The sequence below is a fragment of the Bacillota bacterium genome, from assembly GCA_040755295.1.
In the GTDB taxonomy this organism is placed as follows: domain Bacteria; phylum Bacillota; class Desulfotomaculia; order Desulfotomaculales; family Ammonificaceae; genus SURF-55.
On sequence record JBFMBK010000008.1, the window covers coordinates 1 to 115,343 of the forward strand.

A 115,343-nucleotide genomic window follows, 5' to 3' on the forward strand; every position below is an offset into this window, starting at 1 on the left:
TTGGGGCTTAAGTGTGCCCCCGCTGCTTCTTTGGCAGGATTATCTTAAACCCTGACTTTTTTATCAAGCCAAATTAAAGAAACAGCGAGTAACAGACCGTAGATTGAAGATGTAACTACATCGGATGCCGCGGAACTTACATTTATAGCTGTTAAACCCTTAACCTTAAACAACTCCATAATGCTATATAAGGCAAACCAGACTAAAACCCCATACACCCATCCTTTGAAAAGGAAGTTTTTGCTGGTCACCTTTGGAATCAGGTAAGCAAAGACGACTCCCAGAATACCGGAGAAAAACAACTCGCCTCCTGCAGCCAGGGCAGTCTCTGAAATACTTGTTGGTTTATGATTAAAGATAATTATAGCTACCCAATCGATATACCTTAAATCGTTGATGTTAAGCGCATAAGACAAATAGTCGACAGCGTCTTGAATAGCACCGGCAAATACGCCTGCAATAAAACCTCTAGCCATCCGGTCGCTTAAATCCATAGCCTATCACCTCAAAATAGTTTATTCTCTTTAGAATGCCCGTAAAAAGACATCTTAAAAGGTGACCGTCACGGTTATTCCCCAACGAGCTGATTAAGGTTATAATAAACCTGTCCCGTCTCAAGAAACACACAATGCTGATTGGGCGAGGAATACAAATGACCACGAAAGCCGCGACCGTATTTGTGATGAAGACAGCCATTCTTTCGTTCCACTTTGTGATGTTCAACTCGCTGGCGGCCAAGCTGACCGGCCTTGCCGGAGCGGCGAAAGACGCCGACGCGGACGGTGCGGCGGTGATGGCGGTGGTTCAAGCGGTTTTGGTCACGCTTGTGCTCAGTTACGCGGTCATACGATCGAGATGGTCGGGCTGGCGGCTGGCGGTGACGGTGTTTGTCGTCTATTACGGCATATCCACGTTCCTGTCCCAGATTGAAAGCGTGGTTTTCCTCAAATACCTGGTCGACATCATACCCGCGGAAATGCTCCCCAAACTGTTCGCTCAAGGGGCTGTCGTCGCCGCCCTTTTTGCGCCGATGATCGTCTTGTTCTGGCGCAGGAAGAAGGGAACGGAACCGGCTTCCGAACCCAATGGGCGGTTGGTCATGCCCCCGGCGGAATGGGCTTGGAAGCTGCTGCTGGCGGCTGTCATCTATATAGCCGTTTACATCTCGTTCGGCGCGCTGGTCTTCATGCCCCTGGCGGGGGAAGCGTTTCAGGAGTATTACGCCGGCCTTGAGACGCCCTGGTGGATAATCCCCTTCCAGGGGTTGCGGGGACTGATATGGATTGCTCTCGCCCTGCCGGTGATCCGGATGATGAAAGGCCGCTGGTGGGAGGCCGGGCTGGCGGTGTCCCTGCTCTTCTCTGTCCTGATGGGTTCGCTGCTCCTCATTCCGACGGAAATAATGCCCGATAGAATCCGGCTGGCCCACCTTGTCGAGGTGTCTTCTTCCAACTTCCTGTTCGGCTGGGTTGTGGTCCTGCTGTTCCGCCGCCGGCAGGCGCGCGCCGCTGCCGCGGCCTGAGGAAACCCGGTGAACCATCCTCAGCTGAAAAGCCAATGTAAACAAACAAGCGGCTCTAGCAAGAGCCGCCCGTTTTTTTAGTTCACGGTTTGCTTCGGAAGATGCTCGGGTTCACCGCGGTTTCACGGGAACGCAGATGTCCAGGATGAACTTGCCGTTAGGGTTGCTGTTGCAGTCCCCGTGGTACAGCTCGAAACACGGGCGGTCGTCCGGAATATAACCGCTCGACGGCAGCCAGGTCCCGTACACCCAGTTCCAGGCCTCCTGAAACTCGTCCCCCGCCAGTTCGAACCTGGCAAGAGCGTACCGTCCCCCGGGTATCGCCATCTTCCCTATCTCACCGTCCACGGGGGTGCCTTCGGGCACCGTGACACAGACGCTCATGCGGAGTTTGTTCTCTTCGGTGATTTCCGGGTTGTCGTGATAGATGATTATCGCTTTGGTCTCCCGGTTTAAAAGGTTCCGCGCCCCCGCCCAGCCGCAGAGCTTCCCGAACAGCCTGTCGAACAACTGGACGTCCCCTTTGTACGGTCCTACATACCTCACGTAGGCTACTGTTGTTTCCGGAAGCTCCTTCACTTCCACCGTACGAGTTTCGTTGTTCATAACAACCACCCTCCATATTTGTGATTTGCCGGTATACTCAGCATACATGGAGGGCGGGGCGGTTGCTTGACGGCGGTTGCCGTGCGCTTGCCGCTGATTGCTTTCCGTTTTGCCGGGATTGCCGCCCGGTCCCGGTTTGGTCTTCCGCCAGTCGGTGGCGGACACGCCGAAGTGATTCTTAAAACTCCTGGCGAAAGACGACGGATTCTCAAAACCGCACTCGTAAGCGATCTCCGTTACCGATTTTCCCGGATCGGCAAGGAGCAGGAACGCGGCTTTCTCGACCCGGATACGTTGAATGAAGCGGAAAAGCGTCTCCTCGACAAAAGAGAAGAAAATACGGTGAAAGTGAAACTTGGAGAAGTTCGCCACCGACGCAAGCTTGTCGAGCGTCAGGTCGCTCCCGACGTTCGACTCGATGTAATCGATCACCCGGTTGATCCGCGCACGGTAATCTTCCAGCAGGTATTCACGGGAAGATTCAAAATCACTCATTCTTATCGCACCATCCGAAAAGTAAAGCGTTTATACCTGCAATACCTAATTGTAACACTATTTTCCTATGAACATACATTAGTAATTAATTGATTGTGAGGTGAAATCTGGTGCCACAAAGACTTTTCTATAATCTGTTCGCCACAGACGGTTTCATTTACCTGCCCACCGATCCCACAGGAACCTCACCCCGTGAAAAAGTGTACATCTTCGGCTTTGTCGGCGGACTTTTTAAAACCCAGCGGATAAACGACGCCGGCATCCCCACAGGGCCTGAGGTAATGGTCAATCCGGAGTTTGACACAACGGTGCCCGGCAATCTGGACGCGCTGAGAGGGACCGCGGTAATCCCCTCGCCGAAGATAGACATTGACTTAGGTGACGAGCTTTACATCACGCTTACCAACCTCGGATTATATCTTACCAGTCCTCCGATACTTGACGTCCATACCGTACACATTCACGGCGCCCACATAGCAACACAATTGGACGGCGTTCCCGAAACATCATTCGGCGTACCTGTGACACCGCCGGGCTCGCCCGCCATCTCAATTACTCATTTCTTTAAACCCGAGCACCCCGGCACTTATTTCTATCACTGCCATCAGGAGGCCTCCGAACATGTGCAAATGGGTATGTACGGCGCGTTGATTGTTTACCCGTCATTCAAGAGCCTTGCCGCCGCGGGAATCACGAAGGACCCCCATTCCGGCCGCTGGTTTTATTTGAAAAAGTTGCAAAAAATAATCCCCCGAACAGCCACAAACCGTAATTTTGCGTACAATGATATAAATACATTTTATGACAGCGATTGGGTAATATTATTATCAGATATCGATTCCACGTGGCACAGGGCGGTGTTTGAGCAAACCGATTTCAATCCGGTGAATTATAAGCCCGATTGGTGGCTGATTAACGGCCGCGCGTTTCCGGACACTTTACTGCCGACCACCCTGCCCGCAGCCCTTGTACCCGATTTCGGTTACAATATCCCCGCAGGGTACGAAACTTACGTAAAGGTTTCTACCGGAAACCCGGCAAGATCTAAACTTCCGGATAAATTTCTGCTCCGTTTAAGCAACCTTAGCTACCAGCCGGTTCCTTTCCACACACATGGGTGGATGGGACTGGTAGTAGGCAAAGATACACACCCTAGGGTGGCCGATATGAGGAATCCAGCTCATGAAATGAATTTCACCACCCTGGTCGGTTCCGGCGAAAGCTATGACGTCCTCTATACCGCTGATGATAAACGCCCCATTTACGGCAATTACATTTTTTGCGGCAAAGCCGGCTTCCCGTCCCTGAAGGAACAGGTTGCCACCGCTACAGCGCAGGCTAAGGCGGTGGGGACCTTTATGGGACCGTTCCCCGGCGCAACCGACCTGTGGGTTAATATTGTCCTGCAAAGCAGTTTGGGCCAGGGCAATTTCATTCCGCCCTACAACTGGGTGCCATGGAACTACGGTTCTGACGTCGCCGATAACTTCTTCTTCCCGCAGTTCTATATAGCTCACAACCATGATGATTATAAGGTTACGAACAACGGTGTTTACCCGGGCGGCCAGTTGATCTTCATCGAAACCGATTTTCCCGGTTCGAATTATAAATCGGATCCTCCCGTGATAACGGAGTCTCCTAATCTCTGCCCACCTAAGTCGAATCCTTAAAATATCAGGGAGCACTTTTTTCCTAAAAGGTGCTCCCTTTCGGTTTTTCCCGGGATCGCCTCAACTCCAGCCGCGCCAGATCTCCGGGCGGTAGCCGACCGTGGCTTTGGGCCCGTTTCGCACAATCGGGGTTTTGAACAGCAGCGGGTGCGCCAGCAGCGCCTCTTCCACGTCGTGGACGATATACCTCAGGTTGCGTCCGGCGTATTCCTTTCCCGCCGTGTCGATGAGGTTTTCCAGGCCCACCAACGCCTTGACCCTGTCCAACTCGCCCTTACTGAGGCCGCGTATTGTCAGGTCCACAAAATGATAGGGGATGGCCCTTTCCTTGAAATACCGCTCGGCCTTCCTGGTGTCCCGGCATTTTTTTGTGCCGAATATCTGGATGTTCACGTTGCCGCTCCGTTATTTAACGTTGAACTCCTTAAAGTTTTATTTTATCAGAGTTCAGCTCCGGGATTACGGTTTGTTTAAGATTTTTGCGTTATGGCAATGCCGGGCCGGCCTCGTCCCTGCGGCGTACGCTTTTAAACGTCCGCCGTTCCCGCGCCGTGGGATTCATTTCTTCTTGTTCTCCGAATTTCGGCATTATATATTGAAAAGAACGGGTAAATCAATATAAGTTGCAGAAGGAGCAAAAAATTTGCCGTACCGGGCCGTAATCATTTGCGCCAGAGGGGAACAGAGTTTTCCGCCTGACCAGGTTAAAAGGCTCAGGCTTGCTTCGGACGCAGTCTTTCACGCCCGCCTAAATCCCCTGTCGAAAGAGGAATTCATCCGGCTTTGCAGAGACGCCGACATCGTTGCGGTTACCAGGCGCAGCGTCAAAGAACTGGGCGCGGACATTTTAGGCGAACTGCCCGCACTGAAGGGGTTGGCGATATACGCCACCGGTTACGACTGGGTCGACCACTATCACCTTGCCGCCCGCGGAGTGCCCCTCAGCTACCTGCCGGACTGGGCTGCGGTAAGCGTGGCGGAGCACGTCATGGGCTTAATGCTGGCGATGAGCCGCCGCGTCCACCTGAGTCACGACCGTGTAAGGGGGCTCGTGCCGGAAGGCGTCTCCCTCTGCGGCTGGGAACTGCGCGGGAAAAAGCTGGGCATCATCGGTCTGGGGCGCATAGGACAAAGGGTGGCCAAGCTGGCGGTCGCTTTCGGCATGGAGGTGTACTATTACGACCTGGAAAGAAAAAGCGTAACGGGAGCGAGTTACCTTCCCCTGTCCGAACTGCTGCGGAGCTGCGACGTGATTTCCTTGTCCGCGTCGAGAAGATACGGGGAGCCCCCCATTCTGACGCGGGAAAATATCAGGCTTATCAAAAAAGGCGCCTGCGTCATCAACGCGGGAAGGCCCGCGTTGGCGGATACGCCCGCGCTGATTAAGGCGATTAACGACGGACGTCTTGTCGGGTATGCCGTGGACGAAACCCTGGAAGATTCTTTGCTTGGGGAGATCAGGGACTACGGCCGGGTGCTCCAGACCGGGCACACCGCCTGGTACTCAAGAGAAGCGATCGCCAGGGGAACAAGCCGGTGGGCCGATAACATTATCGCTTTGGCCGTAGACAGTCCGATTAACGTTCTCAACCCGGAAGGTTGAAATGGACAAGCCCGAAGAAGAGCGTTTCCGTAAGATAGAAAGGTTCGCAGCCGCCGCTCTCCTGTGCGGCACTACGCTTTTTACCTGCGTGCTGGCGCTTTCCCGGTGGCCGCGCTGGTGGGAGTTAATCTTGCCGGAACTATCGCCCATGGGCTGGATGGAAAGCCTGCTGCTGTACACGGTCGCCCTGACCGGGTTTCTCTGCGCCCTGCTTTGTTACCTGCGGAATGATTCCGCCGGCTTTAAGCTCTGGGGTCTTTTCGGTCTGGGTTTTATACTCCTGTCTTTGGACGAAAGGCTGGCTGTTCACGAACGGCTGCGCGACGGGATACTTGCGCCGGCAAAGCTGAAGGTCCCCCTATTCTTCTGGACGGATTACGGGGATTTTATACTGCTGTTAGTTCTGGTCATCGGACTGATATTCGGCGTTAAGATAATCCGCCTCTTTCGCCGCAGGCAAAGCGCCTTCCGGTGGTTTCTCGCCGCAGCCGCATTTTCGGTTGCGGCGGTTCTGATGGACTCGTTCTCTTACTACGGTTACAGTATCGATATCCAGCGGTTGGAGCAGTTTATCGAAGAGCTGTTTGAAGTCGGCGCCATGCTTTCTTTCTTTAACGCCGCGTTTTTCATGTTCATGCATTACCTCCGTGAAATACTTGGTCCAAGCCATCCTTAAAACCGCCGGGCGGATCCCGCCCTCTATTCGTACTTCAGAATCCTCACATTCCGCCCCGGGAAACCTGCAGCGTGATTCTTGACCGTCGATGCCGCGCCGGGCATGTCGGGTCCGGTCCGCCCGCTGTTTTAATAATTTAAAAGGCGGGAATGATACCTTTAAAAACACGAGAGGACAGCATGAAAAACCGACGTTCAATCGTTATTCTCGCTTCCGCGTGCCTGCTAATAATTCTGACCGCCGCCGCCTGCAGCCAGAAGCCGTTGAAGAAACCGGGCTCTCCGAACGTAAAGGATGACCATTCCTACGTGTTTCCGGGGGAGTTCGAAAAGCAGCAGGCCGTCTGGATGCAGTGGCCGTCGGAAGTCTACAACGCCGGCAGCGACCCGGTCAACCCGGTCATGGTAAGTGTCGTAAAGGGGCTTGCTCCTTATACAAGGGTCAACCTCCTGTCGCGGAGCGAGGAAGAAACGGCGGAGATTAAGAATCTGCTGAAACAAAGCGGCCTCTCCGGGGACAACGTCCACTATTACATCGTCGACCATCTGTCCATCTGGGCCAGGGATGTCGGGCCGATCTTCGTCAAAAACGAAAAGGGTAAGCTCAACGTGGTGGATTTCGGTTTCAACAACTACAGCAGGGACGGCGACCCGGACTATATCGACGTGGAAAGCCGGGTGGACAGGCGGACCGCCCAACTGCTCGGGCTACCGGTGGTCGACTCGAAGCTGGTCTCCGAGGGCGGCGCGATAGAGTCAAACGGCAGGGGCACGCTGATGGTTACCGAATCGGTCGCGCTCGCACGCAACCCGGGGATGAGCAAAAAGCAGATCGAAGACGAGTACAAAAGGGTCCTCGGGATAAAGAAAGTGATATGGCTCAAAAAAGGTCTTGCCGAGGACGACCGGATAACAAGCGGGCATATTAATGAAGTGGCCCGTTTTGCAAATCCTAGTACGATCCTGCTGGCGCAGGTCCTGCCGGATGACAGGGATGCCAGCGCCATCTCACAAGAATCATACAGGCGCCTTGAAGAGAACTACGGGATACTGCGCGACTCGACCGACCAGGACGGAAAGCCGTTCAAGATCATCAGGATCCCGATGCCGCCCACGCTGTACGGGGAGGCAAGCGGTTCGGGCGATAAACCCGTGCGCAGCTATATCAACTACGCCGTCACCAACGGGGCGGTGCTGTTCCAGGATTTCTGGAAACCGGGGCGTCCGGACGCGCTGAAAACTGTGGAGGAGCAGGTGAAGGATACCTTCCGGGAGGTGTTCCCCGGACGCGATATCGTCGGCATCGACGCGGAAAACGTTAACCGGTGGGGCGGCGGGATCCACTGCATAACGCAGCACATGCCGGCGGGTTGAGAAGTGGGATGTGAGAGGTCAATCATTTACGAGGGGAGTTGCCCATGCCGCATTCGCGGCACCACTCAGCACGAAAATATGGACCCGTAAGCTTGAACTTAGAAGCAGTATTGTAACTTACACGGAGCGCAATGAGAAGTGATGCAGTTTTACTATTACTTCAATCCGGGAATCCCCGTCTTGGCGGCCCAGTACGCCGCCCCCATCGCCCAGGCGTTTGTCGAGGCGTGCACCAGGATGGCCGGCCAGATCGAGTTGCTGCGGTGATAGAGGTACGCGAAAAAGCAGCCCAGGATAAAAATAGGGAGAAAAGCTGTCCATTCCAGGTGGATTACGGCAAAGAACGCGGAACTGATCAGAGCCGCCTTCCGCCAGCCGTATTTTTTGCGCATTCCGCCGAAAACGAATCCCCTGAAGAAGATCTCCTCCACCACCGGGGCCACCACGACGCCCACAACCAACAGCCACCAGGGGAATGAAAACCCGCTGAAAAGCGGGGCCAAACTCGTCTGCATTCTCAGGTGAAAGTGGGATAAAAGCAGGCTGTAAACAACGTTAAAAACGTACGAAAGCAAGAACAGGCCGTACCCCAGTCCGACCGCCCGCCCCGTAAACCCGCCTAGGCCCAGCGATCCCCATCCGCCCTTGTATTTCCACAAGGCGAAATACCCCACCGGCACCAATAATGACAGTTCCATTAGACCGAGCAGCAAGCCTGAATTCAGTCCAACGCTCAGCACGACGGTCAAGGAAGCGCCGACCATCAATAACACCAGACAGGCCATCCCCAGCCAGATGTCCCGGATCGTCCACGGAACGACAGGAAATTGTTCAGACTGCTTTAACTCCATTAGATCCCGACCAGTCTGCGCTGCAGAAAGCGCATTAATAATTGAATTGTCCGCATTATATCCCGTGAGAAAAAGAAGGGCAAGTGCTTTGTGCCGCATCTGTTATGCTCTATACGATTGACAGGACGGTTTTGGAAATGTAAGCTGGAAAAGTCCCTGAAGACGAGGGTTTTTCTACGAATTAAAGGAGGCTTATGGAATGTTGCCGCGTGTTATTGTATTCAATGCAGTAAGCGTCGACGGTCGCATAGACTGGTTCACACCCGACATCGGCCGGTTCTACGAACTGGCGTCGCGCTGGCGGGAAGACGCAACCCTGGCGGGAAGCGGTACGTTATTGAGCGCCGTACAGGAAGCGCCCGAGGAAAAGGAAGGAGCGTTCGAGCCGCAGGAGGATCCGGGAGACCGCCGGCCGCTGCTCGTTGTTCCGGACAGCCGGGGGCGGGTAAAGAACTGGGACTACTGGCGAAAGCAGCCTTACTGGAGGAGCGTGGTGGTCTTATGCTCCCGTTCTACGCCCGCGAGCTATTTGGATTATCTTCGCCGGAGACGCATAGAGCACGTCATCACAGGCGACGATCAGGCGGATTTGCGGGCGGCACTGGCGGAACTCCGCGCGCGGTACGGGGTCGAGACCGTCCGCGTGGACAGCGGGGGCACGCTTAACGGCGTTATGCTCCGCGCAGGCCTGGTGGACGAGGTCAGCGTTCTTATCCATCCAAGTCTTGTGGGGGGCATGACACCGCGTTCCATGTTCCGGGCGCCCGATCTCAACTCGCCGGAAGGGGTGCTGCAGCTTCGATTAACCGGTGTTGAGGAAATGCCTGGCGGTGTCGTCTGGCTGCGGTACAACGTCACGCGATAGTGTTTTTACCGCCGTGCGAATTAAAAAAAGGAGAAACACTCGAAACGGCGAATTCACCTTAATAACGGTGAAAACCCCCATCTCACCTCCTGGAGGGTGAATAAATGCAGAGGATTACCGTGATAACGGCCGACGTAATCGAATCAAAGAACGCCGGCGACTACAAGCGATCCTTGACGCAAAAACTGAGCGAACTGCGGCACCCCATGCTGCTGAGCCGTTTCAGCCTGTCGCGGGGCGATGAGATTCAGGGCGTGTTAAGTGGTTGGCTCCGGGCGCCGGAGTTGATAAGGCAGCTCAGATTCGCCTGCCGCCCGCTGAAACTGCGGGTTGGTATCGGCGTCGGCGCGAACGCCGGACCCGTGGACGCCGATCCCTGGAGCATGGACGGACCGGCGTTTCATCTCGCCCGGTCGGCCCTGGATAACGAGAAGAGAAACAAAAAGCCTTCCACCTGCATCCGGACCGGCAGTGCCCAACTCGACGATATCCTTTACTGCATCTGGCTTCTAATCGACTCGCGGCAAAACAGGTGGACGGATAAACAATGGGAAGCGGTGCAGGCCTACGAACGGTATAGAACCTATGAAGAGGCGTCCAAAAACCTTCATATCCGGCTGCAAAACGTTCAGAAGCGCTGTCACGCCGCGGACTGGCATCAGTTGAAGCTGGCCGAAAAGACGCTGTCCAAACTGGAACTATACGCGGACCGTTTTAACCTTGCGTAAGGTGAAACAAAGTTTATATCCCCGTGAGGGGTGAAGTACAGGGGTGTGCGCTGTGACGTTTTTCTGGCTGGCCGTTCTTGCCCACGTTTTTACGGATTTCGTGCTGCAAACCGACCGTCTGGCGGCAATGAAGGCGGAAATGAAGCCGGGGGCGTACCTGAAGCACGGTTTGGCGCTGATGCTGTGCACCTTCGTCGCCACCCATGTTTACGGTCCCGGTCCGGCACTTGCCTTCTCGGCGGCGGCCGCGTTGGTTCACATACTGATTGACTATCTGAAGAACCTTATCCCGGTTCTGCAGCGGCCACCCGGGACGAGCGCCGGCAGAACAACCAACACCGTCTGTCTCTTCCTGGACCAGGCCCTGCACCTTTACGCCCTGTACCTGCTCTGGTTTATTTTCAGCAGGGCGTTCACCATCTCACCCTGCTCTTCCGTTTTCGAGTTTTACGCCGTTTTCTTCCCCACTCTGCGGTTGCCGGACTGTTTTGCGGCACTAGGCTACGGCGCCGGCAACTGCGTCATCAGCGCCGTCATTTGTCTGTACGTCCTTTTCGGGGGGGTCGTTATCGTCAGGATGCAGCTTGATCACCTGAACATCGAGAAAAGTGAAAGCCCGGCGCCGAGCACCGGACGGTATATCGGTATCCTGGAAAGGGCGGTTATCCTCATTCTGATCATGTATGACGCGGTTACCGCGGTCGGGTTTGTCCTGGCGGTCAAATCCATAGCGCGGTTCAAACAACTCGAAGACCGGGCGTTTGCGGAATACTACCTGGTCGGCACCCTTATCAGCACGCTGACAGCGGTCGCCGGGGGGTTCGCGCTGAGAGCCCTCTGGCGTTAGACGGCGGCGCTTATTTTACCCAACTGACGATACGGGGTTCCTTCCTCCCGTTCTTACCGGGCGGATGTTCCGGATAGCCGAGGATGATCGGCGCCACCAACTCGTACTCCTCCGGCACATCCAGCTCCATCTTAATACCCGGAGTATCGCAGGCATACTGCGCAAAACCCACCCAACAGCTGCCGATACCCCTGTCCCAGGCCGCCAGCATCAGCGTCAGCGCCACCATACTGCAGTCGTATTTAAAAGTCATCGCATCGGTACTTCCGTAAATCAGAACGAGGGTGGGAGCGCCGTAAAAAACATCAAAGTTCGGGTCAGCCATTAAATTGTTGTAGCGTCCTAGGGCGGGCGAATTCTTAACCCTGTCCAGCATGCGCCCCTTAGCCTTTTCGGAGATGCGCCGGAGCAAATCCCGGTCCTGTACCACCGCAAAAACCCAGGGCTGGCGGTTCATGCCGTTGGGAGCCCAGACGGCCGTTTCAAGCAGCTCCCGGATGGTTTGGTCCGGTATCTGGTCGAGCTTATACTTCCGTACACTCCTGCGTGTTATTATAGCTTCAATCAGTTCCACATGCCTCACCTCCGAAACAAGGTTTTACATAACGGTGCAAAACGTCCTCATTTAAACATAATCCCCGTTTTTATATATACACTGTCTGATTATTCTTTCCTTCCAGCGCACGCCTAAAACTTAAACAATCGCTTCACCAACCTCTTCCCTTAATTCATGGGGCGCGAGGCCCGCACGTTTTTCTTCGCCGGCATACAAAAGCCCCGGCAGGCGACTGTCAGGGCTTAGGTTCCACCAATGTGAGCGCAAGAAATCGTTATGTTTTCGCCCCGGTGCGAAGGGTTTTATTTAATCGTCTTGCCTCCCCTGATAAAGTGGTCCATCCGGTCGACCTCGTCCGGATTAATGCCGGATGTCGCGATGGATTCCTTCTGAATCGAGTAACTGCACCGGTCGCAGATGTACCCTCCGCGGTCGCCGCTGCGCTTAAGCTCGTGGTAGCGGAAATCGTGCCGGGTTATCTCAAACTCCTTTTTGCAGATCATGCACACCGCTTTAACCACCCGCACACACCTCCTGTCTGCATCCGATGTCTTATCCCTCAAAAAGACCGGAGTCGAACCTCGTCTCAACAATTCCTTGGATTCGCCGTTCTTTGTTATGCATGAGCGTTATTCACTGCAGGTATATTTTTCCTTCATCCCCGTCGACCATAACTCTCCGGCCCTCTTTGATAAGGCCCATGACACCCGGTATATTCACCACCGCGGGTACTCCGTATTCCCTGGCCACAATCGCCCCGTGGGACAAGAAGCCGCCGGTCTCCATGACCACGGCCCCGGCTTTTAAAAACAATGGGGTCCAGCCCGGGTCGGTGGACGGCGCCACCAAGACATCTCCCGGTTGCAGCTTGCTTCCTTCGCCCGGATGTCTGATCAATCGCGCCGCGCCTGTGGCTTTGCCGGCGGCAACCGGCACCCCTTCCAGGCAATTGCCGGCGGTCAGGGTAACAGGTTCCGCAAACTTGGGTGTCTCCCCCAAAATAATGTCGGGCGGTGAGATCGACTCCATTTCGGCCATCAAGGCTTTTCTTGCGGCAATCAGTTCCCGAAGTCCGGCGCCATCCCATTCACCGGCCAAAACCGAAACCAGTTCCGGCCAGGTGCAGAAGTAAACGTCGCCCTGCTTATCAATGATGTCCCGCCCGCAAAAACGAGAGCCTAACTCCTGGGCTATTATACGATACCCTGCCATTGCTTCGGCCAGCACCGATTTGGTCATTTCCCGCACCGCGGCTCCGGACTGGGCCTGCCTGATCCATTTCCTGATCGATGAGTGCCTTTTTGAGGGCACTTTAGCTTTGATTTCGAGCCAGGCCTGTTCAACCTTTTCTCTTTGCTCCGCCTTCAGTTTGGCAAGGTCGGCGGTGTAGAGCGTGCTGCGTACGATATCCATCAGGTAGGAAGGGTCCTCCTGCCACCGGAGATTGATGATGTCAAGCTCGTAGACGGCCCGGTGTCCGAATTCTGCGAGAAACTCACGGAAGGCCTGCTTAAAAGGAGAACTGTCGGGCAACTCTTCCTCCCACGAAAGAAGGCCGAAGGGCGTACTATTGAGAAACGGAACGGCGTCATTATCCCGCCGGGCGATCTCGGTTAACTCAACAAGCCTGTAACCGTGGTCGGCACTGGTTATGCCCGGACCTCCGCCGACCGTTAAGGCGTTTAAAAGCATGGGGGCCCTGACCCCGAAATGCTTAACAAGAACTCTCATTAACGACGCTACGGGCGTTGTGGCCGCCCCGCTCAGAAACCAGAATTTCCTGGCAAATTCGCTGACAACCCGGCCCAATTCGTCATACAGAGTGATAAACTCCCTGTCTTGCAGTCGCGCTAATTCTTTTTCAGTCAAGGTTTTTACGGAATGCGATACTTGAGTATGGATTTCGGCGGAGTTCTTCGTGAGCCTGCCGACTAAAGACCCCGCTCTCATCAGGTACCACATCCGTTTCAAACCGGCAAGACCGCGAAAAGGTTTAGGGTCCTTTATCTCAATTTCCGGCTGGTGGCCTCCCCAGAAGATTTTTGCGTCACGGGGCAATGCACCCATGGAATCGAACAAGAACCATTGCAGGGCCGATAGATTGCAGTAAAGCCGGCCGTTGAAAAACCTGGAAAACTCTAAGCCCTCCGGCAGCCGATAACCGATTTCCGTACAAGAAGCTTTATGGATGGTGTCGATGATAGTTTTCATTAAGCGGCGGTTCAAAGGAGACTGGACCATCGGTACGGCGTCTCGGTAATTGCCGTTGGACCAGATGTCCGGCTGGTTCTTCAAGGCGGTGAAAGTGTTTCGGGGCAGGGTTGTTACCGGCCTCGCCTGCACCAGAACAAAATCCCGGCCGTCAAAAGCCCATTCCACATCCTGGTGCCGCTCACAGTCCCCCAGGGCTTCGAAGACCCTTAAAAGGACCAGGCCCAGCTTTTCTACTTCCTTGTCGGTCAACACCTGCCGCGCGGACAATTCCGTGGACGGCGTAAATTCAGTTCCCCCGTCTTCCTTGGTTCGGGTCAAGCCTTCCTTCCGCCCGGTTTTTCGTTCAATTATCCGGGGGGCCGCGGTAAACGCCCCGGCGTCCAACAAATATGTGTCAGGCTCCACGGCGCCGGTTACAACGGACTCCCCCAGGCCGAAATTGGCGTTGACAACCAACACGTCCCTGCGACCGGTCCGGGGGTCGCAAGTAAAACCTACTCCCGCCGACCGGGCCTCCGCCATTTCCATGACAACCACCGCAGGCGCAACCTCATTGTCGCTTATGTTTAGTTTTCTGCGGTACGCCACGGCCCGAGGCGACCACAGGGAGGCATAACACCCTTTTACCGCCGCCAGGATATCGCCTAATCCACGGACATTCAAAAACGATTCATGGACGCCGGCAAAGGATGCCGTAGCCGAGTCTTCGGCCGACGCGGACGACCTCACGGCCAGCGGCCTTTCAACAATACCCAGGCTGCCCAGCATGTAGGTTAATTCTTCTACGATCGGCTGCGGTATGGAGCCCTCTTTGATTCTATTCATCAATTGAGTTAACTTGTCCTGGTTGGATGTTTCATCAATGTTTCCGGCGCTTACTGATTTAGAAATGTTCAGAATTGCGTCCTGCAGCCCGTTGTTGTCGATGAACTCGTCGTATGCCTGAACGGCGAGCACCCCTCCCACGGGGATGTTAAAGCCGTACCTCGCCAGGCGTCCCAGGTTCCAGCCCTTGCCGCCGGCCTGCTGTACGCCGGACTGAAAGGCTTCACCCCAGGTCAAAAAATATTTAACTACGGATTTTGTCACTGCAACACACCCTGTTTGATGAAGTGAACTGAACAACATATCCGGAATTCAGTACCCGGTGGACTACTTAGCTACTGATAACTGACCACTGACTACTAAATTCTATTGACTCCCGCCCCTGTTAATTGCCCCGTAAAGAAACAGGTCCACTATTTTTGCAATCTCTTTGCGAAGTTCGAAACTGGGCGAATCATTCAACCAATCCAAGACAATAGCGCCGCGAAGAATATCGATAAGCACCACCATCAGCTTAACCGGTACATCCTGCCTGATTTCGCCCGACTGCTGTCCCTGCCTGATAATCTCAGCCACAATACTCTGAGTGCCCGTTTCGCCACCGTTGAATTCCGACCCCCGATACATGTTTTTCAGGCGGTACCCCAGGCATATTCCGGTAATCTCCGGATTGATTTCCACCCACTCGTATGCCTTGTCGAGCGCGGTCAGTAAGCGCGACCTGGTATCAGGCAGGTTATGCAAAACTTCAAAGGTCGCTTGAGCCAGTCCCTCGGAAATCTCTCTTACAAATTCGTCAACAATAGCCTCTTTGACAGGGAAGTGGTTATAAAGGGTTTTCCTGGCGATATCGGCTTCTTCCGCAATCTGCTCCATGGTTGTATTAATAAACCCCTGACGCTGAAACAAATCCATAGCCACTTGAACGATTTTCTGCCGCGTTTCCTTCTTCTTCCTCTCCACCCTGCCTTCAACCGGTATGTCCCTTTGATCCATTGCGTCACCCCCAAGGAACAAATTGTATTGTTACACGTTTGTATATTATTATACAATGTGTGATACTCATTTGTCACTATTTTCTCCCTTTGTTACCGGTTTGTCAATATCCATTTCCCCGAAAAAAAAGCCCCCGTAAAGGGACCACCGCCAATCGTTCTATCCACTGTTAAACACCGGTCCAGCAATGCTTTCTACCCGTAACCAAACAAATATCACCCTTTACTTGCCGCTCTGGAGCCACCTGGTGATTTCCGGTTTTGACGGCACGCGGCCGGAAGAAACGACCTTACCGTCTATCACCAGCCCGTGTCATATTAAAGCATTGTTTTTTCTAAAACTATATGCTAATATGAGTATATATTTAAGGAGGAAAGTCTATGGCGCAGAAAGGATTGGAACTCACAGCCGAACTTTTTCGGGTACTGGGACACCCGTTGCGCATTAACATAATCCAGTTCTTGCGCGGAGGAGAACGGTGTGTCTGCGAAATCATACCGGCAGTCGGTGCGGGACAACCGGTAGTGTCGAAACACCTTGCCCACCTGCGGCAGGTCGGTATTCTCGAGTGCCGGAAAGAAGGATTAAAGGTCATTTATCGGGTCCGTGACCCGGTAGTGTTTACGCTTTGTGACCTGGCGCAGGAACACATTTCCCGGAGAATCGCGGAACTGGTCATACTAACGACGGATTATCAGGTCGCTCAAAAGAGTTGAATAGAACAGGAGATAACCGGGTTACGGTATCGGCAGTTGTTGATTACTTCGGAGATCTTTTTTAACCGCAGGGAGTTGAGGCAGGTGTTCAGCAGCTATACCGTCAGAATGGTACGTCCCATTTGCGCCGTAAACCGGCCGGTGGTTGGGGCGTTTGTGGATATAGATACCGACATCCGGGAGGTTTTGCCGTATTTAAACGCTGAGCTGGGAAACTGTATATACAATCCTGAAATGCCGTTCCTCCGGTTCCTTTGGTCAGGTAAGAGTGTCACCCTTTACCCCCTTAACATAGGCATCACCGGCCTCGCGGATGAGGAAGAGGCCCACCAACTGGTCGAAGCTTTGCGCCTACTACTGGGAGAAACCTGGGAACGGCGGGCAGAGATAGAGCCCAGCTACCGCCGCGGTTCCGAAGTAACCGTGTTGGATGTGCTGAAGCGGTTACCCCGCACAAACTGTGGGTGCTGCGGTGAGCGCACCTGTCTTGCCTTCGCGGCACGGCTTCTGAAACAGGATATGATCCTGGCCGACTGCACACCGCTTGCCGAGGCCGAACAGCGCCCTGCCCGGGAGGATTTGGTACGGTTACTTTTGGCCGGAGGGTATCCGGTAGGGTGAAATTGGTTTCATTTAGGCTGCAAAACCGGGAATGGAGAGAAATGTAAGCTTGGATACAAGAACTTGGGCAGAAAAAACAGGTAAATGGTTTGAAAAGAAACTGCTCTTGTTCATCGTTTTATCAATCGCCGGAGGGATACTGCTCGGTTTTACTCTGCCGGGCACCGCCCAGAGCTTGAGGCGGTACATTAATTTTACCCTTTATCTGATGTTGTACCCCATGATGGTAGGGATTCAGATAGAGAAGGTGGCGCAGGCGGCACGGGAGATTAAGGCGATTTCTTTTTCCTTCGTGTTCAACTTTGTGCTCTCCCCGCTGCTCGGATGGGCGCTTGCTATGCTTTTCCTGAGACAATATCCCGACTTTGCGGCCGGTCTCATCCTCCTGGCTGCCACACCGTGCGCAGGGATGGTAGTAGGCTGGACGGGTCTTGCACGGGGTAACGTCCCGCTGGCGCTGGTAATCGTAGTGGTAAGCCTTCTACTCAGCATCCTCACAATTCCGGTAACGATGCTTGTGCTGGCAGGAGCCCTGGTTCACATCGACATAACAGGCATGCTCAAGGGCACGCTGGCCGTTATTCTTGCGCCGCTTTTGGCGGGGGACATCACGCGGCGTCTAATACTGGCGCGCTGGGGACCGGACGGTTTTCAGGCGATCAGGCCTCTTTTGCCCCCGCTTTCGATGCTAGGCATGTTCGGGATCATCTTAATCTCCGTCGCCAACGGCGCGCCCCGGATAACCTCCGACTGGTCGGGTATGTTGATGGCGGCGCCGGCGCTGGCGGGATTTTACCTGTTACAGATGGTCGCCGCCATGACCGCTTCCCGCCGAATAGGCTTCAAACCGGGTGATGTTATCGCCTTAACCAACGCCGTCGCAGGAAAAAACATATCGCTTGCGCTGGGACTTGCGGTTCACTTTTTCAGTCCGGTGACGGCCGCAATGCTTGCGGTAAACCCTCTTTTTCAGGCACCGGTCATGGCGTGGTTCTACCGCTGGTCCGTCCGTCTCCAAACGGTGAAGACGGTGCAGGGAGCCGCATCCGGCACCGGGGGGAAAAGGGGGGATAATGTTCGGCCCGTGAAACAAATCGGGACCGGAACAAGAGGTAAATAATGGGCAAGCCGAGGCGCCGGATCGAGTTACTTTACTGGATAAGCTACCCAAAACCATTTTCATTCTTTGATGATGCGCTTGCGGCATGGGCATAACCATAAACGGATTACAAACAATTCGGAGGTGGTATAAAGGTGTCCGGTATCGAAAAGAAAAAACCCTTGGTCGTTGACGAAGAGCCGCCGGACATTGAGACGGCTCAAGAAAGCATCAGCAAAGGCGTTCCCGCGGCACAGCCGGTAACGCGGAGGCTTTCTTTTCTGGACCGGTACTTGACCCTATGGATATTTGCGGCGATGGCCGTCGGCCTGGGTGCTGGTTACATATATCCGCAAATCGCCGGTTTCTGGGGCAAGTTCCAGGTGGGAACCACAAATATACCCATCGCCGTCGGCCTTATTTTGATGATGTACCCGCCGCTGGCCAAGGTACGTTACGAGGAACTGCCTACTGTCTTTAGGGACGGGAAGTTGTTGGCCCTTTCACTGGTTCAAAACTGGATAGTGGGACCGGTAGTCATGTTCGTCCTTGCCGTGCTGCTTCTTCCGGACAAACCGGAACTGATGACCGGGGTCATCCTGGTGGGCTTAGCCCGTTGCATCGCCATGGTGCTGGTGTGGAACGACCTGGCTGACGGCAATCCGGAATACGTGACTGGGCTCGTGGCGTTTAACGCCGTCTTTCAGGTGCTCACCTATTCGATTTACGCTTACCTATTCTTGACGATTATTCCGTCCTGGCTGGGCATGTCCGGCGTAGTGGTCAACGTATCCATGGGGGAGATCGCCAAGAGCGTCTTCATTTACCTGGGTATCCCCTTCATCGCCGGTTATATCACCCGCGCAGTTCTGGTGAAGTCGCAGGGGCGCGACTGGTACGAGAAAGACTTTATTCCCCGGATCAGCAAGCTCACGTTGATCGCCCTGCTTTTCACCATCCTTGTGATGTTTTCCCTTAAGGGCGAGGTCATTGTAACATTACCTTTGGACGTGTTGCGGGTGGTTATTCCCCTGACCATATACTTTGTGTTCATGTGGCTGGTCACCTTTTTCATCGGTAAGTGGATCGGGGCAGACTATGGAAGGACCACCACTATCGCTTTTACCGCCTCCAGCAACGACTTCGAGCTGGCCATCGCCGTTGCCGTGGCTGTCTTCGGCATTCACTCCGCCCAGGCCTTCGCCACCGTTATCGGCCCACTGGTGGAAGTACCGGTGCTGATCAGCCTGGTCAACGTGGCCCTGTATTTCAGGCGGAGGTATTTCGGACACGAACCCCAAGGATAAGGTAGTAAAGGCTTATCTAAAAGCTGGAGGACCTTAGATGATGGGACAACAGAGAATCATGGTCGCTGTTTTCGGAGAGAACGCCCCGGTTTCACCCGGTTGCGGCTCGGACACCCCTGGATGCAGACCGGTAAAGACGATGAGAGACGAGGTCGAGGAGTTGAGTCGAGCCCTGAAGGATAAATTCGGCGACCGAGTCGCGGTGGAGTTTATCGATGTGAACTGCGGTGAGATTAATAACCATCCTAAGATTAAGGAAATAGTGAACCGGTTAAAGCTCCCCATCACCGCTATTAACGGCGAACCGCGGTTCTGCGGGGGGATAGCGCTTAAAACGATAGCGGAGGCGATTGAAGGGCTGTTCGCCGTTTAAAGAGCAGACTATAAGAGGCATGGAATTAATACGGAAATACCGGCACATGTCTGAAACGGTCTAAAGAAATTATTCAAAATAATACCGTGTAAAGGAGAATCAAACTTGGCTACGCAAAACCCAAACAAGAAACCAAACCTTATCTGCACCTGCGGGAGCATCCCGGCCGACGGCGCCGACACCGCCGTGCCGGGGGTGGCGATCCTGACCTGTGCCGGCGGATCGAACACCGGACAGATCACCAACGCCGCCGGGATAATGCTGGCCAAAAACGGCGTGGGTTACCTCGCCTGCCTTGCCGGCGTAGGAGCGGAAGCTAAAGCAACCCTTTCAAAACTCGCCCGGGCGCAAAAGGTGGCTGTAATCGACGGCTGCTCGGTAGCCTGTGGCAAAGGGATGATGGACAAGGCCGGAATCAAAACGGACTATTATCTTCAGGTAATGGATCTGGGAATAAGAAAAGACCCCGGCGTGCTTGATCCGGATCCCGAAGCGGTGGCACGCGTCGTTTCCGCTGTTACTGCCGGTATACAAGAGGCAGCGGTTGCTTCCGGGATGAAACCGGATAACGGGTTAACGGGATAATCCTTATAAGTGTTATCGGATAAATTTCATCAATCGCGCAATACACCGGAGTATAGCCGGATGTCTCGATAAGACGGGAGGTCAACCGGATGACTGAGCGGCAAAAGTTCCTTTTAATCGTCGGCGTATTCGTGGCGGCGTATTACCTTCCCATTGAGCACGCGCGACTGAGAAGCGCTTTGATTGAAGCGTTTTATATGCTCCACGACTACGCCCGGGCGCACGTGCTCTTTTGCCTTGTACCGGCGCTCTTTATCGCGGGAGCGATGAGTAATTTTCTGTCCTCGCAGGCGGTCATTAAGTATTTGGGGCCGGAAAGCCCAAAATGGGCGGCTTACGGGGTGGGCGCGGTTTCGGGAGGCATCCTCGCCGTATGTTCCTGCACCGTGCTCCCCCTTTTCATGGGCATCTATAAGCGCGGCGCGGGGCTCGGGCCGGCGATCGCCTTCTTGTACTCCGGTCCCGCGATCAACGTGCTGGCGATAATCTTCTCCGCCAAGGTCCTCGGTTGGCAGATAGGCCTGGCCCGCGCCGTGGGAGCGGTCTTGTTCTCGGTGGTGATCGGTCTTATCATGGCCTTCCTCTTCCGGGGGGAAGAAGAGGAACGGGTAAAAGGGATTACGGATGTGGGAGAAGTTGCCGGAAGACGGTCTCTGGGACAAACGGTCCTGTATTTTGCGGTGCTGGTGCTCATCCTGGTCTTCGCCGCCTGGGGAAAACCCGCGACGGCAACCGGTCTTGCCCACGGCATCTACCTGGCGAAATGGTACCTCGTAGTACTTCTGCTTATAGTCTTGGCGGGCATGCTCAAGGCATATTTCGAACGGGACGAACTGAAGAGCTGGATTTACACCACCTGGGACTTCAGTAAGAAGATCTTGCCGCTTCTTTTTGCGGGCGTTTTGGTGGCGGGCTTTCTCATGGGACGTCCCGGCGCCGATACAGGCATAATACCCGCGAAGTACATCGCCGGCGCTGTCGGCGGAAACGGCTTTCTCGCAAACTTCATCGCGTCGGTGATCGGGGCTTTCATGTACTTCGCCACCCTTACGGAAGTGCCGATCGTTCAGGGACTTCTCGGCTCGGGGATGGGAAAAGGCCCGGCTCTCGCGCTGCTGCTGGCCGGACCGGCACTGAGCCTGCCCAGCATGCTGGTGATCAACAGTGTCCTTGGACCGAAGAAAACGGCTGCCTACGTGTCCCTGGTGGTGATCATGGCCACCCTGACGGGAAAGATCTTCGGGGCGTTCTAAACCTATTAGCAAAGGAGTCCCACATGCCGCCGTAGCGGCACCATGAAGCATGAAAAAGTGCGACAGTAGCGTAACACGGGCGAAACGCGGCAGGAAGTAATGTAGTGCAAGGAAGACCGGTGGAGACGAACCGGGCAATTAAGAAGTGAGAAGTGCGAAATTGGAAGTGGGATTCTTGAAGGAATTCGCTTATAAGCGAATTCCCACAAGTATCTCACCTCTAACCTCTCGCCTCCCACCTCTCGGTTGGCGGTAATGCGTTGCTCATCGCCGCGCCCATCGAAAGAAGTTGCTATTTGTAAAAGGAGGTTAAACCATGCGTGAGATCAAAGTTCTGGGTCCCGGCTGCCCAAAGTGCAAGACGCTGGAAGAGGAAGTGCGTCGGGTGCTGGCGGAACTCAACCTGCCGGCGGAGGTAAAGAAAGTAACCGATCTCGGCGAGATTCTCAAATACGGGGTGATGTTGACCCCGGCGCTGGTGGTGGACGGTCAGGTCAAGGTGAGCGGTCGGGTGCCGCCGCCGGCGGAGATAAAGCGTATGCTGACGGAATAGAAAGGACCTTTACGATGAAAAACGGGAAGAAAGTCGGAAAACAGACAGCCCAAGCGCAAAATAATACCCGGGCGACCTCAAGGCCGCTTCCGAAAAAAACAGCCGCCACAGTCGTCAAAGTGTTTCTTCTTATCGTTCTTGTCGCAAGCCTAGTGGGCATTGCCGGTGAAGAGTATCATTGGGGGCATGGGAACAGGCATGTGGCGGACAGCCGCTTGCCTGAGACCGCCGGTGAGCCGGCAACCGGTAAGACAGTCGATAAGCCGTCCGCAGATGAACCGGCGGCTAAGGAACAAAAGACGGTTATCGCCTACTACTTTCACGCTACCGCCCGGTGCTCATCCTGCATTAATATCGAGAACTACACCCGCGAAGTCATCGAAGACGACTTCACCGGCGCCATTAAAGACAGGCAGTTGCTATGGCACGTAGTAAACGTTGAAGAGCCGGGAAACGAACATTTCATCCAAGACTACCAGCTCTACTCGCAGTCAGTAGTCCTTGTGGAAATGCAGAACGGCAAACAAACAAGATGGAAAAACCTTAAGAAAGTCTGGTCTCTTCTTAACGATAAGGCCGTATTTCAAAAGTACGTTCAGGAAGAGGTTAGCACATTTTTAGGCGCTTAGTTAGAGCGCCAAGATCTGCGTCAAATGCAAGAAAAACTAACCACAGAGACGCAGAACACACGGAAGGGAAAAGACGGAAATATGGGTATTCATTCTTTGGATGCATTCTTACTTAATGCAGGGCTTGCTTTATGGTTGGGTATCCTCACCTCGATAAGCCCGTGCCCGTTGGCGACCAACATCGCCGCGATTTCTTTCATCGGCAGGCGTGTGGGAAACACACGACTGGTTTTGCTGTCGGGGCTCCTGTACGCGATCGGCAGAATGGCAGTCTACCTGGCGTTGGGTATCCTTATCGTAGCCAGCGTTCTGTCCATACCCGAAGTCTCCAACTTTCTCCAGAAATATATGCACAAACTGTTGGGGCCCCTCCTGATCATAGTGGGGATGTTTCTTCTGGAACTGATACGTTTCAACTTCGGCGGGTTCGGAGTAAGCGAAAGGGTGCAACAGCGTGTCGAACGAAGCGGCATTTGGGGAGCATGGCTTCTCGGAGTTGTTTTTGCGCTTTCTTTTTGCCCGGTTTCTGCGGCGCTTTTCTTCGGAAGCCTCATCCCCCTTTCGGTAAAGCACGGGTCCAGTGTTCTGCTTCCTTCGCTCTACGGGATCGGCACCGCTTTACCGGTCGTGGTTTTTGCTTTCCTGGTGGCTTTTGCCGCTCAATTGGTAGGCCGGATTTTCAACCAACTGACCCAGATAGAGTGGTGGGTGCGCAGGATAACCGGCGGTATATTCATAGTGGTCGGTATCTATTACTGTCTGGTTTACATATTCCACTTATTATCGACTCAACGTACGTTTTAACAGCTGACTGTCCTTTTACTCCTCTTTCAGTTCCTCCAGGGACTTTATATCGACCAGATGCGGGAGCAGGAGATACCGGCGCCCGGTATCGTCCCGGGGGTATCCCGGCAGGATCCTGCCGGTCAGCATGACGGCGTGGTTGTTGAGCCGTTTGACCTCTTCGAGCGGGGGTTGATACTCGATAACCACCATCCTGCCGTCTTCGAGCTGCACCGCCGCCACCCGGCACTTCCCCTCATTAACGTGCCGGTAAGTTCCCACCAGACGGACAATCGCGTTCTTATGCTTTTCGATGTCTTGGTCCGAGCGGCAGAAAGGGTACTGCTTCGACTTTCCAATGGCGCACCCATTCGCCAGCGTGGCCAAAACAGCCGTTATCAGCACTAAAATTACAAGACGCATTGCACCTCACCTTACTTTTCGCGGCGCTAGGACAAGCCATTCTTCAAACATCGTACATTTGTTTGCATTTTTCCTTAATTTTAGTATAACAACTCAACGGATTAATAAACCTGAAAGTATACAAGAGCCCGGTGCTTTACTGAAACAAAAAGTGGGTCCGCCCGAACGGCGCGGCCCACTTTACTTCTTATTGAAGCTGTAGTACCGGAAATTAATTAGTACGCTACTCCACCGTGACGCTCTTGGCCAAGTTGCGCGGCTTGTCGACGTCGCACCCGCGGGTTACGGCGGCATAGTAGGCGAAGAGCTGGAGCGGCACTACCGCCACCGCCGGGGCGAGCATGGGGTGCGCGGGCGGCACGGTAATGACGGCGTCGGCCACCCGGGCGATGTTCCCGCCTGTTTCGGTCGTCACCGCCAGGACGTCGGCGCCGCGGGCCTTGACCTCCTTGATGTTGCTCACCGTTTTTTCGTACAGCGCGGGCTGGGTGGCAAGGGCCATTACCGGTACACCCGCGGTTATCAGTGCCAGGGTTCCGTGCTTCAGCTCGCCGGCGGCGTAAGCCTCGGCGTGAATGTAGGAGATTTCCTTGAGCTTCAGCGCCCCTTCCGCCGCCACCGCCCAATCCAGCCCCCGGCCGATGAAGAAGGTGCTCGACGCGTTCTTCCGGGCTGCCGCCAGCGCCGCGATCTCCTTGTCGCGCGCGAGTATTTCCGCCACGTATTCCGAAAGGCGCGGCAGTTCCGCCGTTAGTTTGCGCAGGAGTTCGGGAGGCGCCGTTCGCCTTTCCTGCGCCAGATAAATCGCGAAAAGCGTCAGCACGAAAACCTGTGCCACGTAAGCCTTGGTCGAAGCCACGGCGATCTCCGGGCCGGCCCAGGTAAAAAGGGAATCGTCCGCCTCCCGGGCCACCGAGCTTCCTACGACATTGGTCACCGCCAGAACGGAAGCGCCCCTGGCCTTCGCCTCCCGCATGGCGGCAAGGGTATCCGCCGTCTCTCCGGACTGGCTGACCACGATCAGCAGGTCGCCATCGCCGATCAGCGGCTCTCGGTACCGGAACTCGGAGGCGATATCGACCTCAACCGGGATGCGCACCAGACGCTCTATCAGCGTCTTTCCGATCAATCCGGCGTGATAGGCCGTGCCGCACGCGGTGATGAACACCCGCCGGCAGGATTTCAGCAGTTCCGGGTCCAGTTTCAGTTCCGGGAAAACGACGGTATCGCCGCTTACCCGCCCGCGCATGGTGTCCCGCAGCACCTTCGGCTGCTCGTGAATCTCCTTGAGCATGAAGTGCGCGTAAGAGCCTTTCTCGGCCTGGCCGGGGTCCCAGTTAACCTCGAAAACCTCTTTATCAATACGCCGTCCGGCGCCGTCGCAGATCAAAACGCCGTCCGGCCGCACATCGGCGAATTCGTCGTCTTTGAGGATGTGCGTCCGGCGGGTGGAAGCCAACACCGCCGGGATGTCGGAGGCCAGGAAGTTCTCTTCGCCGCCCAGTCCTACAATGAGGGGGCTGTCGCGGCGGGCGGCGACGACTCTGCCGGGTTCGCCCGCGGCAACCGCCGCCACGGCGTAGGAGCCGCGCAGAAGCGCCACGGCCCTCCTCAGCGCCGTGAACAAATCCCCTTCGTAAAGCTCCTCGATCAAATGCGGTATCACCTCGGTGTCCGTGTCCGAAACAAGCCTGTGGCCCCGCGCCGCAAGCTCCTGCCTCAACTCGAGGTAATTCTCGATAATCCCGTTGTGCACGACGGCGATTCGCCCCGCGCAGTCCAGGTGGGGGTGGGCGTTTATATCGGTGGGCGCCCCGTGGGTCGCCCAGCGGGTATGGCCGATGCCCGTGGTGCCAAGGGGGCTGTTGCCGTTAAGGTGAGACTCCAAGGCCGCGATCTTTCCCTCTTTCTTGAGCAAGGCCAGCCGCCCTTCTTCCACGACCGCGATACCCGCCGAATCGTATCCTCGATACTCGAGTTTTTTAAGACCCGTAATCAGAAGGGGCAGCGCCTGCTGTGGGCCGGTGTAGCCGACTATGCCGCACATTTTTTAGTCCTCCTTAAAAATAGTACTGCTTTCGGCGGGCGCGGCGATAAGCAACGCATTGCTGCGTCAGCCCGGCGGAGCCGAATCCTCACGTACGCACCCAGTACGCTCCGGTTCGCCTCCGCCGGCCTTTCTTGCACTGCATCACTTCTCGCCGCGTTCCGTGTATATTACAACACTGCTTCTAAAATCCAAGCTCACGGGTCACCCCATTTTCATTGTTCGTTGTGCCGCAACGCGGCATGGGCGAATCCTGTAAAGCTCGGTATTCATCTCTTTAAAAAGCAAGCGCCGGGCATTAAAGCACGGCGCTGTTTTCGCAAAAACAAAAGATGCGTATGCGCGCGGAAAGCCATACTTTGCCGAATCGCCACCTGGTGCTTTTGTCCCGGCGGTTACCCGCCGGTTTTGTGACACCGCTTACGGCCGTGGCCGGCCGGGAGGCACCCGCCGAATAAAACTCGATAAGCCTCCCCCTCGTCAACCGGTTAGGACGGTGATAAGCTGCGCCTGGCTGTTTCAGAAGTCAAAAGTCGGAAGCCCGAAAATTTAGGGGAAATTCGCATAGCGAATTTCTACAAAAATTCTGACCTCTGACATCCTGCATCCGACATCCGTTTCTGCCATGCTTGCTTCTGACCGTCCCGGTAGAGGGCTAATACTAAAATCCCTAACCGGTTCTGGCGCTTGAAAATTGTCATCAATTATATTCTACCTAAACCGCTATTTCACCTCCTTCGAGCGTGTGGACCACTCCCACCAGTTCATTCACCACCTGGAGGGTCAAGTCCGGATCGCGGGCCTCCACCATGACCCTGATCAACGATTCCGTACCCGAGGCCCGCACGAGCACCCTGCCCTCGCTTCCGAGGCGCTCTTCCTGCCGCTTTATCTCTTCCGCTAAAACCGGGCTGTTGAGTATCCTTTCCTTTTCGTTCACCCGAACGTTTTTCAAAAGCTGCGGGTACCGCTCGAATTCGGCCGCCAGCTCCCCGAGCGATTCCCCGGTTTCCCGCATCACCTTCAAAAGGTTCAGCGCGGTGATAATCCCGTCACCGGTGGTGTTCTGGCCGAGGAAAATGATATGCCCGGACTGCTCTCCGCCGAGACAGGCGCCGATCCGCAGCATCTCTTCTAAAACGTAACGGTCGCCTACCCTGGTCACCGAGGCGTCTATCCCGGAAGCGGCAAGCGCCCGGTGCAGTCCCAGGTTGGACATCACCGTAACCACGACTGTATTCGAGGCAAGCTCACCTCTCCTTTTGAGGTAACGGGCGCAGGCCAGGATGATGGCATCGCCGTCGACAACGTTTCCTTTTTCGTCCACGGCGATCAACCGGTCCGCGTCTCCGTCAAAAGACAGACCCAGAGCGGCGCCGGAAGAGAGCACCAGTTCGCTTAGCGCCTGCGGCCTTGTGGAACCGCAGCCGCTGTTGATGTTAAGCCCGTCCGGCCGGGCTCCCGCGGCGATGACCTCCGCCCCCAGAGATTCAAGCACCCGCGGCGCAACCTCATAAGCCGCCCCATGGGCGCAGTCCACCGCGATCCGGAGTCCTTTGAGTTCCTTCGGTCCGGCGTTGAGGGCGTGATTCATGTACCGCCTGACCGCGTCGTGCGCCGTCACCGCCCGGCCGATGTCGCCCCCCACCGGTGAAGGAATGCCGTTCATGCGCCCCAAAACAAATCCTTCAATCTCTTCTTCGGCCGCGTCCGGCAATTTATAACCGTCGGCCCCGAAGAATTTTATTCCGTTGTCCGGCGCGGGGTTATGCGAAGCCGAAATCATTACCCCGCCCGCCGCTTCAAGGGCGCGTACAAGATAAGCCACCGCCGGTGTCGGCACAACACCCAGCAGAAGAGCGTCGGCGCCCGCGGACAGTATCCCCGCGACTATCGCCGCTTCCAGCATCTCACCCGAAGCCCGGGTATCGCGCCCCACAACGATCCCTTTGGTCCCCGGTCTGCGGGTAAGGATATACGCGCCTGCCCGGCCGAGTTTAAACGCCAGTTCGGGACCAAGCCCGTCATTGGCAACACCTCGAACACCGTCGGTGCCAAAAAGAATACCCACTCGCGCAAAAGCCCCCTTCGGCCAAACTTTATAACGACAAAGTTCCCGTGTCAACGATATTTTATCTTATGCCGCAAGAAAATAGTTGGTTAGTCTGGAGGCCTTGAAGTAAATGGTTTTAAAAGGCTTAATCGTGGCTGTCCTTCTTCAGCAGGCCGTAAGCAAAGCTGTCCGCAAGCGCCTGCCAGCTCGCCTCGATGATGTTCGGGGATACCCCTACGGTGACCCAGGACCTTTGCCCGTCGGCCGTTTCGATAAGCACGCGGACCAGTGCGCCCGTGCCGGCTGTTTCATTCAGTACGCGCACCTTATAGTCGGTAAGCCGCATTTTTTTTATGGAGGGATAAAACTGTTCCAGGGCCTTGCGAAGCGCGTTGTCGAGTGCGTTGACGGGACCGTTGCCCTCGGCGGCGGTGTGGACCATCTTGTCTCCCACCTGGAGCTTGATCGTGGCTTCGGAATGAACGGTGCCGCCTTCCTTCAGCTCGTTAAGGATACGAAGGGTTTCTAATATGAAGGGCTTCTGGTAGTTGTTCGAAGCCTTCATGAGCAAAAGCTCGAAGGAACCTTCGGCGCTCTCAAACTGAAACCCCTGGTGTTCGAGCTCCTTCAACTGATCCAGGACCTGGCGGGCCGATTCCCCCTGTGTCGGCAGGTCATGGTTCAATTCGCGGAGTTTGTGAAGCATGTTCGACAGACCGGATAGTTCCGAGACAAGAACCCGGCGGCGGTTGCCCACCGCTTCCGGGTTAATGTGCTCGTAAGTTAGCGGGTCTTTCATCAGCGCGTTGACGTGCAGACCGGCTTTACTGGCGAAGGCGCTCATCCCGACATAAGGCTGCTGCGGGTTCGGGTGAATGTTGGCGACCTCGCTGACGTAACGGGACAGCTCCACCATACGCCGCACCCTTTCCGCCGGAATGGTTATCATACCGCACTTCAATGAAAGATTGGGAACCACCACGCAGAGGTCGGCGTTGCCGCAGCGTTCGCCGTATCCGTTAACCGTTCCCTGCACCTGTCCCGCGCCGGCCTGGACGGCCGCAAGGGTATTGGCCACCGCCATGCCGGTGTCGTTATGGGCGTGTATCCCCACCGGGAGGTCGAAACTCCCGCAGACCAACTCCACCACCGGACCGATCTCCCAGGAAAGCATGCCGCCGTTGGTGTCGCAGAGTACCAGACCCGCCGCGCCGCCGGCGGCGGCCGCCTCAAGCGTGGCGAGGGCATACTCCCGGTTTGCTTTATAACCGTCGAAGAAATGCTCGGCGTCGTAAATCACCGTCAGCCCTTGGTCCCGGAGGTAAGCGATCGACTCCCGGATCATCGCCAGGTTTTCCTCAAGGGTGGTACCGAGCGCCCGGGTTACGTGAAAATCCCAGCTCTTCCCGACGAGTGTGGCTATTGTGGCCCCGGATTTTAGGATTACCGACAGGTTTTCATCATCCGCCGGACGGACGTTCTTCTTCCTGGTGGAGCCGAACGCCGTAACCCGGGCGTTTTCAAGCCTTAGCTCGCGGACACGGGCGAAATACTCCATGTCCTTGGGGTTGGAGCCTGGGTAGCCCCCTTCGACGTAATGGAAGCCCATCCGGTCGAGCTTTTGGGTGATTTTTAATTTATCCTCGACGGAAAAGGATATCCCTTCCGTCTGCGCTCCGTCACGCAGCGTGGTATCATAAACCTCTACCGCACGCATCTTGTCACTCCTGCCTCCGGCTGACTATTTACCGGCTTCCGCCCTGCCGATAACGTAAGGTATGAGCCCTCCCGCCGTAACAATCGCCTGCATAAACGGCGGAATCGGCCGGGCCTGGTACTCCTGCCCGGTGCCGACCACGGTGATCCTGCCTGTGTCGAGATCGACCCGCACCCGGCTTCCCGTCGGTACCGATTCGGCTTCAGCGCATTCGAGAATGGGAAGCCCGATGTTGAAAGCGTTCCGGTAAAATATCCGTGCAAAGCTTCGGGCCACCACGCAGGCCACACCGGCGGCCTTGATGGCCACAGGCGCGTGCTCCCGCGAGGAACCGCACCCGAAATTGGCCCCGGCCACTATCACGTCGCCTGATTGAACGCGTCCGGCGAATGTGGGATCGGCGTCTTCCATACAGTGGAGCGCCAGTTCCGCCGGGTCGCTGGTGTTAAGGTAACGCGCCGGGATGATAAGGTCCGTGTCGACGTTATCGCCGAATTTAAAGACGTTTCCTTCAGTCATTTAGCTCACCTCTTCCGGGCCTGCAATCCGTCCCGCAATAGCGGATGCCGCAGCCACAGCGGGGTTGGCGAGATAGACCTCGCTTTCCGGATGCCCCATGCGTCCCACAAAATTACGGTTAGTCGTGGAGACCGCGCGCTCGCCTTTGGCCAGGATCCCCATATGCCCGCCGAGACACGGCCCGCACGTCGGCGTGGAAAAGACGGCTCCGGCAACGATAAAGGTTTCGATAAGGCCTTCTTTGAGCGCCTGGAGATAGATCTCCTGGGTCCCGGGAATAACTATCATCCGCACGTTCTTGTGGACCTTTCTGCCGCTTAAAACCCGGGCCGCCAGACGCAGGTCGTCCATCCGCCCGTTGGTACACGAACCGACTACCACCTGATCGATTTTAACATCCCCCGCCCTGCTCACCGGCCTGACGTTGTCCGGTAAATGCGGGCAAGCCACGCAGGGCTCGAGATCGCTCACGTCAAACTCATAAACCTTTTTATAGCCGGCGTCGGGGTCGCTCGCAAATACCCGGTAGGGCCGCCGGGCGCGGCCGCGGACGTAAGCGTCGGTCTTGTCGTCGGCGGCGATGATCCCGTTTTTAGCGCCGGCCTCCACCGCCATGTTGCACATGGTAAGCCGTCCGTCCAAAGAAAGGTTTTCTATCACCGGCCCGCAAAACTCCATGGCGCAGTAAAGCGCCCCTTCCACCCCGATCTCCCCTATGGCGTGAAGAATCAGGTCCTTACCCCCGACCCACGGCCCTAATTTACCGGTGTACACGAACTTCAGTGATTCCGGTACCTTAAACCAGGTCTCGCCGAGCGCCATCGCCGCAGCCAGGTCGGTGGACCCCACCCCGGTGGCGAATGCGCCGAGCGCCCCATAAGTGCAGGTATGGGAATCAGCCCCGATAACCACGTCGCCGGGTCCCACCAGTCCCTGTTCGGGCAGGAGGCAGTGCTCGATACCCATCCGCCCGACCTCGAAGTAGTTGGGCAGGTCGTGCCGCCGGGCGAATTCCCTCATAACCTTGGCCTGCTCCGCTGATTTAATGTCCTTGTTGGGCGTGAAGTGATCCGGGACCATAACCACCGCCGCCGGGTCGAAAACAGGCACGCCGACCCGCTCAAACTCCCGGATCGCCAGGGGCGCGGTGATGTCGTTCCCCAGGAGCACGTCGACTTTCGCGCTGATCAATTCGCCCGGTTCGACGTATTCCTTCCCGGCGTGCGCCGCAAGTATCTTCTCCGTTACCGTTTGTGGAATCCGGCTCATCTCCATCCACCTTCCGCAACTCTCATTAAGAATACAGAATATAAAATGTAGAATGTAACCCCTAACCCGGATAAGCCGAAGAAAAAATTTTCCCACAGAGACCCGGATTGAGTATCAATTGAGTCCTGGGCATTATGTCGCGACCTGAGAAAGAAATAAAAGTTCCGGGTTACGAGTTCCAAACTAAAAAGAACATTTGCCTGAAAGCTGCTCACGTCATTCTATCTGTGTTGATCGTGGTTAAAATCCCCGACTCGTGACTCCTGCCTCACTCAAGTCTACTTACCTTCTATTTTCCATATTCTATCTACTGCCTACTATCTATTAAATAAACTAAATAAACGCTAGCGCTGTTTTAGCCCGTTCATATCCGCCACCATTTTATTGATCGCATCGATGTAAGCCCGCGCACTCGCCTCAAGAACGTCGGTGCTGATTCCCCGGCCCAGGAATATCTGACCTTTCTCATTCTTGACCCTCACCATAACACTCCCTACCGCGTCTTTACCGCCGGTAACCGCATCGATGCCGTAGGCCTCGAGGGTAAACGTAAACCCGGTTATCTTATCGATAGCCTTATATATCGCGTCCACGGGCCCGTTCCCGCAGGCGGCCTCCTCGATCACGTTGCCGCCCGACAGCAGCCCGAGGGTGGCCGTCGGAACCACGGTGGTCCCGCTGGAGATATGGAGGTAGCTGAGCTCGTAGGTCGGCGGTATTTTGCGGATCTCTTCCTCCATGAGCACCTGCAGGTCGTCGTCCGTAACGGTCTTTTTCCGGTCACAGAGTTCCTTGAACCGGGTAAAAGCCGCCTTCAGCTCTTCTTCCGTAAGCGTATACCCCAACTCCGCCAGCCGCGTCTTGAAGGCGTGCCTTCCGGAAAGCTTGCCCAGCACGATCTGCGACTGGGGGATTCCGATGACCTTCGGGTCAATGATCTCGTAGGTCGTACGCTCTTTCAACACCCCGTCCTGGTGAATCCCTGATTCATGAGCGAAAGCGTTCTTCCCGACCACGGCCTTATTCGGCTGGACCGGCATACCGGTTAAAACGGTTACGAGTTTCGAGGTGCGAAAGATCTCTTCGGTTTTGATGCCGGTGGTCATCCCGTATAACGAGCGTCTGGAGTAAAGCCCCATTACCAATTCCTCAAGCGCCGCGTTCCCGGCCCGCTCGCCGATGCCGTTCACCGCCACCTCCGCCTGCCGCGCGCCGTTCCTGATCGCCGCCAGCGTATTGGCGACCGCCAGCCCGAGATCATTATGACAATGAACGCTGACAATCGCTTTTTCAATCCCGGGCGTCCTTTCCCGAATGGTCCGGATGAATTCTCCGAACTCCTCGGGAACCGCATAACCGACGGTATCGGGAATGTTCAGGACCGTAGCCCCGGCTTCGATCGCCGCCGCCAGTACCCGGCACAGGTAATCGACGTCGGAGCGCGAGGCGTCCATCGCCGAAAACTCCACGTCGGAGGTATAATCTTTCGCCCGCTTTACGCACTCCCGCGCGGCTTCAAGCACCTCCTCCCGGTCCATCTTCAGTTGATGCTTCAGATGAATGTCCGAGGTGGAGATGAAGGTGTGAATCCGGGGCTGTTCCGCCCCCTGCAGGGCCTCCCATGCCCGGTCGATATCCGCGAATTTCGCCCGCGCCAGGGCGGCGACCGTTGAGCCCTTGACGTCCTTAGCGATCTCCGAAACCGCGTTAAAATCGCCTGGCGAAGCTATCGGAAAACCGGCCTCGATTATGTCAACCCCAAGGCGCACCAACTGCCTGGCTATCTGAACCTTTTCCTTTACGTTCAGGTTCACCCCGGGCGATTGTTCACCGTCCCTGAGTGTGGTGTCGAAAATGTATATACGTTCCATCCGTATTCCCCCTGCCCGAATGGTTACAAACTAATCTATGGCCTCATCAAGACCGCTGCCCGCCAGGACCATAGGATAGACGTTTTCTTCCGGCTCGATAAGGCAATTAACCAGCGCCGGGCCGTCCTTCGCCATGACCTCTTCCACTATTCCGTCAAAAGCCGAGGCGCTTTCCGCCGTATAGCCGGCAAGACCGTAAACACCGGCGAGGGCCGCAAAATCGGGGACGAAGCTGAAATCCACCCCCGAATAACGCTTATCGCAGTAAAACTCCTGAAGTTGCCGTACCATTCCGAGCCGCTTGTTGTTAAGGATAAAAATCTTCACGGTAAGGCCCTGCTCGGCCAGTGTGCCGAGTTCGGTCATCATCATCTGGAAACTTCCGTCCCCGCTCACCAGGATCACCTGTCTGTCCGGACTGCCGAATTTCGCCCCGATGGAAGCCGGGAGTCCGTACCCCATGCAGCCCAGGCCACCGGAGGTTACAAGTGTGCGGGGGTGCTTAAAGCAATAATACTGCGCCACCCACATCTGATGCTGCCCCACGTCGGTCACCACAACGCTTTCCCCCCGAGTCAGGGCACTGAGCCGTTCAACAACGTACTGTGGCTTGAAGCCCGCTTCCCGTCCGTAGTCGAGGGGATGATCGCGCTTGTACCCCGCGACGGTCTCCAACCAGTCCCCGTTCTCGCGCAGCGAAAGAAGCGGGAGCAGCGCCGACAGCACCTGCTTGACGTCGCCGACTATCGGCAGGTTAGGACGGACATTCTTACCGATTTCCGCCGGGTCGACGTCCACGTGAATCACACGGGCGTTTGGCGCAAACTTCTCTACGGTTCCGGTTACCCTGTCCGCAAACCGTACCCCGAGCCCGATCAAGAGGTCGGAGTTGGTGATCGCCAGATTCGCGTAACGGGTGCCGTGAAGACCGGCCATGCCAAGGAACAGACTGTGGTCGCCCGGAAAACCGCCGATCCCCATCAGGGTCGACGCCACCGGCGCCGAAATGGTTTCCGCAAGCTTTAATAACTCCGGTGCGGCGCCGCTGCTTATAACCCCGCCACCCGCAAGGATAACAGGTCTACTGGATTCGAAAATCATCTTCGCCGCCTGGGCTACCTGCGTCGGATGCCCCTTGTACGTGGGCTTGTAACCCTTGAGTTCGACCTTTTCCGGGTAATCAAACTCCGTCATGGCGCCGGTCACGTCGCGGGGGAGGTCGATCAATACCGGTCCCGGCCTGCCGGTCCGGGCAAGATGAAAGGCCTTCTTAATAACGGAAGGAACCTCCGACGGGTCCTTAACCAGAAAGTTGTGCTTGGTGACCGGCATCGTAATACCGGTGATATCCACTTCCTGAAACGCGTCGGTACCTACCTGGGCCGTTGGAACCTGTCCTGTAAACAGTACTATCGGGACGGAATCCATATACGCGGTGGCTATCCCGGTGACCAGGTTCGTAGCCCCGGGCCCGGAGGTGGCAAAACACACCCCGACCCGTCCGGTCACCCTGGCATATCCATTGGCGGCATGTACGGCGCCCTGCTCGTTGCGCACCAGGACATGTGTGATCTTGGCGCCGTAAAGCGCGTCGTAAACCGGAAGCACGGCCCCGCCGGGGTAGCCGAATATAAGCTCCACCCCTTCCTTTTCAAGACACCGGATGACCGCTTCACCGACGGTGATCATGGTTTCGCCCCTCTCACCTCTATTTGCGCAGCCAGGACATCATCTGGCGCAGTTCCTTGCCGATCTCCTCTATCTGCTGAGCGCGCTCCCGGCGGCGAACAGCCTGGAGCACCGGCTGGTTGGCCTGGTTCTCCAGCACCCATTCACGGGCGAATTCGCCGCTCTGGATCTCGTCCAGGATGCACCGCATCTCTTCCCGCACATCTTCGTTAATAACGCGGGGACCGCTGCGGTAATCGCCGTATTCCGCCGTGTTGCTCACCCGGCGGCGCATTTCCGTAAGACCGCCTTCGTAAATCAGGTCGACAATGAGCTTTAACTCGTGGCAGCATTCAAAATATGCGATTTCAGGCGCGTATCCCGCCTCCACCAGCGTTTCGAAGCCGGCCTTAATCAACTCCGACACGCCGCCGCAAAGCACGCACTGCTCTCCGAAAAGGTCGGTTTCCGTCTCTTCGCGGAAGCTGGTCTCAAAAACACCCGCCCGCGTCAGACCCGTCGCCTTTGCGTAAGCCAGCGCGAGGTCCCGCGCCTCGCCGGAGTAATCCTGGTGCACGGCGATCAAGCCGGGAACCCCCGCGCCCTCCGTGTAAAGCCGCCGGAGCATCGGGCCCGGGCTCTTGGGGGCCACCATGAAAACGTCCACATCCTTCGGCGGCTGGATCTGACCGAAGTGTATGTTAAAACCGTGTGAAAACATAAGGGCTTTGCCCGTTGTAAGATGGGCCGCTATTTCCTCCCGGTAAACCCTGGCCTGCTGCTCATCCGGTATAAGCATCTGGATTACCTGCGCCTGGCGGGCGGCATCCGCCACCGTCGCCGGGGCCAGGCCGTCCGCCTGCACCCTTTCCGCGGAAGAGCTCGTGGCCCTGAGCCCGACGATAACGTTTATCCCGCTGTCCTTCAAATTCAGCGCCTGGGCCCTTCCCTGGCTGCCGTAACCCATTACGGCAACAACCTTGTCCCGCAAAACATTCAAATCCGCATCCCCGTCATAATAAACCCGAATCATTCCGCCGCCTCCTTGCCATTCATAGTAATATCCTTAGTACCCCGGAGCATGGCCACCTTTCCTGTGCGAACCAGTTCTTTAACCCCGAAAGGTTTAAGCGCGTTCTCCAGGGCGTTTACCTTGCCTTCGTCACCCGTTACCTCCACGATCATCGTCTTCCGCCCTATATCCACAATATGCGCCCGGAAGATTTCCACAATCTGAATTACCTCCGCCCGCCTCGACGGGTCCGCGCTCACCTTGAGCAGCGCAAGTTCCCGGTCGACATGCTCCTCCTTGGTGACATCCTGCACCTTTAACACCTCGACCAGTTTCCGGAGCTGTTTGATGACCTGCTCGAGCACCCGGTCGTCTCCTTCAACCACAATGGTCATCCGGGAAACCACAGGGTTTTCCGTACGGCCCACCGCAAGGCTGTCGATATTAAACCCGCGGCGGCTGAAAAGCCCCGCCACCCGGGCCAGAACCCCGGGGTTGTTTTCCACAAGGACGGCTAACGTATGGCGCATCGCAAATATCACTCCCTAACCCCGGACAAGCCGGACAAAAAATATTCCACCACGGAGGCACAGAGTTCACAGAGAACAAAAATATCAAGACTGAGTGCCAAAAGTCAAATACCCATGTTTCCGTTTTTCCCCTCCGTGTGCTCTGTGTCCCTGTGGTTAATCACTCTTGCCATTTAACCCAACATCTTTTCCAGGGACTCACCGGGCGGAACCATCGGCATCACGTTTTCCTCACGTTCGATTACGAAATCAAGGAACACCGGCCTTGAAGAAGCGATCGCCTGTTCGAGCGCCGTCCCCACCTCCGCCGGTTTGGTCACCCGGATTCCTTCCGCGCCGTAGGCCTCGGCCACCTTGACGAAATCCGGGCCGTAGATTTCGGTATATGAATACCGGCGTTTGTAAAACAGCTCCTGCCACTGACGCACCATCCCCAGGAACCCGTTGTTCATAATGGCGACGTTCACCGGCAGGTCGTTGCTCACAACCGTAGCCAGCTCCTGGATGTTCATCTGGATCGAACCGTCGCCGGCGATATCAAAAACCGTTTCCTCCGGACAGGCCACCTGCACCCCTATGGCGGCGGGGAACCCGAAACCCATCGTTCCCAAGCCGCCCGAGGAAATAAACGAGCGAGGCCGCGTATAGGTATAAAACTGCGCCGCCCACATCTGGTTCTGCCCCACCTCGGTGGTGATCCGGGCTTTGCCACCGGTCAACCGGTCGATTTCCTTAATGACGTACTGCGGTTTCAACCCGTTATCGTCAAACTGAAGCGGGTACTCCTTTTTCCAGGTGTTTATCTTGTCCACCCATGCCGGGTGTGACGCGCCCTTGAGTACCTCCAGCAGCTTCTGCAGCACCACCCGGACGTCCCCCGTAACCGGCACGTCGACCCGGACGTTTTTCGAAACCTCGGCCTCGTCGATATCGATATGAATTATCTTTGCCTCAGGCGCAAAGGTCTCCACCTTGCCGGTTACCCGGTCGTCAAACCGCGCACCCACCGCAATCAGGACATCACACTCGCAAATGGCGTAGTTGGCGTAGCGCGTCCCGTGCATCCCCAGCATTCCGAGCGAAAGCGGGTGATTTCCGGGGAAGCCGCCGATACCCATCAGCGTCGTAGTCACCGGGGCCATTATCAATTCCGCAAGCTGCCGCAATTCCCCGTGAGCGCCTGAAATAACCACCCCGCCGCCGGCGTAGATCACCGGCCGCCGGGCGGAAGCGATAAGGCCGGCGGCCGCGAGCACCGCGGCGGGATCCGGGTTGACCACCGGTTTATATCCCGGCAGGTCGACGGGACCGGGTTCCAAATACTCGGCCATCCCACCCGACACATCTTTTGGGATGTCCACGAGAACAGGGCCGGGGCGGCCGGTTTTGGCGATATAAAAGGCTTCTTTTACAGTCCGGGTAAGATCCCGGACATCCTTAACCAAAAAGTTATGTTTCGTCACCGGCAGCGTAACGCCGGTGATATCAGCTTCCTGAAACGAATCACGACCGATGAGGGCGGTAGGTACTTGTCCGGTGAACGCCACGAGGGGGCTTGAGTCCATAAAAGCCGTGGCGATTCCGGTCACCAGGTTTGTTGCCCCCGGTCCGGAAGTAGCCATGCACACCCCGGGTCGTCCGGTAGCGCGGGCGTAACCGTCGGCGGCATGGGCCGCCGCCTGCTCGTGGCGCATCAGGATGTGCCGGATGTCTGCATCGTAAAGCGCATCGTAGATCGGCAGCACCGACCCGCCCGGATAACCGAAGATGACTTCGGCTCCCTCTCTTTTCAGACTTTTAATCAGTATGTCTCCCCCGGAAACCTTTTTTTTCAAAACCCCACCCCCATCTAAAATAAGTCACGAGTCAAGTCCTGTGTCCCGAATCCAGGCTCAACCCCGCGAAGGAAAGACCGCCCCTTTGCTGGCCGAAGAGACCATGCCCGCATAGCGGCCCAGGTAACCGTGTGAAATCTTGGGCTCCCGGGACGGCAGGGTCGCAAGCCTCGCGTTGATTTCACTCCCGTCCAACTGCACTTCAAGCCGCCGCCCGGGAATATCTATCTCGATCATATCACCGTTGCGCAGCGCCGCGATCGTCCCCGCCGCCGCCGCTTCGGGCGAGATGTGCCCGATGGCCGCCCCGCGGGAAGCGCCCGAAAAACGCCCGTCGGTGAGGAGCGCCACGTCCTTATCCCGGCCGAGCCCCGCCAGCGTAGCGGTCGCGGTCAGCATCTCCCGCATCCCCGGGCCGCCGCGCGGCCCTTCATAGCGGACTACAAGAACGTCCCCCTTCTCGAACGCGCCGTTCATAATCGCCTGCACCGCGTCCTCCTCGCTGTCAAAAACACGCGCCGGCCCCTTGTGCCGCAGCATCTCCGGCGCTACCGCCGCTTGTTTGACCACCGCGCCCTCCGGCGCCAGGTTGCCGAAAAGGACCGCGAGCCCGCCTGTGGGACTGTAAGCTTCGGAAATCGCCCTTATTACCTCCGGACGGCGAACCGCACGCCCGTTTATATTATCTTCCACCTTCCGCCCCGTAACCGTCAGAGCTTCGGTATTAATCAACCCGGCGCCGGTCAATACGTTCATAACGGCGGGAATGCCCCCGGCCTCGTCCAGGTCCTGAAGGAAAAAAGGTCCTGCCGGGTCCAGGCGGCAGAGATTCGGTGTTTTACTGCTGATCTCATTTATCTCCCGGAGGTCGATCTCCACGCCGGCCTCATAAGCGATCGCCGTAAGGTGAAGGATGGTGTTCGTCGAGCAGCCGAGCGCCATGTCGACCGTGAAAGCGTTTCTAACGGCGGCGGGTGTAAATATCTGCGAAGGAGTGAGGTTTTCTTTAACCATCTCCACCGCCCGCATTCCCGACATTTTAGCCAGGCGGCGCCGCGCCGCACTGACGGCGAGAATCGTTCCGTTGCCGGGGAGCGCCATGCCGAGGGCCTCGGTCAGACAGTTCATCGAGTTGGCGGTAAACATTCCGGCACACGAGCCGCATCCGGGGCACGCGACCTCTTCGAGTTCCGCAAGCTCCGCCGCGGTCATCGAACCTGTCTTGACCTTTCCGACGGCTTCGAATACGCTGGTTACAGTAACCTTGCGTCCCTGAAAGCGCCCGGGAAGCATCGGACCGCCACTGACCACAATCGCCGGGATGTTCAGCCTCGCCGCGGCGATCATCATTCCAGGAACAATCTTGTCGCAAGCCGTTACAAAAACAAGACCGTCGAAGGCATGGGCCTCAACCATCACCTCCACGCTGTCGGCGATAAGCTCGCGGGAGGCCAGCGAATACTTCATGCCGCGGTGGTTCATCGCAATCCCGTCACAAATCCCGATGGTCGGGAACTCGACCGGCACCCCCCCGGCCATGCGCACCCCGGCTTTTACCGCTTCACTAATATCCCTGAGATGAATATGCCCGGGGATTATCTCGTTAAAGGAATTGACCACGCCGATGATCGGACGATCAAACTCCGTTTCCGTAAAGCCGAGCGCCTTAAAAAGCGAGCGGTGCGGCGCCTTTTCAAGCCCTTTCTTTACCGTGTCGCTACGCAAAAGCTTAACCCCCTTTTCTCCAAATCTCACTTATAAATCAAACACATCCCTTAACTTTCAACACGCAACTCCTGACTCCGGTGGTTAGAGTCCACCCTACTCCCGGCTTCTATATTCTTACTTTTACCTTCTGGATTCTGAATTCTGACTTCTGGATTCCGACCTTACTTCCCATCCCGAAAGATCTCCGGTCCTTCAACCTTTGTCAGTTCCCGGAACGCCCGGATTAATTCCCAGGTTACCGGTCCCGGGTGACCGTCGCCGATGGGCCGCGCGTCCACCTTGACCACGGGAATGACTTCGGCGCCGGTGCCCGTCAGGAAGCACTCGTCGGCGATAAAGATGTCATGCCTGGTAAAAACCTTTTCCTCTACTGCAATCCCTTTTTCGCGCGCCAGGTCCAGCACCGTGTTTCGGGTTATGCCCTCCAGGGCGCCCAAAAACAGCGGCGGCGTGATCAGCGTCCCGTTTTTGACAATAAAGATATTGTCCGCCGAAGCCTCGGCCACATACCCGTCGGTGGTGAGCATGATCGCTTCCTGGGCCCCGGTTAGATGCGATTCGATCTTAGCCAATATGTTGTTCAAGTAGTTGAGCGATTTAATACGCGGGTTCAGCGCTTCCGGAATGTTACGCCGGGTGGAAACCGTGACGACATCCAGGCCCTTCTCGTACAGTTCCTGCGGGTAAAGTTGTATCGTAGCCGCGATGCAGAAAACCGTGGGTTTTGAACACTTATTCGGGTCAAGTCCGAGATCGCCCTTCCCCCGCGTCACCACGAGCCTGATGTACCCGTCCCGGATGTTGTTCCGGCGGCACGACTCCAGAACGACCTCCTGCATCTGTTTTCTATCAAGCGGGATCTCAAGCAGAATGGACTTGGCGGACTCGTAGAGCCGGTTGAGATGCGCCTGCAACTTGAAGACCCTGCCGTGGTAAGCCCTGATGCCTTCGAAAACGCCGTCTCCGTACAACAAACCGTGGTCGAAGACGGATACCGCAGCCTTTTCTTCCGGAACGAAATCGCCGTCCATGTAGATTAAGAGCCCCATTCGTTTCTTCCTCCTTGGCGTGATAAAAAATATAAACTAAAGCCTCCCGCCTGGTCCGCACTTAGTGCCTGACCAGGGACGAGAGGCTAAAACCTCCGCGGTACCACCCCGGTTGCCGCCACCTCACGGTAAAGCGGCCTCTTTGGTGTGTCGCGCTCAACACACGGTTTTGATAACGGGAAGCCATCCCGGAACAGGCTACTCGGGCACTAACCATTCAGGTGTTTTATCGTCGGGCGCGACGATGAGTAACATATTGCTGCGTCAGCCGAGTGGAGCCGAATCCTCATGTACTTCCGGGTACACTCCGGTTCGCCCCCGCTCGGTCTTCCTTGCAGTACATCACTTCTCGCCGCGTTCCGCCAGTGTAACATGGCGGCTGAATAGTTACCTTTTCACCCTTCGACTCGGGGGTGATTAAGAAACGCACTCCCGCACCGGCTCGCACCAAACCCGGCTCGCTTCGCGGCAAGAAAGCGATCCTTCGTCCCCGTCTTCGTCTTTGACTATTATGACTTCCCACAAGTATACAAAAAACATGCGCCACATGTCAAGTATAAATGTGCCAACTTACCAGACAAGCCCGAACCAAAATATTTTACCACAGAGGCACAGAGTTCACAGAGAACAGAAATACCAAGAATAATTAATGAAAATGAGGACCCGTAAGCTAGTCGCTTAGAAGCAGTAGCATGACACGGACGAAACGTCGCGAGAAGTGATGCAGTGCAAGGAAGAACGTTGGAGACGAACCGGAGCGTACTGGGAGGTACGTGAGGATTCGGCTCCAACGGGCTGACGCAGCAATGCGTCGCTTATCGCGACGCCCTGCGAAAGAAGTACTATGTCCCTAGGAGTTCAAGTATGGCCAGGACCGGCAGGTGGTCCGAAGCCTCGCTGTCGATTCTTTTTACGCCGTGCACCACCCAGTGCGGCGACACGAAAACAAAATCGATCCTCTCTTCGGGTTTCCCTGCCGGAAAGGTGGCAAACGTCCGGTCTGCTTCCAGCGCCGCGTCCCTGAGGCGGGTATAAAGAGGCGCCAGCTCCTCTGCGTCATGCAAACAGTTGAAATCCCCGGTAAGGATAAACGGACGGGATATCCCATCTAAAACCTCGGTTATCATTCCCACCTGCATAACGCGCGCTTCAACGCTGAGACCGAGGTGTGTGGTCAGAAAACTCCACTGCGTGCCGGCATCGGCTATCGTTACCTCCGTCAATCCCCTCTGCTCGCCCTTCCCCGGTAAAACCCAGCGTTTAAACCCCCGCACCGGCAGCCCGCTCAGGATCGCGTTACCGAAAACCGGCAGCCCCGCGGCCTTTAACGTCGCACCGTAAAAAGACCTCATTTTAAGACGCCGCCCGAGGGTAACCGCCTGACAGCGGAAACCGCTGCGCGGTGTATACCCGTCGACCTCCTGGAGCGCCGCAAGGTCGGCGCCGGAAGCCGCAATCACGGCGGCTACCCGGCCGAGGGAAACTTTGTCGTCCAGCCCTTTTCCGTGCCGAATGTTGTAAGTCAATACCTTAAGCACCCTAGTATACCCCACTGACTCGTACCGGTTACCCCGAAGGTCTTTTCAAACATTAACTGCAGAAAACCGTTGGATTGTTTTTCTGCCACAGTTTGTTTTCTCTCTTCGCCTGTTAATGACAGGTTATGTAAACTTAATCCGCCGGGTGTATCTTAAGTTCAAAGTTCAAGGTAAAGAATAACCTCTTCTGAGTGGTTAAGGCGGGCAGAAGGCAGAATATAGAATGAAGAATAAGAATCCGGAACTGCTCAAAACTTGCAACTCGCGACCCGTAACTCGTGACTTCCGACTCCTTCCTTCTTCCTTTTAACTAATTCTACATTCTATCTTTTATATTCTACCTACTACCTAAGGTTTGGAAACAAACCTGCTTCCTTTAATAATGTACCGCCACGGATAGTTTCTAGCCTCGCCCGCATAGTCGATATTGATCCGCGTCGTCGCCTCGACGGCGGCGTCATCGACATCCTCCCCGGTTGTTAAATACAGTTCGGCGCCGCAGAGGTCGGCCCCATAATGCCCGGCTGTGATGCCCATGGCCGCGCAAAGTTTACCCGGTCCGTTGCACAGGTTTACGATCCTTTCGGTCTTGCGTCGTTCCTTCATTAAATCGATGCCTTCAACGGGCTCCAGGGCCCGGACCAGTACCACCTCGGGTCTTTCCTCAACGCTGGCGACGATATTAAAACAGTAATACATCCCATAAATAATAAAAATATAAGCGTATCCCCCCGGGCCGTATTGGATCCGCGTTCGCGAGGAGCGTATACCCCTGTAAGAGTGTGCGGCGGCATCTCCGGGACCCTTGTAAGCTTCCACCTCGACTATCTTGCCCGTGGTTCTTCCCTCAACCGAGTCGTGTACCAGATGCATCCCGAGCAACTCCCTGGCCACGGTCAGGGTATCGCGGCAGTAAAACTCGCGTGGCAGTTTCATTTCGTTATACTCCCTTGACAGCTTGTTTTCAATGGATATTGACATTATAAGGCCAATGCTCCGCAAAATCGAGCGGAAGTACCTTGGTTACATCTATAAGCGCCATAATAGCCCCGGTCTCTAAAAACCGTTGGATTGATAACGGCGGCATAAGCCGTCTTACTTTTTACGGCATCCGGGGTATGGGACACCACACCGCTGTTCTTATGACGGATTGTTGAACACGTGATCGCGGGTCCTTTTTTTTAATTAGATAGATTCTAATTCAGAACAAAAATATGTCAAAATTGCCAACACATTTTTCGTTGAGTGTTATACAATTTGGGTATAAATCCATTTATTTCTTAAAGTAATTATAAATAAGGGGGAGAGCGGGCTGTCGAAAACTGCTAAAAACACCCCCCTCGAAGGAGTCGAAGAAACTCAGCAGTTCCTTCTGGAAACCGCAACCGGCTTCGCGGCGCTGCCTTTAGACAAAGACATCTACCGGTTCACTGCGGCGCGGTTGAAGAAGCTGGTCCACGGCGCCCTTATCGTGATTATCCACTCCTACGACGCGGATTCGGACTGCGTGGTTACCCGTGCTTTGGACGGGAACAAATCAGCCGTAAATTACATCAAGCAAAACATGGGAAACATGGTCGGCCGGTCTTGGAAAATGAAAGATAAGGCCAGGAGTGAGCTTGTCACCGGGAAACTCTTAAAGATCCCCGGCAAACTACACGAGCTTTCCTTTGGTACAATTCAGAAAGAACTTTACTCTTCGATCGAGCAGGCGTTGGACGTCGGCGACATCTTCGTCTTAGGGTTTGCGTGGGAAGGGCGTCTGTTCGGCAACGCGGTCGTCATCATGAAAGAAGGTCTGGAGCTGCCGGACCCGGGCGCCATCGAGATATTCATTAACCTGGCTTCTCTGGCGCTGCAGCGTAAGCTCGTCGTGGACGAGCTGCAGCGGTCGAAAGCCGAACTGGAAAGATCGGTCGAACGGCGGACTTGCGAACTTGCTGAAACCAACAGGGCGCTGCGGTACCAGATCGATGGGCGCGCGAAGACGGTCGAGGCGCTCGAGAAAAGCAACCAGAAGTACCAATTGCTTATGGATCATGCGCCTGTCGGAATCTACGAAATCGACCTGGCCACAAACAGGTTCATCAGCATGAACGGCGCGATGTGCAGGTATCTTGGATACTCCGAACAAGAACTCTTGTCGATGAGCGCTTTTGACATCTTGACGGAGGAGAGCAAAAAACATTTCGCGGAACGCGTCCGGAAAATGATGTCCGGTGAACCGGTTTCCGAGAATTCGGAATATGAGGTCGTATGCAAGGACGGCCGGAAATACTGGGCGGCGATCAAGGCGGCGATTGAATTCCGCGACGGTAAACCGGTCAAGGCATACATCGTGGCAGCGGACATCACCGAGCGCAAAAAAATGGAACAGGATTTGCGATTATCGGAAGAACGTTTCCGCAAGGTGTTTGATGCCAGCCCCAATCCGATTCTCATCACCGTTCTTGAAAGCGGGAGGATCATTGACGTAAATCAGGCCTTCCTGGATAAGACCGGCTATACCCGCGAAGAGGTCATAAGCCGCACTCCCGTCGGCCTCGGCTTCATAGATCAAAGCCAACGCGAGGCTCTAATTCAGACGGTCACCAAGACGGGTTCCGCGAGCGGAGTTGAACTCAGGATTGGCAGCAAGCGCGGCAAGCCGCGCGATACCTTGTATTCCGGAGTTGTTGTTGAAATCAACGGGGATCAGTGTCTGCTGAGCGTGGTGGTCGACATTACCGAGCGCAAGCGGATGGAAGAGGAACTAAGGAATTCCCACGAAAGAATCAACAACATACTGGAAAGCATCAGCGACGGGTTTTACGCCTTTGACGACCGGTGGTGTTTTACATACATAAATAAAAAGTCCGAAGAATTGCTGCCGGGCGGTAAGTCCAGGGAAGAATTATTGGGCCGCAACATTTGGGAAACATACCCCGAAGTTGTCGGTTCCAAACATCACCGTAAGCTTCAAAAAGTAATGTCCGAAAAGGTTGAATCGCACTTTGAAACGCGCTCCGTTTACACTGGGCAATGGTTTGAGGTTCACGCCTACCCCGCCAAAGACGGAATTTCGGTCTTTCACCGTAATATCTCAAAACGCAAAAAACTCGAGGACGAACTAAAACAAAAGAACGACCAGATAACCCATATCCTCGATAGCATCACCGACGCCCTGTACGTGCTGGACACCCGGTGGCGTTTCGTCTACCTGAACGATAAAGGAGAGGAACTGCTGCCGCCGGGCAAAACCAGCCGAGACGTTGTAGGCCGGAATGTGTGGCATCTGTTCCCCGAAATGGTCGGCACCGATTACTACCACGAACTCTGGAAGGCGGTCTTGGAGAAAACCCCGGTGCGTTTCGAAACAACGCACGGATACTCGAAAAAGTGGTATGAGGTCTTCGCTTACCCCTACGCAAAAGGCATATCCGTCCTCGTCCGGAACATTTCTGAACGTAAATCTATAGAAGAACAACTCCGTCTTTCCCGGGATCGTTTCCACACCATTTTCAACGCCTGTCCCGTTCCGATGGTGCTTACATCCCAGGACAGCTACCGCATTGTCGACGTCAACGAGGCCTTCCTCGCCTACGGCTACACCCGCGAAGAGCTTGTCGGACACCCGGGTGGACAGGTCTTCGGAATTGATGAAGCCACGCTCAGAGAGCTGAGGCGGACCATAAAAAAACACGGTTGCATCAGCGGAGTGGAGCTGACCGTGCGGGACAAGCGCGGCGAAGCGCGGCAGGTGCTGTACAACGCGGTCACGATAGACGTCAACGGCGGAAAATGCATCCTGGGCGCTATTGTTGACGTTACCGAAAGAAAGAAACAGGAGCAGGAGATGCTGCGGCTGGAACGCCTCAACCTGGCGGGACAGTTGGCCGCGGTGCTGGCCCACGAAATAAGGAATCCCATCGCCAGCGTAAAGGGTCTTTTGGAACTGGCCGGTTTAAGGGAGGAGGGAGAGTGTTCCTGGTACAGGAGCTACGCGGGCACCATAACCAAAGAGCTTGACCGCGCGAACTTGATGATTAAGGAGTTTCTGAACCTGGCTAAAGAAAAACCGATCATCCAGACCGTGCAGAACCTCAACGCGGTGGTGGAATCGGTGCTTCCGCTGATCAAGGCCGACGCCAATGCCGGTGAAAACGGGCTCAAAACAGACCTTCAGCCCGTCCCGGACCTGCTTCTCGACGAACAGGAAATCCGCCAGGTAATCCTGAATCTGACCCGCAACGGGTTTCAGGCCATGCAGCCGGGCGGCTGCATGACGGTACAAACCTTCGTTGAGGGTGACAAAGTGGTACTGGCGGTGACCGATCAGGGCAGCGGCGTAAAGGCAGAATTCGTCGAAAGGCTCGGCGAACCGTTTTTCTCGACCAAGGAGTACGGCACCGGCCTTGGATTGTCCGTATGTCACCGGATAGCCCAGCGGCATAACGCACTGGTGTCGTTCGAAACCGGTCCCGGCGGGACCACCTTCTACGTCAAATTTAAAATCCCCTACAACGGCCGTACTCTGAATACCGTTTCCTGAACCGCCTTTCCTAATTAGAACCTGCTTGCCCGAGTGCTGTCCTTCGCGTAAACCCACGCTGTCGCCCGGCCTTCATAAACATCCACTACCCGCCGGCAGAAGAGCGGGCAACCTCCTTGGCAAACCCGGCGTTAGGATGAAAATCGTCCCGGCTGTGCGCGTATCTGCCTTGCATGTGTTTACCCGCCTTTGGTCTCCATGGCGTAAAAGCATTATCACCGCAAAAAATAAGCCAAACCGCGGGTTATGTCGCGATTCGGCGCGGGTGAGCAAACCTGTAAGCCGAGTTCCAAGGAGGAAACAACCAAGGGTCTCTTGGCGCACGTCTTCAAGGAGTTTGAGGGTTTTCAGGGTCCGCATGCCGTGCGGGCCCGCGAAAGTCCATATTCACCAAACTGAACGGCATAGGCGCGGCATCCCTTTTCCCCTCGCCGATAACCACGACGCCATCCATATCCACAGATTGAAGTGCAAACCCCATAGCATCCACCGCTGCTTGATCAGCAGATTCTTTGTCTCCACGACCCATCCGGTGAGCGGCGGCCATGGCTGCGGCCTCCGTGACTCTAACCAGCTCGAAAGCGAGGTTGCGATCCATAGGTTCTCGCAGGTAGGCACCTCTTGTTGCTTAGATAATTATAGGGAGACAGTTCTCTTGAGTGGGAATGAAAGCGGCGCGGGCATCTAAGGTGCGGATTCGGTGGCTGGGACATTCCCGTCGACTTCCTCCGCCTTTTCGGCCCGAGCCTGCTGATGCAAGCCTGCAACCATATCGTTAGGGTCGGCTAAGATAGTCACCGCCGGACCCACCTGCAGATTCCCTACCCGAATTACGGCTCCCGCCTCCGTCAATCCAGAGAGATCCACCTGAATGTTGGCCGGGAGGTCGGCCGGCAAACATTCGACCATCACTTCGCTCAGCGACCGCAGCACTGTCACGCCGCCTAGGGTGCCCAGCGCGGCTTCATTGACGAAATGGAGATGAACAAGGGTCTTTAGCTTCTCAGTTGCCGTTACCTGGTAGAAATCCACATGGATGGTTTCCCCGCCGACGGGGTTGCGCTGCACCTTCTTGATGAAGGCTTGGACTGCGGGCTTGTTTGCCACCTTCAACAAAAAAATGCTGTTCGAGCCGCAGCGCAACAGCTTCTGCAACGCCGCGCCGTTCACCTGAAGCGCCACCGACGGCTGATTATGGCCGTACATAATGGCCGGAACGAGCCCCTGTTGACGGAGCCGTTTAACATGCTTCCCAGATATGGTTCTTTCTTCTGCCACCAGTTCCAATTGTTCCAATTGATTACTCATAGCTCTCCTTCCACAACTCGGTCCCGCACGGGCCGCGAGCGCGGGGTATTTTTAATGGGCAGCACAGCCGCTCGCCCGGCCTCATTCCTCGGCTGAAGGCCTGCGTGCCCGATTCGGGGTGCTCAATGTTCTTGCGATGAAACGCATTTCCTGTTCATAGGTTTAACCTCGCTCCTATTGGTTAGCACATTATCACAGAGGGCCTTTTGATAACGGTTTGGTCCCAGCGCGCCCGGGATAATGAGAGTCTTGGAGGACACCCCTCCGAAGGAGTCCGGAGTCCTTCGGACCAAAGCTCCGGCCTGACGGTACATCAGGGCCTCGGCACCGGGCCCGCCGCTCCCTCGGCCATATCTTCATCCTGCGCGATGGGGGGATCCTCTCCACCGCAGTCACACCCTGCGCGGTCGTGATTGCGCTGCAGTAATCCGAGCAGTTCTCCAACGGTGACCGTGCGTTCGACCGGGTGCTTTAGGGGTAGGGAGGTGTTCAGCCGGTATCGGTTGCGCCGGCCGACTTTCTCCCGCTGGATATAGTGTTCGGTTAGGAGGTCCGCCACGATCTTACGTGCTGCGCGCTCAGTGATCCCCACCGCCTGAGCTATCGCCAGGCCGGTGCTGTCCGGATAGCGACCGATGTAGGTGAGCGCCAACCCGTGGTTTGTCAGAAAGCTCCATGAGGCCACCGTACTACCCCCCCAAAGCGCTTCCACGGTCATTGCCATTTCCCGAAAAAATGGTGTAGCCGTAAACACGAATAATGATGCAGGATTTACAATTCATGTATTATGCTCTATTATAGCATATGTGGAAGGAAAATGCGAACCCTTCCTCAATACACTTTTGATGGGAGCTTACTATCTACAATCTATGGCCTGGCGTAAAGGCGGCGCCGTCCATTATCCTGGCCTCTTACCCAGATCGCGAGGCCGGCCGGCTCGCCTTGCGGAGCATCCGGCGCAGCCGCTTCCGGCGTGCAGGCGCAGTGTCCAGCACTCCCGGTGGGCGAATCGTCGTCGAGGACAACGGACTCTCCCCGCATTGGGGCGGCCTGATGGGCGGGCTCGCCGCTCTCGCCGTGGCCGCCGGCTATTTCCTCCTACTGGCGCCAAAGCACCCTGGTCTAGCCACCCCCGAGTGGATAACTATCGCTGCCTTGACTGCGACTGGCACGCTCGCAGGCTCGCTCTTTCGTCGGTGGCTTGACCGCGGCGTACGAGACTCAATTCTCGAGAGATATCGGCGCTGGTTGATCACCGGCGAAACGCTGGTGATCGCCGAGGCGGGGGACAGCCAGGCCAGAACGGCACTAGCCTGGCTCCGAGAAACGGAAGAAGGCCAGCCGACTACGTTCATCATCCGCCCGCACCCCGAAATCCCTGGCCGCGTCGCCGAGTTCCGGCGACGCGAACGCTACTCTCCGGAGCAGCTGAAGCTTTATGCGGCCACGCTGGCGGACCAACACATCGGCGCGCCTGGTGCGCGCCGCCCTCAGCCGCTATGGGACCACCTGCGCGACTGCGAGCGTATGATCGACGCGATCACCGTTGACCTTGCCCAGGCCGTCCGGTTGGAACAAGGCATCTCGATCTCGGCCGAGTGGCTGCTCGACAACGCCTACGTGATCCAGCATCAACTCGCGGACGTGCGCCGGAACCTCTCCCGTCAGCTTTATGATTTTTTGCCCACGCTGGGCATCGGTCCACACCTGGGCGAGCCGCGAGCTTACGATCTTTCCGCCGAATTGGTCGCCCACACCGATGCTGAGCTAACCGAGCAAGACGTCGTCGATTTCCTGCGCGCTTACCAGCGAATCTCGCCCATGACTATAAGCGAGCTTTGGGCGCTGCCATTACTCCTGCGGTTTGCCCTCATCGAGAGCTTGAGCTACCTGTCCGCTCGGATTGACGAACAGCAACACGAGTTCGAGTGGGCCGATTTCTGGGCCAATCGACTGCTCGTCGCCGCTCGTCGGACTCCAGATCGCCTGCTCTTCATGCTCGCCGAGTTGGCCCGCGAGTATCCTGATCCTCCCGTCGTGTTGGCCGACCGGCTGATAAGTCAGCTCCAGGGTGAGTCGCTTGCCCTCGGCCCCGTCTTGGCCTGGTTGGAGCTGAAGTGGGGACAACCGGTGTTCGATGCTATTCAGCAAGAGGAGCGCCGCCACTTTGCCGATCAGTCTACAATCGCTAACGGGATTGGCAGCTTGCGGCTGCTGGCCCGATTAGATTGGCGAGACGTTTTCGAGCAGGTTAGCCTCGTCGATGATATCTTGCGGGCGGAGCCGGCCGACGTCTACCGCCGGATGGACTTCGGTACGCGCGATCGCTACCGCCACGTGATCGAGGAGATCGCTCGGCGCTCACATGGGACCGAGCTAGCGGTCGCCCGCGCTGCCGTCGATTTGGCCCGGGGAGCCAGCTCCGGCTGCGCAGCACACGTTGGATACTACCTGATCGACGCCGGGCGCCCGTTGCTTGAAGGCATGTTTAAGTATCGCCCCACGGTTCGTCAGCATCTTCGTATGAGCATCTTCCGCCGTCCAGCCCTGACGTACCTCGGCAGTATTGCCCTGGGCACCGCGGTAATCCTGGCAGTTCCGCTAGTGCTGGCGATTCCCGGCGGCGCGGACTTGATCCGGCTCGCGCTCCTTTTCGCGCTCTGCCTTCTGGCGCTTGTGCCGGCCAGTGAGCTGGCGGTACAGGCCGTCAACTTTGTCGTGGCGATGGCCCTTTTTCCTCATCCTCTACCCAAGCTCGCTTTCGCCGATGGCATTCCCGATGAGTGGCTGACGTTGATCGTGATTCCCACTCTGCTGACCTCACCCGAGTCAATTCGGGAGGATCTCGATCGCCTCGAGATCCGCTACCTGGCTAATCGCGACGCGAATCTTCGGTTTGCTCTCCTTGCCGATCTCGTGGATGCTGCCGAGCGCGAGACTCCGGAGGACGCGGCCCTGGTCGAAGCGGCGGTTCGGGGTATTGAACAGCTCAACACCCGTTATCCCGAGCACGGCTTTGCCCTTTTCTTCCGCCCGCGTCGGTGGAGTGAGACCGAGCAGTGCTGGATGGGTTGGGAGCGCAAGCGTGGCAAGATCGAGGAACTTAACGCCTGGCTGATTGGCGAGGCGGAGCCTTCGTCGGACACGCTCCGACCCATCGCGGGCGACACCGCCCTGCTTGAAGGCGTGCGATTCGTGATCACCCTGGATGCCGACACCGAGCTTCCGCACGGGACGGCACGTCGCTTGATCGGTACGCTCGCACACCCCCTCAACCTGCCGCAACTGGCGGCCGATGGAGAGGGAGTCACCCGGGGTTACACGATAATCCAGCCCCGGGTAAGTACAAGCCTGCCGAGTGCGACCGCCACGCGCTTCTCTCGGATCTTCGCCAACTCGATCGGGGTCGACCCTTATTCCCAGGTCATATCTGACCTCTACCAGGATGTGGCGGGTGAAGGCAGCTACTATGGCAAAGGCATCTACGAAGTGGCCACCTTGCACCGCGTGCTCGGCGGCCGTTTCCCCACGGCCAAGCTGCTCAGCCACGACCTCCTGGAGGGTGCTCACGTCAGGGTGGGGATGGCCACCGACATCGAACTCTTCGATGCCTTTCCTGGTAGCTACCTTGCCGAGATCAGGCGCCAGCATCGCTGGATCCGCGGCGATTGGCAGATTGCTGCCTGGTGCGGCTGCTCTGTCCCTTCGGCCAATGACCGGCGGGTGCGCAATCCTCTGGGGGCGCTCAATCGTTGGAAACTTCTCGACAACCTGCGCCGCAGTCTGGTTCCCGTCGCCAGTGTCGGACTGCTCCTGGCCGGCTGGTTCGCGTTCCCCGGCCCTGCGGTGCCTGTGAGCATTCTGGTTAGCCTCCTCGTTGGCTCAAGTCTGCTGGTGGCTCCGGCACTACGCCTCATCTTCTGGGTGCCGGTCCAGCCGCGCGCCGTTCTTACCTCTAAGCGAGCCTGGCGCGATCAGGGTGTCCCCTGGCTACGTGCCGTCATCGGCATAGTGTTTCTGCCCCATCAAGCCGCCGTCACGCTTGATGCCATCGCGCGCACATTTCAGCGAACCCTTATCTCGCGCAGACACCTCCTCGAGTGGCAGACCTACAAGGCAGGCCGGCACTCTCGGGCCGGCAATCTTCGGCTAGTCGGACAATTGGCGCTGATCAGCCTAGCCTCGATTGGAGTAGGGGCAGGGCTTCTCCTGGTTAATCCGGCCGCGGCCTATGCCGCGACGCCGTTTCTGCTGGCCTGGCTGCTCTCGCCGGTCGTCGCCGCCTGGCTCGGCAACAGCCGAAAAAGCGGGGTCAACCTGGCCCTGGGCCATGCGGATCGCCAGGAACTGCGCCGCATTGCCCGAGAAACCTGGCGTTACTTCGACGATTTCGTCGGACCCGAAACAAACTGGCTGCCGCCCGATAACTATCAGGAGGCGCCACGGGTCGAGCTTGCCGAGCGGACCTCGCCGACGAACATCGGCCTCTGGCTGCTCGCCACGCTCGCGGCCCGCGACCTCGGATATCTCACCGCTGACCAGGCCATAGAGCGCGGGCAAGCTACTATGGACACCCTAGAGCGGATCGAGCGCTTCGACGGGCACCTCCTCAACTGGTATAACACTCGGACCCTCGATCCGCTTGTGCCGCGCTACGTCTCGACTGTCGATAGCGGCAACCTTCTGGCGAGTCTCTGGACGCTCGCCCAAGGCTACCGGGAGATGCTCTCCCGTCCCGCAATCGGACCCCAGGCGCTGCAAGGTTTAGCGGATACCCTCGCACTCGTCGGCGTCCACCAGCGGCAGTCCTCCGAGACGCGGAGGCGCGCCGACACCGGCCCCATCGCCGGCGCCGTCCAGGAACTGTCACGGCTATTCGGTAACCCGCCGGATGACCCTGAGGCGATAGCCGAGCGTTTGCGAGCGGCCATTGAGCCGGCACGGGAGCTTGTTCGTGCCCTGCGGGTCGACTCTCCAGCTTCCCGTTGCCAGCCGGTCAAGGCCGTGGAGTCGAAGGCCGCCTACTGGGCCACTCAGGTCGAGCGACAGGTCTTAGCCTGGCTCGATGTCGTCGACCGTTACTCACCTTTCGTGGAGCGTCTTGGGGGTCCACGGTCTCAACGCGTGGCCCTGGCGGCCGATCTCGTCTCCCGAATCGAGCGGCTGATTAGTCGAGTCGAGTGCTTCGCCGACGAAATCAACATGCGCTTCCTCTACGACCCGAAGCGCCGGCTCTTCACTATCGGATACAACGTCAGCGACCGACGCTTCGACTCGTCATACTATGACCTTCTGGCCAGCGAGGCACGAATGGCGAGCCTGGTGGCGATCGCCCGAGGCGACGTGCCGGCCGAACACTGGTTCGCTCTCGGCCGGCTTTTCGGGACGGCTCGCGGTCACCGGGTGCTCTACTCCTGGAGCGGCACGATGTTCGAGTACCTTATGCCGATGCTGCTGACCCGAAGCTACCGGCACACGCTTCTTTACGAAGCCAGCCGTGAAACGGTCGGGCTTCAGATCGACTACGGACTTCAGCAGGGCGTCCCCTGGGGCATCTCTGAGTCGGCTTTCGCGGCCGTGGACATCAACCATATCTATCAGTACCAGGCCTTCGGCGTGCCGGGGCTCGGGCTCAAGCGCGGGCTTGCCGACGATCTGGTCGTGGCCCCCTACGCCAGCGCGCTCGCCTTGATGGTCGATCCCGAGGCCGCACTGGCAAATCTCAAGCGGCTCGGCCGATTAGGGCTGTGCGGCGGCTATGGCTACTACGAATCGATCGACTACACCCGGCGGCGACAGCTAAGTAATCAGCGTGGAGTCGTCGTTCACACCTACATGGTCCATCATCAGGGAATGACCCTCCTAGCGATAGATAATGCCTTGAACGCCGCCGTTATGCAGAGCCGGTTCCACGCCGACCGGCGCGTTCAGGCGATCGAGCCGCTTCTGTTCGAGCGGGCACCGATTGCGCCACTGCTGGTGAAGGCAACCGAGCGCGGCGAGTCACCCGCTCGGTTGCATATGACCGGTCCAATCGAGCCAACAGCACCCATCGACGCGTCGGCTCCCGCCACACACCTGCTCGGCAACGGCGTCTACACCGTAATGGTGACCTCGGCCGGTGGCGGTTTCAGCCGGTGGCGCGACGTAGACGTGACTCGCTGGCGAGCCGACACCACGCTTGACTCTTACGGTTCGTTCACTTACATCAGAGACTTAGACCGTGGCACGGTCTGGTCGGCAACCTATCAGCCGATGCGAAAGCCCGCATCCCGTTATCAGGCCAGATTCACCCCCGACCGGGCCGAGTTCGAAAGGCGCGACTTCGGGATCGGCGTGACAACAAAGATCGGTGTCTCCCCGGAAGACGCCGTCGAGATCCGCCACTTGACACTTGCCAACTACTCGAACGGTCGGCGTCGTCTCGATGTGACGAGCTACGTGGAGCTGGCACTCTTGGCCCATGGCGCGGATCTGGCCCACCCTGCCTTCGGCAAGTTGTTCGTGGAGACCGAATTCCTTCCTGAGCAGGGCGCGCTGCTCGCGCGACGCAATCCTCGCTCGATGCAGGATCCTGCGGTCTGGGCTTCCCACTTTCTGTCGCTGCCGACTTCGCCGGATCTTACAATTGCTAACACCGGCTACGAGACCGACCGGGAGTGCTTTCTCGGGCGGGGGCGCAGTCTCGAGAATCCCCTAGGCCTGGAGGCCAAACTTACCGGCAAAGTCGGGCCTGTCCTCGATCCCATCTTCAGCTTGCGTTGCGAGGTGGTCCTGGACCCGGGAGAGCGGGTTGAGCTGGCTTTCGTGACCGGGGCCGCGGCGAGCCGAGAGGAGATGCTCGTCCTCGTCGATAAGTACCGGAACCACCACATAGTCCACAGCGCTCTCGAAGCCGCCGTCAGCCTCGGGCAATCAGTGGCTCGCCAGCTCTGCGTAACCGGCGACGACCTCAGGCGCTTCCAGCAGCTAGCTGGTCCTCTTCTCTACCCGAGTGCCCGGCTGCGAGCCTCGGACGCCCAGCTCCGCCGGAATCGGCTGGGCCAGTCTGGTCTCTGGGGTCACGGCATTTCGGGCGATCTGCCGATCCTCCTTGTCACCATCGGAGATCGACGCGATATGGAGGTCGTCAGGGAGGCGCTGCTTGCCCACGCATACTGGCGGCGTCTGGGATTCCGGGCCGACCTCGTCATCCTCAACGAGGAGGCAGGCGGCTACGCGCAACCTCTTCAGGAAGATCTGCGCCAAGTCATCCAGCACCACGCGGCGTCCACCCCACTCGACCAACCGGGCGGTATATTCTTACGCTCGGCCGCGCCATTGGCGGACAAGGACTCTGCACTTCTCCTTGCCGTGGCTCGGGCAGTGTTGGTGGCAGCACGCGGCCCACTCGTCCAGCAACTCAGGATCACGACCGAGCGGAGGGAGCTACCGCCGCCACTGACCGTCGGGCGACGAGGGAGCGAGGAACCCTCGATGCCGCTGCCGTTCCTGGAACTGCCGTACTTCAACGGGTTGGGTGGTTTCACCCCTGATGGTCGGGAGTATGCGATCTACCTCGGGCCGGGTACGCGCACCCCAGCGCCCTGGGTGAACGTGCTTGCCAACCCTGGCTTCGGTGCCATTGTCTCAGAATCAGGATCGGGTTTTGTCTGGGCTGCGAACTCCCAGACCAACCGGCTTACCTCTTGGTCCAATGACCCGGTAGGCGATCCGCCGGTTGAAGCGATCTACATCCGCGACGACCACCTGGGAGTGTTCTGGACGCCGACCGCCGTGCCGATCAGGGAACTCGACGCGTACAGAGCGCGCCACGGTCAAGGCTACACCCTTTTCGAGCACAACAGCCATGCCGTCGAGCAGGAGTTGTTGACGTTCGTGCCGCTGGACGAGACCGGAGGCGCCCCCGTGCGAATTCAGCGCCTTCGACTTCGCAACCGCTCTTCGCGCCGCCGTCGCTTCAGCGTCTTCGCTTACGCCGACTGGGTCCTCGGCACCAACCGCGAAGACACTCAGATGCACGTCGTCACGACCTGGGATGCTGTAAGCAGGACGGTGATAGCGCGCAACGCTTACCATCCTGATTTTGCGAACCGCGTGGCCTTCGCGAGCGCGAGTCCGTCGCCGTTGAGCTTCACCGCCGACCGGACCGAGTTCCTCGGACGAAATGGCTCATATGCCCAACCAGCCGCCCTGGCGCGCCAGATGCTCTCCGGCGAGGCTGGTGCGGGCCTCGACCCCGGCGTGGCGCTCCAAGTAGTCGTCGAGATCGAACCAGGGCAGGAGACGGAGATCACCTTCCTCCTCGGTGAGGCGGCGGATACTGTCGAGGCGCAGCGGCTGGTCGAGCGATTTCGCGATCCCGTTCGGGTTGAGCAGGCGTTCCAGGAAACCCGGGCCTGGTGGGATCACCTGCTCGGGACGATCCAGGTGGAGACTCCCGACCCGGCCGTTAACTTCCTGCTCAATCGCTGGCTGCTCTACCAGGCGCTCTCTTGCCGCATCTGGGCCCGCTCTGGTTTCTATCAGTCGAGCGGCGCCATAGGCTTCCGCGACCAGCTCCAGGATTGTCTCGCCCTCGCCTACGCCATGCCGGAGGTCGCGCGGCAGCAGATTCTCGCCGCGGCTTCCCGCCAGTTCATCGAGGGCGACGTCCAGCACTGGTGGCACCCGCAGTCTGGGGCGGGCGTACGGACGCGCGTCTCCGACGACCTGCTGTGGTTGCCCTACGCCACGGTACAATACGTTCGAGTGACCGGCGACGTGCGAATTCTCGACGAGATGACGCCTTTCATCGAGGGCCCCCCGCTGGCCGACGGCGAGCCCGAGGCGTACTTCGTGCCGAGAATCTCCCTGGATTCGCACTCGCTTCTCGAACACTGTCGGCGGGCGATCGCCCAAGGCATCACCTCCGGGGCTCATGGCCTGCCGCTCATTGGCACCGGCGACTGGAACGACGGGCTGAGCCGGGTTGGTGCTGAAGGCCGGGGCGAGAGCGTGTGGCTGGCCTGGTTCCTCATAGATGTGCTGAGCGGCTTCGCCGAGCTGCTGGAGGGATGCGGGCAGAGCGCGGAGGCGCGAGAATATCGGGAGAGAGCCGAGCGTCTGGCCACAACCGTGGAGGAGCAAGCCTGGGATGGCGACTGGTACCGGCGGGCCTACTTCGACGACGGAACGCCGCTCGGTTCGCGCCAGAGCGCGGAGGCGCAGATCGACTCGATGCCACAGTCGTGGGCCATCATTTCTAAGGCAGCGGACCCATCGCGCGCCGAGAAGGCGATGCGCGCGGTGGAGGAGCGTCTCGTGCGTTCTGCCGACGGGCTGGTCCTCCTATTCTCGCCCCCCTTCGACAAGTCACCGGTTGATCCCGGCTACATCAAAGCGTATCCCCCGGGCGTTCGTGAGAACGGCGGGCAGTACACCCACGCCGCGCTTTGGGTGGCGATGGCCTTTGCCCGGCAGGGGGAGGGCGATAAGGCCGTCGAGATCCTCGGCATGCTAAATCCGGTCGAGCACTCGCGAACAACCGAGACGGCCGAGCGGTACCGGGTCGAGCCCTACGTCGTGGCGGCCGACGTTTACTCGCTCGAAGGCCGTGTCGGACAAGGAGGGTGGACCTGGTACACTGGCTCTGCCGGCTGGATGTATCGGGTCTGGTTGGAGGAGGTACTCGGGCTCAAGCTGCGAGGCAATGAGCTTCGACTGGATCCGGTCATTCCTACCAACTGGCCGGGCTTCACACTCCGCTGTCGGCTCGGGGGCGCGCGCTACGAGATCCGCGCCGAGAACCCCGACCACGTCGGCCGCGGTGTCACCTGGGTCGAGGTGGACGGTCGGCGCCTGCATGGGCAGACAATCACACTGGAAGACGACGGGGGTAGCCATTTCGTCGTATTTAGACTTGGGCCGGGCGGTGCCGTTGGAACTTCCTGACAGGAAACTATCTCAGATGATTGGTTGAAAATGCGTCGCGCAAGTTCTCAACTTTATCCGTGCCGAAAACTTGTAAAAAGGGGTCGAAACGCTTGTTTTGGGCCGGTTTTTGGTTCCCAACATTATTATTGACGCCCGGTTACTTGGTGTGACCGAAAATAGAGAAAGCGTCCTCCTGGCCCTTCAGAATTGATTTCTCTCGACAGATTGATTTCTCGCGGCAGGAGGAAATTGATATAAAAAAAGCCTTACTGTTTTAGAAGGCTTTTTTTACTAACGTCACTTTTAAATAAGTACTGGCTCGCGCGGGCGCTTTGAAAGTGCTTACTGTAGTAAACCGGCTTAGAGCCGTCAAGTTTTACGTCATTAGGGTATGCAACCTTTTAATTGACAAATACAGACTATAACCGCGGCTGTTATTTTTACGGATCGCCCGGCAGGTGCGGCACCATGTAGGTTTGTTCTCAAACCCCTCGGTCGCGAAGAACTCCTGCTCGCCGGCGGTGAATGTGAAGTTTTCTCCACACTCGCCACATCTCAACGTCTTATCAGAAAACACCAAATCATCCCTCCTTTTAATGCTTTGCCCCTAAGTTTTTGGCAACTCCGGCCAGTTTAAAACAACCGTTCCGGATGCGAGATCCCGGAGAGATGGTTCAATTAGCTGAAAGTAGTTCAACCTTGTCGAGACAATATGATTATACCATGTTTCCAACTTAGTAAGCAACTCCTATATTTACCATAAACAGGTCCCGGCAGGCACTTTCCCTATTGCCTCTACACCTTCTCCAACTGCCAGAGCTGAAGGTACTGCAATTCTTTCAGCCGGCGCAAAAGACACCGCCGCTCCTTAGGATCGTTGACCTAATCAAGCTCGCTGTGAACGTCGCATAATTGCCATTATCCGTCATTAGAAGACCTTTTATAACGAATAATTTGTCTTAATCCTATATGCTGGGTGGCGAATTGAACGACGCATAAGGATATGAAGAGGTTTCAAGCCGACCCTTTAGAAAATCAGGCAGATGGCATAGTTGAGGCTCTTTCAGTCCCCTTGTCGTCGGGGTTATCGGTGCTACCTGCAACCAGAGATGGATAAGTTGGTGGCGCGGTACGGCCTTGCTTTCAGTCCCCTTGTCGTCGGGGTTATCGATGCTACCGTTTCGGCGAAACCGCCGCGGAAGGTAGAACCCTTGTAGGGCGGCAGGGAAAGACCCTGCCGCCCGGCGCTGAGTTGAACGTCGTAACGGATAAGAACAAGTCTTTGCGGGCATGGAATGTCGCTCAAACCGTCACCTTATTTTAATAAATCATTAACACTTGACTTTTTTCGCCAGGCTGGTCTTATTTTCCTGACGTAATTCGCAAAACTGCCGTGACCGTGCGCGTCCGCGTAACTTTCATGCCGTCCAGGAAGACGGCTTCAGTCACTTCTCGCTGGGTCCGGGAAAGCGTTATGCAGGGCGGCCATGTTGGTTGGTAGCACGGTTTATCCGATTGGTCCTCAAATCATCAGTTAAACGGTTTGCGGCTTTTGCTGCGCTGTAACTCCTTCTTAAGTCGCAAATAAATAAGCCGAACCGCGGATTATAGCGCGATTCGGCGCGGGTAAGCAAACCTGTAAGCCGAGTTCTGTCTTGGATGGTCATTTCTCTAGGACACCGGTTACCCGGGTGCCTCAAGCAACCTACCCGGGGACGGAGCGGGCCGCTCCATGGTCCCCCTATGCGGTCTTGCTCCGGATGGGGTTTACCTAGCCGGCCGGTCACCCGGCCGCTGGTGCGCTCTTACCGCACCGTTGCACCCTTATCCAGCACTCAACTCTAGAGTCGTTAAGTCTACCTTTCAGCCACATAACACTCCCAACTCAAAGGCAGCCTTTCAACCACCGGGTTGAGTGCTGGACGGTCTACATTTCTGTGGCACTTTCCCTGGGGTCGCCCCCGCTGGGTGTTACCCAGCACCCTGCCCTGCGGAGCTCGGACTTTCCTCAGGCACGGCCTTTCGGCGCTTGTGCCCGCGACCACCCGGTTTACTTACCCTTTATTAAGTATAACCCTCTGTCTTATTTATTGCAAATGCGGGCCGTAACGCGTCGGATTTCCGCAAGCCGCTCCAGCAGCTCTTCCTTTCGGGCTTCAGTTTCCTCGCGTACGGAATGATAAAGCCCTTCCAACTCATACCGGTACCGCGCCTCGATCGATTCGAGCAACCTTCCCAGCAGCGGGTGTCCGCGGGACAGAAGAACGGGCCCGGCCTCTTCCTCCAGCCGGCTTAGCTCCCGCCCCCCGCCCGGCGCCGCCGCAATCGCCTGGTAAAGCCTTTTCCGCTCCTCGACCAATTCCTCCGCCTCAATCCGCCAACCGTTGGCAGCCAGCCAGCGGCGTACGAAGGCAGCGCGGTTCATGGGCTGCAGGACCAACCATCCTGCGTCCCGCGCCGTCGCCGCGCCCGCTTCGAGTATCGCCGCAATCGTCTCCCCGCCCAGGCCCGCGATCACAATTACCTGGACCTCGCCGGCGGAAAGCGCCGCCAGACCGTCCCCGGTCCGGACCTCAATCCGTTCCTCCAGCCCCGCTGCCGCCACGGCGCGCCGTGCAGCCGCGGCCGGTCCCGCCTTCTTCTCCACGGCTATCGCCCGCGCTGCAACCCCCCTGCCAATCAGGTAAAGAGGCAGAAGCGCGTGGTCAGTGCCGATGTCCGCCACACACCGCGTCACCGGGACTAGCCCGGCCGTTGTTTTAAGGCGGGGATGCAGGCTGAAAATAGTATTAACCCCCTCAGGTTGCATCTAACTGCCGCAGGCGGCAGGCCTATAACCATTCAGCCGCTTGGTGTTTCGGTGACTGTTGAATCTCTCAACCATTACTTAATTCTAATTCAAGGACCAAATGAAAAACAATCCGAACACAAAAAACCGCCTGGTTCATACCGACGGTTTTACTTTAGAAAATATCCTACAACATCGCTTCAAGCCCGGCCTCTTACTCCATTACCCTCCCCTTCAACAACCGGTGTTATTCATTCAAAACCGCGTCAAGCATCCGGCTTGCCGTTGCAACCTCCGGATCCCTTATACCCCTGACCTTCACCAATTCTTCCAATCCGCGGCGCAAATCTTCGATCTTCTTCAAGATTTCTCTAAGCTCCATCGTACCCCCTCCAAGCCCACCGGATAGCATTAACTTGATGAGCTGACAAGATACACTAAGCGTGAAGCGGGCGTAAAAAGGCCGCCGCGGCTGCAGTAAAACCGTCTTCAATAGAACCGGCGCCCGAAAACGGACGGCTGCTCGCCGTCGGGTAGGCTCCGTTGCTTTTAATATTGTATACATGAGACATTCCGGTAAAGAGCAAACGGTTTCGGCCGATTATTTGTTTAAGAACCGAACGCACCGCGACCCGAAGTGGCTGCCATCAGCGCTGGACAAAATGGTTGCCGGAGAAAGGGGAAGTGCGTCATGCAAAAGTTAAAAATGTTGACCCAAAAATTCATTCATGAACTTTACCTTGTGATTCAGGGAAGTATCCACGCGTATCTTGCCGTAACCGAAAAAGTTCCCGAAGAGAAAAAGGGAACCGCCTGGGACGAATACAACACGGCATTCGACGAACACATTGTCCCCCAGTTGCTGGAGGTCCTCGAGAGGAACAGGTGCGGTACAGCGGAACTCTGCCACGCCTCGCTGAAGCTGTTGGAAATCAGCGCGCGGGCCGTGGAGTCGATGCAGACCGGCGAAGATACCGCCAAAAGCACCAGGAGCGCCGAGGATGGGAACGTCTTATCCTGGTTTATCTCTGTTCATTGATTATGGACGACCTATTAACACTCATACATAAGCCGCCTCACCGGCGGCTTTTTCCTTTATTCTTGCTTTCCTCCACCAACCGGTAGTACTTGTTAATCATGGCGTCTAAAGCCCGGCTGGCCTCCGCAACCTCCTGATCGGCAAGCCCTTTGACGGTTACCAAATCACACAGACCCCTGCGCAGGTCCTCGATACGCGTCAATATTTTGCGTTCAGAAATTGAATAAGCCATGAAGTTACAAATCCCGCCTCTCCTTTCTCTATTCGGACTGAGGTTTATTATTCTTTACTGGAAAAGACCTCGAAAAAATTCAACGGCTTTCTATCAGCCGGGCAGAAGGTTAGGTTTCGAAAAAATTCTGAATAAAAAACCAAAAAAGAGTCAACATTTATTCTGTAAAACGCACTTACCGTAAAACCTATAACAGATGCGGTAATGGAAGGAGGGGAAAGATGGACCGGGGTGAATTTGCCCGCAAACTAGGCTTCAGGGACGCCGATGCCTTGGACGACGCTTCAGAATCTCTCGATGAAGGATATGGTTCCGCTTCTTATATCACAAACCTCCCTGACGGCCGCTGGGCCGTATGGGAAGACGCCGAACCTTCCGGGGTTTCTTATCACGATACGCGCGAGGAAGCCGAGGATACAGTCAGGACGGGCTTATATGAAGAAGACCTTGGAGATGAAGAGTAAAGAGGAACCTGCTTATGATTCCTTGCCGCCGGTGGCGGCTTTTATTTTTAAAGGCCGCCTGTAGATTCAAACCCGTTTCTAAACAGGCCCATCATATCGGTGCAGCCCAAACCACCCCGACCGGGGAACCTCTTCGATAACCGGCGACGACATGCGCAACCTGTTTATCAACCAGCTTGACGACCAGTCCTGACGCCTTAGGGCCTGCTTATTCCGGGATCTCACTGTAACCGCAACCCGGCAGCAGCCATCTTTTCGCTTGCGGACCGCCTCCGTACCAGGGATATTCCCGGCAGATCCGCGGCTTTGTGCCGGAGTCTAATTGAAGCTGGCACAGCCTGTCGTGGTTCAGGTACTCGCAAGCCCAGTAATGACCGTTCGGCCAGCCCGGAGAACCAACAACTGCGGGGGAGCGCGCACGCGCTTCCTCAGGGGTCAAACGTCTGCAGTGGCGGACAATAAAAACAGCGTCGCTCTCAAGCATCGTCAACCCCAGAGCTTCGTCTTCCAGCGCCTTTTTTAAAAGCGCTTCGGAATCCAGTTGAGTATAGAACGCGGTACAGCATTGGCCGCAGCATTTGCATTTTCTCACAGGTACATCTCCTTCCTCTTCAAGCCAAACACTCCTGACTTCATTCATTGCTCTAATTTTACCAGATGATGCTAAAACGAACTACAATTATCCCTTTGCGGTCAGATTATTTTGATTCTCATCTCCTACATCTCACTTCACACCTCTCATATCGCCGCGCCTAAACAATTGGGATGCCTGAATATACGATTCTTTCACCCGCGATAGAGCCCCGGTGAAATGAGCTTCACCGGCAGGTTAATAAAGAAGGAATCGGCGGTTTTATACCTAATTCTGATACAATATTAGTTACGGCGGATTGTTGTTGTTTGGAAAGAGGTGCGGTTGAAGCTGAAGAGTTTCCTTGAATTCATCTGGTCAAATCTGAAGGTGGTTTTAATAGCAGCCATGCTGTCGCTCCTGCTGAGGACCTACGTCGCGGAAGCGCGGGTGATCCTGGGGCCTTCCATGATGCCTACACTGGAAAACGGCGATCTTTTACTCGTGGAAAAGCTGAGCTTCCGGGTGGCGGGATTTGACCGGGGCGACGTCGTGATATTTGACCCCCCTCCGGCCGCCCATTCTCAAGTCGATTATGTTAAACGCGTGATCGGGCTTCCGGGAGATAGGGTGGAAATGCTGAACGGTACGGTGTATATCAACGGGGTTTCCCTTGCCGAAGGTTATATAGGCCCGCATCCGGCGATCTCCTTCGCGCCCCTTATAGTACCGGAGGGTTCAATATTCGTCATGGGGGACAACCGCGGCAACAGCTACGACAGCCGGGAATGGGGGTTCTTGTCCGAGGACAGAGTGGTCGGACGCGCCCTGGTCCGGATCTATCCCCTGAAAAAGATAGGCGGCCTGCCGAAATAATGGTTCAAGGTTCAAAGTTCAAGGTTTAAAGTCTCAAGAGTTGGTTGTCAAAACAAATAAATCGGTGGAAAACTGACATAAATGGTTTTTCAAAAGACCCGGTGCGGCGGCCCCGGGCTTTTTATTTATACAGGAAATCTTGCACGGCCGAAATCTACAGGGGAAAATAGTCCAAAATCCCTAGTTCGGGATTCAAGGTCGAAAGCCGCGACCTATCTCGAAACTATAACCGCTCCCGCGCAACATCCATTTCACACCTCAATTACCTCACGTGCCCCACACCTGCGGTTATTTTCGCCGGAATTAGTAAATTAATCTTTCGTTGTAAAACAGACTCTAGTCCCAGACTTTCAGGACCTTTTGCGGATAGTCAAAATATACCGCCCTTTGGTAGAATCAATTTGAAGGTATTAACACGGTAGTAAAAATATGTGTTTTAAAGGGAGGAGGGGAACCGGCACAAACTACCGGGGCAGGTAATGTTGAACAACTACTCGACGCAGGAGGAGTAACGGATGAAGAAATCCCTGTCCTTGATGTTCTCGCTGATCTTCGCCATCCTGATGTGGTTAGCCGCGACAATACCTGCTTCGGCTGAAACAACCGTTCCTTTCGGCAGCCGGACTTTATCGACGGGTATGTCGGGCAGCGACGTAAAGCAGCTTCAAAGCTGTTTAAAAAACTGGGGTTATTATAACAGCCGCATTTCCGGATATTTTGACAAGAAAACAAGGAACGGCGTGCTCTCCTTTCAAAAGGCAAATCAATTACCAGCCGACGGCATTGTCGACCAGGACGACTACGATAAAATATACCAGTTGACTAACCCGGCACCGCCGCCGCCTCTTCCGGAACCGCCTTCCCCACCCTCCGGGGGAACAACGTACGTGATTCAGCCCGGCGATACCTTTTACACCATTGCCCTAGGTTTTAATGTTTCTGTAGAAAGCTTGATGGCGGCCAACCCGGGCGTGGACCCGAACAACCTGCAGGTCGGGCAGACCATTGTCATCCCCGCGCCTTCCACGCCGCCGCCTCCGCCGGAACCGCCTTCCCCGCCCTCCGGGGGAACAACATACATGATTCAGCCCGGCGATACGTATTCCAAAATCGCCCTCAGCTTTAACGTCTCCGTGGAAAGTTTGATAGCGGCCAACCCGGGCGTGGACCCGAACAACCTGCAGGTCGGGCAGACCATTGTCATCCCCGCGCCTTCCACGCCGTCGCCTCCGCCGGCGACCGCCCGCCACGTGCTGGGCTATTACACGGTTGACTACCCGGGAGATGCAGACTCCTTCAACTCCCTGAGCGCGTATGGCAGCCGGATTAACAGCATCGCCACCTTCACCTTTCTTGTCGACGGGAGCGGAAACGTCACCGGCACAACCCCGACGGACGGCGTAAATCTGGCGTTAAACAGGGGCGCCGTTCCTCTGGCCCTGATTCACAACTACCGCAACGAAGGCTTTGACGCCGCCGGCGCGCACAACCTCCTGTCAAACACCGCCAGCCGGCAGAGGCTGGTCCAGAACATGGTAGACATTCTTAAAGGCAAAGGGTATAAGGGAGTCAACATCGACCTCGAAAATGTGCCCCCCTCGGACCGCAGCTATTACACCGCGCTGGTCCGGGAGTTCAAAGCTGCGCTCCAGCCCCTCGGCTGCCTGACAACCGTCTCCATTCCCGCGAAAACCGCGGACGTACCCACCGCGGCATGGTCGGGCGCATTCGACTACGCCGCCATAGGCGCGTCCGCCGACTGGGTCCAGCTCATGACGTACGACGAGCACTGGTTCGGCGGAACACCCGGACCGATCGCCTCGCTGCCGTGGGTGGAAAACGTAATAAAATACGCCGTCAGCGTAATCCCCAAGGAAAAGACATTGCTTGGGATCCCAACCTACGGTTACGACTGGACTTCGTCCACAACCTCCATTGTGACCTATAAGTCGGTCAGTTCGTTGATCAACGCCTATAACGCTCAGCCGCAGTGGGACAGCACCGCCTGCGAACCGTACTTCACTTACTACGCGGGCCGCGTAAAACATGAGGTCTGGTACGAAAACGCCGATTCCGCACGACTCAAATTCGATCTGGTCAACAAGTACGGCCTGATGGGAATAGGCATCTGGCGCCTGGGCTATGAGGACGACAGCTTCTGGCAGGCTGTGGCGGAAAAGCTGAATTAGAACGGCGGCACGCAACCGGGCTTCCACCTTTACCATAAGAAAGGCAGCCCCTCAGGACTGCTTTTCTTAGACTCTGCCGTAATGGTTTTAAGTCCGCATCTCTTCATTTTTAGGTTCGTTTGGATACTCCTTGACCAATTTACCCTTTTCTCCTTAGTCGCTTGGCCCAGTCCGTAGATGCCGCCAGGCTATTTTTTCTTGCTCTGCTTGCTTCCCGCCGCGTTACGTCAGCCAAGCACCAAGAGGTAAAATCCTTGTCTGTTAAATACAGAGAGGCGGCCTGCAGGCCGCCTCCGTTTAAGGCTTTTTTCGAGTGCTGCGCCGTATTTAATTAAGCCAGGCCTTTTCCGCGTAAAGGCTTGGTATTGGATGTCTGTAACACCAAGAACATCCGCCGTTACTGCCCGCCAACCTCTTCCGCCCTTTTACAATTCGTGTTTTTATTGTGCCAGACCTCCGTTTATCACCTTGAACCTGCGGGCCCTAGGCCGGTAAGCCCTTTCGATCAGGGCGTCAACCAGCTTGCTCAGAAAACGGATCTTTTCCCATTCTTCCACCTGGATCGTCGAGGTGATCTCACTTTCATAGTTACCGTTAGGCAGGCAGTAAAACTTAAGGTGCATCTCAAAATCAGGCTGTCTCGCCATCGTGGGAACCTCCTCGCTTATCACCGTAACTGACCTGTCGCACGATGTGCTTTTGGTATAATATGGCACTCCAAATTAGGCGGTGATAGATTTGTGAAAGAGCGTTCCTTACTCATATCATCGGCAATAGTCTGCCTGATTTTAGTTTCTATATAATTTTTTGTGGATAATTATTAAACACCAAAAATCGGGAGCCTCCTCTTCAAGTGAGGGATACGCAGTCATTACGCAAAACATCTTTCATATTTAACCTTCCACCCAACTGATGCAACCCGGCGGGCATGAATCGATAGCCTCCTGGATGGCGTCCTCACCGGCGCCGGTTGGATTAAGCACCTGGGCGCAACCCAGTTCTTCATTCAGCTTGAACACCTCCGGACATATAGCCTCGCAGGTGCCGCAAGCCTCACACTCACTCGTCTCGATGTAAGGGATGCGAGCCATGGCTGAATACCTCCTGTTTTCTTGGGAATATAACTTGGCATTTCGCCGTAAATCTTTATTTTCCTTTATATCAGGACTTGTCCACTGACTGTGCAACTATCATACAAGTCGCAACGGGCGGGATCTGACGATCCGGACACAGATTAAAAAAAAACGGGCCAAGATTAAGCCCGTCATCCACCGCCTGTACCGTATCGGATTATTTCTTTTTTTCTGTTTGTTCTGATTGTGTATACATACCTGCCGGGTCGGCATAACCGGGTGGGGGATAGCCTGCTTCGGAATAAGGGTAGGGCATTCCGGCGAAAGACCGGCATTCTTTTGCACAGTTCAGGCAGACCCGGCCGCAGTGTTGCGACTCGTGATCGCGATGCCGCAGGCAATGCTTGCCACAGACATCGCAGATTTCGGCGCATAAAGCGGCGAGATGCCTTGCGAACATGCTGCAGCGAGCGATGAACTTCGCGGTCAGAGTACAGATGTCCGCACAATCACGCAACAACTGAAGCTGCATCGCCCTCCCCTCTTGATGGTGACCGTATCTTGCAAGAACCGCGGTAAACGTGTTCTCGCATACGGCCTCGCAATCTTGAACGGTTCTTAACACGCGGCCGTAGGAATCGATCGGGTAAAAAATATTCTCCAAAGAATATTCCGGCACTCTCAACTCTCCTTTCTTTTGTTGTTAAACCATTATATGCCAGCAGGGACTTTCTGGTTCACACCGGAGGTTTTCGCGACACCGCGTCATTTTCAACCGGGATGCACCCCAAAAAAGCAAGACTCCCGAAACAGGGAGTCTCCTAAATCCTTTCTGGTGGGCGATGTAGGATTTGAACTTGCTGCCAACACGCCGATATTAACCTGTTAATAATACCAGGAAGTCCTCGGTTGATGGTTATTCGGCATCGGTTGGTTTTTAGGAATACTTATAACGCGCCCTCCACCGTATCCAGGATCTCATTCGCTATGTAAAGCCGGTTACGGGACCTCCCGCCAACTTCTCGTAAAATACCAGCTTTTATAAATTCCCTTACATGGTGGCTTGCCGGCATATATGTAGTCCCTATGTATTTACTCGCTTTGGGGATGGTAATAACAGGGCTTTGAAACAATAGGTCTACTAGTCTGAATACTGTGCTTGGGGAGCGAGATGTCTTAAATCTTTCATAGTATCCCTCCTGAAGGTCTTGTAGACGCTTGGCTCGGACTAGTGCATCTCGTGATTGCCTTTCTACACCCTTTAAAAAAAAGAGAAACCATTCATTCCAAGCCCCTCTTGTACTTACAGCCTGAAGAAGGTCATAATAGAACTCTCGATTAGCTTCAAAGAAAGCGCTTATATATAACAACGGTTGAGGTAAAAGGCCCCAGGCGCACGATAGCAGTACAATGATCATACGACCCAGTCTGCCATTCCCATCAAGAAAAGGATGGATAGCCTCGAACTGATAATGGATCATTGCCAGGCGAATAAGTGGTGGTATACTAGTGCTTTGATAAAAAAACTGTTCCAATTTATCAAGAGCACTCAATATTTCATTTGGTGGAGGTGGTACAAAAGATGCTTTCTCCAGGGTACAACCAGGAGGCCCAATCCAATTTTGCGAACGTCGAAATTCCCCTGGGTTACGAGTCCCCCCTCGAACTCCTTCGAGAAGCTTGGAATGAGTTTCACGAATTAATCTGAGGCTAACGGGAAGTTTAATTAGAAGTGCTAAAGCATGTTCAAGAGCGTAGACGTAATTAACAACTTCATTAACATCGCTGTTAGGCTCACGATCCCATAAACGTGCTTGAACCGCTTCAAAGGCATAAAGATCGGACAGAGATGCGCGTGTTCCCTCGATACGAGAGGAAAGCACTGCCTCTCGCCGCATAAATGGCTTAATCAGCAAATGAGGATTGGGAAGCATCCGGCCCATTCCCGCAAGTTCACCTACAGCTCGGTCCGCTTCGGAGAGCGCGTATATTACATCTGGCTCTAAATTTGTGGAAAGCGGTAATGGATTTGGAATAAACGCCCAACGACCTTCCAATGTGCGCACGACGCGCCCTGCGGCAGAACTAGAGAAATCTTCAGGTTTCACTTTACCCTTCCTTTAGAGTTATACAAATCCTAATTATAGTTCAGTATAATATTTAATTCTTTATTATAGTTTTAGAGCTAAAACTATAATAAAGGCTTAGAGACTCATAATGCAATATCGTTTTTTCAAATCAGTCCCTATTAAGGTTTGGTATTCATCGTGCCTAAGGGTAAGGTAAGGCCAAACCGATAAATAAATTAAGACCTCCGACACTCGGAAGTCTTGATATTTTTCTGGTGGGCGATGTAGGATTTGAACCTACGACATCTTGCTTGTAAGGCAAAAAAGGCTCGTCCATAGCGTATCATAGAACGGTATAATGCGGCTTTCAGTGTCCATAGTGTCCATAGTTTATATAGTTTTTTATCCCCATTCCCGTCAGTTATTACCGTCAGAAATAAATCCCGAAAGTCGGTTGTTATGCCATTTCAAGGATTCCGCTCCCTCCATTAACGTAACCGTCTAGAAAAATAAGGTCACAACATCCTGTGTCGCGGCTCCTTTTAGGCATCTAAGAATATACTTTCCTATGAATATCTTTCCAGAAACTTATCCGTTTCAAGGTCCATTTCATATGAAAATTCTATTTTCCCCACCGATCTTACCCCTATGATATAAACACTCTCCCTGTTTACGATAAAAAAGAATACATAAAGGCTTAGGGGGGATGAAGCTAATCCCTTCGCAACATTTTCTTGGCCGATAACAATTATGGTATTCCCATCTTTTTCTTTCAGCTCTTTTATGACCTTGTTTTTTGACATGTGATCCAACGCTATTAACTTGGCAGCTTCTCGGGAAACCAATGTAACACCAGCCTTACCTCTGATTTTATCTAGACATCTAACAAACTTGCGGGCTAGGCCGATCCAGCCATCTACAGCTTCATTGATATTTCTCCCTTGCAGAAAAAGGTTCCCAATTAATAGTAAAATGACGGGCCAATTAGAACCCCATCCTATGTCTTTTGGTTTTACCTTAATTTCTGTTGAAATTGGCTTTAATTCTTCCAATATTCCGGCAATAAACGATTGTTTTACACCCAGAGGTGTTTCAGAATCCCATTCATCTTCTGGTATGTCGATTATGATTTCCATCCCTTGTCTCCTTACTAAACATAAGGATATTTAATTTTCCGAGGTAAAATATTAAAACAATCACATTCTTTATAAGATCGCCTGCAGAGCATTCCGTCAAAATCTACATTCCCTGGCTTTTGTTTACGAATAGGGCATTCAGTGTGCATTAAGGTTGCTGGCTTTTTTAAATCTCTATCTGGCGGGAGTTGGTATTTCCCTTCTATATATACCTTGATATTCCAGACGGGGCAATCAAAAGCTTTACAAACGATAGTTGTATAAATCAAATTAACTAACCCCCTTCCTGCTCTGCCGTGGTGCCCCTTCTACGCTGCCGGGTAATGGTAAGATACCCGCCAGTTAGTTAGAAGCCCCTTGTAGGCGATCTTGGAGCGTGGCTGTTATTTGTTCGTTGGTCGTTTTTTCGCTTCCTCGATAAACTTTTCTAAGTCTTCCTGCTTGATGCGCCAGTTATCGCCAATTTTAGCCCCAGGTAATTTACCGGATCGTAAATGAGCGTAGACCGTTCTTACATGAATTTTAAGTATTCGTGCCGCTTCCTGCGGTGTAAGTAATTCCTTCATTCCTTTTTCATTCCCTCCTTGTCCTCATAATACCACTAACTATCTAAAAATACAACATATTCCCTTATTAACCTATTGACCACTAAGGGCTTATATGATAGTTTATAGGGTAACAGCGTAATTAGTGGCGTTACATGGAATTTAAGGAGGTGATATATGTCCCCTGAAAGCGAACAAGCCCGGAACAAAGTCCGGGCCACCGGGAAGCGGGTACACCGTAAGCTGGAACACCCGCTGCCGGGGTAAAGGATTCGGCAACCGTACCCAAAAATCCTTCATGGGGAGGTAAAGAGCAAATGCCCGAATCATTCTCCATAGATTTCTTAAAACTTGTTAATAAGAGAACCGTTGAAGTAGGGATGGCCGCTGCCGCAGACGATCCGGAGTTTAAAGAATACGACAAGGAAATACGCGAGGCCGAAGACAAGCTTCAAAAAGAGCTGTCTGACGAAGGATGGCAATTCTTCCTCGACTACGAGGCTGCCCGCAACCAGCAGGGGATTATTTCCGCAGAGCATGTTTACCGGCAGGGTATGCGGGATTGCTTCGCGCTGATTAAAGAGTTGAACCAGTACCCTGATCGCGGCAATAAAGAGGAATAAAGAACCGCGAATGCCGCCGAGCGAATGGCCAAAGATATAAGCCGCGCCTTGACCGGAAGGTAGACGATAGAAGCGCGAAGGCCGGGGTTAGACGCCCCGGCCTTCGCTTTGATAAACTGCTTGAGTTGTTCGCGGGATACCAGTTTCTTCTTTTCCATTTGCCTTCCTGCCTTTCCGTATTATTGTACTTTCGGAAAGAGCAGAAGCACAATTTATTTTACACACTCGGTCTTCTTTAAAATCTTGCTCGCATGCTTATGATGTTTTTTCTTTTATTACGTTCATTGATTACGAAACCAAACCTTTTATAGTACTCTACGTTATTAAGGTAAGCATCCAGTGTTACGAAACGAATGCCAAGTTCATTTCTTAACCTTTTCGCTTCCCGTTTAACATATTCGATCATAAATACTCCAAACCAGCGGCCTTGCTCACTTTTGTCAACTCCTAATCTTGCAATCTTAAGGGCAGGAGCTACAGCATAAGGAATATCGTCTCTTTCTTCTTCAGTCAATAGAATTGCATCAGCACATATAGAATAGAAACCTATGAGCTTTAATTTGGCTATATGTTTTTTATAAATGAAGTTTCTAAACATATTCCACCGATGATTACGCTCCCCATAATAAAGAAGGACGGTGACATTAAGACCACCGTCCTGTTCTTCTAGTGCCTCGTCTTTTAGAAAATGGTTTATTTCGTCCTCTCCGCAATCAAACCGAGCTACATTGGGCAAATCTTCTTCGGATAATTTAGCAAGTTCTACATTTTTTAATTCAAATTTATAACCAAGCACTAAAATCCTCGTCTTTTGACATTCTTGAACAACAACTCTCTTTTTTCCGCTTCCCGGATTTCTTGGGGCGTAGGCTTCCGCTTCATGTCTTCGTAAACCTCTCGGGCATCCTTACCCTTCAAAACCGGCGTGGGTGCGACCTGAGTAGCCATACGCCTCACTCCCTCCTTTAATAACAAATTTAAAGATTTTTCGACAATATTATACGCATTTATCACTTAAAGTGATCCTAAATAAATGTTAACCCGGTAGAATATAAAATGCAATAAAATTTTGCAAGTTGGCAAATAGCAATATGCCTTAGAATATTCTTCGTTCTAAGACTGGGAGGACTTTAATTTTCCTAGCGGCACCAAGAGCCTTTAAGCTCTCCCGAATGAGGCACCGCGTCTTGGCCTACTTGAATACCTTACCCCGGCCCTTTTTTGCATTTATATTCCGGCGGTCACTCCTGTGCGTTTAAGCTCGCGTACAAGCAATTCGCCAATGCGGTGAATGTCCATGTCCGATGAGATACTGTTGCCGGTGATGGTGATATGATTGATCGTCGTACCGCGTTTTGTTGATATGGGATAGTCCGTTACTGGAGCACCCGCGCCCTCAAACGCTAATTTCGGCGCAATCATGTCCATAAACTTTTGGAATGGTGCAACTATCTCTGGACCCTTCTCACCGATCATGGCAAGGGTAGGACTTTTTACCAACGCGCCTTCGGCCAAATAGGGAATAGTAGGTATCTGTGGCATACCCACCGTCCAGCCACCCACCGTGCCGTCAAGTGGAATCTGTACTTCCGGTACTTTGATTTTAATGCTGTTAAAAGCCGCGATAAATCTGTTAATCAGGCCGATTACCGAGTTTATTCCGCCTTTAATAGTGTCCACGATGCCGCGCCAGACAGATTCGGCTATAGTTTTAATGCCGTTCCACGCATCGGCGAAGCCCTGTTTTATGCTCTCCCAAATACCACCTAAATGCTGACTTAACAATGATGCCCAACCGACAGGTCCAACGGCGATTTGCAAGATTTCGTCGCCCCACTTTTTAAAGAAGTCCTTGAGTCCCGTCCACGCGGTTGTTGCCAAGCCGGTGATCGCCTCCCACGCCGTGGACAGCGCCCCGGTGATCGCCTCCCACGCCGCTGTTGTGGCGTCTCGGATTGTTTCCCAATTGCTAATAATTGCGCTGATAATAATGCCAAACGGCCCAAGGATGATACTAATAATTAACGGCCAGTTTTCCTGCACAAAACCGACAATGGCTTGAACTGCATTCACGGTAAAGTCCTTAACTGTAGTCCAGATGTTTTTAAAGAAGTCGCCGATTTTATCCCAGTTTTTGTAGATTGTATAAGCCAAGGCTGCAACCGCCGCACCTGCCAACATAAATGGTGCCAAGGGAATCATGGCCGCCGCTACAGAAGTACCAAACGCTACTATGGCCGGAACTAAAGCACCGGCAATAGCACCGCCGATAATCACTATTTTCTTTTGCAAATCTTCAGGGAACAGCTCTGCTAATGCGCCCTTCAAACCCCCTTTTTCAAGAGCCGTTTTTATTTCACCAAGCCACTTATTTATGTTGTCCAAAGCCGGTCCCAGGTTGAAAGCCTTAATAATTTCCTCGCCAAGAGGACGCATCATCTGGCTTATATTGTCTTTTAGATTCGACCACCGGCCTATTAAGGTCTTGGACTGCTTATCCATCGCACCGCCGAACCTTTCGGCCATGCCTTTCAAGACAGCGTCAATACCCTGCTGGCCGGTAATCATACCTTGCTCTGCCATCTTCATAGCCTCGGGTACAGATACGCCGATTGCTTTAGCGACCATGTCCCAGGATTTAACACCAAGTTCGTTCAGTTGGTTCATTTCTTCGGCTGAGATTTTACCTTTCGCGGCCATCTGGCCCAAAGCCAAAGTTACACGGTCTATTTCAGCCTTGCCGCCGCCTAGTGCCGAAACAGCATTGCCTATATTTGTCATCATCGGGATTATTTTTTCTGCCGAAAAACCGAAGGCCAGGAGCCGCCTACTGGAATCCTCCAGGCCGGGCAACTCGAACGGTGTCTTAGAAGCAAAATCAGACAGGTCCTTGAGGAACTTTTCAGCCTCTTTACCGCTGCCCAAGAGTGTCGTAAACGCCGTTTTGCTCTGCTCATACTCAGCCGCCATCTTCACAGCACCCCCTGCGGCTACTCCCGTCGCTGCTCCTAATGCAAGAAGTCCGCCGGCAAGCATTTTTGAACTCGCTGTGGCCGGACCAAGGGCGAATGCCCTTTGCAAACGTGATGTTTGCGCTTCCGCTTCGGCCATTTTGCGGGTAAAGTCCGAAATGTCAGCACCTAAAAGTACCCGTAATTTTCCTACGTCCATGTTATATCACCTCATCTTTCCTGGTAAATAAAAAAACCGCCCAAGCTCACGCCCAGGCGGCCCCCACCGCCTCAAATCCCCGTTTTATTCAGTGTACTTAAGCCTTAAATGTTGATTAACGCCCTGGCCGCTTTGTAGGTATCCGCAGTCGCCACAAGAACCGCTTTGCGTTGCTTTTGTAAATTGTTTATCTGTTCATCAACGAATCTAATCGACTCTTTGCGCCAAAGTTTCACTGACTCGAACAGCAAGATCCTCTGATCGCGTGGCATGATGGGAAATATCGCCGCAACTTCCTCACCGCTGGCACCCGCACTGAAGGCTGCTATCACTTGAATTGTTTCTGTATCCATTCCAGGAAGAACTTGGAATTTAATTGGGCTTTCCACGTTTTTTTCACCTCGCTTTTCTTTTAAAAGAAAGTGGCAAGCCCCCCAGCTTGCAAATTTTTCCCCTCGGAGTGACTTAGTAATATTCGATAATTTCCCACCCAACGACGCTGTGGGCGGTAAGTGTGCCGTTATTAGAGTAAGCAACCACTCGTAGATTTGTTGACGATGTTAAATATGCGGTCACGTATCCCTGTCCATTAGCAACACCGCCGTCTATCGCCATACCCGTTCCCGAAGTAATCAGTCGTATTTTTGTGAGGTCTACTTCAGAAATGGCAACGTCGGTTGTGGTTGTCGTATTAGTGGCACTGATCGACGTTTGTCCGCGCTGGGTGTTCTTGACTACTCTTGAACGTCTAAGCACTTAACTTACCCCCTCAAATTGCCGCGTTCTCAGCGGCCTTCAAGGCGTCCATTAAACGCCGGTGCAGCGGGTTGTTGGACTTTTCTAGTTGAAGCATGTCGCGCTCAGCGCCCGGAAAGTCGGAAATGCTGTATAATTCGGCTCCTTCCGGTGTTGTTAGTACTTTTACATAGCACGCCTCTAAAGTCGTGCCAGGATTTGCCTTTTTGAACCGCTGCGCCAATAGGTCAATGCCGATAAACGCCTGCGATTTGGCGGATCGCGCAAACTGTGCATCGTCCGGGGTAACGCCTATGTTTGTTTGCGGGTTGACAGCCGGACCCCTGGGGTCTGTGTCGACGTAGGTCATGTACTGTTTACGGCCCCTATTTGTTTGCAGATACTGGCACAACTGTTGTTCCCGGCTTATAATGGAAAAATTACGCGGCAGATCGTATGTTGTATTTTTCCAGTCCTCAAAGTCCGTCAGTAGGTCGTTCCAAGCTTGGTCCTTCGGGTTTGGGTTCATGATATCTCGTTTAGCGACGTCGTCAGATTTGAATAACATAATGTGTGCGTCGGGATTTGCGCCCTTCCCGACTAAATCAACTCGATTAATCGTCATTTCGAATAGTGTTTTAGCCATTATAACACTTCCTTTCGTTTTGCTTGGCCCTGAATCGAGAACATGGAATATGCACCTGATTTTACCTGACTAAATACCGCATCGTCCGATACGTGGAACCCTACCCACCACCCTGTGGGCAGTGCGTTCGCCGGTAAACCCATTTTAGCAAGTTTTTCCGGTGTCACCATGAAGCTCTCCACCAGTTCGCCCACGGCTTCCCCGGCATGTTCAACGCCCGTCTTACGGAATTTAAGGACAAAGGCATAGGCCGCATCTTCCAAAGCTGAAACATCGACAATCTCTTGCTGCATATCGACTACCGGATCGCCGTCCTTACGTATCGCAACGCTTGCCCAACCAAATACAAGATTGCGGTCCGCATCGGTTTTAATTAGCTTCATTAGCCGTCTTCACCTCCTCTTCTGCCGCCGCTAACGACAGGCGCCGTCGGGATGGTGTCGGTTCCGGCATTGTCCAGCCGTCCGGTAGTTCAATTTTTGCATCCCGCATGTAATAACTCAGGATTTCGCGGTCGACGGAAGCGAAATCGACATCAGGGTCTTTGAACACTGTCGCAGTCTGCACTGGTATAATACCTTGTAATTTAGCTGTTAAGGTGTTCAGCAATATGTCCTTGGAGTACAGATCGCCGCGCCGGTGTCCACATAGACGTGATAGCTCGTACATTTCTGCGGCAAGCGATCGGTACATCACATGATTTTCGGCCAAGCAGTGTATATTGTCGGCTATTCGCTCGGCCAGGGCCGCCCGCTCGACCGCCTTTTTGCGAAAGGTCTGTTTGTGTAAGTCCAGTATTTCGGCCTCGCGCTGGCGCGTACATTCGCGAATCCGTGCCTCAAGTTGGTTGATGATTTTCTGCAAATCATCGGCTTCGCTAACCAACTCGAAAGCCTGCTTCCTCAACTCCCGCGCCTGGTCTTGTGCTGCGGGAGCTTGCTCAATGATTGACGCGTACAACAATGCCTCGCGTTGCTTGTCAATGTCCCGCGCCCGCGTCTCATTGTCGCTAATTTGCTTTCGTAACTCGTCTTGCTTGGTAAGCAACGTCTCGATCTCGGTATCGAATCTGACGTTGATCTCGTCGATATTAGTCAACTGTATCACTCCTTTCTATTAACTCAGCATCCACCACAGACCCCGCTGCAGCACGCAAGCGCTCCCCGATAACGTCTAACTTGCTTATAACACGCTCACGCGCGCCTGTGGCTTCTGCGGCCTCAGTCACGGCCACTGTTAGGCCAAACTGAAACCTGCTTTTGGGACTTAATCCCAAACTGTTTGCTAGGGATTCCGCCTGTCGGATAAGTTGCAACTGTAATGATTGCACCGGCTTGATTTCACCGTGCCTATTCGTGAACGAACCAGACTTCGAAAGGTATTGCTCGATTTTTCGAATCTTCGCTAGACACAGTGCTAATAAGCCGACGCTCGTCTGATCGCTCTCCTGCACCCAGACAGCTTTGTCGGCCTCCAACTGCTCCTTAATCGTCTGTGCCAGTTCGCTTACCTGTGGGGTTGCAGGCGTCAAACTGTATACTCCGCTCATGTCGTGGGTACGCTTGCCACTGAATTGGGTAAGATTAACGAGGCTACGACGTTTACCTGCCTCAGTGCGTGGACCGCCACCTCCCACCGCTAAACACCTCCTTCTGCTTTAACGAGTATCGCCTCAAGTTGCTTCAACTCCTCTACCGACAAAGACGCTAGATTAAGCTGAGTCTCGCTGAGATTTTTCCCGATGCTAGACAACTCGACGCCTAACTTAACCCTACTCTGCGGACTTAATCCCAAGCTATTTGCTAATCCCTCCGCCTGGGTTAAGTATTGCAATTCGAGATGCACCAACGGTCTTGTTTGTCCGCGCTTATTTGTCAACGTAGCTTTTTGCAGGTACTCTCCTATGCGGCTAAGACGCCGCAGACACAAAGCAAGACAGGTGATCGTCACGTTATCACTCTCACGTATCCAGGTAGCACCCTCAGCCTCTAATAACTGCTTGATCTGTGACGCTATTGCCTGCGTTTCAGCCTGCCATAAAGTCAAGCTGTGGACGCCATGCCGATCACGCTTTGCCGGTTTATTCGAGTATTGCATAAGGTTCTCAAGCGCCTTCTGCCGTCCCTCCGGTGTCACCGGACCGCCAGATTTAGACACCTTTAAACACGCCCCAATTAACGAAGACTTTTTGTAATAGGGCCTTGATCTCCGGACGCTCGCAATCGCGGATATCGAGCGTCACCGTTTTCCGCCGCTCGCCGTCGTCAAGTCTGCGAATCCGAGTAACCTCCAACTTGCCCGTGGCCTCATAGTAACGCATTTCACAGTAGGGGGTTGCAACCTCGACCGGCTTTTCAATTTCCCAGAATTTCATCTGCTGTAAACCTCCTTGTTTTAAGTTCGGTAGAAGTTCGGTTTTGCCGTCCGAACCACCACCGTCGAAATACCGACGCCACCGCATAATTACGGACATATGTTCATATTGCGACAAAAGTTCGGGCTTGGTTCCTGTCAGCTATTCCCTTCAACGTCTAGCAAAGTCTTACGCCTCTAAGCGGTGTCACTTGCTCATTAAGCAAGTGTTCATTACGTTCGTGGGTGTCCGAAGCGCCGCGCACCTTGAAATGACGCCATTTCATCATCGTCACTTAACCGGCCATACTCTTCCAGGAATTTTTTATTGCGCCGCCAGACTTCCGGTGTTTCTTCCTGCCAAGAACTGAACAAATTAGTACCAATGTGCCACTTGATTATACATACCTCGCAGTAACCCCAATGATCTTTGCGTATATTAAGGTACTGACGATCCCCCCGCCTGCAAACAGGGCAGTAAGACCAATGAAACGGATCGGGTAATGCTTCGAGGTGTTTATAATCCCGCCCTGAAAACTGCGTTAAAGCGTCAATCACTGCTGGCTTGTAATGTTGGTAAGGATCATTCTGCGCTTCCTTAATAACCATACCGGCCGCCTTTAGGTATATATCCCGCAACCTTAGTAAAACAGGGTCAACCGCGTCTACGCATTTATCGCATACCGGCTGTTTACTTAAAAGAAGGTCGGGGTCAAAAATAGCGTAATCCAAAACAGGGTCAACTGGCTGACCGCAAATACCACAATCACCATTATGCGGGCCTTCGTTTTTACACAAGACCAATTTATAACTAGCCTTGTAACTCTTCTTGCAAGAAACCAACTCTAACTTTTTACCTTTTCTCATTTGCGTCCGCTCCTTCTTCTTAATTTAGCTACCTTAATCGCTTGGGTTTTCTCCCGCTCGACCCTCCTCCGAGACCGGTATACCTGGTAGATATAGAAAGGAGACACTATTTAGCATACTGTTGACAGTTTTTTACTATTTGGTTGTAAAAGAGCTTTAAACTCGCGCCGCTGTTAACTTTCAAGACTTCATAATGCTTTTTTACAGTACACTATTTGACATACTGTTGCTGATAGCGAAACGCCTAAATTGACCCTGACAGTATGCTAAATGATGTACTGTCAGTATGCTGAATAGTGTACAGTGAAAACTCAACTCTCGTTTTCTTCTGCCTCGATTCTCTGTTTCAAAGTCCGTCTATGTTCCGGTTTGACGTTAAACTCAGGCTTGCCGTAGAGCGTCCAATAATCGGATAACCCGTAAATGTTGCATTTTCGTTCCGCATAATTGTTCTCAACGAGATAGACAAAACCCAATTCGATTAAATGATCTATGGATTTTTCAAACATGCGTTGATTCATAACTTTCAGGTACTCGCTTTTAGGCATTGAAATATCGTTCTTATTGCTCTGTTCCACTTTCCCCTTAACAACCTTTCTCTGATATTTACGGCGAAGCATGATATAAAGCTGAATGTCGCGTGCTGTCAACTGCTGCCATGCCAGGGAATCTATCATTTTAAAATAAAGAGAAATAAAATTGCCCGGATTACCTGGGTATGTCTCAAACCCGTCAATGCTAGTTTTTCGACGCTTCGCCATTTTTTGTATGGTTCCTTAGCCCTGCCCGGGGTTTTTCGTTTTTTCGATCTGTTGCTCAACAAACCAGGCGGGGATTCTTACGCTTCTTTCAACGCGCAAAATTGGAATTTTATTCGCAGTTATAAGCTTGTGAACAAAACTCACTGAATAGCTCATTATTTCTGCGTACTCACGTGCTTTATAAGCTTGCTTTTGCATCGTCCTTAACCTCCGCAAAAAGAACTTCTTCTTGCACTTCAAAAACCGCTGACAGCCGCTTCCGCCACGCAGGATAAGGCCGCATGTAACCGCGCTCGATACTGCTTATCGCGGGTGCTGAGATCCCTGTTTTTGCTGCAAGCTGCTTTTGCGTCATCCCGCTGAGCACTCGAAGCAACTTTAAATATTTCACCATACTACCCCCTTGACGCTAATTTTCTTCTATAATATAATGATAGCAAGCGCTTACCGTGACGTAAAGTTAGCTTATCGTTATGTATACCGTTACACGAGGTGAAAAAATGGAGTTCTTAGACTTGCAAGTGTACGAAAGATACAAAGTAATAGACGGTGTCCTGACGCCTTCGGGTAATGTCAAGCGTACCTATAACCCGCTAGAGCATACGGCAATAGTCAATGAGTTTGGGAGACTCGGCGAAGGCGATACAAGAGCCGTTGAACGGTTCGCGCTGAAATGGGGTTCGTTAGGCTATCAGCACAAGCAAGCTGATCCGGTTAGCTGGATATGGGCACATGCCCGGAACGTTCGCTTGATCTTTGCAATTTTGGAAATACTGCAAAATTATCAGGTTGCTTTGGATTTCAAAAATGAAGATGAAGATGAATTTGGGGTAGAATGCGCACGAGAAGACGCCCATGACTTTATCGAAACGTTAACCGTGGAAGATGAAAAAACAGGCAATACCTATATAGGGTTTGTGGGTGGGTTAATCGACAAGTCGGTGCTTTGGCAATGGGAAATAAACAGTAAGGATGCTAATAAAGAATTAAGGTTGATGGCTAATATTATCAGCAAGCTATTAACTTACAACGTGCTTACTGTTGGGAGAGAAGCAATAGTAACACCGGATTTAACAATCAAAAGCAAATTTAAGGTGCCAACACTAATACAAGCTATTTACTGGATGCTTATGGATATTGCTGAAGGAGGCGAATTAGGTAAGTGTAAGTTCTGCGGTAGTTACTTTATACGGCAGAGTAAGAGAGAGAAGTATTGTCCCCCAACTGATCCCAAAAAAGAATCAAAGTGTGCATTAGCATATCGGCAGAGAAAATACCGTAAACCAAAGGAGGAAAAAGACAATGACAAAGCGTAAGAAACGTGGTGCAGGTGAGGGAACTATCTACCACCGGGAGGGAGAAAATCGTTGGTGTGGGGAATTGTTTGTTGGGTGGAAGGAAGTAGTTGACAAAAAGACGGGGGAAGTTAAGCAGGGGAAGGATATATATCGGTGTTACGGTGCCAGCCGTACAGAGGTACAGGATCAACTGCGGGAGGTAGCAAGCCAGCGGTCACAGGGGACATACGTTAAGCCGTCAAAGGAGACGCTCTACGACTGGCTTCAGGAATGGCTTAACGTATACAAAAAACGTAAGTTGCGCCCGACAACGTTTGAATCCTACAAGACAATGCTGGAAAAGCACATTAAGTCTACGGTTGGAGGTATTCTGCTCAAAAACCTCACAACCACACACTTACAAAAACTGTACAACGACAAAGAGGATTCAGGGCTTTCCACCCGGACCGTCCGGTATATTCACCAAGTGATCCACGGAGGACTCGAAAAAGCAAGAAAGCTTAAGAAAGTTGCGGTCAACGTCAGTCAGGACGTGGAGCTACCCATGCTCACATCTAAAGAGCGTAAGGCCCTGACACCCGACGAGGAAAAGAAATTCTTCGATATACTTAAGACAAGGCCGTGGAAACGATGGGAACCTGCCTTTACTGTATTGGCGGAAAGTGGTCTGCGGCGTGGTGAACTTCTGGCTTTACGGTGGGATAATGTAGACTTCGAAAACAAACTGCTTTATGTAGAACAGGGATTGACCAAGACAACCACGGCAGGTATGAAGTTTGATAAGCCGAAGACAGAGAAGGCCAACAGGGTTATCCCGCTTACGCCCAAGGCTGAAGCCGCCCTTAAAACCCAGAAGGTCCGGCAAGCGGAGAATAAGCTTAAGGCCGGGGCAGGGTATAACGATCAAGGTTTAGTATTCGCGGCAAGGAATGGTGAACCATTTCAGCCTCGGAACTTTAACCGGGTAATAGAAAGGGTGTGCGAAGAAGCGAAGATAAAAGTCACGGCTCACCAGTTTCGCCATACCTTCACCACCAGGCTTATTGAAAACGGCGCTGATGTTAAAACCACCAGTGACATTCTCGGACACGCGAAAAGCAGTTTAACTCTAGATGTTTACAGCCACAGTTCCCTTGAACGCAAACGGGAAGCAATAGCCAAGTTAAGCGAGAAATAAAAAGACGAGTCCTAAAATGGACCCGTCTCACCGCTAGGAACCAACCGTCAGGACTTGCACTCCTGGCGGTTTTTATTTTATTCTATTCCCGTCAGATTCCCGTCAAACGGGGCTGTCGGTGCTTGCAAACTGGTGGGCGATGTAGGATTTGAACCTACGACATCTTGCTTGTAAGGCAAGCGCTCTCCCCCTGAGCTAATCGCCCGTTTGGGATGTGGGAGGTGCGATGTTGGAGGTAGGTTTTTAACGGAAAAATTCGGCTTTGCCGAATTTCTGTCCAACCTCTAACCTCTCACTTCTCACCTCTAAATTGCTTAAGGAAAATAACTGCGATGACTTTCTTCCTGTCCCGTCTCTGACCTCCGACCTCTTGCCTCCGACCTCTAAGGTTGGTGGGCCCACCAGGATTCGAACCTGGGACCGACCGGTTATGAGCCGGCAGCTCTGACCGCTGAGCTATGGGCCCATATCATTATATAAAAAATAAAGCCCGGTCGTCAACCTGACGCCGGACTAGTTTATTCGAGATAATCTTTTAGTTTCTTTGATCGGCTTGGATGTCGCAGTTTGCGCAAGGTCTTGGCTTCTATCTGCCGGATGCGCTCCCTGGTCACTCCGAATTTCTGTCCGACTTCCTCAAGGGTCCGCGCGCGCCCGTCATCCAATCCGAAGCGCAGGCGCAGAACCCGCTGCTCCCTTTCGGTAAGCGTTTGAAGCACCTCGTTCAACTGCTCACGCAAAAGGGTGAAAGAAGCCTCCTCGGCCGGCGCCTGGGCATCCTGGTCCTCGATAAAATCACCCAAATGGGAATCCTCTTCTTCACCGATGGGCGTTTCGAGGCTCACCGGCTCCTGGGCTATCTTCATAATCTCCCGGACTTTGTCCTCGGAGATATCCATCTCTTTAGCGATCTCCTCCGGCATAGGCTCACGGCCGAGTTCCTGAAGGAGTTGCCGGGACACCCGGATGAGTTTGTTTATCGTTTCAACCATGTGTACGGGGATACGGATGGTCCTTGCCTGGTCCGCAATCGCCCGCGTAATCGCCTGCCGGATCCACCATGTAGCATAAGTGCTGAATTTATACCCCTTGCGGTAGTCAAACTTCTCCACCGCTTTGATGAGACCAAGGTTGCCTTCCTGGATAAGGTCGAGGAAAAGCATCCCGCGACCGACGTACCGCTTGGCGATACTCACCACCAGCCGCAGGTTTGCTTCCACCAGGCGGCGTTTGGCGGCCATATCCCCCTCTTCCATCTGTTTTGCAAGTTCTACTTCTTCCTCGGGTGTCAGTAGGGGAATACGCCCGATTTCCTTTAAATACATCCGGACGGGATCATCTATCTCCACACCTTCCGGAACCGAAAGGTCGGCTTCCGCTTCTTCTGTATGCGTCCCGGTTGTCGCCTCGGGAGGTTCAAGGTCGTGAACCTCGGGCACTATGTCAATTCCCATCGTCGTCAACCGTTCGTAAATGTCGTCGATCTGATCGGGAGTCAACTCCGATTCCTGAAGGCTATCCATGATTTCGCCGTATGTAAGCACACCACGTTTCTTGCCCTTTTCAATCAAGCTTTCGATTTCGCCTTCCCGCGTCTCTTCCATCCCTCACCCCTCCTTTCCGTTCTTCGTCAGCGTTTGGAGATCCTTTAACAGTTGCCGCGTTCGCTCGCTGTCTTCGGTTTTCTCAGCCGCTTTCAACTCCAGCAACAACTCCTGCCGTCTCTCACGCCGCTGCTTCTTGCGTATCAAAATCATATAATCGTCCAGAAGAGCTTCCGGCTCGCCAACGAGCCCCTCCGATAGGATACCGGCCACCATTTCCTTATCTTCTTCCCCCAACCGGCTGAACAACAGCGGCAGTCGTAAATCTTCCCGATCGGTGATCTCCTGTATCCGTACATAGACCCGCCGGTGCTGCTCCCCGGAAAAAAACCTTCCCCCCCCGACCGCTTCCAGACGGGGCAAAAGATCCGGCCTTTCTATAAGGACCCTTATAATGCCGGCCTCGGCTCTCTGACGGGCATCGGCAATATTCTCTGCATTATGCTTATTTTTAGCACTTTTGCTTTTATTTAGCCAGCTTTTTTGCCCTTTTTCTAAAAAACGGTCCAGTTCGCTCCGCACCACATCCCAATTCAAACCCGTCAACTGGGCGGCCGTTCTGATTCCCTCTTCGCGTTCCACGGTTGTAGGCAGGAGACCGATGTTAGGAAGCATCTCCTTGAGCACCGCCATTTTCGCCGCGGCGGTATTCAAACCCTTGCCCGCCAGGTGCATTCCTTTGAAATCAATAAGGGGCATCGCCTGCCCTACGGCATTCTCCCACGCGTCACGGCCACCCGCTCGCAGGAAGTCATCCGGGTCCTTACCCTGGGGGATGATCACCACCCGTACCCGGAACCCGCTTTCCTGGAGGATATCAAGCCCCCGGAGCGTTGCCGCGGTACCCGCCGCATCATTATCATACGCAATTACCACCGATCCCGTATACCGCAGCAGAAGACGCGCCTGTTCCCGCGTAAGACTGGTTCCCAGGCTGGCCACCACGTTGCAGAACCCAAACTGGTGCGCGGTGATGGCGTCAAGGTAGCCCTCAACGATTACCGCGGAACCGGACTGGCGGATGGCGTCCCGCGCCTGATAAAGCGCGTAAAGCAATTCCCTTTTGTTAAAAAAAGGCGTTTCCGCGGAGTTGAGGTATTTCGGCAAGACCGCATCTTCAAGAACCCTCCCGCCGAAACCGACCACCCTGCCACGGCCGTCGCTGATCGGGAAGATAAGCCGCCCCCGGAACCGGTCAAGAAGCTCCCCGGTTCTGTGCCGCAGCGCCAACCCGTAACGCAGGGCTTCTTCCCCGCTCACCTTCCGGTCACGCAGGTAACGCAACAGCGCGTCATGTGAAGAAGGAGCGTACCCCAGACCGAACTTCGCCGCTACCTCTTTTGTAATTCCTCGTTTTTCAAGGTACCGTCTCGCCTGTTCACCGGTCTTTTCTACAAGCTGCTGCTCATAATACCCGGCCGCAAGCTTGTTGACCCGCCATGCCTCTTCCCTTTCCCGCTGCCGCCGTTCGGCTGCCGGGTCCAGGCCGGTTTCCGGAAGCTTAATCCCCGCCCTCTCGGCCAGCCTTTCCAATGCCTCCGGAAAGGTGAGGTTCTCCCGCATCATAAGAAACTTCAGGGCGTCTCCGCCGGCGCCGCAGCCAAAACAGTAAAAAAACTGTTTCTCCGGCGATACTGTGAACGAAGGAGTCCGCTCCTGATGAAAAGGACAAAGACCGGTGTAACGCTGGCCTTTCCTTGTAAGACGGACGTGATCGCCGATCAGGTTCACGATGTCCGTTTGATTTAAAACCGCCTCAATGAATTCCCCGGGAATATGGCCGCCCAAATCTACCACCTTCGAGGGCCCTGCACTCAGTACTCGTAGCGGCATACCCTGTCTTACTTATTTCGCCATTCGGTCGAATTTTCCTCCCCAATGGTTATAATTTTTAATATACGGGAAAACCCCGAGGAATAAACAGCCGCTCAAACTGGGCGACGGCATAACGGTCGGTCATTCCGGCGATGTAATCGCAGGCCACTCTCTCGGGGCCGAAGTCAACCACCCTGGACCGGTATTCCGAAGGAAGAGCCTCCGGCTGATCAGTAAAATATTTAAAAAGATACTGGACCACATGTCTGGCCTTGGCCTCCTCACGCTTGGCCGCCGACCCCAGATAAACCTTTTCAAAAAGAAACGACCGCAGCTTCTCCATGGCGCTGCTGATCTCCGGCGCCATGTTTATTTCGGGCCTGTTCCAGCTTGTTTCGATCATGTCCGTCACCATGGTGTTTATCCGCTGGCTGTGGCGCCGCCCAAGGACATCCATGCAGTCCTCAGGAAGACCCTCCTGGGTTAGTATGCCGCTCCGGATGGCGTCATCAATATCGTGATTGATATAAGCGATACGGTCGGCGGTCCTCACCACCTGACCCTCTAATGTCGCGGGTTTCGCAGAACCGGTATGCGTTGCGATACCATCCCGCACTTCGAAGGTAAGGTTTAACCCCCTGCCGTCGTTTTCCAGGCATTCAACCACCCTGAGGCTCTGCTCATTATGCTTGAAACCCGGGTAGACCGCCGCCAGCGCTTCCTCCCCGGTATGCCCGAACGGGGTGTGCCCCAGATCATGCCCCAAAGCGATCGCCTCGGCCAGATCCTCATTGAGCCTCAGCGCCCTGGCGATCGTCCTCGCAATCTGGGCGACCTCAAGTGTGTGTGTCAGACGCGTACGGTAGTGGTCACCCTCCGGGATAATAAAAACCTGCGTTTTATGTTTTAACCTTCTAAAGCTTTTGGCATGAATGATACGGTCCCGGTCACGCTGGAAAGCCGTGCGGATACTGCATTCGTCTTCAGCGACACCGCGCCCCCTGGTGTTCCGGCTGCGGCAGGCATAAGGCGACAGCAATTTATCTTCCAGCTCTTCCGTAAACTCGCGCAACCTTAAAACCATTGGCTTACCCTCATCTTTTTATCCACGAGCCGGATCAACAACCGGCACCGTCGGATTGTTCCCGCCAAAATAAAGATACAGCAAGCCCTCCCGTTTTCCGACTATAAGACTAAATTCTACATTCCAGAAAGACTCAACCGCGCAACGCAGTCTCTTTCAACGCACCCTGAGTACCTGCGTGGCGCGGGAAACATCCACCACCCTCCGGCCCAGGACCCTCGCCCGCGCCGGCCCGTCACCGTAAGCATCGACCCCGTACTGCATACAAGCCCCGAGATGCCCGGGATCTTCCCCCTGATGACCGTCGCCGATCACCGTCATCCCCTGACAAAGCATCATCGCCGTAAGCGCCTGAAGCGTGGCCTCCTGCCCTCCGAAACGCGAAGCGCCGCAAACCACTCCTCCGCCGACAACGTTTACGAGGCTTTTCTCTTTACGTAATTTGCGGGTTTTATCCCAAAAGGCTTTCATCGGCGCCGCCACCGTGCCGAAATAAACCGGACTGCCGATAATCAATCCGTCGGCGCGGCTCATTACCGCATACATTTCATCCAGTCTGGTACCTCGGTAACAAATACCCTCGCAAGGGTTTGAACAGTGGATGCAATAAGGAACCTTCGCGCTCCGCAGTCCCTCGATGGCATGAAAAAATACCGTCTGCGCACCGGCGATCGCGGCTTCCTCGAGCGCGTATCCCAACAACTGCGCTGTGCCGCCGTTTGGCCTTGGACTACCGTTTATCCCGATTATCAACATCTTACATCACCCCCGAATCTTCCTCTGTAATTATACGCGTCACTCCGGCCCAATTAACCGGAATCGCTTCCGAGGGTGTCTACAAACCCTATAATCAGATAAAAGTTATAATAAAACTTCCTTCCGGGTCAAAATTAGAATGCTTTGACATTAAAAATCCGGCAATAAGTGCATCGGCCTTAGAAAGAGACGCGTCGCACAGTGGTATAAACCGCCCCCGATGGACGCAACCGGCTGGACATGAGATCAATCCCGTCCACCTTTATCTCGCCGAGTTTTTGTTGACCGGCTTCTTCTATCTTCGGTCCCAGGGCGGTTGTGTTGTTCGTGGAACGGAAACGCCCGATGGTCACGTGGGGCGAAAACGGTTTATCGTCGGGAGAAAACCCCAAAGGCACCACCGTTTCCTCCACCAACCGGTGCAGCTCAACCAGCGGGCCGAAGCTTTGGAGACCGACCCAGAGAACCCGCGGCTTCCTGATGGACGGGAAAACGCCGGCGCCGCCCAGTGAAAGAGCAAAGCCCCGGAATCCCGTTATCTTTCGGGCTACATCATCAACCAACGTTGCGACAAGGTTCCGGTCGGTATCCCCCAGGAAGCGGACCGTAATGTGCAGATTCCCCGTCTCCACCCATTTCACATCAAGGGTCAACTTCCGGAAAGACGTCTGAACCGCGGCAACGGCTTCTTTTACGGACGCTGGAAGGGTAACCGCCCAGAACAGCCGTAACTTGTCCATGAAAAGTCCTCAGTCCCCAGTTTTCAGTGCTAAGTCTCAGTTTTGCTCAATCCCCGGTCTCTTTCCATCATTCCGCATTCGGCATTCATTATTGCACCGCGTCATTTTAAAACAAGAACCGAAAGGATGTCTTTGACAACCTTTCGGCTCATTGAGGCCATTCTCCTGCTCCGATTTTTAGCTAAAAAGCGATAAACGTTCCGCCGGATTATTTGCGCTGTCGCAGCAATTCCAGGATGACCTTCTGTTCGACACTGGCCACAAGGCGGCGTGTATTGGAAACGGTGTCCGGGTTCACGCTGATGCTGTCAATCCCGGCGCGGACAAGCAACTCGGTAAACTCGGGGTAAACCGAAGGACCCTGCCCGCAGATGGAAACGGTTTTTCCGAACCGGTGGGCCACTTCGATCAACTGGGTGATAGCCCTGGTGACCGCGGGGTTGCGCTCGTCGAAATAACCCATGCTGTCCAGCACACCGGAATCCCGGTCGGCACCCAGGATAAGCTGCGTCAGGTCGTTTGAACCGATGCTGAAGCCGTCGATAATCGGGCTGAATTGGTCCGCCATGAAAATCACCGACGGGACCTCCGCCATTATCCATACCTTAAAGTTCAGGTTGGAGGAAAGACCTTCTTCGGCCATGATACCAAGCGCCTTGTGAACCTCCCAGGTGGTGCGCACGAAGGGAAGCATGGCATAAACGTTCGTTAACTGGTATTCTTCACGCACCTTCCGCATCGCCTGACACTCGAGACGGAAACCCGCCTCGTATTCGGGCGATATATACCGGGAAACACCGCGCCAGCCGATCATGGGGTTATTCTCTACCGGCTCCACCTCTTCGCCGCCCTTCAGTCCCCGGAACTCGTTCGTCCGGAAGTCGCTGAAACGCACCACCACCGGACGGGGGAAGATGGCCTGGGCAACCGCCGCAATGCCTTCCGAAAGGCGCTCCACGAACATCGCCTGCTGGCCGGTACGTACAAGGTACATGGGGTGAGCGCCAACATGGTCGGTAAAAATGAACTCGGTGCGCATTAGCCCGATACCGTCGAAAGGCAGGTCTTTATAACGGGTTATGGCCTCGGGTTCACCAAGGTTCATGTAGATCTTGGTGGCGGTTATGGGTGCGACCTCCCGCCAGAGCGCCCCCTGCAGCACCGGCCCGGCGGCGCCGCCGGAAGCCTGCTGCGGGGTATCGCCCAGTGTGATCCGGCCGTTATAGACGACGCCTCTTGATGCGTCGACCGTGACCTCCATATCCTCCGCCAGGACCGCGGTTGCGTTTTTAGCGCCCACGATGCAGGGGACACCGAGTTCCCGTGACACGATCGCCGCGTGGCAGGTGCGGCCTCCTTCGTCGGTGACTATCGCCGCCGCTCTCTTCATCGCAGGTACCATGTCCGGGTTTGTCATTACCGTAACCAGGACCGTTCCTTCTTTAACCCGGGTGATATCGTCGAACTTCTTTACCAGAACGACCTTCCCGGTGGCCGTGCCCGGCGCCGCGCTCATGCCCCGGATAAGCACCTCGGCGCCGGTTGTCCTGGCCTTGGCCTCCGGCGCTGCTTCCTTGCCCAGGGTTGTGATCGGCCGCGACTGAAGTATGTAAAAGGTACCGTTTTCGTAGCCCCATTCTATATCCTGCGGGAAACTGTAGTGGCTTTCCACCCTTATCAACTGTTCCGTCAGGGTTAAGACCTCGTCGTCCGTCAGACATTGACGGTCGACGTACTCCGGTCCCAAAAAGCGCGCCACATCCGTCTCTATGGTCCCGCTCGTGGAATTCGGGTCCGCTACAATCAACATGTTCTTCGAAGTTAGGATTTTATTGACGATGCTTCGGGAACCCTTGTCCACGACGTATTCGTCGGGCGTGACCTTCCCCGACACAATCGCCTCGCCCAACCCCCAGCTCGCGTTGATCAGAATCTCCTGTTTGCTGCCCGAAATCGGGTTCGCCGTAAAAGCCACACCGGAGCGTTCAGACTGAATCATCTTTTGCACTACCGCACTGAGGTAAACCGTATCGTGGTCGAATCCTTGGGCCTGCCGGTAAGCCGTCGCGCGCGCCGTCCATAGGGAGGCCCAGCACCTGCGTACGTGTTTGAGCACGTCTTCTTCGCCCAGGACGTTAAGATAGGTGTCCTGTTGTCCGGCAAAGGACGCTTCCGGAAGGTCCTCGGCCGTCGCCGAACTGCGCACCGCCACCCGGGTCGGCGCGCCGCCTTCGCAAAGCTTTCGGTATGCCTCGACTATCTCACCCGCTATTTCCGGCGGTACGGGTATGTTATGAATAAGTTCGCGTACGCTGCTGGTGTTGGCGATCAGTTGCTCCAGGTTTTCGACGTCGGTGCCGTCGATAATCGCCTTAATCTTACCCGCCAGACCGGTTGTCTCCACAAAATGCTTGTAGGCCAGAGCGGACACACAGAATCCGGGCGGCACCAGGATACCGGCGCCGGTCATTTCTCCAAGGTTTGCGCCTTTGCCGCCCACCAGCGCCACATCTCCCTTGGTCAGCTCACTGAACCATTTAATATACTTCGCCATTTTTCACTCCCCCAATTTTTTTTTTAGCGGTGGCGAATACCTTTGTAGTAAATCTCAAGCACCCGGCTCGCCGTTTCTTCTACCGCCTTGCTGGTGACGTCGATAACCGTGCAACCGGCTCGACGCATCACCTCCTCGGCGTAAGCCAGTTCTCTTTTCACCCGTTCCGCACTCGCATAATCCGCATCATAAGGCAAACCGAGGCTTTTCAGCCTTTCCTGCCGGATCCAACCCAGATACTCCGGTTGGATGGTCAGCCCGACGACGCGGTGGGGTGAAAGGGAAAAGACTTCTGGCGGCAGCGGTACCTCCGGCACAAGAGGGATGTTCGCCACCTTGATCCTCCTGTGCGCGAGGTACATGCAGAGCGGCGTTTTACCGGTGCGCGAAACACCGAGAACCACTATATCCGCTTCCGTAATCCCCCGGAGGTCCTTGCCGTCATCGTACTTTACCGCGAACTCGATCGCCTCCACGCGCCGGAAGTATTCTTCATCGACCTTGCGCATGAGGCCGGGTTCGTAACGCGGGTTCTCGCCGGTGGCCTGCCGCAACGCTGAAAGCACCGGGCCGAGGATGTCCACGGCGGGCAATCCGTGACGCCGGGCCTCCGACAGAAGCATCTCCCTCAATTGCGGCATGACCAGAGTAAAAATAATGATTCCGGATTCTTCCGCAGCCTGCGCCACGATGTCCGGAATCTCTTCCGGATGGCTTAGATAGGGAATCCTGCGTATTTCGACCTTGCCTGAATCGAACTGGCTGGCTGCTGCGCGACCGACAAGTTCCGCCGTTTCCCCGATCGAATCCGAAATAATAAAAATCACCGGGCGCTGCGTTTCCGAATCCGCCAAAACTCTCTACCGCCTTTCGCCAATCTCAACAAAAAGCCCAGTAACGTTTGTTTTGCTGAACCTTCCTGTGACAATAACCTCGCCTTTCGTCCCGCCCTCTGCAGGTTCAACCACCGGTAAAGCGTCCACCTCGTGCTCCACGATCTTGCGGGCCGCTTCCCATGCCGACTCCTCCGGCGAGGTTGTTACGACATTGGGCATGCGTGTCATAGCAACATGCACGGGCAGTTCACGCACATCCTGACCGCCGAAGGCCATTTTCAAGAGGTCCTTGCGCGAAACCACGCCCTCAAGAAATCCGCCCTCACGAACCACGAAGAGCGTGCCGACGTCTTCCAAAAACATCGTTATTATTGCGTCGTGCACGGAGGCATGCTCGGCGATCACTACCGGTCTGGACTGGAATTCTCCCACCTTGATCCGCTGTATCTTCGCGGCGATTACGTCGTTCGGTGACTTTCCGCTGAAATAGTACCCCACACGCGGCCGCGCTTCAAGAAGTCCGGCCATTATAAGAATGGCTAGGTCGGGGCGGAGGGTGGCCCGCGTCAGTTTCAGGCGCTCCGCGATCTGTTCACTTGTTATCGGCCCTTCGGCTTTTACTATTCCTAAGATTGCTTCCTGTCTGCGGGTAATTTCCAAATACTCACCCCCTGGAAACCGCCTCCCGATCAGATTTTCACCCGTCGAAAGCCGAAAGCCGGGCATTTTAAAACCGTTCCCATAACCGTTTCACCGGCCCTTGACTCAGTATCGGCTTGCGCGACACACCGAAAGTAATAAGACTCATCGAGGCATAACCCCGCCCGCCTTTTTTCGCCCCGGATTTCAGACGCACGCCATAAGAGTTGTTAGTTTTTGTAGCATCCTCGGGGTCTGGCAGTTTTAATAATACGCTATTTGGCCCGAACTATGCCATACTATTTAATCCTTTAGCCGTAAAAAGGTGCTAAATTGTTCATACTATGTTACACGGATTTTTCCTGCTTCGGAATAAAAAGTTTTTCTAAAAGTCTATCGTGAAGAAAAACAAGAATCTTAAGCAGTGCGCGCAAAACCTATACCGGAGATGGGGAAGAGGAATATGGGAGGTGAGAAGCGGGAAGTGAGAGGTGAGAGGTAGGAAGTGAAAAAAGCGCCGGTGTTTTCAAGGCGCTTTACCAATTCCCATGATTGGTTCTACCCCGGACAAGCCGGAATCCCCAGCACTCAACAGTACGTTAAAACTAATTTGCATCTTATTCACAATGCGGCTTCGAACGCCGCGTTTTTAAAACCAGCAAGTTGAGTGCCGGGCTACCACAGAGACAGATCATCAAGTCCGAACTCCTATGTCCTGCGTCCTAAGTCCGGAAACAGGGACTGCTGACTTTCGCTTCGTTTCCTCCCGTTCCCGACCTGAGAACTGGGGACTTTCAACTGAGGACTTAGCTTTGTATCTCTGTGGTTAATCAGCCTTAAATTCCTGATCGGCGCTTATCGACGTCGGCGGTATCGGCGGTCCCGCCTTCGTCCTTAACACACATGGCCAACGGTATCTTCGAGAGGTCGGCCACCCGGCGCACCAAGCCGCAGACCGCCCGCAGAAGAGCAAGTCTGTTTTCACGCAGCCCGGGGTCCTCATCCATTACCAGCACCGCGTCGAAAAAGACGTCCACGGGTTCCCGCAGCGCGCTGAGCTTCTCCAGAACGCGACCATAAGAATGGTCCTTCATATCGGCCGCAGTCTCTTCCCGCAACCTGAGCACCGCCTGGTAAAGCCGCCCCTCCGCAGGATCGGTAAAAAGAGCGGTGTCGGGCTCCCTTTCCGGCGCCGTGCGTGCAAGATTTGCCGCGCGTGTATAGGCCGTGTGGAGATCGCCGAACAGCGGCCCGCTCCGGAAATCCGTCACGGCCTTCGCGCGCCGCCAAGCGGTTTCCACGTCGTCAAATCCGGCGGCCAGGACCGCCTCGGTAACCTCGGGAACAATGTCCTGTTCGCTGAAGAGGCCGCGAAGACGCTGCCTGAAAAACTCCATAAGCTCGTCCAGTATCTCCCCCGTATCCCGCTTGAGCCTGTGGCCGCCGTATTCGCGGCAAGCCTGCAGAATCAAGTCGCTCAAGGAGACGTGCAGCGCGCCGTCCAAAACGATATGGCAGAGCCCGAGCGCTTGGCGCCGTAAGGCGTAGGGGTCCTGGGAACCGGTCGGGATCAGCCCCAGACCGAAGCACCCTACAAGGTTGTCAACCTTATCCGCGATGCTTAATACGCGTCCGGGAACCGTCCGCGGCAACAGGTCACCGGCAAACCGCGGGAGGTACTGCTCGTACAACGCCGTCGCCACAGTCTCCGACTCCCCGTCCCGCAGGGCATATTCTTTTCCCATGGTCCCTTGCAGCTCGGGAAACTCGTACACCATGTTCGTAAGAAGGTCGCCCTTGGAAAGGTGTGCCGCCCGTGCCGCCGCGATCATATCCTCCGGCCCGGTTTCGAGGGCCGTACCGAGATACTTGACAAGCATTCCAAGCCGCAGTGTCTTGTCGTAAAGCGTTCCGAGCTCTTCACGGTAGACCACCTTTTTCAGTCCCTGGATCCGTTTGGCCAGAGGTGTGGCGAGGTCTTCACGGTAAAAGAAAGCCGCATCCGCGAGCCGGGCCCGGAGCACGGCCTCGTTCCCGGCACATATTGCAGCGGTATGCCCGGGCGAGCTATTGTGCACCGCGATGAACCGCGGCAGCAGGCGCCCGTCTGTCCCGTGTACCGGAAAATACCGCTGGTGCTCCCGCATCGCGGTAACAAGAACGGCTTCCGGAATTTCAAGGTACTCTTCGGGAAAACCCCCGCAAAAGGCCGTGGGGAATTCCACCAGGTTGACCACTTCGTCCAGCAGTTCGTCATCGGACGGCATCAGACATTTCTCCTGAGCGGCCAGCGCCGTTATTTGCTCCCGGACGATACGCCGCCGCTCGGCGGGGTCGACCAGGACGTAACTTTCCGCCATCCGGGAAACGTATTCTCCGGTTTTTTCGATTGTGACCGTTCCCGCCGCGAGGAAGCGGTGCCCGCGTGATTCCCGGCCGGAGACCAGTTCGTCGATGGAAAATATCACCGGCTCATCGCCGTACAGGGACGTCAACCAGCGGATGGGCCGGATAAACCGCATTTCCGTGTCGCCCCAGCGCATCGGTTTCGGAAAACCCAGACTGGTGATCAGGCGGGGACAGAGCTCCGCCAGCACCTCTTTCGCCGGTTTTCCCGGTTCTTGCTTGACCGCAAAGACGTATTCCGTTTTGCCCGCTTTCCGGACCACCAGTTCCGTGACGTCAACCCCCCTGCTCCGGGCAAAACCGGCAGCGGCCTTGGTCGGCTTCCCGAAAGCGTCATAAGCAGCCTGGCGCGCGGGGCCCTTAACCTCCTGCAACAGGGGCTCTTGCCTTTCGGGAACCCTCCTTACGAAAAGCACCAGGCGCCGCGGGGTGCCGTATGTCTCAACCGCACCGAAACCCAGCCGTGCTTCTGAAAGTAAAGACGCCGCCTTTTTGCTTAACTCCTCCAGCGCGCCGGGCAAAAAACGCGCCGGGATTTCTTCCGTCCCTATCTCCAGTAAAAAATCTCTCATGGTTCACTACCCCTTCTTCAATAACGGGTAACCCAGGGCTTCCCGCTGCGCTACATAGGCCCGCGCACAGGAACGGGCAAGCGCCCTGATCCGGGTGATAAAACCGGTCCTTTCAGTGACGCTTATGGCGCCGCGCGCGTCCAGCAGGTTGAAGGTGTGTGAGCACTTGAGCACGTAATCGTACGCGGGCAGGACCAATCCCTCCTTCAACGCCTGCGACGCTTCTGTTTCAAACGCGTCAAACACATTAAACAGGAAAGAGGTGTCCGCCACCTCAAAGTTATAACGCGAGTGTTCCACCTCGCCCTGGTGGTGCACGTCTCCGTAAGTAACATCGTTCACCCAACTAATATCGAATACGCTCCTTGCGCCCTGAAGGGCCATTGCGATCCTTTCCAGCCCGTAGGTTATTTCGGCTGAAACCGGCCGTAGGTCATAGCCGCCACACTGCTGGAAATAAGTAAACTGGGTTATTTCCATTCCGTCCAGCCAGATCTCCCAGCCCAATCCCCATGCACCCAAAGTAGGGGATTCCCAGTTGTCTTCGACCAGACGGATATCGTGAGTAAGCGGATCAATGGATAAAGCACGCAGACTGTCAAGATAAACCTCGATCACGTCATCGGGTGAAGGTTTCAGGATTACCTGGAACTGGTAGTAATGCTGGAGGCGGTTCGGGTTTTCCCCGTACCGGCCGTCGGTCGGCCGCCGCGAGGGCTCGACGTAAGCGACTTTCCAGGGCTCCGGTCCCAGCACCCGGAAGAAGGTGGCCGGGTTCATTGTTCCCGCCCCCTTCTCGGTGTCGTATGGCTGTTGTATTACACAGCCCTTATCCGCCCAGAAGCGGTTGAGTGTGAGTATCAATTCCTGGAAGTTCAAGCCCTATCCCCTTTCCGCTCCTAAGAAAATAGTTCTTCTTTCGGAGGGCACAACGATAAGCAACGCATTGCTGCGTCAGCCCGGTGAGCCGAATCCTCACGTACGCACCCAGTACGTTCCGGTTCGCCTCCCCGGTCTTCCCTGCATTACTTCTTGTTGCGCTCCGTGTAAGTTACAATACTGCTTCTAAGTTCCAAGCTTACGGGTCTTCCCGTTTTCATTCTTTTGTTGGAGCGACCCCTGACCGCATGGCGAACTTCATCTATAAATCGTCAAGGAATCCCAACGACCGGGGCCGGTACCCAAAATGATAAGCTATGGTTGCCGGCAAGATCCGTTTTAGTTCCGTTCGAACAGCAGGATCCGGTTTTAACGTAAAAACGCGTCCCAGGGTGTCCTCGGGCAGCCGTCGTAATGTCCTGAGGGTCCCGGGCAGCATACTCATAGCCGTAAACCCCTTCCGGCAGACCGGGCACAGAACCCCACCGGCTTCAGGGCTGAAGGCAAGTGATCTGACATGATCAAGGGGTTTGCGGCAGGAAACACAGCAGTCCAGTTCCGGACCGAAACCCGTCAGCGCCAACACGCGGATCTCAAAGGCACGGGTAAGCAGTTCGGAATCCCCGTTCAACTTCCGGAGCGATTCAACAAGAAGGAGGTAGAGCGGGCGGTTGGGAACCTCATCAACGGTAAAGCCGTCCACCAACTCCGCATAGTAGTGGGCAAGGCCGAACCAACGCACGTCTTTCTCTATATGCTGAAAGTGCTCCAGCTCCTCCGCTTGATCGACACGGCTTAATTCTTTCTCACGCGTCAGAAAAAAACGCGAGCGAGAGAACGGCTGGACCGCCCCGCGCTTTCTACTTGTAGGCCGCGCACTCCCGTAGCTGATAGCGCGGATCTTCCCGTACTCGAGGGAGTACAGGGTTAAAATGCGGTCCGCCTCTTTGTACTCGTTTGCTTTGAGTACCACCGCCTCGGCTCTTAAAAATTTCATTATTACACCTGATGAGTTTACGGGTCAGTATTTAGTATTTAGTAGTCAGTAGTCAGTAGTCAGTAGTAGAAATCCGGAACTCAGGAGCCATAAGGGCGAAACCTGGAACCCGTAAATAGTGTTACTCCCCGCCATCTTCGGACTGAGGACGCTTTCTAAAGTCCGAACCTGTATCCTAAGTCTGGAAAAAGGGACTGGGGACTTTCGACTTCGCTTTCCTCCCGTTCCCGGACTGAGGACTTTCGACTGAGGACTTAATTTATGACTCGTAACCCGCGACTCGTGACTCGTAAAAAAAATTTCAAATCTCGTAATTCTGTATCCTCTCGATACCTAAGGCCTTGCCCGTGGCGGGATCGACAGTAACCACGCAGGCGTTGAACTGGTAAGGCCCGCCGGCGACCTCAAACCTTTTTGGAAGCTGCGTCAGGAACCGGTCAATGATAATGTCGGTTTTCACACCGATCACCGAATCACGCGGCCCGGTCATGCCGACGTCGGTTATATATGCCGTACCTTCCGGCAGAATACGTTCGTCAGCGGTCTGGACGTGGGTATGCGTGCCTAAGACGGCGGTTACCCTGCCGTCCATAAACCACCCGAACGCTACTTTTTCCGATGTGGTCTCAGCGTGAAAGTCCACAATAATCACGTCCGTCCGGGGCGATAGTTCGGCCAGTATCTCCTCCGCTTTGCGGAATGGACAGTCTACCGGCGGCATAAATACCCTTCCGGACAGATTCACTATACCCACATTGTAGCCTTCACAGGGGAAAACCCCGTAACCAATGCCGGGCACATCCGGAGGATAATTGGCCGGGCGAATCAGCCGGGGTTCTTCAGCAATAAACCGGTAACTGTCCTTTTTGTCCCATATGTGGTTTCCGCCTGTAAGAACATCGATCCCGTAGCCGAAAAGCTCTTCGGCAGTTTCGCGGGTGATACCGACACCCCCGGCGGCATTTTCGCCGTTGGCCACCACAAGGCTCGCCGGAAACGACCTTCTAAGGTCCGGCAGGTTTTCTTTTACCGCCCGTCGGCCACACCGCCCGACGATGTCGCCTACCATCAGGATACGCATCGCTCAGCCCCGCTACTTGGCGTATTCCACCGCTCTGGTCTCGCGGATTATAATGACCTTTACCTGACCGGGATACTCCAGTTCGTTCTCTATCTTACCGGCGACGTCACGGGCCAGACGAACCACCGTCAGGTCGTCAACCCGTTCGGGTTTTACCATTACCCTTATCTCACGTCCGGCCTGAACGGCAAAAGCTTTGTCCACTCCCTGGAACGAGTTGGCTATCTCCTCGAGCTTCGTAAGCCGTTTTAGGTAAGCCTCCAGTGTTTCCCTGCGAGCACCCGGGCGCGCGGCGGAAATGGCGTCCGCCGCCTGCACCAGTACCGCTTCAACCGTCTGTGGCTCTTCCTCGCCGTGGTGCGCGGCGATGGCGTGCAGGACCTCCGGGTCTTCGCCGTACTTACGGGCCAGTTCCACACCTATGGCAACGTGCGGGCCCTCCATTTCCCTGTCCACCGCTTTGCCGATATCGTGCAGGAGACCGGAACGCCTGGCCAGGGCGACGTTGGCCTTAAGCTCCGCAGCCATATAGCCCGCAAGGTACATCACTTCCAGCGAGTGCTTCAAAACGTTTTGACCGTAACTTGTCCGGAATTTCAACCTGCCGAGCAGCCTGATAAGTTCCTCATGCAGACCGGGTACTCCGGCCTCAAATGCGGCCTGTTCACCGGTTTCCCAGATATGGCGGTCAACATCTTTCTGAGCCTTTTCAACCATCTCTTCGATCCGCGCCGGATGAATGCGGCCGTCGGATACCAACCGCTCCAGCGCCAAGCGGGCGATCTCCCTTCGGACGGGATCAAAGCCCGACAGTATTACGGCTTCCGGGGTATCGTCAATGATAAGGTCCACCCCCGTAAGGTTCTCAAAAGCCCTGATGTTACGGCCCTCCCGGCCGATAATCCGGCCCTTCATTTCATCGTTGGGTAAAGGAATAACAGACACCGTGGTTTCGCTTACCTGGTCGACAGCGCAACGCTGGATGCCCAGCGCGACAATCTCTTTCGCGCGGCGTTCCCCTTCCTCTTTGGCCTTGGCTTCAATCTCTCTTATAATCATCGCCGCCTCTTGCTGCATGTCTTTTTCCACTTCCGTCAGCAAGATCTGGCGCGCCTCTTCGGCGGAAAGTCCTGAAACACGCTGCAGCTCAGTCAAACGCGCAGCATGTACCTTTTCCAGTTCGGCTTTTATATTGCTGATCTCCGACTCTTTCTTACCGAGTCCCTCTTCCCGTTTTTGGAACGCTTCAAGTTTCGACTCTATCGCTTCAGCCCTCTGGCTTAAACGTTTTTCAATCCGTTGAAGTTCCTGGCGCCGTTCCCGGTTGTCGCGTTCGGCCTCGTTTTTCAGCTTCAGTATCTCTTCTTTCGCCTCTAAAAGCGCTTCCCGCTTGGCGCCCTCGGCGTCCTTAACGGCCTTGTCCAAAATCTGACGGGACCGCTCCTCAGCCGATAAGATCTTAGATTCGGCCATGAACCGCCGGGCGAAATAACCGACCACTAAAGCCACGACGCCTACGGCCGCGTAATAAAACCAAACCCCGTCGGTCAAAAACCTCCACCCCCATTTCTGAATTAATTTTTTGTTTTAAAAAATAAAAAACCGAGACAAACTCGGCAGAAAAAGAAAGTGGAACACCACTGTCACATTTAATTGTCTAAGAAGCGGCTGTCGATTTTCCTAACGTACTCAAGCTACGCCTACACTTCTTTATAAAAAACGCCTGGTGGCGGTACACATTCTATTTTCTCCCAAGTTGATTGTATTGTATAGTTTTAAGCCGGGTAGTGTCAAGCAGGTAACCCCTGGGTTATTCTTACAATAAAAAAGGTGGATAAAATCCACCCTGCAAACCAACCGCCAAGACGCCAAAATAGTTCACCACAGAGACATACTATCAAGTCCGAAGTCCTATGTCCTGCGTCCTGAGTCCGGGAAAAGGGGCTGGGGACTTTCGCCTTCATTTTCTTCCCGTTCCTGGACTGAGAACCGGGGACTTTCGACTGAGGACCTTAAATTGCTACCCGCCCCGGTGATAATCTTCGTTTACGCCGTGCGGCAGGCCTTCACCCGCGCCCGGCTGCCAGAACTGCCATGCTTCCGGCGGTTCCCACCGGTCAAGGTCCACATTCCTTAAAACCTGGGTCACCCAGTCCGACCTGTTTAGCGTATACAGGTGCACCCCGTCCACGCCGTTTTCCACAAGGTCCTGCACCTGGGCGGTGGCATACTCGATGCCGGCCTTTTCCAAACCCTCCGGATCGCTCTCATACCTTTCAAGCATCGCCAAAACCTCGGCGGGGATGGAAGCCCCGCACAAACTGATCATACGCTCCAGGGCACCGGCGTTCAGGACCGGAAGAATGCCGGCGGAAATGGGACAGGTGACGCCGATCTTGCGAACGCTTTCAAGAAAATGATAGAAAACGCGGTTGTCAAAGAACAACTGCGTGATCAGCAGTTCGGCGCCGGCATCGGTCTTCTCCTTAAGATATGCCCAATCCGTACTGATGCGCGGCGACGCGATGTGTCCCTCGGGATAGGCCGCGGCGCCGATGCCGAATATCCCTTTCTTTCGGATGTGTCTTATCAGGTCTGCCGCGAATCGAAAATCATCCTTGGTATGGTCGTAATTCTGAACCCCTTTGGGCGGATCACCGCGCAGGGCAAGGATATTTCCGACCCCGCCGGCGTTGAGCCGGGACAGGATATCGTCGATCTCGCCGGTGGTGTGTCCGACACAGGTTAAATGCGCCATTACCTCAAAACCAAGTCTGCTTACGAGGGACGCGATTTCTATGGTCGTTTCCCTGGTGGTGCCGCCGGCCCCGTAGGTGACGCTGATAAAGGCCGGGGACAGTTCCTTAAACTTTGAAACCAGTCGGGAGATTATTTCCGTTCTGTCCTCGGTCTTGGGAGGAAAGACTTCTAGAGAAACAACCGGTTTTTTATTTTTGTAAAAATCCCTTATATGCACGGCTTCCCCTCCTGCATAAACTCAGAATCCAGAATAGAGAATATGACTTCAAGTTCCGTAATTTGCAAATCGCAACTCCGTAAACCCGCGATGTTACTGTCTCCGGACTTAGGACCACCGACCGGTTAACGACACCGACTACCGGCTACTGACTATTATTTTGCCCTCTAGAGGAAGAACATACCCGTAAACCGTTTAAACCTTAATAAGGTACTTACAACCTTTTTACTATTCCACTCGCCCAAATTCTATTGATAATTAGGCACAATTATTGATAAATTATCCTCAAAATGCAACAGCAGTTAATAGAGTTTTTGGCCTTCCAATTTGCTTGAGAGTGTTAATCGATTTCTTGATAGATTCAAACCTGGATGCCGAAAAACAACAGCCTCTATCCTTCAATTCCTTTCTAAAACGGAGTCGCTCATGCCGCGTTGCGGCATAACGAAGGATGAAAATATAAACCCTTAAGCGTGTTGCTTAGCTGTAGAAGTGTAGAAAAACGAAACGCCGTGAGAAGCGAGCAGGGCAAGGAAGATTGGCAAGGACGAGCCGGAGCGTACTGATTCAGATGTTGGAAGCCTGTTTTCAAGGGGAAATTGGTCCGGTAATCCTAAGGGTTAATTCATTTTAAGAAAAAAGGAGATTAGTAGTTTTGCAATCTTTAACTATTAGTCTTAACGGACGGGAAGTAACCGGGGAATCAGGAATGACCATTCTGGAGCTGGCGCGTCGGGAAGGCGTGCACATTCCCACGATCTGTTATGAGCCGCACCTGGCTCCCATAGGTGGTTGTCCTTCGATCAGCAGTTGCCGTGTCTGCATCGTGGAAGACGAGCGCACCGGCGCTTTGGTGACGTCCTGCGGCACCTTTATCGTCCCCGGCATGATCATCAACACCGCTTCACCGCGCGTGCTTAAACGTCGTAAAATTATCGTTGAATTGATGCTGGCCAGCCACCCGGATTCATGCCTGGTATGCCCTAAAGGAAACCGGTGCCAGCTGCGTCAGGTGGCCGCCGAACTCGGCATTGGGCTGCCGAGGTTCCAGAGGATACCGCTTGCGGCTACGATAAACGACGCCAACCCGTTCATTAAAAGGGATCTGAGCAAGTGCATACTGTGCGCCAAGTGCATCCGCGCCTGCCAGGAACTGGTCGTGGAAGGGGCGGTTGATTATTTCCGACGCGGTTTTACAGCCAGACCGGCAACAACCGGTGACGCTCCCCTGGAGGAATCGGAGTGCACCTTCTGCGGAACGTGTGTCGCAATGTGCCCCACCGGCGCGCTCCTCGAATCCGAGCCGTCATACAGGGGAACCGCGGGAACCTCCGTCCGGTCGACCTGCCCTTATTGCGGCTGCGGCTGCACCATCAGGTTAAAAGTCAAGGAAGGACGTGTGGTACGTGTCATCCCGGACAACACGGACCCGGTAACCCGCGGCACCCTTTGCGCGAAGGGAAGTTACGGCTGCGATTTCATTCACAGCCCGGACAGACTGACCAGCCCGTTAGTTAAGGTGGACGACGGTTTTGAAGCGGTTTCCTGGGAAGAAGCCATTGCCGTTATAGCGAAAGAGTTCGAGCGCATCAAAGGTAAGCACGGCGGCAACAGCCTGTCCGTATTCGGCTCCTCCAAGTGTACCAACGAGGAAAACTACCTTCTCCAGCGTTTTGCCAGGTGCGCGCTGGGGACCAACAACATAGACAACGGCAGCCGTCTCTGGGGTAACGCAAGCCATATGGCCAACGGCGAGGCGGTTGGGGTTGCCGCCACCAATTGCGCGGCAGCGATGGAAAAGGCCGATGTAATCATGGTGATCGGCGCGGACCCCACCATTTCCGCACCGCAGGTCGGTTACGCGGTAAAGCGCGCTGTGAAATGCCTTGACGCAAAGTTAATCCTAATCGACCCGAGGGAAACGCGGCTGTCAATGTTTGCCGATATCCAACTGAAACCGAAGATCGGAACGGACCTGGTGCTTTTGAACGGTATGGCCAGGATTTTGATTAAAGAGCATTTATACAACGAAGAAATAGATGTCGAAAACCCTGAATTTAAAGCTTTTACCGAAAGCGTTGCCGCTTATACACCGACCTATGTGGAAAAGACCACCGGCGTTCCTTACGGAGAGATGCTTAAAGCCGTACACCAGTTTGCAACGGCGGGCAAAGTCGCAACCATTTACGGTCACGGAATCAGCCAGGTACCGCACGGTACCGAAACGATCAAGGCGCTGGCAAACCTCGCCTTATTGGCCGGGAAGGGCGCTCAGGGCGCAGGCCTATACAGGCTTCAAAAAGAGAACAACGCCCAAGGCGCTTGTGACATGGGGACACTGCCCAACTTGCTCCCGGGATACGAGCAGACTTCGGATTTAAGGTCAAGAAGAGTGTTTGAGGACTACTGGGGGAGCTTGCCGTCCACTGTAGGTTTAACCGTCTTTGAGATGTTGGAGGCGGCAGGGAAAGGAAAGGTTAAGGGGATGTACGTGGTCGGCGAAAACCCCGTTGCTTCCTTCCCGAATACCGGTTATGTCCGTGAGGCTTTATCTTCGCTCGATTTTCTGGTGGTTCAGGATTTGTTTCTTTCGGAAACAGCGGAACTGGCCGATGTGGTCCTGCCGGCGGCAAGTTTCGCGGAAAAAGAAGGCACATTCACCAGTTTTGACGGAAGGGTCAACTGGCTGAAAAAGGCCGTAGAGCCCCCGGGCCGGAGCCTGCCGGACTGGGAAATCATTATCAGGCTGGGAGCAGCGATGGGCCATCCGATGTCCTACGCGTCACCGCGTGAAGTCAGGGAAGAAATCAGGAAACTTGTACCCATATATAAGGGCATCGGTTACGGCATGTTGCCGGAAGAACCCCAGGACGATCTACAGAGTCTGTCCCGCGCAAAGGCCGTTTACCGTAAACAACCGGAAAAGGCACTGGGCCTTTGGCCTACTCAGCGCGAGACGGTCCGGGAGAAACACACCAAAAAATACCCTTTCCTCCTCCTAATCGGCAGCAACCTGTTCCAGTTCGGAGGGAGTACGCGAAGCTCCCGGGCGCCTCGCTTACGTAAGTTCTACTCGCAGCGCTTCGTCGACATCGGGGAAGAGGACGCTGAAAAACTGATGCTCGGTGAAGGTGACCGGGTTAAGATAATATCCCCGACGGGAGAAGTGACGGCAGCGGTGAAGATAAGCGACACCCTGCCGCAAGGCACCCTTTTCCTTCCGTCTCCTTTACCCGGTTTTTCCGTTGGTCAATTGTTAAATATCGTTTTAGACCCGGCAAGGAAAACCCCCTGTACAAAGTCAGTCAACGTAAGGGTAGAAAGGATAGATTCCAATGAATAAGCCGGCGGCTAACAGCACAATTGATATGAAGCGAATTAAGGAAATAGTTATGGAGTGCGGCGGGCATAAGTGGGCCCTGATTACGGTGGTGCAGAAAATCCAGAATGAATTCGGTTACATTCCGCCGGAAGCCATTCCTGTAATAGCCAAAGGCATGAACATTTTTCCCAGCCAGATCCAGGGCGTGATCTCCTTCTACGCCCAGTTCTATACCAAACCACGGGGCAGGCAGGTTATTACGGTTTGCCGGGGAACGGCGTGTCATGTTCGGGGAGGGGAGTCATTGCTCGAGATGCTGGAAGGCAATCTCGGCATTAAAGAAGGCGAGACCACCCCTGATATGGAATATACCTTGGAAACCGTGGCCTGTATTGGTGTTTGCGCCCTGGCTCCCAATTTGGTTATGGGCAACCAGGTTCACGGCAAAATGGATCCTCAGAAGATAGAGCAGTTGCTGAAAAAGGGTGAAGCGTAAGTGCAAAACCAGCGTACAGTTTTCGTCTGCCACGGGACAGGATGCCTCTCCAGCAGGTCGGGCGCGGTCTACGACGCGCTTAAGGCAGAGGCAAAGAGACTCCGCCTTGACGTGACCATCGATTTCACCGGCTGCCATGGTTTCTGCGAAAAGGGCGGCATCGTCGTTGTCGAACCCGAAGGCATTTTTTATTCCCATGTTCAAGCGGAAGACGTACCGGAAATAGTAAGTTCGCACCTCCGGGACGGGAAACCCGTGGAACGACTTTTCTATATCGATCCGGCAACCGGCAAAGCCGTGCCTTATTACCGGGAAATCAACTTTTATAAGAAACAACAGCGCCTCATCTTACGCAACTGCGGTCGCATTAATCCGGAAAAAATCGACCATTACATCGATGCCGGAGGCTACCGGTCACTGAAAAAAGCACTCCTGGAAATGACCCCGATCCAGGTGATTGAAGAGGTAAAGAAATCAGGGTTGCGCGGTCGCGGCGGCGCCGGCTTCCCTACTGGTCGGAAATGGGAATTCGGGTACAACGTCTGCGCCGATAAAAAATATGTAATCTGCAACGCCGACGAGGGCGATCCCGGCGCATTCATGGACCGCTCCGTGTTGGAGGCCGACCCGCAGGCAGCGATTGAAGGTTTGATCATCGCCGGTTACGCCATCGGGGCCAACGACGGATACGTATACATACGCGCCGAGTACCCGCTGGCGGTAAAACGCGTATACACGGCCATACAGCAGGCAAAAGAAAGGGGCTTCCTGGGTAAGAACATTTTCGGCTCGGGGTTTGATTTTGAGATTCATATGAAAGAGGGCGCCGGAGCTTTTGTCTGCGGTGAAGAAACCGCCCTGATCGCCTCGATTGAGAGCCTGCGCGGAATGCCCCGGCCGCGTCCCCCTTACCCGGCGCAATCGGGTCTTTTCGGGAAACCGACCACGATTAATAACGTAAAGACCCTGGCCTCGGTTCCGGTGGTCATCGATCGCGGCGCCGATTGGTACGCCGGCATCGGCAGCGAAAAGAGTAAAGGAACAACGGTAATCGCCCTCAGCGGGAAGATAATCAACAGCGGCCTGGTTGAAGTGCCCATGGGGACTTCGCTTTCGACCATTATCTTTGACATCGGCGGCGGTATCCCCGACAGGAGGCGTCTGAAAGCGGTGCAAACGGGCGGTCCGTCCGGCGGCTGTATCCCCGCGAGGTTCCCCGACACCCAGGTCGATTATGAAACCTTATCTTTAATGGGTTCGATCATGGGGTCCGGTGGTATGGTGGTTATGGACGACACCACCTGCATGGTCGAGGTGGCCCGGTACTTCTTAACCTTTACGCAGGCTGAGTCGTGCGGCAAATGCGTACCGTGCCGGCTGGGAACAAAACAGATGCTTGAGATCCTGACCAGAATCACCAGGGGCAAAGGGCAGGAAGGCGATATTGAAACCTTATACGATATAGCCAGGACCGTTAAAGAATGTTCTCTCTGCGGGCTGGGTCAGACCTGCCCGAATCCTGTGCTTTCCACCCTGAATTATTTTAAAGAAGAGTATGAAGCGCACATAAAGAAAAGGGTTTGCCCGGCAGATCAATGCCGCGCGTTAAAGCGGAAGGAAAAGAATTAAACGGTGGCACTCAGAAGGCATCTGGTGCTGATAGTACGATACCAAGGCTTTGGTTCCTCGGTATCAACTGTTAACAATTACAAATGTTGAACTGAGTGCCGGGCACAACGAAATGAAAATATAGATCCGTAAGCGTGTCGCGTAGCTAAACGAAACACCGTGAGAAGCGAGCAGAGCAAGGAAGATTGGCAAGGGACGGGCCGGGCAATTGGGAAGTGAGATGCCGGCAAGCCTGAGGCGGTAATGCGAAGTCATCGCGACGCCCGGCAAAAGAAGCACTATTTTGGTCAAATGTACTCAGGGGGGATTGAGAGTGAAGTCCATCACCAGGCAGAAACCGCTCGAAGAGGTAATACAGCAAGTAAGAAGCTTCGACCAGATCTACATACTTGGCTGCGGAACCTGCGCCACCATGACCAAAACGGGTGGCCGAGACCAGGTGATTAAAATGAAAGAGTCCCTTGAAGGACTGGATAAGACAGTGACCGGTTGGGCTGTCATTCCGATCGCCTGTGACGAAATGACCGAGGTCGCCATGAAGGAAAACGAGCGCCCCATCCGCAACGCCGGTTGCGTGCTTGTCATGGCCTGCGCGCTCGGTGTGCACCGGGTAAGCTCTTACACCAGAAACCCGGTTATACCCGCTCTGGACACGCTGTTTATCGGCCTGGAAGAGAAACCCGGTCTATTTAAGGAGGTTTGCGCCCAATGCGGCCAGTGTGTGATCGGTGAAACCGCCGGCATCTGCCCGGTCACCGAATGTAACAAAGGCTTGCTGAATGGGCCGTGCGGCGGCACCAACGAAGGTAAATGCGAAGTTGACAAGAATAAGGATTGTGCGTGGACGCTGATATACCGCAAGTTGAAGGCTCAGGGAAGGCTTAATCTGATGCGGAAATACCAACCCCCAAAGAACTATCAAATGGTGCCCAGGCCGAAAGCCGCCAGAATTAGTATAGGTGAGGAGAATCGAGAATGACAGTGTCAAAGTTTAAAGAAGCCCTGAATTCGGGCAAATTTGTGGTAACATCCGAACTCGGTCCCCCGAAGGGCACGAACCTCGATCAGATGATGCACCACATTGAACTACTTAAGTACAGGGTGGATGCGCTGAACCTTACCGACCACCAAAGCTCCGTAATGCGGTTCCCTTCCCTGGGAGGCTGCCTCGCCGTGAAAGAACGCGGCGGCGAGGCCGTACTGCAGATGACCTGTCGCGACCGCAACAGGCTGGCGTTACAGGCCGACCTGATGTTCGCACACTCGCGCGGTATAAACAACGTCCTCTGCCTCACGGGTGATGCGGTCGTGGTCGGTGACCACAAAGGCGCCAAGGGCGTTTTCGATCTCGACTCGGTACAACTGCTGAGGCTGATCCGGCAGATGGAAGCGGGCAAGGACATGGCCGGGAACGACCTCGACGGCGCGGTGAGTTTTTGCGCCGGTGCTTGCTGCACCCCGGAAGCATCTCCCATTGAGCCGCAGTTGATTAAGTTTGAGAAAAAGGTTGAGGCCGGTGCGGAGTTCTTTCAGACACAAGCTATTTACGACCTTGAGAAGTTCGCCAAGTTTATGGAATACGCCCGCCAGTTCCCCGTTAAAATCCTGGCAGGGATAGTCCTGCTTACCTCGGCAGGCATGGCGAAGTTCTTAAACGCTAATATCCCCGGAATCACCGTGCCCCAGGATCTGATTGACGAGCTGGCGAATGCCGGGAGAGGAAGGGGTCTCGCAAAAGGCATAGAAATCGCAGGCCGCATGATCGCCGCCCTAAAGAAGGATTCCGTCTGTGACGGCGTCCACATCATGGCTATCGGCAAGGAAGAAGTGGTGCCGGAAATCCTGGCAAAGGCGGGGCTGTAAATCAGTAGACAGTAGGGAGTAGCAGGTAATAATTAAGTAATATAGCGGGTTGCGGGTTAAAATTTCTAAAATAAAAAGGGGACTGTCCCCTTTTTTATTCCCCGGCATTTTGCCGAATAACAGCTGAGTGCTGGATGAATCCTGACCCTGAATGGATACCATATTTTTGATGATGTTTCAGTTTTCTGTGAACTCTGTACCTCTGTGGTGAAGTATTTTCGTTATAACCATACACCATTACTTCCGTCCGAAAATGCTCCTATAACCCGGGGTTTGCACCATATCCCGCCATACGATCCGGTTTCTCCCCAGTCTTTTTGCCGTGTAAAGAGCGTTGTCAGCGATCAAAAGTAAATCCTGGGTCGTAACCCCGTCGTCCGGGTAAAGCGCCATGCCAATGCTTACCGTTGGGAAGGGCTCTTTTTGTCCTTCCGCTTCCAACTTGCCCCTCAAACGTTCAGCCACCGCAATCACCCCCGGGACATCGGCTTCCACCACCAGGACCACGAATTCTTCTCCCCCGTACCGGGCCGCCACGTCGGTCTCCCGTATGCTCTGCTGAAAAAGCTGCGCGGCCTGTTTGAGGCATTGATCCCCCGCCAGGTGGCCAAAGGTGTCGTTATAGTCCTTGAAGTGGTCGATGTCCAAAAGCAGAACGCCGCACTTCGATTTGTACCGTTGACAGCGTTTCAGCTCCGAATCCAAAAGTGCGAAGAATTTGTGCCGGTTATAGAGCCCCGTCAGAGCGTCACGTTCGGCCATCTTTTTTACTTTCTTATAGAGCAGCGTGTTTTCAACCGCAACACCGATCTGGCTTCCGACCGCGTCCAGAACCTCTTTCTCCTCAGGACTGAGCCCCTGTTTTGTCTTGTGGAAAAGCGTCAGCACCCCCTGGACCTTATCCTTCCGTCTTAACGGTACGAAAACGCCGAGCGAAAACTCCGCCGACGCCTCATTCATCACCGGACCCAGGGACGCATCGGCCGCGTCGAAAACAACGATTTCATCCATGGGCAGCGAGTGCACCTTTTCAAGGATTTCTTTTTCACCGAGGTGTTTTGCACATTCTTCAGAAAACCCGCGGTATGCCGCAAGCAAAAACCCTTCCCGGTCTTCTTGCAAAAGGACTGCGCCGGCGTGCCAGTCGGCGATCTCCATAACCTTCGCCAGAACCTCCTGCAGCACCATCTCCAGTTCGAGGGAACGGGTCAGGGTTTCCGCAATTATATTCAGCGTGGCAAGCCGCCGGTGGCTCTCTTCTATCTCCTGATTTTTTCGCGCCATCTCCTGAATCAGGATGGTGTTTTCTATCGCCGTGGCCAGCGCGCCTGCCAGTTGCTGGGCAAGGGGAAAGTCTTTCTCCGCGTATTTCCCTTTTTCCTTGCTGTAGAAGCATAGCCCCCCGACCACTCCGCTCTTGGCCACCAGAGGAACAACAAGAACCGTTTGCAGACCGGAGTCCGCCAGGTCCGCATCGCCCGCAAGTTCCGGGATCGTCTGCAGGTCTTCCACGATGTCGGGCTGACCGCCCGCAAACCTCGACTGCAGGACAAAATCGCTCGGATAAAGCGCCGTCGCAGGGTCTACAGCCTCATCGTCCCGGAAGAAGGCGAGGACGCCCAACCTGTTTTGCTCGTTTACAAGGATTTTCATCCAATCGAAGTTTATCAGTCCTTTAATCAACTGATGGAGGGCGTCATAAAACTCGCGGCTTTCTAAGCCCGAGGTGAGCAGCCAGTTAAGGGTGGTTATTACCTCCAGAAACCGCCACTGTCCCAGCATCTCCTGCCGTGCGGCAAGGTCCGCCAGCGCGAGGGCGAAAACCCCCTTGAGCCGGTTTATTTTTTCCTCCAGGTTCCCCGCGCCGTCCACTTTATTAAAGGAGAGCACCCCAACCTCACGGTCGGCGTAAGTAAGCGGCAGCGCCAGTTCATCTCCGGCACGGACCTGGCACCCCTGCCGCAGCGCAAGCCCGGGAAGCGTCGCTTCGCTCAGGGAAAATGAACTATTCCGACCGGTATCCGCATCCTTCTCCGTAAGCGACACAAGAGTACCCTCACTGCGGTTGAGCAGATACACCTTCGTCCCGGCACAACCGCTGACCGCATCAAGTGTCGTGACGATCAGATCGCCGATGCGGGCGGGGTCTTCGGTGGCTGCCAATTGTGAAGCTAGAACGGCAAGGTCTTCGTCATTCATCTTTTAACTCCCGGGCAGGATTACAAGGAGCCTGAACCATTTTTTTCCGCGTCAATGAGTGCAGATTGCGCCTAATATATAATCGTACTGCTATTGTGTAGATTGAAGTATTTTTGGAAAACTTTTAAATCTAAATACCGTCATAAACCGTCGCGGTTTTACATCGCCTACCCGGGACGGATTTTATTTTATTGGCCTTATTCCTTCCCGCCGAGGTATTACTTGTGTTAGAATTTTGCTGACGTTTTGTATAGAAACCCGCTGCAAGCTTTTTTGGAACACCACGTTCGCCCGCAGGACTACTTCGCTTTCAGCGGTTAAAATCCTGCGGATTTTTCCGGGGGTACAATTCAGTGAAAATTCGTGATATGCAAGCAGAGGTCGATGCATGGATAAGTCAGTTTGAAGAGGGGTACTGGCAGCCCTTGACCCTCCTGGCCCGGTTGATGGAAGAGGTGGGGGAACTCGCCCGGGAAGTAAACCATGTTTTCGGGGAAAAGCCCAAAAAACCCGAGGAATCGCCGGGGGATCTGGCGCTTGAACTCGGTGATATCCTGTTCATTATCGTCTGCTATGCCAACTCCCTCGGGATAGACCTGGAAGAAGCTTTTAGCGATACAATGTCAAAATACCGGCAGCGCGACAGCTTCCGCTGGACCAGGAAATTGAGAGACGATCGTTGAGAAATGAGAAGTTGGGATCAAGCCGGACGTTAGCGGAGGACAAATAAGTGGCAGGGATTATACCCATCAGAGGTTGGCGTTACGGTTCAGGCATAAAGAATTTGGCGGCGGTCGTCACGCCCCCTTATGACGTTATCGACCGCGCAGCGCAAAAGTCGTTTTACGCCCGGCACCCCAATAACATAATCAGGCTGGAATACGGGGCGGCGCTTCCCGGGGACGATGACACGGACAACCGTTATACCCGGGCCGCTGAATTCTTTAAAGCCTGGCGCAGGGAAGGCGTACTGAAAAGGGACGCCGAATCCGCGTTTTATTTCTACGAACAGACCTTTACTCTCGGCGGCGACCGCCGCACCAGGCGCGGATTCTTCTGCGGTCTTGAACTGGAACCATACGGACGCAACGTCATCCCCCACGAGGAAACCCTGTCTGCGGCCAAAGTCGACAGGGCACGCCTCATCCAGACTTGTGAGGCCAATTTTTCACCCATATTCGCGCTTTATTCCGACCCGCAGCAGGTTGTAGAGCGGCTGTTTACTACAATTTCCCGCCGTTCAACGCCTGCCTGTGACTTTATCGATGAAGAGGGGCAAACCCACCGCCTCTGGGTGGTGACCGACAAGGATACGGTCGCGGCCGTAACCGCCTTACTGGCCGGCTGCAAGGTGTTGATTGCTGACGGACACCACCGGTTTGAAACCGCCCTTCACTATTCCATCCAGCGGCGTCCCGGAGGAAACCCGCCGGAGAAGGCGCCATACGATTATATCCTTACCTTCCTCGTAAACACGTATGACCCCGGACTCGTTATTCTCCCTACCCACCGCATAGTGAAGACTCCGGCAGACTTCCGTCTTGACCGGTTCCTGTCCGCCGTGAAGGAGTCCTTCGTGGTAACGGAGATCGACGGACGGATGCCGCTGCCGAACCACCGGTATGCTTTTGGGCTTTATACGGGAAACAAACGCAGTTTCAATCTGGTTTTGAAGGAGGGCCTTGATCCTGCCGGGCTTCTTCACGGCGCAAAACCCCCGGTATGGAAAAGGTCGTCGGTAGCGGTCCTTCACGCCCTTGTTCTGGACCACCTGAAAATCGGTCCCTCCGAGTGTACCGCCGGAGAAATGATCACCTATACCCATGATCCCGCGGAAGCCGCCATGCTCGTTGACACCGCTGTGTGGGACCTTGCTTTTTTATTGTACCCCCCGGGGATAGACGAACTTGTTACGGTGGCCCAGGCAGGCGAAAAAATGCCGCAGAAATCAACCTATTTTTACCCCAAGGCGCCGACAGGGCTGGTTGTTTATTCATTTGCTGAATAATTAGACTAGACATCGGCGTGTCGTTGAGTGTATAAAATTAATGAGCATATGCTTAATAATACTCATCGCGGCGCCCCGCGAAAGAAGTACTATTTTCTGAGGAGGGTGTGGACCATTGTCTGAAGTCAAAGATTGCGGAAAAGTTGGAAAAACTTGCGGCACCTGCGGCGAAACCTCTGAAGACCCGGGTACGACCCTTGCGCAGCCGCACAGACTTTCGAGGGTTAAACACGTTTTGGCGGTGATGAGTGGTAAGGGAGGTGTCGGTAAATCGTCGGTAACCGCCCTTTTGGCCGTTGCCCTTTCCCGCCGGGGGCACAGGGTGGGCATTCTTGATGCGGACATTACCGGGCCGAGCATCCCGAAGCTGCTCGGGCTGAACGCGCGCATCGAGGACGGCGATTTCGGCGCATACGTTCCCAAGTCCAGGCTTCTCGGCATCTACGCCATGTCGGCAAACCTCTTATTGCCGCGGGAGGACGAACCCGTAATCTGGAGAGGTCCGATAATCAGCAACGTGGTCAAACAATTCTGGTCCGACGTGGCCTGGGGCAAGCTGGACTACCTCATCGTCGACCTGCCGCCGGGAACGGGAGACGTGCCGTTGACTGTAATGCAGTCGCTTCCGCTGGAAGGCGTGTTCATCGTCTCTTCCCCGCAGGATCTTGCGGTGATGGTGGTCCGCAAGGCCATCAGGATGACCGGGATTATGAACATACCCATCTTCGGCGTAATAGAAAACATGACCCACGTCACCTGCCCGAAGTGCGGCGAAAAGATCTTTCCTTTCGGTGAACCCCAGGGCGATAAGGTCGCCGAAGAAACCGGCGTCGAACTGCTCGCAAGCCTGCCGCTGGACCCCGAACTAAGCCGCCTCGCGGACGCCGGCAGGATCGAAGAATACCAATCCACGGGTCTTGAACACCTGCCGGATATATTAGAGAAGCGGTTTGCGGCCTCCTCTAAAACGGCCCGGATGCTGTTCAAGAAGGGCTAAAAGGTTTTTAACCGCCAATCCAGCACTCAACGAATCACTGTAAATAGTTCGGGAGGGGGGTAATCATCAGCTATAACGCAAATCATGTTGAGTGCTGGACAAGGTCGCCAAGAAAACCATTATATTCTCCTAACCGGAGACAGAACTGACTTACCTCAACAATTTATTTCAGTACAACTCGTCAACGAAAAAACCCGCTTTTATTCAGCGGGTTTTGATTTACTAAGATCACATTTGTATAAAAGCGCTATCCTAGGTTGTTAATAACTCGGGAAATCTCAAGGCATTCAAAATATCTAACCTCTAACTTCCCACCTCTCACCTCTAAATCGGCCTCTTAGTACTCCGGCGGGAGCGCGTTCAACTCCGGCAGGCTGAAAACCGGGCCGTCGCGGCAGACAAACTTGGCCCCGACGTTACAGCGCCCGCATTTCCCGATGCAGCACTTCATCCGCATTTCGAGCGTGGTGTAAATCATGTCTTCCTTGAAACCTAACTCGGTGAGCGCCTTTACGGTA

At 54.6% G+C, this 115,343-nt stretch carries 105 protein-coding genes, 2 tRNA genes, 1 other RNA gene and 1 pseudogene (1 of these 109 running past the window's edge); 35 read left to right on the forward strand and 74 right to left on the reverse strand.

Features of this window, described 5'->3' with window-relative positions; genetic code table 11:
* Positions 1-44: 44 nt before the first annotated feature.
* On the reverse strand, positions 45-494 hold the full coding sequence (locus AB1500_07325) for a hypothetical protein (GenBank protein ID MEW6182973.1): 450 nt from the start codon (positions 492-494) through the stop codon (positions 45-47).
* Between the two features lie 158 nt (positions 495-652).
* Here AB1500_07325 and AB1500_07330 point away from each other — a divergent pair, with 158 nt between their 5' ends.
* Positions 653-1,522 carry a hypothetical protein gene (locus AB1500_07330; protein ID MEW6182974.1) on the forward strand — a complete coding sequence of 290 codons (870 nt, stop codon included), beginning with the start codon at positions 653-655 and terminating at the stop codon, positions 1,520-1,522.
* A gap of 111 nt (positions 1,523-1,633) precedes the next feature.
* On the opposite strand, the gene AB1500_07335 is transcribed toward AB1500_07330, so the two are convergent.
* A complete protein-coding gene (locus AB1500_07335; protein ID MEW6182975.1) occupies positions 1,634-2,623 on the reverse strand; it encodes an AraC family transcriptional regulator in 990 nt (329 codons plus the stop codon).
* 110 nt (positions 2,624-2,733) lie between these two features.
* Between AB1500_07335 and AB1500_07340 the strand changes: the two genes are divergently transcribed.
* Positions 2,734-4,293 (forward strand): multicopper oxidase domain-containing protein, encoded by a 1,560-nt coding sequence (locus AB1500_07340; protein ID MEW6182976.1) that lies wholly within the window; start codon positions 2,734-2,736, stop codon positions 4,291-4,293.
* Between the two features lie 60 nt (positions 4,294-4,353).
* Here the strand turns inward: AB1500_07340 and AB1500_07345 are convergent, their stop codons facing one another.
* Positions 4,354-4,686 (reverse strand): arsenate reductase family protein, encoded by a 333-nt coding sequence (locus AB1500_07345; GenBank protein ID MEW6182977.1) that lies wholly within the window; start codon positions 4,684-4,686, stop codon positions 4,354-4,356.
* 250 nt (positions 4,687-4,936) lie between these two features.
* On the opposite strand from AB1500_07345, the gene AB1500_07350 reads away from it, so the two are divergent.
* The 3 genes from AB1500_07350 (at position 4,937) to AB1500_07360 (ending at position 7,945) form a co-directional block, all read left to right on the forward strand.
* The gene (locus AB1500_07350) at positions 4,937-5,896 is read left to right on the forward strand and encodes a D-isomer specific 2-hydroxyacid dehydrogenase family protein (protein ID MEW6182978.1); all 960 of its coding nucleotides are present in this window, start codon (positions 4,937-4,939) and stop codon (positions 5,894-5,896) included.
* A 1-nt stretch (position 5,897) separates the two neighbouring features.
* A complete protein-coding gene (locus tag AB1500_07355) occupies positions 5,898-6,572 on the forward strand; it encodes a hypothetical protein (GenBank protein ID MEW6182979.1) in 675 nt (224 codons plus the stop codon).
* Between the two features lie 179 nt (positions 6,573-6,751).
* Entirely contained in the window at positions 6,752-7,945 is a 1,194-nt protein-coding gene (locus AB1500_07360) for an agmatine deiminase family protein (GenBank protein MEW6182980.1), read from the forward strand.
* Positions 7,946-8,100: 155 nt separating this feature from the next.
* On the opposite strand, the gene AB1500_07365 is transcribed toward AB1500_07360, so the two are convergent.
* Entirely contained in the window at positions 8,101-8,796 is a 696-nt protein-coding gene (locus AB1500_07365) for a type II CAAX endopeptidase family protein (protein MEW6182981.1), read from the reverse strand.
* Between the two features lie 199 nt (positions 8,797-8,995).
* Here AB1500_07365 and AB1500_07370 point away from each other — a divergent pair, with 199 nt between their 5' ends.
* From AB1500_07370 to AB1500_07380, 3 genes are all read left to right on the forward strand, one after another.
* Positions 8,996-9,661, forward strand: coding sequence for a RibD family protein (locus tag AB1500_07370; protein ID MEW6182982.1), 666 nt, complete (start codon positions 8,996-8,998; stop codon positions 9,659-9,661).
* 104 nt (positions 9,662-9,765) lie between these two features.
* Complete coding sequence (locus AB1500_07375) at positions 9,766-10,389, forward strand: SatD family protein (GenBank protein MEW6182983.1); 624 nt, start codon at positions 9,766-9,768, stop codon at positions 10,387-10,389.
* Positions 10,390-10,441: 52 nt separating this feature from the next.
* On the forward strand, positions 10,442-11,236 hold the full coding sequence (locus tag AB1500_07380) for a DUF3307 domain-containing protein (GenBank protein MEW6182984.1): 795 nt from the start codon (positions 10,442-10,444) through the stop codon (positions 11,234-11,236).
* 10 nt (positions 11,237-11,246) lie between these two features.
* On the opposite strand, the gene AB1500_07385 is transcribed toward AB1500_07380, so the two are convergent.
* From AB1500_07385 to AB1500_07405, 5 genes are all read right to left on the reverse strand, one after another.
* A complete protein-coding gene (locus tag AB1500_07385) occupies positions 11,247-11,810 on the reverse strand; it encodes a nitroreductase (protein ID MEW6182985.1) in 564 nt (187 codons plus the stop codon).
* Between the two features lie 284 nt (positions 11,811-12,094).
* Positions 12,095-12,313, reverse strand: coding sequence for a hypothetical protein (locus tag AB1500_07390; GenBank protein ID MEW6182986.1), 219 nt, complete (start codon positions 12,311-12,313; stop codon positions 12,095-12,097).
* Between the two features lie 112 nt (positions 12,314-12,425).
* Positions 12,426-15,095 carry a PEP/pyruvate-binding domain-containing protein gene (locus tag AB1500_07395; GenBank protein ID MEW6182987.1) on the reverse strand — a complete coding sequence of 890 codons (2,670 nt, stop codon included), beginning with the start codon at positions 15,093-15,095 and terminating at the stop codon, positions 12,426-12,428.
* Between the two features lie 102 nt (positions 15,096-15,197).
* Positions 15,198-15,827, reverse strand: coding sequence for a TetR/AcrR family transcriptional regulator (locus AB1500_07400; GenBank protein MEW6182988.1), 630 nt, complete (start codon positions 15,825-15,827; stop codon positions 15,198-15,200).
* Positions 15,828-16,049: 222 nt separating this feature from the next.
* Complete coding sequence (locus tag AB1500_07405; protein MEW6182989.1) at positions 16,050-16,130, reverse strand: hypothetical protein; 81 nt, start codon at positions 16,128-16,130, stop codon at positions 16,050-16,052.
* A gap of 77 nt (positions 16,131-16,207) precedes the next feature.
* On the opposite strand from AB1500_07405, the gene AB1500_07410 reads away from it, so the two are divergent.
* From AB1500_07410 to AB1500_07455, 10 genes are all read left to right on the forward strand, one after another.
* The gene (locus AB1500_07410) at positions 16,208-16,543 is read left to right on the forward strand and encodes a metalloregulator ArsR/SmtB family transcription factor (GenBank protein ID MEW6182990.1); all 336 of its coding nucleotides are present in this window, start codon (positions 16,208-16,210) and stop codon (positions 16,541-16,543) included.
* A gap of 84 nt (positions 16,544-16,627) precedes the next feature.
* Positions 16,628-17,164, forward strand: a complete 537-nt coding sequence (locus AB1500_07415; protein MEW6182991.1) for a (Fe-S)-binding protein — start codon at positions 16,628-16,630, stop codon at positions 17,162-17,164.
* Positions 17,165-17,213: 49 nt separating this feature from the next.
* Positions 17,214-18,284, forward strand: coding sequence for a bile acid:sodium symporter (locus tag AB1500_07420; GenBank protein MEW6182992.1), 1,071 nt, complete (start codon positions 17,214-17,216; stop codon positions 18,282-18,284).
* A 296-nt stretch (positions 18,285-18,580) separates the two neighbouring features.
* Positions 18,581-19,570 carry an ACR3 family arsenite efflux transporter gene (arsB, locus tag AB1500_07425; GenBank protein MEW6182993.1) on the forward strand — a complete coding sequence of 330 codons (990 nt, stop codon included), beginning with the start codon at positions 18,581-18,583 and terminating at the stop codon, positions 19,568-19,570.
* Positions 19,571-19,607: 37 nt separating this feature from the next.
* Complete coding sequence (locus AB1500_07430) at positions 19,608-19,943, forward strand: hypothetical protein (protein ID MEW6182994.1); 336 nt, start codon at positions 19,608-19,610, stop codon at positions 19,941-19,943.
* Positions 19,944-20,048: 105 nt separating this feature from the next.
* Complete coding sequence (locus tag AB1500_07435; GenBank protein MEW6182995.1) at positions 20,049-20,528, forward strand: putative zinc-binding protein; 480 nt, start codon at positions 20,049-20,051, stop codon at positions 20,526-20,528.
* A gap of 89 nt (positions 20,529-20,617) precedes the next feature.
* Positions 20,618-21,781, forward strand: a complete 1,164-nt coding sequence (locus AB1500_07440) for a permease (GenBank protein MEW6182996.1) — start codon at positions 20,618-20,620, stop codon at positions 21,779-21,781.
* 316 nt (positions 21,782-22,097) lie between these two features.
* A complete protein-coding gene (locus AB1500_07445; protein ID MEW6182997.1) occupies positions 22,098-22,334 on the forward strand; it encodes a thioredoxin family protein in 237 nt (78 codons plus the stop codon).
* A 14-nt stretch (positions 22,335-22,348) separates the two neighbouring features.
* Positions 22,349-22,963 (forward strand): nitrophenyl compound nitroreductase subunit ArsF family protein, encoded by a 615-nt coding sequence (locus tag AB1500_07450; GenBank protein MEW6182998.1) that lies wholly within the window; start codon positions 22,349-22,351, stop codon positions 22,961-22,963.
* Positions 22,964-23,059: 96 nt separating this feature from the next.
* The gene (locus AB1500_07455; protein MEW6182999.1) at positions 23,060-23,767 is read left to right on the forward strand and encodes an aromatic aminobenezylarsenical efflux permease ArsG family transporter; all 708 of its coding nucleotides are present in this window, start codon (positions 23,060-23,062) and stop codon (positions 23,765-23,767) included.
* Between the two features lie 15 nt (positions 23,768-23,782).
* Here AB1500_07455 and AB1500_07460 read toward each other — a convergent pair whose 3' ends face one another.
* From AB1500_07460 to AB1500_07530, 15 genes are all read right to left on the reverse strand, one after another.
* Positions 23,783-24,169, reverse strand: a complete 387-nt coding sequence (locus AB1500_07460) for a hypothetical protein (GenBank protein ID MEW6183000.1) — start codon at positions 24,167-24,169, stop codon at positions 23,783-23,785.
* Between the two features lie 223 nt (positions 24,170-24,392).
* Positions 24,393-26,216, reverse strand: a complete 1,824-nt coding sequence (glmS, locus tag AB1500_07465) for a glutamine--fructose-6-phosphate transaminase (isomerizing) (GenBank protein ID MEW6183001.1) — start codon at positions 26,214-26,216, stop codon at positions 24,393-24,395.
* A gap of 715 nt (positions 26,217-26,931) precedes the next feature.
* On the reverse strand, positions 26,932-28,287 hold the full coding sequence (glmM, locus tag AB1500_07470) for a phosphoglucosamine mutase (GenBank protein MEW6183002.1): 1,356 nt from the start codon (positions 28,285-28,287) through the stop codon (positions 26,932-26,934).
* Between the two features lie 127 nt (positions 28,288-28,414).
* Positions 28,415-29,986 carry a citramalate synthase gene (gene cimA / locus AB1500_07475; protein ID MEW6183003.1) on the reverse strand — a complete coding sequence of 524 codons (1,572 nt, stop codon included), beginning with the start codon at positions 29,984-29,986 and terminating at the stop codon, positions 28,415-28,417.
* Between the two features lie 24 nt (positions 29,987-30,010).
* Positions 30,011-30,505 carry a 3-isopropylmalate dehydratase small subunit gene (locus AB1500_07480; protein ID MEW6183004.1) on the reverse strand — a complete coding sequence of 165 codons (495 nt, stop codon included), beginning with the start codon at positions 30,503-30,505 and terminating at the stop codon, positions 30,011-30,013.
* The gene (leuC, locus tag AB1500_07485; protein MEW6183005.1) at positions 30,506-31,765 is read right to left on the reverse strand and encodes a 3-isopropylmalate dehydratase large subunit; all 1,260 of its coding nucleotides are present in this window, start codon (positions 31,763-31,765) and stop codon (positions 30,506-30,508) included.
* Between the two features lie 353 nt (positions 31,766-32,118).
* Positions 32,119-33,645, reverse strand: a complete 1,527-nt coding sequence (locus AB1500_07490; protein ID MEW6183006.1) for a 2-isopropylmalate synthase — start codon at positions 33,643-33,645, stop codon at positions 32,119-32,121.
* A 30-nt stretch (positions 33,646-33,675) separates the two neighbouring features.
* Positions 33,676-35,334: a biosynthetic-type acetolactate synthase large subunit gene (ilvB, locus tag AB1500_07495; protein MEW6183007.1), complete on the reverse strand. Its 1,659-nt coding sequence runs from the start codon at positions 35,332-35,334 to the stop codon at positions 33,676-33,678.
* Positions 35,335-35,353: 19 nt separating this feature from the next.
* Positions 35,354-36,346: a ketol-acid reductoisomerase gene (gene ilvC, locus AB1500_07500; GenBank protein MEW6183008.1), complete on the reverse strand. Its 993-nt coding sequence runs from the start codon at positions 36,344-36,346 to the stop codon at positions 35,354-35,356.
* Positions 36,343-36,855 carry an acetolactate synthase small subunit gene (gene ilvN / locus AB1500_07505; protein ID MEW6183009.1) on the reverse strand — a complete coding sequence of 171 codons (513 nt, stop codon included), beginning with the start codon at positions 36,853-36,855 and terminating at the stop codon, positions 36,343-36,345. The genes ilvC and ilvN overlap by 4 nt, the downstream gene beginning before the upstream one ends.
* Before the next feature lie 173 nt (positions 36,856-37,028).
* The gene (ilvB, locus tag AB1500_07510; GenBank protein MEW6183010.1) at positions 37,029-38,690 is read right to left on the reverse strand and encodes a biosynthetic-type acetolactate synthase large subunit; all 1,662 of its coding nucleotides are present in this window, start codon (positions 38,688-38,690) and stop codon (positions 37,029-37,031) included.
* A 57-nt stretch (positions 38,691-38,747) separates the two neighbouring features.
* A complete protein-coding gene (gene ilvD / locus AB1500_07515) occupies positions 38,748-40,415 on the reverse strand; it encodes a dihydroxy-acid dehydratase (GenBank protein ID MEW6183011.1) in 1,668 nt (555 codons plus the stop codon).
* 164 nt (positions 40,416-40,579) lie between these two features.
* Entirely contained in the window at positions 40,580-41,467 is an 888-nt protein-coding gene (ilvE, locus tag AB1500_07520) for a branched-chain-amino-acid transaminase (protein ID MEW6183012.1), read from the reverse strand.
* A gap of 842 nt (positions 41,468-42,309) precedes the next feature.
* Positions 42,310-43,005 carry an endonuclease/exonuclease/phosphatase family protein gene (locus tag AB1500_07525; GenBank protein ID MEW6183013.1) on the reverse strand — a complete coding sequence of 232 codons (696 nt, stop codon included), beginning with the start codon at positions 43,003-43,005 and terminating at the stop codon, positions 42,310-42,312.
* Between the two features lie 348 nt (positions 43,006-43,353).
* Positions 43,354-43,941, reverse strand: coding sequence for a DNA-3-methyladenine glycosylase (locus AB1500_07530; protein MEW6183014.1), 588 nt, complete (start codon positions 43,939-43,941; stop codon positions 43,354-43,356).
* 505 nt (positions 43,942-44,446) lie between these two features.
* Between AB1500_07530 and AB1500_07535 the strand changes: the two genes are divergently transcribed.
* Entirely contained in the window at positions 44,447-47,536 is a 3,090-nt protein-coding gene (locus AB1500_07535) for a PAS domain S-box protein (GenBank protein MEW6183015.1), read from the forward strand.
* A 397-nt stretch (positions 47,537-47,933) separates the two neighbouring features.
* Here AB1500_07535 and AB1500_07540 read toward each other — a convergent pair.
* From AB1500_07540 to AB1500_07555, 4 genes and pseudogenes are all read right to left on the reverse strand, one after another.
* Positions 47,934-48,134: pseudogene (locus AB1500_07540) on the reverse strand (fructose-bisphosphatase class II).
* An 86-nt stretch (positions 48,135-48,220) separates the two neighbouring features.
* Positions 48,221-48,844, reverse strand: a complete 624-nt coding sequence (locus AB1500_07545; GenBank protein MEW6183016.1) for a 50S ribosomal protein L25 — start codon at positions 48,842-48,844, stop codon at positions 48,221-48,223.
* Between the two features lie 313 nt (positions 48,845-49,157).
* Complete coding sequence (locus tag AB1500_07550; GenBank protein ID MEW6183017.1) at positions 49,158-49,529, reverse strand: AsnC family transcriptional regulator; 372 nt, start codon at positions 49,527-49,529, stop codon at positions 49,158-49,160.
* 182 nt (positions 49,530-49,711) lie between these two features.
* Entirely contained in the window at positions 49,712-49,885 is a 174-nt protein-coding gene (locus tag AB1500_07555; GenBank protein ID MEW6183018.1) for a hypothetical protein, read from the reverse strand.
* A 207-nt stretch (positions 49,886-50,092) separates the two neighbouring features.
* Here AB1500_07555 and AB1500_07560 point away from each other — a divergent pair, with 207 nt between their 5' ends.
* Positions 50,093-58,777: a glucoamylase family protein gene (locus tag AB1500_07560; protein ID MEW6183019.1), complete on the forward strand. Its 8,685-nt coding sequence runs from the start codon at positions 50,093-50,095 to the stop codon at positions 58,775-58,777.
* Positions 58,778-59,135: 358 nt separating this feature from the next.
* Here AB1500_07560 and AB1500_07565 read toward each other — a convergent pair whose 3' ends face one another.
* From AB1500_07565 to AB1500_07585, 5 genes are all read right to left on the reverse strand, one after another.
* Complete coding sequence (locus tag AB1500_07565) at positions 59,136-59,336, reverse strand: zinc-ribbon domain-containing protein (protein MEW6183020.1); 201 nt, start codon at positions 59,334-59,336, stop codon at positions 59,136-59,138.
* A gap of 516 nt (positions 59,337-59,852) precedes the next feature.
* Entirely contained in the window at positions 59,853-60,065 is a 213-nt protein-coding gene (locus AB1500_07570; protein MEW6183021.1) for a hypothetical protein, read from the reverse strand.
* Between the two features lie 317 nt (positions 60,066-60,382).
* Positions 60,383-60,816, reverse strand: an RNA gene (gene rnpB, locus AB1500_07575) — RNase P RNA component class A.
* Between the two features lie 26 nt (positions 60,817-60,842).
* Positions 60,843-61,568 (reverse strand): class I SAM-dependent methyltransferase, encoded by a 726-nt coding sequence (locus tag AB1500_07580; protein ID MEW6183022.1) that lies wholly within the window; start codon positions 61,566-61,568, stop codon positions 60,843-60,845.
* 226 nt (positions 61,569-61,794) lie between these two features.
* On the reverse strand, positions 61,795-61,929 hold the full coding sequence (locus tag AB1500_07585; protein ID MEW6183023.1) for an aspartyl-phosphate phosphatase Spo0E family protein: 135 nt from the start codon (positions 61,927-61,929) through the stop codon (positions 61,795-61,797).
* A 309-nt stretch (positions 61,930-62,238) separates the two neighbouring features.
* Between AB1500_07585 and AB1500_07590 the strand changes: the two genes are divergently transcribed.
* The gene (locus tag AB1500_07590; protein MEW6183024.1) at positions 62,239-62,586 is read left to right on the forward strand and encodes a hypothetical protein; all 348 of its coding nucleotides are present in this window, start codon (positions 62,239-62,241) and stop codon (positions 62,584-62,586) included.
* 37 nt (positions 62,587-62,623) lie between these two features.
* Here the strand turns inward: AB1500_07590 and AB1500_07595 are convergent, their stop codons facing one another.
* Positions 62,624-62,818, reverse strand: a complete 195-nt coding sequence (locus tag AB1500_07595) for an aspartyl-phosphate phosphatase Spo0E family protein (GenBank protein MEW6183025.1) — start codon at positions 62,816-62,818, stop codon at positions 62,624-62,626.
* A gap of 221 nt (positions 62,819-63,039) precedes the next feature.
* Here AB1500_07595 and AB1500_07600 point away from each other — a divergent pair, with 221 nt between their 5' ends.
* The gene (locus AB1500_07600) at positions 63,040-63,282 is read left to right on the forward strand and encodes a hypothetical protein (protein MEW6183026.1); all 243 of its coding nucleotides are present in this window, start codon (positions 63,040-63,042) and stop codon (positions 63,280-63,282) included.
* 208 nt (positions 63,283-63,490) lie between these two features.
* Here AB1500_07600 and AB1500_07605 read toward each other — a convergent pair whose 3' ends face one another.
* Entirely contained in the window at positions 63,491-63,874 is a 384-nt protein-coding gene (locus AB1500_07605; GenBank protein MEW6183027.1) for a hypothetical protein, read from the reverse strand.
* Between the two features lie 324 nt (positions 63,875-64,198).
* On the opposite strand from AB1500_07605, the gene lepB reads away from it, so the two are divergent.
* Entirely contained in the window at positions 64,199-64,729 is a 531-nt protein-coding gene (gene lepB / locus AB1500_07610) for a signal peptidase I (protein MEW6183028.1), read from the forward strand.
* Positions 64,730-65,244: 515 nt separating this feature from the next.
* Positions 65,245-66,918 carry a glycosyl hydrolase family 18 protein gene (locus AB1500_07615; protein ID MEW6183029.1) on the forward strand — a complete coding sequence of 558 codons (1,674 nt, stop codon included), beginning with the start codon at positions 65,245-65,247 and terminating at the stop codon, positions 66,916-66,918.
* Between the two features lie 440 nt (positions 66,919-67,358).
* On the opposite strand, the gene AB1500_07620 is transcribed toward AB1500_07615, so the two are convergent.
* The 7 genes from AB1500_07620 to AB1500_07650 form a co-directional block, all read right to left on the reverse strand.
* Positions 67,359-67,565 (reverse strand): hypothetical protein, encoded by a 207-nt coding sequence (locus tag AB1500_07620; GenBank protein MEW6183030.1) that lies wholly within the window; start codon positions 67,563-67,565, stop codon positions 67,359-67,361.
* A 246-nt stretch (positions 67,566-67,811) separates the two neighbouring features.
* On the reverse strand, positions 67,812-68,009 hold the full coding sequence (locus AB1500_07625) for a ferredoxin (protein MEW6183031.1): 198 nt from the start codon (positions 68,007-68,009) through the stop codon (positions 67,812-67,814).
* 199 nt (positions 68,010-68,208) lie between these two features.
* Complete coding sequence (locus tag AB1500_07630) at positions 68,209-68,670, reverse strand: four-helix bundle copper-binding protein (GenBank protein ID MEW6183032.1); 462 nt, start codon at positions 68,668-68,670, stop codon at positions 68,209-68,211.
* Between the two features lie 268 nt (positions 68,671-68,938).
* Positions 68,939-70,099 carry a Fic family protein gene (locus AB1500_07635; protein MEW6183033.1) on the reverse strand — a complete coding sequence of 387 codons (1,161 nt, stop codon included), beginning with the start codon at positions 70,097-70,099 and terminating at the stop codon, positions 68,939-68,941.
* Positions 70,100-70,626: 527 nt separating this feature from the next.
* Positions 70,627-71,196, reverse strand: a complete 570-nt coding sequence (locus AB1500_07640; GenBank protein MEW6183034.1) for a hypothetical protein — start codon at positions 71,194-71,196, stop codon at positions 70,627-70,629.
* 14 nt (positions 71,197-71,210) lie between these two features.
* The gene (locus AB1500_07645; GenBank protein MEW6183035.1) at positions 71,211-71,465 is read right to left on the reverse strand and encodes a hypothetical protein; all 255 of its coding nucleotides are present in this window, start codon (positions 71,463-71,465) and stop codon (positions 71,211-71,213) included.
* A 114-nt stretch (positions 71,466-71,579) separates the two neighbouring features.
* Positions 71,580-71,762, reverse strand: coding sequence for a helix-turn-helix domain-containing protein (locus AB1500_07650; GenBank protein ID MEW6183036.1), 183 nt, complete (start codon positions 71,760-71,762; stop codon positions 71,580-71,582).
* A 296-nt stretch (positions 71,763-72,058) separates the two neighbouring features.
* Between AB1500_07650 and AB1500_07655 the strand changes: the two genes are divergently transcribed.
* Positions 72,059-72,364 (forward strand): hypothetical protein, encoded by a 306-nt coding sequence (locus AB1500_07655; GenBank protein ID MEW6183037.1) that lies wholly within the window; start codon positions 72,059-72,061, stop codon positions 72,362-72,364.
* A 235-nt stretch (positions 72,365-72,599) separates the two neighbouring features.
* On the opposite strand, the gene AB1500_07660 is transcribed toward AB1500_07655, so the two are convergent.
* The 14 genes from AB1500_07660 to AB1500_07725 all read right to left on the reverse strand — a co-directional run bounded on the left by AB1500_07660 (position 72,600) and on the right by AB1500_07725 (position 81,290).
* Positions 72,600-73,160: a hypothetical protein gene (locus tag AB1500_07660; GenBank protein MEW6183038.1), complete on the reverse strand. Its 561-nt coding sequence runs from the start codon at positions 73,158-73,160 to the stop codon at positions 72,600-72,602.
* On the reverse strand, positions 73,160-73,312 hold the full coding sequence (locus AB1500_07665) for a hypothetical protein (GenBank protein ID MEW6183039.1): 153 nt from the start codon (positions 73,310-73,312) through the stop codon (positions 73,160-73,162). The genes AB1500_07660 and AB1500_07665 overlap by 1 nt, the downstream gene beginning before the upstream one ends.
* Positions 73,313-73,591: 279 nt before the next feature.
* Positions 73,592-75,535 (reverse strand): tape measure protein, encoded by a 1,944-nt coding sequence (locus tag AB1500_07670; protein ID MEW6183040.1) that lies wholly within the window; start codon positions 75,533-75,535, stop codon positions 73,592-73,594.
* Between the two features lie 104 nt (positions 75,536-75,639).
* A complete protein-coding gene (locus AB1500_07675; protein ID MEW6183041.1) occupies positions 75,640-75,924 on the reverse strand; it encodes a hypothetical protein in 285 nt (94 codons plus the stop codon).
* 380 nt (positions 75,925-76,304) lie between these two features.
* A complete protein-coding gene (locus AB1500_07680; GenBank protein ID MEW6183042.1) occupies positions 76,305-76,916 on the reverse strand; it encodes a hypothetical protein in 612 nt (203 codons plus the stop codon).
* The gene (locus tag AB1500_07685; protein ID MEW6183043.1) at positions 76,916-77,299 is read right to left on the reverse strand and encodes an XkdF-like putative serine protease domain-containing protein; all 384 of its coding nucleotides are present in this window, start codon (positions 77,297-77,299) and stop codon (positions 76,916-76,918) included. The genes AB1500_07680 and AB1500_07685 overlap by 1 nt, the downstream gene beginning before the upstream one ends.
* Entirely contained in the window at positions 77,286-78,014 is a 729-nt protein-coding gene (locus AB1500_07690; protein MEW6183044.1) for a hypothetical protein, read from the reverse strand. The genes AB1500_07685 and AB1500_07690 overlap by 14 nt, the downstream gene beginning before the upstream one ends.
* Positions 78,007-78,552, reverse strand: a complete 546-nt coding sequence (locus tag AB1500_07695) for a hypothetical protein (protein MEW6183045.1) — start codon at positions 78,550-78,552, stop codon at positions 78,007-78,009. The genes AB1500_07690 and AB1500_07695 overlap by 8 nt, the downstream gene beginning before the upstream one ends.
* Before the next feature lie 2 nt (positions 78,553-78,554).
* The gene (locus AB1500_07700) at positions 78,555-79,073 is read right to left on the reverse strand and encodes a hypothetical protein (GenBank protein ID MEW6183046.1); all 519 of its coding nucleotides are present in this window, start codon (positions 79,071-79,073) and stop codon (positions 78,555-78,557) included.
* Positions 79,066-79,290 (reverse strand): hypothetical protein, encoded by a 225-nt coding sequence (locus AB1500_07705; protein MEW6183047.1) that lies wholly within the window; start codon positions 79,288-79,290, stop codon positions 79,066-79,068. The genes AB1500_07700 and AB1500_07705 overlap by 8 nt, the downstream gene beginning before the upstream one ends.
* 212 nt (positions 79,291-79,502) lie before the next feature.
* Positions 79,503-80,135: a hypothetical protein gene (locus tag AB1500_07710; protein ID MEW6183048.1), complete on the reverse strand. Its 633-nt coding sequence runs from the start codon at positions 80,133-80,135 to the stop codon at positions 79,503-79,505.
* 311 nt (positions 80,136-80,446) lie between these two features.
* On the reverse strand, positions 80,447-80,896 hold the full coding sequence (locus AB1500_07715; GenBank protein MEW6183049.1) for a hypothetical protein: 450 nt from the start codon (positions 80,894-80,896) through the stop codon (positions 80,447-80,449).
* A gap of 15 nt (positions 80,897-80,911) precedes the next feature.
* Positions 80,912-81,094, reverse strand: a complete 183-nt coding sequence (locus AB1500_07720) for a hypothetical protein (GenBank protein MEW6183050.1) — start codon at positions 81,092-81,094, stop codon at positions 80,912-80,914.
* A complete protein-coding gene (locus AB1500_07725) occupies positions 81,075-81,290 on the reverse strand; it encodes a helix-turn-helix transcriptional regulator (GenBank protein ID MEW6183051.1) in 216 nt (71 codons plus the stop codon). The genes AB1500_07720 and AB1500_07725 overlap by 20 nt, the downstream gene beginning before the upstream one ends.
* A gap of 106 nt (positions 81,291-81,396) precedes the next feature.
* On the opposite strand from AB1500_07725, the gene AB1500_07730 reads away from it, so the two are divergent.
* Together AB1500_07730 and AB1500_07735 are read left to right on the forward strand one after the other, a co-directional pair.
* Positions 81,397-82,212 (forward strand): hypothetical protein, encoded by an 816-nt coding sequence (locus AB1500_07730; protein MEW6183052.1) that lies wholly within the window; start codon positions 81,397-81,399, stop codon positions 82,210-82,212.
* Positions 82,199-83,371, forward strand: coding sequence for a tyrosine-type recombinase/integrase (locus tag AB1500_07735; protein ID MEW6183053.1), 1,173 nt, complete (start codon positions 82,199-82,201; stop codon positions 83,369-83,371). Before AB1500_07730 ends, AB1500_07735 begins: the two co-directional genes overlap by 14 nt.
* Positions 83,372-83,501: 130 nt before the next feature.
* Here AB1500_07735 and AB1500_07740 read toward each other — a convergent pair.
* The 16 genes from AB1500_07740 to metF all read right to left on the reverse strand — a co-directional run bounded on the left by AB1500_07740 (position 83,502) and on the right by metF (position 102,311).
* Positions 83,502-83,576 (reverse strand) — tRNA-Val (locus tag AB1500_07740).
* Between the two features lie 185 nt (positions 83,577-83,761).
* Positions 83,762-83,837, reverse strand: a tRNA-Ile gene (locus AB1500_07745).
* Between the two features lie 52 nt (positions 83,838-83,889).
* Positions 83,890-84,975 carry an RNA polymerase sigma factor RpoD gene (gene rpoD, locus AB1500_07750; GenBank protein MEW6183054.1) on the reverse strand — a complete coding sequence of 362 codons (1,086 nt, stop codon included), beginning with the start codon at positions 84,973-84,975 and terminating at the stop codon, positions 83,890-83,892.
* A 3-nt stretch (positions 84,976-84,978) separates the two neighbouring features.
* Positions 84,979-86,772 carry a DNA primase gene (gene dnaG / locus AB1500_07755; GenBank protein ID MEW6183055.1) on the reverse strand — a complete coding sequence of 598 codons (1,794 nt, stop codon included), beginning with the start codon at positions 86,770-86,772 and terminating at the stop codon, positions 84,979-84,981.
* Between the two features lie 94 nt (positions 86,773-86,866).
* On the reverse strand, positions 86,867-87,874 hold the full coding sequence (locus AB1500_07760) for a deoxyguanosinetriphosphate triphosphohydrolase (GenBank protein ID MEW6183056.1): 1,008 nt from the start codon (positions 87,872-87,874) through the stop codon (positions 86,867-86,869).
* Positions 87,875-88,030: 156 nt separating this feature from the next.
* On the reverse strand, positions 88,031-88,630 hold the full coding sequence (locus AB1500_07765) for a flavodoxin family protein (GenBank protein ID MEW6183057.1): 600 nt from the start codon (positions 88,628-88,630) through the stop codon (positions 88,031-88,033).
* A 179-nt stretch (positions 88,631-88,809) separates the two neighbouring features.
* Positions 88,810-89,370, reverse strand: coding sequence for an RNA 2',3'-cyclic phosphodiesterase (gene thpR, locus AB1500_07770; protein MEW6183058.1), 561 nt, complete (start codon positions 89,368-89,370; stop codon positions 88,810-88,812).
* 208 nt (positions 89,371-89,578) lie between these two features.
* Positions 89,579-91,924, reverse strand: a complete 2,346-nt coding sequence (ppsA, locus tag AB1500_07775) for a phosphoenolpyruvate synthase (protein MEW6183059.1) — start codon at positions 91,922-91,924, stop codon at positions 89,579-89,581.
* A gap of 23 nt (positions 91,925-91,947) precedes the next feature.
* Positions 91,948-92,778 (reverse strand): pyruvate, water dikinase regulatory protein, encoded by an 831-nt coding sequence (locus AB1500_07780; GenBank protein ID MEW6183060.1) that lies wholly within the window; start codon positions 92,776-92,778, stop codon positions 91,948-91,950.
* Between the two features lie 6 nt (positions 92,779-92,784).
* On the reverse strand, positions 92,785-93,420 hold the full coding sequence (locus tag AB1500_07785) for a helix-turn-helix transcriptional regulator (protein ID MEW6183061.1): 636 nt from the start codon (positions 93,418-93,420) through the stop codon (positions 92,785-92,787).
* A gap of 815 nt (positions 93,421-94,235) precedes the next feature.
* Positions 94,236-96,377, reverse strand: coding sequence for a glycine--tRNA ligase subunit beta (gene glyS, locus AB1500_07790; GenBank protein ID MEW6183062.1), 2,142 nt, complete (start codon positions 96,375-96,377; stop codon positions 94,236-94,238).
* 6 nt (positions 96,378-96,383) lie between these two features.
* Complete coding sequence (gene glyQ, locus AB1500_07795; protein MEW6183063.1) at positions 96,384-97,256, reverse strand: glycine--tRNA ligase subunit alpha; 873 nt, start codon at positions 97,254-97,256, stop codon at positions 96,384-96,386.
* A gap of 262 nt (positions 97,257-97,518) precedes the next feature.
* Positions 97,519-98,253, reverse strand: coding sequence for a DNA repair protein RecO (recO, locus tag AB1500_07800; protein ID MEW6183064.1), 735 nt, complete (start codon positions 98,251-98,253; stop codon positions 97,519-97,521).
* A 301-nt stretch (positions 98,254-98,554) separates the two neighbouring features.
* Positions 98,555-99,334: a TIGR00282 family metallophosphoesterase gene (locus tag AB1500_07805; protein MEW6183065.1), complete on the reverse strand. Its 780-nt coding sequence runs from the start codon at positions 99,332-99,334 to the stop codon at positions 98,555-98,557.
* Positions 99,335-99,346: 12 nt separating this feature from the next.
* Positions 99,347-100,885, reverse strand: a complete 1,539-nt coding sequence (gene rny / locus AB1500_07810) for a ribonuclease Y (GenBank protein ID MEW6183066.1) — start codon at positions 100,883-100,885, stop codon at positions 99,347-99,349.
* 469 nt (positions 100,886-101,354) lie between these two features.
* Positions 101,355-102,311, reverse strand: coding sequence for a methylenetetrahydrofolate reductase [NAD(P)H] (gene metF / locus AB1500_07815; protein MEW6183067.1), 957 nt, complete (start codon positions 102,309-102,311; stop codon positions 101,355-101,357).
* 655 nt (positions 102,312-102,966) lie between these two features.
* Here metF and AB1500_07820 point away from each other — a divergent pair.
* From AB1500_07820 to AB1500_07840, 5 genes are all read left to right on the forward strand, one after another.
* Entirely contained in the window at positions 102,967-105,654 is a 2,688-nt protein-coding gene (locus AB1500_07820; protein ID MEW6183068.1) for a molybdopterin-dependent oxidoreductase, read from the forward strand.
* Positions 105,647-106,129 (forward strand): NADH-quinone oxidoreductase subunit NuoE, encoded by a 483-nt coding sequence (gene nuoE, locus AB1500_07825; protein ID MEW6183069.1) that lies wholly within the window; start codon positions 105,647-105,649, stop codon positions 106,127-106,129. Before AB1500_07820 ends, nuoE begins: the two co-directional genes overlap by 8 nt.
* Positions 106,130-107,758 carry a NuoF family protein gene (locus tag AB1500_07830; protein ID MEW6183070.1) on the forward strand — a complete coding sequence of 543 codons (1,629 nt, stop codon included), beginning with the start codon at positions 106,130-106,132 and terminating at the stop codon, positions 107,756-107,758.
* Positions 107,759-108,071: 313 nt separating this feature from the next.
* Positions 108,072-108,737: a methylenetetrahydrofolate reductase C-terminal domain-containing protein gene (locus AB1500_07835; GenBank protein MEW6183071.1), complete on the forward strand. Its 666-nt coding sequence runs from the start codon at positions 108,072-108,074 to the stop codon at positions 108,735-108,737.
* The gene (locus tag AB1500_07840) at positions 108,734-109,621 is read left to right on the forward strand and encodes a methylenetetrahydrofolate reductase (protein MEW6183072.1); all 888 of its coding nucleotides are present in this window, start codon (positions 108,734-108,736) and stop codon (positions 109,619-109,621) included. Before AB1500_07835 ends, AB1500_07840 begins: the two co-directional genes overlap by 4 nt.
* Positions 109,622-109,858: 237 nt before the next feature.
* On the opposite strand, the gene AB1500_07845 is transcribed toward AB1500_07840, so the two are convergent.
* A complete protein-coding gene (locus tag AB1500_07845) occupies positions 109,859-111,820 on the reverse strand; it encodes a diguanylate cyclase (GenBank protein ID MEW6183073.1) in 1,962 nt (653 codons plus the stop codon).
* 353 nt (positions 111,821-112,173) lie between these two features.
* Here AB1500_07845 and AB1500_07850 point away from each other — a divergent pair, with 353 nt between their 5' ends.
* From AB1500_07850 to AB1500_07860, 3 genes are all read left to right on the forward strand, one after another.
* Positions 112,174-112,503 carry a nucleotide pyrophosphohydrolase gene (locus tag AB1500_07850; protein MEW6183074.1) on the forward strand — a complete coding sequence of 110 codons (330 nt, stop codon included), beginning with the start codon at positions 112,174-112,176 and terminating at the stop codon, positions 112,501-112,503.
* A gap of 47 nt (positions 112,504-112,550) precedes the next feature.
* Positions 112,551-113,828 (forward strand): DUF1015 domain-containing protein, encoded by a 1,278-nt coding sequence (locus AB1500_07855; protein ID MEW6183075.1) that lies wholly within the window; start codon positions 112,551-112,553, stop codon positions 113,826-113,828.
* A gap of 115 nt (positions 113,829-113,943) precedes the next feature.
* Complete coding sequence (locus tag AB1500_07860; GenBank protein MEW6183076.1) at positions 113,944-114,825, forward strand: Mrp/NBP35 family ATP-binding protein; 882 nt, start codon at positions 113,944-113,946, stop codon at positions 114,823-114,825.
* A gap of 337 nt (positions 114,826-115,162) precedes the next feature.
* Here AB1500_07860 and AB1500_07865 read toward each other — a convergent pair whose 3' ends face one another.
* A protein-coding gene (locus AB1500_07865; GenBank protein MEW6183077.1) for an FAD/NAD(P)-binding protein crosses the window boundary here: on the reverse strand, positions 115,163-115,343 show its 3' end. It continues 662 nt past the right edge of the window; only the last 181 of its 843 coding nucleotides appear in the window; its start codon lies off the right edge, out of view; its stop codon occupies positions 115,163-115,165.

Excerpts from the sequence above, each read along its gene's own strand:
- AB1500_07325 (MEW6182973.1), bottom strand. The coding sequence starts at position 494 with ATGGATTTAAGCGACCGGATGGCTAGAGGTTTTATTGCAGGCGTATTT.
- AB1500_07330 (MEW6182974.1), top strand. The coding sequence starts at position 653 with ATGACCACGAAAGCCGCGACCGTATTTGTGATGAAGACAGCCATTCTT.
- AB1500_07335 (MEW6182975.1), bottom strand. The coding sequence starts at position 2,623 with ATGAGTGATTTTGAATCTTCCCGTGAATACCTGCTGGAAGATTACCGT.
- AB1500_07355 (MEW6182979.1), top strand. The coding sequence starts at position 5,898 with ATGGACAAGCCCGAAGAAGAGCGTTTCCGTAAGATAGAAAGGTTCGCA.
- AB1500_07360 (MEW6182980.1), top strand. The coding sequence starts at position 6,752 with ATGAAAAACCGACGTTCAATCGTTATTCTCGCTTCCGCGTGCCTGCTA.
- AB1500_07365 (MEW6182981.1), bottom strand. The coding sequence starts at position 8,796 with ATGGAGTTAAAGCAGTCTGAACAATTTCCTGTCGTTCCGTGGACGATC.
- AB1500_07370 (MEW6182982.1), top strand. The coding sequence starts at position 8,996 with ATGTTGCCGCGTGTTATTGTATTCAATGCAGTAAGCGTCGACGGTCGC.
- AB1500_07375 (MEW6182983.1), top strand. The coding sequence starts at position 9,766 with ATGCAGAGGATTACCGTGATAACGGCCGACGTAATCGAATCAAAGAAC.
- AB1500_07400 (MEW6182988.1), bottom strand. The coding sequence starts at position 15,827 with ATGGATCAAAGGGACATACCGGTTGAAGGCAGGGTGGAGAGGAAGAAG.
- AB1500_07410 (MEW6182990.1), top strand. The coding sequence starts at position 16,208 with ATGGCGCAGAAAGGATTGGAACTCACAGCCGAACTTTTTCGGGTACTG.
- arsB (MEW6182993.1), top strand. The coding sequence starts at position 18,581 with ATGGCCGTCGGCCTGGGTGCTGGTTACATATATCCGCAAATCGCCGGT.
- AB1500_07430 (MEW6182994.1), top strand. The coding sequence starts at position 19,608 with ATGATGGGACAACAGAGAATCATGGTCGCTGTTTTCGGAGAGAACGCC.
- AB1500_07440 (MEW6182996.1), top strand. The coding sequence starts at position 20,618 with ATGACTGAGCGGCAAAAGTTCCTTTTAATCGTCGGCGTATTCGTGGCG.
- AB1500_07445 (MEW6182997.1), top strand. The coding sequence starts at position 22,098 with ATGCGTGAGATCAAAGTTCTGGGTCCCGGCTGCCCAAAGTGCAAGACG.
- AB1500_07450 (MEW6182998.1), top strand. The coding sequence starts at position 22,349 with ATGAAAAACGGGAAGAAAGTCGGAAAACAGACAGCCCAAGCGCAAAAT.
- AB1500_07460 (MEW6183000.1), bottom strand. The coding sequence starts at position 24,169 with ATGCGTCTTGTAATTTTAGTGCTGATAACGGCTGTTTTGGCCACGCTG.
- glmS (MEW6183001.1), bottom strand. The coding sequence starts at position 26,216 with ATGTGCGGCATAGTCGGCTACACCGGCCCACAGCAGGCGCTGCCCCTT.
- cimA (MEW6183003.1), bottom strand. The coding sequence starts at position 29,986 with ATGCGTGCGGTAGAGGTTTATGATACCACGCTGCGTGACGGAGCGCAG.
- AB1500_07480 (MEW6183004.1), bottom strand. The coding sequence starts at position 30,505 with ATGACTGAAGGAAACGTCTTTAAATTCGGCGATAACGTCGACACGGAC.
- AB1500_07490 (MEW6183006.1), bottom strand. The coding sequence starts at position 33,645 with ATGGAACGTATATACATTTTCGACACCACACTCAGGGACGGTGAACAA.
- ilvB (MEW6183007.1), bottom strand. The coding sequence starts at position 35,334 with ATGATCACCGTCGGTGAAGCGGTCATCCGGTGTCTTGAAAAGGAAGGG.
- ilvC (MEW6183008.1), bottom strand. The coding sequence starts at position 36,346 with ATGATTCGGGTTTATTATGACGGGGATGCGGATTTGAATGTTTTGCGG.
- ilvN (MEW6183009.1), bottom strand. The coding sequence starts at position 36,855 with ATGCGCCATACGTTAGCCGTCCTTGTGGAAAACAACCCCGGGGTTCTG.
- ilvE (MEW6183012.1), bottom strand. The coding sequence starts at position 41,467 with ATGGGGCTCTTAATCTACATGGACGGCGATTTCGTTCCGGAAGAAAAG.
- AB1500_07530 (MEW6183014.1), bottom strand. The coding sequence starts at position 43,941 with ATGAAACTGCCACGCGAGTTTTACTGCCGCGATACCCTGACCGTGGCC.
- AB1500_07545 (MEW6183016.1), bottom strand. The coding sequence starts at position 48,844 with ATGAGTAATCAATTGGAACAATTGGAACTGGTGGCAGAAGAAAGAACC.
- AB1500_07555 (MEW6183018.1), bottom strand. The coding sequence starts at position 49,885 with ATGCGGGGAGAGTCCGTTGTCCTCGACGACGATTCGCCCACCGGGAGT.
- AB1500_07580 (MEW6183022.1), bottom strand. The coding sequence starts at position 61,568 with ATGCAACCTGAGGGGGTTAATACTATTTTCAGCCTGCATCCCCGCCTT.
- AB1500_07585 (MEW6183023.1), bottom strand. The coding sequence starts at position 61,929 with ATGGAGCTTAGAGAAATCTTGAAGAAGATCGAAGATTTGCGCCGCGGA.
- AB1500_07590 (MEW6183024.1), top strand. The coding sequence starts at position 62,239 with ATGCAAAAGTTAAAAATGTTGACCCAAAAATTCATTCATGAACTTTAC.
- AB1500_07595 (MEW6183025.1), bottom strand. The coding sequence starts at position 62,818 with ATGGCTTATTCAATTTCTGAACGCAAAATATTGACGCGTATCGAGGAC.
- AB1500_07600 (MEW6183026.1), top strand. The coding sequence starts at position 63,040 with ATGGACCGGGGTGAATTTGCCCGCAAACTAGGCTTCAGGGACGCCGAT.
- AB1500_07615 (MEW6183029.1), top strand. The coding sequence starts at position 65,245 with ATGAAGAAATCCCTGTCCTTGATGTTCTCGCTGATCTTCGCCATCCTG.
- AB1500_07620 (MEW6183030.1), bottom strand. The coding sequence starts at position 67,565 with ATGGCGAGACAGCCTGATTTTGAGATGCACCTTAAGTTTTACTGCCTG.
- AB1500_07625 (MEW6183031.1), bottom strand. The coding sequence starts at position 68,009 with ATGGCTCGCATCCCTTACATCGAGACGAGTGAGTGTGAGGCTTGCGGC.
- AB1500_07640 (MEW6183034.1), bottom strand. The coding sequence starts at position 71,196 with ATGGAAATCATAATCGACATACCAGAAGATGAATGGGATTCTGAAACA.
- AB1500_07650 (MEW6183036.1), bottom strand. The coding sequence starts at position 71,762 with ATGAAGGAATTACTTACACCGCAGGAAGCGGCACGAATACTTAAAATT.
- AB1500_07655 (MEW6183037.1), top strand. The coding sequence starts at position 72,059 with ATGCCCGAATCATTCTCCATAGATTTCTTAAAACTTGTTAATAAGAGA.
- AB1500_07665 (MEW6183039.1), bottom strand. The coding sequence starts at position 73,312 with ATGGCTACTCAGGTCGCACCCACGCCGGTTTTGAAGGGTAAGGATGCC.
- AB1500_07670 (MEW6183040.1), bottom strand. The coding sequence starts at position 75,535 with ATGGACGTAGGAAAATTACGGGTACTTTTAGGTGCTGACATTTCGGAC.
- AB1500_07680 (MEW6183042.1), bottom strand. The coding sequence starts at position 76,916 with ATGGCTAAAACACTATTCGAAATGACGATTAATCGAGTTGATTTAGTC.
- AB1500_07685 (MEW6183043.1), bottom strand. The coding sequence starts at position 77,299 with ATGAAGCTAATTAAAACCGATGCGGACCGCAATCTTGTATTTGGTTGG.
- AB1500_07705 (MEW6183047.1), bottom strand. The coding sequence starts at position 79,290 with ATGAAATTCTGGGAAATTGAAAAGCCGGTCGAGGTTGCAACCCCCTAC.
- AB1500_07710 (MEW6183048.1), bottom strand. The coding sequence starts at position 80,135 with ATGAGAAAAGGTAAAAAGTTAGAGTTGGTTTCTTGCAAGAAGAGTTAC.
- AB1500_07715 (MEW6183049.1), bottom strand. The coding sequence starts at position 80,896 with ATGGCGAAGCGTCGAAAAACTAGCATTGACGGGTTTGAGACATACCCA.
- AB1500_07720 (MEW6183050.1), bottom strand. The coding sequence starts at position 81,094 with ATGCAAAAGCAAGCTTATAAAGCACGTGAGTACGCAGAAATAATGAGC.
- AB1500_07725 (MEW6183051.1), bottom strand. The coding sequence starts at position 81,290 with ATGGTGAAATATTTAAAGTTGCTTCGAGTGCTCAGCGGGATGACGCAA.
- AB1500_07730 (MEW6183052.1), top strand. The coding sequence starts at position 81,397 with ATGGAGTTCTTAGACTTGCAAGTGTACGAAAGATACAAAGTAATAGAC.
- AB1500_07735 (MEW6183053.1), top strand. The coding sequence starts at position 82,199 with ATGACAAAGCGTAAGAAACGTGGTGCAGGTGAGGGAACTATCTACCAC.
- rpoD (MEW6183054.1), bottom strand. The coding sequence starts at position 84,975 with ATGGAAGAGACGCGGGAAGGCGAAATCGAAAGCTTGATTGAAAAGGGC.
- AB1500_07760 (MEW6183056.1), bottom strand. The coding sequence starts at position 87,874 with ATGGTTTTAAGGTTGCGCGAGTTTACGGAAGAGCTGGAAGATAAATTG.
- AB1500_07765 (MEW6183057.1), bottom strand. The coding sequence starts at position 88,630 with ATGTTGATAATCGGGATAAACGGTAGTCCAAGGCCAAACGGCGGCACA.
- thpR (MEW6183058.1), bottom strand. The coding sequence starts at position 89,370 with ATGGACAAGTTACGGCTGTTCTGGGCGGTTACCCTTCCAGCGTCCGTA.
- ppsA (MEW6183059.1), bottom strand. The coding sequence starts at position 91,924 with ATGGCGAAGTATATTAAATGGTTCAGTGAGCTGACCAAGGGAGATGTG.
- glyS (MEW6183062.1), bottom strand. The coding sequence starts at position 96,377 with ATGAGAGATTTTTTACTGGAGATAGGGACGGAAGAAATCCCGGCGCGT.
- recO (MEW6183064.1), bottom strand. The coding sequence starts at position 98,253 with ATGAAATTTTTAAGAGCCGAGGCGGTGGTACTCAAAGCAAACGAGTAC.
- AB1500_07805 (MEW6183065.1), bottom strand. The coding sequence starts at position 99,334 with ATGCGTATCCTGATGGTAGGCGACATCGTCGGGCGGTGTGGCCGACGG.
- nuoE (MEW6183069.1), top strand. The coding sequence starts at position 105,647 with ATGAATAAGCCGGCGGCTAACAGCACAATTGATATGAAGCGAATTAAG.
- AB1500_07840 (MEW6183072.1), top strand. The coding sequence starts at position 108,734 with ATGACAGTGTCAAAGTTTAAAGAAGCCCTGAATTCGGGCAAATTTGTG.
- AB1500_07845 (MEW6183073.1), bottom strand. The coding sequence starts at position 111,820 with ATGAATGACGAAGACCTTGCCGTTCTAGCTTCACAATTGGCAGCCACC.